The organism is Siminovitchia fordii DSM 16014 = CIP 108821, from assembly GCF_000374565.1.
GTDB classification, from domain to species: Bacteria; Bacillota; Bacilli; order Bacillales; family Bacillaceae_C; genus Siminovitchia; species Siminovitchia fordii.
This window is the reverse complement of record NZ_KB894685.1, coordinates 1-115343: the sequence shown is the minus strand read 5'-3', so window position 1 is coordinate 115343 and position 115343 is coordinate 1. Positions and strand designations below refer to the sequence as shown.

Below are 115343 nucleotides of genomic sequence, written 5' to 3'. Positions count from 1 at the left end.
TTCAAGTCCATCGGAAGGTGACCCAACTGCACACAGAAAATCTCAAAGCCGTATCGTACAATCGGTGTTTACAAAAACAAAATAAATAAATATAAGAGAAGTTATGAAAGCATTAAATCTCTTGAATGTAAAAAATACCTGCTTTGTCTAGCACCAGCGTCTAGCCCCTCATGTCACAAACTTCCGTGGGAGGATGAAGGTCTACCTCTTGGGGAAACGGCTTGTCCTTGTTGGGGCCGAGCAAGGCGCTTGCGCTTTTATAAATACATCCGCAAACATTAGAGGAGGATAATTAAAGTGGCCGAAATCAAAGTACCTGAACTTGCAGAATCAATCATGGAAGGGACTATCGCACAATGGTTAAAAAAACCGGGCGACAGCGTTGAAAAAGGAGAATATATTGTCGAGCTTGAAACCGATAAGGTTAACGTGGAAATCATTTCGGAAGAAGCTGGAGTTCTTAAAGAGTTAAAAGCTGAAGAAGGAGAAACGGTCAACGTCGGCGATGTGATAGCAATTGTTGATGAAAATGCTTCGGCTGATGATGCTGCGCCGGAAGCAACTCCTAAACAAGAACAGCCAAAAGCCGAGAACGCTGATGCTGTACAGCCAGCTACACAACAAGAAGAAAAGCACGAGGCAGAGTCGAAGGAGCGCCCGATCGCTTCCCCGGCTGCACGCAAATTAGCTCGAGAAAAAGGAATCGATTTAACAGAAGTCCCAACTGTTGATCCGCTTGGAAGGGTACGTAAACAAGACGTAGAGGTCTATTCTAATCAACCAAAACAGCCTGTATCAGCACCAACTTCTCAAGGAAAACCTGCTGCAACTGTCCAAGATCAGCCAGGAAAACCGGTTGAGCGTGTAAGGCTCTCACGCCGACGCCAAACCATTGCAAAGAGGCTTGTTGAAGTCCAACAAACGGCAGCCATGTTGACTACATTCAATGAAATTGATATGACAGCTATCATGGAATTGCGTAAACGCAAGAAAGATAAGTTCTATGAAGAGCACGATGTAAAGCTTGGCTTCATGTCATTTTTCACAAAAGCCGTTGTAGCAGCATTGAAAAAGTATCCTGCAGTTAATGCGGAGTTGCAGGATGACGAGCTTGTCTATAAGAAATATTATGATATCGGAGTAGCTGTTTCGACAGAAGAAGGGCTTGTTGTACCAGTTATTCGCGACTGTGACCGCAAAAACTTCGCTGAAATTGAGGACGATATCCTAAAAGTAGCGAAAAAAGCACGTGACAATAAATTGGCACTTAGCGATTTGCAAGGTGGAACATTTACGATAACAAACGGCGGTGTGTTTGGTTCTCTGTTATCCACGCCAATATTGAATGGAAATCAAGTCGGTATTTTAGGTATGCATACAATTCAGACGCGACCTGTGGCCATAGACGCGGAGAGAATGGAAAACCGACCAATGATGTATGTGGCACTTTCATATGACCACCGTGTAATTGATGGAAAAGAAGCAGTTGGATTCCTTGTTACAGTTAAAAAGCTTCTTGAAAATCCGGAAGATCTTCTCCTTGAAGGATGATAATCCATAATAAAAAGACCGCTTCACTTTGAAGTATGCCCCAAAAGTTAGACCAACCAATTCTAACTTTTGGGGTGTTTTTATTGTCAAATATGATAAATGATTCTAGCAAAAAATTGTTGATGCTTATTATGGTAAGGTTTATCGCTCATTTAAGGAGCTGCAGCAAGCAGTGATTGATTAGATTATTATTTTACAATAACCTGATAAAACAATTCTGGCAGTGATTTCTTTAATTCAAGCTCAAACGTATTCAAATTTTGTACCTTAATGTGAACTCCAAACTATGAGTGCCCCATTCATTGATCTATTCAAATGGATAAATATCATAACTTAAAGATGAATACTCTTATAGGGATGAAGTGAAAAGGGGTGTTAGATCTTGACCTTGTCAGTGCAGGAGTTTAAATTTGAGCATGAATTTTGGCTTCAGGTTCTTGGGGATCATTCAAGATTTATTTTGGAGTCCTTAAGCTCCGTTGAAAAAAAGGACATTGATCAGTCAAAAGAGTTTAAGAAGGTATTCGATGAACTTCTTCATGAGGCTAGAAGACTCAACGATATAAAAACTATGGTAATTTTGACTGAAAGAGCGGAAGGACATGTTATTCAATTGAAAAAATTTAAACTATCCTTATTGGAAAGGAGTTTGGTAAAACAGGTAAAGATTCATTTATCTCCAACGTTTATCAACCACATGATCAATGAATTAGAGGAGTACGAAAGAATTATCAGTTACTTGAAAAAAGAGGAGTCACCTCCAATTGTACACGAAATCCATCACCATTTACTTTGGCTGCAGGATGCTTATGGACATGCAGGAGCCATTAATGACAATATGGATGCTGTTGAAAAGAGGCTGAAAGAAAGAAGTTCTTTATTTACGAAGCATTTTGAGGCATTTTATTTAAAAGCTGTTGAGTTTGCAGGGTTTCTTCGGACAAAGATGTATGAATTTCCTGCGTTGGCGCGATTGAACAGCGATGCAAAACTTGAAATCGAAGCGTTTCAAATGTTTTTAAACGAATTACTTGAACTTGATCTATCAGCCAAAGCGCTGGGGACCTTTCCTGCCTTAATGGCAGATCATATGTACAGGGAGGAATGTTATTACTTATATAAACTTGCTGAATCTACACAGGATAGTTCACCTCCTTGTAATCCGGCCAAACCGCGCATTGAAAAATAATCATCATTGATGTACAGATGGATCTTTTCAGTTTTATTTAAAAAAGCGTGCCATTGTGGCACGCATATTTATATAAAGTAATAGATTTTTAACTTTACGGATTCAGACCCCTTTTTCTGATTTCCATTTTCAATAAACGTATCCAATCGGCACCATGATTGTTCTTTTTCGCGTCTCGGTAGGCTGCAACTAACTGTTCATTGGTCATGATCTTCATATTTGCAATAACCTCCTCGTGAAATTGAAGCATTCTTGATTTTCAATATTATTGTACCTGTTTTCAGTTGATTTTGAAAGCGTTTAATTGAATTTAATCTATTAAAAAGTGACAATTTTCGCGTATTATTTAACACAAAAAACGGAGTTCCCTGAAAGGGAACCCGTATATAGTATTATTTCATCGAAATCCATACACTTTTGACTTCAGTATAGTTATTCAAGGCATATGAACCCATTTCCCTGCCAAGACCTGACTGCTTAAATCCGCCAAACGGGGAAGCAGCGTCAAACGCATTATAGCAGTTGACCCAAACCGTTCCAGCGCGAAGGCGGTTTGCCACATAATGCGCATTTGCCACATCACGCGTCCACAGTCCGGCTGCCAATCCATATTCGGTGTTGTTTGCTCGTTCAATCAACTCATCGAGATCCTCGAACGGCATTGCGGAAATGACTGGACCGAAAATTTCTTCCTTGGCGATCGTCATGTCATCATTGACATCAGCGAAGATAGTTGGCTCTACAAAGTAACCTTGGTCATGCGGCTTCTGTCCGCCTGCCAGCAATTCCGCCCCTTCACTGAGCCCCTTTTCGATATAGTTCAATACCCGGTTTTGCTGTTCAGCCGAAACGAGTGGACCCATTTCGGTGTCTTGGTTCAGCCCGGCTCCTTGTTTAATGTTTTTCGCATGGGATGCCATATCTGCTACCACATTGTCAAAGTTTTTCTTTTGGATGAACACACGTGATCCCGCGGAGCATACTTGTCCTTGGTTGAACATGACGCCGTTCAATGCTCCTGGAATTGCTTTGGTCAAGTCAGCGTCGGGAAGGATTATATTTGGAGATTTTCCTCCGAGCTCCAAAGTAACGCGCTTAACTGTCTTTGCACATTGTTCCATGATTTTCTTTCCAACTTCTGTCGAGCCAGTGAATGCGATTTTGTTCACATCCGGATGGTTCACAAGTGCAGATCCTGCAGGCTCACCAAAGCCTGGTACAATATTTACGACCCCTGGCGGGAATCCTGCTTCTTCAATGAGTTCAGCTAAGTATAATGCAGAAAGCGGTGTTTGTTCCGCAGGTTTCAATACAACAGTACATCCTGTAGCAAGAGCTGCCCCAAGTTTCCACATAGCCATCAATAAAGGGAAGTTCCATGGAATGATTTGACCGACTACGCCTACAGCTTCATGACGAGTGTAGTTAAAGAATGGTCCGGAAACAGGAATCGTTTGTCCTGTTATTTTTGTAGTCCACCCAGCATAGTAGCGCATATGTTCAATGGAAAGTGGAAGATCTGCATTCAATGTTTCACGGATCGGTTTTCCATTGTCAAGAGTCTCAAGCTGCGCAAGCTCTTCTTTGTTCTCTTCTATCAAGTCAGCAAGCTTGTATATAAGCCTGCCTCTTGCAGCGGCGCTCATCTTGGACCATTTACCCTCATCGAATGCTTTACGTGCAGCTTTTACTGCGCGATCTATATCTTCCGCGCCCGCTTCATATATAGTGGCGAGAGTTTCTCCTGTAGCAGGGTTGGGTGTGTCAAAAGTTTTGCCTTCGGCACTTTCAACAAACTCCCCATTGATATAAAGATTTTTAGTCCCCTGTAAAAACTTTTCCACTTTCTCTTTTACGTCCATTGTTACTTGGCTCATTGAACTCCTCCTTAAAATATTTTCCAAGGAAACAAGTAGAAGAAGATAGGTAACCGCTTCCAACTATTAGTCTACTATGAATATATTAAATTTACAAATAAAATGGATAGAAAACTTGTCTGCATAAATTGACAAGTTTCGAAAGAAATAAAATACTATATGTGAATTATCATTTTTTTCTTACTATTTTCTTTTAGACAATCTATAATGAACATAGTAGAAAAAAGCCGAAGGAGGGGTTTTATGTTTGATGAAAGATCTGCTTTAAAATTGAGGTTGGAGCAAATGCAGGATGCGGAAGAGAGGCTGGTCAGGGAACTTCAAAAAGAAAGGGCGTTTATTTTCAATCGGTTGCGTGAACTGGACAAAGAGGAAGGGTCAAATGCAAACATATCGGACGATGAGCTTCATTTTCTGGGGTCTGCCAATACTTATTTGGAAGCACCAGAAGAAAACCATGAACAGAACAGCACGGAGAACTCTAAGTCAAGAAGGGCAAGACCATCCAGAAGAAGTAAAACGACCAAGATGCGCGACACGGCTATCAGTATTTTAAAAGAACAAGCAGCCCCCATCAGAGGCATTGATTTAAAGCGGATCATCGAAGAACGGACAGGATTTCAAATCGCCAACATGACAACCTTTATGAATACAATTACAAAAGCGGACCCAAATATCATAAAAATCGGACGAGGTTTATATACGTATGATCAGGAGTCCAGAAACTCGGAAACAATTTTCTTGGGTACGGATGAAATGAATAGTACTATCGGCAACGAACAATAAGCATGCTGAAAACAGCACGCTTTTTTGTGTCAAGCCAATGTTAAAACTCTGGGTTTGTATTCATTTTCTTCCGGCTTCAACGTTCGGGTGACGGTCCTGCCTATGCTATAAATGCTGCGTTTTGAAATGTCCTGAGTATATTGGTTCAATTAACACATCAAGCTGCATCCATTGCCGTATTTTCTGAATTTTATCGGAGTCTCTCCAGTCTGAGCGTCTGAACAGGTCCTCGTGCTTTTTTTCTTTGCTGTTGATTTGATAAAATAATAATGATAGTGTCGATTAATTGCTAAAGAAGAAAGGATTGTTCACGTTGAATATAGCAGAGCTGCCCGGTGATATTAAAAGCATGATTGAAAAGAGAAAGCGGGCATTCTCTTATTACCATGAGGAAATGATTGGCGAACACGGATTTTTGGCAGAGGATGAGACGATTTTTCTGGATGCAGCCATAGCATTGTCTCTCGGAAAAAATATTTTATTAAAAGGTCCTACTGGTTCTGGTAAAACAAGGCTCGCGGAGTCGCTGTCAAATCTATTCAGTCAGCCGATGCATAGCGTCAATTGTTCGGTAGATACAGATACTGAAGCGCTTCTCGGCTTCAAAACAATTACACAAAACGAAGGTGCAAACAGGATTGAATTTATTCCGGGACCTGTCATAAAAGCCATGGAGAAAGGACACTTACTTTATATAGATGAAATTAATATGGCGAAGCCTGAAACGTTGCCTATTTTAAACAGCATACTGGATTATAGAAGAATGCTGACGAATCCTTTGACAGCCGAAGTTACACGCGCAAAAGAAACTTTCGGGGTCATTGCGGCGATCAATGAAGGTTATATCGGGACAGTTCCATTGAATGAAGCGTTGAAAAACAGGTTTGTTGTCATTGATATACCATATGTGCAGGGAGGAATCTTAAAGGATGTCATCAAACAGGAGAGCAAATTGAATAATGAGAAAATGATCGAACAATTTGTTCGGTTATCGTCAGATCTACTTATCCAGGTTAAGAGTGGAATTATTCCTGAGGAAGCTGCATCAATCAGGGCGTTGATCGATACTTGTGATCTTGCCGTTTATATGGATCCATTAAGGGCCGTCCGCAGGGGAATTTCTGACAAATTGGAGGAAGAGCGGGAAAAGGCAGCCGTATTGAATATTGCCTCGACGCTATTTGGATAGAGGTGTTGGGTGTGCATCGTTTCATTGATTTTAATGACGAAAAAACTGATACACTGCTTATGCTGGAGCTTTCGGATCTGACTAAAACCCTTACAAACTCTGAGTTATATGAAGCAGAAATCCGAGTGCATTCTTATTTAAGCAAAAGAGACCGTAAAGTATTTGTTAGTCATTTCTGGGATCATCGACCTGAAGGGATAAAAAAACCGGGCATGAAAAGTGACGTATATTTGCGTGCGCTCGGGAACAGAAGTTTTACAGATTTTCAGGCAGTAGATGAATTCAGGGATATCCTGGCTGCATCCCCAATTCCCCGTTTTGCAGGCCAACTCCTTATGCTTGCTGAAGATTTAAGAATCGAGGAGATATGTAAAAAAGAAAGGCCTGGAATGGGGAGTGAATTTAATGTTCGGCGCAACATATACATGGAATACTTTGAATCTCAATTAGTTGTGAATTTAGAAAAAAATCTTTTTGCAGATGCTTTGTTCAACCTGGTTTATTTGATTTTGAATTCCGACAGTCCTGTTCTGACAATCCCATCCTTTAATCCGGAACTTGACGAGGGTATTCCTCATATCCGCAGTCATCTTGAAAATTTGTATGATGCCAAATCTACCAGAGATGCTGCCGTCATTTGCTTGAATACAGTGGAAAGGGCTGCCTCAGTTTTACATTCAGATATGATCAATGAGTATTTTCATCTGCCTGGATTTGAGCAAAATCTACTGGACGATATCTCATTTTCGGATTTGGTTAGAAAAGATCCTCTGCAAAACGATGATTTTGCAGAAGAAAAAGCAGGCGGAGATGAACATGTGTATGAAGAAAAGATGAGGACTTGGCACAGGGAGGCAGAAAGGCCTGGTAAAAGCTATATGCAGTTCGAACTGGATCAAGGGACAAAGACGGATATTTCCGGTGGCAGTGAAAGAGAGGGAGAAGATGGAGATCAGGCGCTTGCAATTGTGCAGGGGCGGAGTAAACGAACGGATAAAAATGAATTTAGCAAGATGGATATCAACAGACTGGGTGAGTCTGTTGCCTCCGGGGGGAAAAGTAGCTATGGCATAGCGAACAAAAATGCGCGCCCTATTTTCTTGAATGCCCAAAGACAGGGTGAAGAATCGACTGCCCAGTATATGAAGTTGGAAAAAGAAGTAAAATTTTATCATAAAAAGCTAAAGAACATCATTGAACGTATAATGAAAAAGAAAGAAACGGACCATCGGAGCCATTTGCAAATGGGTCGCCTTGGAAAAAATCTTGTACCTTTCTTTACAGATGAACATCCGAAACTTTTCTATAAAAAATCGCAGCCTGGCAAAGAGATTGACGCCGCATTCATTCTTCTTGTTGATTGCTCGGCTTCAATGTTTGATAAAATGGAAGAGACCAAGAGAGGGATCGTTTTATTTCATGAAGCGTTGAAATCGGTCGGCGTATCTCATGAAATCATCGGCTTTTGGGAGGAAGCTAACGAAGTGACGAAGGATGATCAGCCTAATTATTTTTTGCAAACTATTCCATTTTCCATGTCTCTGCAACAGCAATCAGGACCAGAAATTATGGAACTGGAAGCAATGGAAGACAACCGGGATGGTTATGCTATCAGAATCGTAGCTGAAAGACTTCTTAAAAGAAGTGAAAACCAGAAATTCTTGATCATTTTTTCAGACGGTGAGCCAGCGGCATTCGATTATGATAATGGGATTATGGATACTCACGAAGCTGTCATGGCAGCCCGCAAAAAAGGGATAGAAGTATTTAATATCTTTATTTCCAATACAGGCTTGGAGTTTGAACAGAGAAAGGTATTTGAAAATATATACGGTAACCGTAGCATCATTGCGCCTTATGTGGAGGAACTGCCGGATGTACTTTTTCCTTTGCTGAAGAGATTATTGAGCCAGTCGATCAATATATAGCCTGCCTACAAAGGCAGGCTATAATATTGATCAATTTAAATAGTGGATATTCTACCTACATGTCAACGTTGGTTCACCATAGCGCACCGAGTATCCTTTATCTCGTCAAACTCTCTTCATTCTGTACATCGATAAACAGTATTTTTCGCTTTACTGGAATGTCCAGCTCCAGCGCCTAACCCCTTTAGGTCACAAGCCATTTCCGCTGAAAAACTGCCTCCCCGGGAACCGTTTTGTGCTTGCAGGTACTAATCTGATCACCAGCTTCTGCTCGCTCCACCCCCGCCTGACGAACCGCCGCCCCCGGAGCGAGGTCCGCCGCCGCCTCGGCCGCCTCTGCTTAAAATAGCAGCTAGCAGTCTGAGAATGGTCAGGCTAAACGCTCCTCCAAGAAAACGGAAGTCCAGGAAGATAATACCTGCAAAAATCAAGATCAATATAAGCATGGTAAAGGGTGAAAGACTTTCGGTTTCACTATATTCCATGCCTTCTGCATCCACCTGTCTGTCCAGGTTATACTCCTTAGAAACCTCATTGAATAATTGTTTATAAGTATTAGTAATTGCAAGATTCGCCTCATTATTTTCCAAATAAGGAAGCGCAAAACCATCAAGAATACGTCCTACTTTTCCATCCGGCAAAGCGCCCTCCAGACCGTAGCCCACTTCTATTTTAATTTTACGATCCTTGGGTGCCAATAAAAGCAGTACACCGTTATTCTTTTCATTACTTCCAAGTCCATACTGACGGAAGGCTTGCAAGGCGTATTCCTCAATCGTTTCATTTTCAAGTGAATTGACCGTAAGTACAGTTATCTGTGCCTCTGTGTGGTCATCTAAGTATCTTCCAAGTTCAATCAATTCTTTTTTTTCACTGTCTGAAAGCACTTGGGCAAAATCTTGGACATAAATGTCTCCTATGGGGTCTGGTACATTGGCCGCTTCAACTTTGTAAGCCGATAAGGAGTAGAAAAAAAAGACGAGGAAGGAAAGGAAGAGCAGCCCCCGTCTCATCATTCTCCATTCCCTTCAAAATCAACGTTGGGGGCTTCCTCTGCACCTGCTTGAGCTTTGAAATACTCTTTTTTCTCAAAGCCAAAAACCGATGCCACAATACGCCCTGGAAATTGCCTTACCTTTTTATTATAAATCGTTACCTGGTCATTATAGTCTTTTCTCGCAACCGCAATCCGGTTTTCAGTACCGGCAAGTTCATCCATAAGCTGGGTAAATTGCTTGTCCGCCTTTAATTCCGGATAATTTTCAGAGATCACCAGCAGCCTGCTTATGGCGTTAGACAAAGAAGCATCGGCTTCGGCCTGTTCTTGGACCGTTTTTGCACCGATCAACCTTGAACGGGCATCAGCGATATCCCCCAGTACATTTTCCTCGTGTTTTGCGTATCCTTTCACGGTATTGACTAGGTTGGGTATTAAATCAGCCCTTCGCTGCAATTGGTTCTCAATTTGGGAATACTGTTGTTCAACATTTTCCTCGGCATTTACAAAACCGTTGTAACTCCCAAATAACGGAACGAATACAAGGGCTAAAACAACCAATATCCCTATGATGGTTCCCAATCCTTTTTTCATTTTCCTCACTCCTCTTCAAATAGTATAACGAATTTCCTAAAAAAAAGTTTCAGCTTTCTCTCTCTTTTATCTACCCAAATTAACCAAAAATATTTTATGCTTATTATCTTAAAACATGAACGAATAGGGGAAAAGTGTTACAATCTGTATAAACGTTGCGTAAGGAACGGATTGGAGCTGATGGGAAATGAACGGTATTAAAGATCGATTAAACCGGCCTTTGCAAGACTTGAGGATATCCGTGACAGATAAATGCAACTTTCGCTGTCAATATTGCATGCCGGCTGACATTTTTGGCCCGGATTTTAAATTTTTGCCGAAGAATGAAATATTATCATTCGAAGAAATAGAGCGCCTTGCGGCTGCCTTCAGTAAATTGGGTGTTACAAAATTAAGGATCACCGGTGGAGAGCCACTATTAAGAAAAGATATAGCCAGTTTAATAGGGAGATTGCATCAGATACCGGGCATCGAAGATATCGGCCTTACAACCAATGGTGTGCTGCTCCCAAAATTGGCGAAGGACCTCGTGGATGCTGGCCTCCATAGAGTAAATGTCAGCCTCGATGCGTTAAACAATGACATCTTTAAGAAGATCAATGGAAGGGGCGTCAGTTCCGAAGTCGTTTTACGTGGAATAGAATCAGCCCTTGATGCCGGTCTAGGTGTAAAGGTAAACATGGTCGTACAAAAAGGGGTAAATGAAAGCGAAATCATTCCGATGGCCCGTCATTTTAAAAATATGGGGATCACCCTGCGCTACATTGAATTTATGGATGTGGGCAATTCGAACGGGTGGGATTTTAGCAAAGTGGTAACGAAAAAAGACATGTTTGCCATGTTATCGAAACATTTTGAGCTTGAACCAGTGGATCCGAATTATTTTGGAGAAGTGGCCAAGCGATATAAGTATATAAATACGGAGACTGAGGTTGGCTTTATTACTTCAGTTTCAGAATCGTTTTGCTCCAGTTGTACAAGAGCGCGAATTTCTGCAGACGGGAAATTTTATACTTGCCTGTTTGCCTCAAAGGGGTATGACCTGCGAGAATTAGTCCGTACTTATAAGGAAGAGGAACCTTTAATCAATGCAATCAGTTCCAATTGGAATCAGCGAGCAGACCGCTATTCCGATGAGCGGACAGAGGAAAGCGCTAGATCCAAGGAAAAAATAGAGATGTCCTATATTGGCGGATAATATTTGGAAGGAGCCTGATGAAGCAGTGGTGGAGAGAAGGAAACCGATTTGGATCAAGGAAGCAATTGAAATTGTAATGGAATATAAAAAAAGAGGGGAAGGAGAAACGGTATCCATACATGAATGCGACGATCGATACCTCTACACCCCTTTGATAGCGGATCATGATGTGCCTCCATTCGACCGCTCCCCTTATGATGGTTTCGCGTTAAGGGCAAGTGATACAGAAGTTGCATCTCGCGAAAATCCCATATTATTTGAAGTGATTGATGAGATTGGGGCGGGTCAGGTCAGTCTCAAACAGGTAGGCCCTATGCAGGCTGTCCGGATTATGACTGGGGCTCAAATTCCGGATGGAGCAAATTGTGTCATCATGCTTGAATTGGTTAAAGAAGTCACTGAAGGCGCTAAAAAATATATTGAAGTAAAAAGACCCCTTCAGGAAGGGGATAATATTTCATTTAAGGGTGAAGACACTCAAAAAGGCAGCCCGCTGATAGACAAAGGGGAACGGATCAACCCTGGAATCAAGGCTTTGCTGGCCACCTTTGGATATAGTAAAGTGAAAGTTGCCAAAAAGCCAACAGTGGGGATTATCGCCACAGGCAGTGAACTGCTCGGCCCTGAAGATGATCTGGAGCCTGGGAAAATAAGGGACAGTAACGGCTATATGATTGAATCCCAAGTTCTCAGAGCCGGTGGGATCTTTAAAAAATATGATAATTGTGCGGATGATTTGGAAACACTGCTCCAGGCAGTGAAGACGGCTCTTGAAGAATGTGATATTGTCATTACGACCGGAGGGGTATCCGTAGGGGACTTTGACTATTTGCCTGAAATCTATAAGAGGCTTGGGGCAAAACTTTTATTCAATAAAATTGCCATGCGTCCGGGGAGCGTGACAAGCTGCGCTGAAATCAACGGCCGGCTGCTTTTTGGGCTGTCAGGTAACCCGTCGGCCTGCTATGTTGGATTCGAATTGTTTGTAAAGCCGTATTTACGATATTGGATGCAATCTAACCGTCCATATACACTCTTCATTACAGGTGAGCTGAAATCAGACTTCCCTAAGCCAAATCCATTTACCAGATTTGTGCGGGGCAAGCTGAGTTATACGGACGGCAGGGTTTACGCTGAACCGGTTGGTTTGGATAAATCCGGGGTGGTGACCTCAATTGCCTGGGCAGATTGTTTAATCGTGCTCCCGGGAGGAACAAGAGGCTATATAGACGGGGATGAAGTTGATCTAATCCTACTTGAAGACCAAAAGGGAAGCGAAGTGCCATGGCAGGAAAGAAAATTATCCAAATTGTAGGATTTCAGAACAGCGGGAAAACGACATTGATCACAAACTTGATTAAAGCATGCAGAGAGAAGGGGGTTTCAGTTGGAACCATTAAGCATCATGGGCATGGCGGCAAGCCCGAAAGGCAAGTGTTAAATAAAGACTCCGAGAAACACCGGCTTGCCGGCGCTTCTGTCACGGCAGTCGAAGGGGCAGGCACTTTACATATAGAAGCCATGAAAGATGATTGGGAATTGGAGGATATCCTTCAGATTTATGGACAGCTGCCTATTGATATAATTTTGGTAGAAGGTTATAAAAAAATGGACTTCCCAAAGGTGGTACTTGTGCGAAACCCACAAGATGAATTCCTATTACAGGAACTGTCACATATCATTGCAGTCATTTCCCACGAGCACTTAAATTGTTCTACGCCTTTTCCGGTTTTCGGAAACGATGAGACTGAGCGTTTCGTTCTTTGGTTTATGAATAAAATAAATGGAGACTGAGAACTACTCCCGTCCTCAGTCTCATTTATTTTATTGTAGTTTTTGGTCAACTTTTTGGCAGATCTCATCGGCAGATAGGCCGTTTGCTTCAATGACAGGCACCTGAGTGCTTGTCGTTTCGATTCCCATGATATCGGAATCCATGCCAGTGACCACGCAGCAGTCCACATTGTTCAAATCTGAAGTGCCCGAAAGGGAAATAACTTGATATCCCTTTTCTTGAAGAGCTTGTGAAACGTTGGTTAAACCTTCTTCAACTCCGATTCTCATTCCCGCAACACCTCCTTGTCTTTCTTATAATTCCATTTATAAACTTTTTTAAACTGTCTATATTAAGCATTTTATTGGAGACCTTATTGTCAGAAATGTATAATGTTAATCGTATTTCAAGTATTAACGCCAATGTTACTTTTAAGTTGGAGGAAAAAACATGGTTCAGAATTGGGAAGTAATAGTGATGAAAGGCGAAAGCGAACCGTGGTGGTTTTTCCCAGAATGGAGAAATGACATCATTGAAAGGTACACATTCTCGGAATCAAAAGCAGCTTTCGAAAAGTATATGTCTCTTTTTCAGCGGTTTAAAAAGGATTTTGAGAATGTTAAAGTGAAAAAAACATCTTTGGCTGCTTTTTGGAACAAAGAGGACGTTTCCTACTGTGAGTATTGTGATGATGATTCACAATTGTATTATGGGCTCCTAATTTTATTAAATGGTGAGCCTTATCAATTTCCGGATAGTGACGAAATCCGGATATCAGGAAAAGAGAGATAAAATGAGCTCGACTTCAAACATTAAAGCATCAGCACCGAATCAACTGCCGACGGCATATGGGATCCTTTTTGCGATGAGTGGCAGCCATCTTTTGAATGATTCGATCCAATCCGTCGTCCCCGCCATGAATCCGATTTTTGAACAAACACTGAACTTGACGTTTGCTCAGATTGGTTGGATTGCTTTCGTTCTGAATATGACAGCTTCCGTGATGCAACCTGTTTTCGGTTACTTTGCGGATAAAAGGCCAACCCCTTTTCTGTTGCCGATCGGAATGTTCATGAGTATGATTGGCTTGATTGGTTTCGCCCTTTCTCCAAATTTTTATATCATACTGGTATCTGTCTTTTTTATTGGCATCGGATCAGCCGTCTTTCATCCTGAAGGTTCACGTGTGGCCTATATGGCGGCAGGGCCAAAGCGAGGGTTGGCCCAGTCCATTTACCAGGTTGGCGGAAATTTCGGGCAATCGCTTGCTCCGGTTTTCACTGCATTCATTTTTGTTTCCCTAGGTCAAAGGGGTGCCCTCCTGTTCACATTGGTAACCATGACAGGTATCATCATTTTGCTGTATGTATCAAAATGGTATAAAGGACAAATGCAGGACGGAATGATGTTCAGCCCAAAAAACAGGGTGAAAACTCAGCAATCAGCTGCTCCGGTACACACTAAAATAAAAATAGCGATGGGACTGCTCGTATTTCTTGTTTTTGCAAGATCATTCTATGTAGCTGGTATCAATAATTTTTATCAATTTTATTTAATGGAAGATTATGGACTGACTGTGAGGCATGCCCAATTATATTTGTTTATTTTCATGTTTGCAGGCGTATTAGGAACGTTCTTTGGAGGGCCGCTGGCCGATCGGTTTGGCCGCCGGAATTTGATCTTTCTATCAATGGCAGGCGCTGCACCACTTACCATCATTCTGCCTTTTGTTCCGCTTTCATTAATCATCCCTATTTTCTTTGTTATTGGCTTTATTATTCTATCAAGTTTCAGTGTGGCAGTTGTATATGCTCAGGAATTACTGCCATCAAAAGTAGGAATGGTCTCCGGTTTGATTGTCGGTCTTGCTTTTGGCATGGGCGCAGTAGGGGCTGTGCTATTGGGAACATTGGCAGATATGTACAGCATCCGATCTGTGATGATTTTATGCGGTCTATTGCCTCTTGTGGGAATTTTGACATGGCTTCTTCCAAGTGATGAAAAAGTCCGTGAATTGACCTCAACAAATAAATAATTGCCCATTCTCAAAAGCCCCGGTCACATCGGGGTTTTTTTATGTCTTAAAACTGCCGCTAAGAACCTGGTGCAGGCGAGGCTAACGGACGTCATGTATGAATTTGCTGAGTACGACTGGAGCAGTTTTAACCCGATCGCTGTTAAAGGCAACTAAACACACCAGGGTCCGTTTAGCTTTGTGCCTCAATAAACAGGCACTTTCGTAATTTTTTATTCATCATCTTCTCATTAAAGGCCATCCAGTTTGTACAGAAATGGAAGTTTCAATTGGGTAAAAGCTTAAAATCCTTGGTATAAAAGGGGCGTAATCCGGATAACTTAGGATTGTTTAAAGAGAAAAAGATACGAGCTCATATTTGATACAAACTGTGCATTCTATGGGTAATCTATAAGAAACGAGAAAAAAACGCCATTTCTGGCGTTAAGATTATTTAATGTTACTTTCCTTATCATTTTCATTAATTAAATTCTTTACATCTTGTACCATTTCATCATGCGTTTGATTGACCTTATTCATAATTGAATCTTGAGGGGTATCGTTATTTTGGTAGTTAATACTCTCCTTATTATCTCTTCCCACTTTTTTCACCTCCGATAAAGATATGGTGTGTTAAATGAAGAAAAATATTCTTTGAGTAGTTAACAAAACAAATGACAAATAAGTAGTAGACACTAGCTTGTTGCATAGTTTGTGAAAAAGGTAAATTATGATACCCACTCCACAAAGCTAGGAATTCTTAGTAATCCCTTGCTAGTATAATTACGAAATTTAACTTTAGCTTTAATTTTTGTATCGAGATAGGCAAATTTTTCGCTCGAAATACAATCACGGTAGACTGAGTAAAATTCTTCTTTTCTATATGGAGTTGGCATGAACTCCTTAACCCTGCGTAATTGCCATTTTCGTAGTTTAAAAGCAGCTCGAATTTATCCTTATGCAGACCAGTGATGTAAACATTCTCATATTTGTAGTTAATGACTTTTGACAATCGTTAGAGCGCTTATTGATTTGATATATTGAGTCTGATCTGTTTAGCCAATACCTTCAAGGTCAGCAGTTTGACTAAGTCGAATTAAGTTATGCCATTACTAATAGTCCATTTGTAAGCAGCTTGGTAACTTCAGGGATGATTTGCTCTAGGATCTCTTTCCGATCAAGTAGCGTACATGATAGTTTCTCATTTAAAGAGTAAACAACATCAAACACACAAAATGTTATCAGGTGATTAGATTTCTTAAATTTAAAACGTTCCATGACATATTCAAAGTTTGGTTTGCCATGAGAGTCGGTAACGACTATTTCACCATCTAAGACTGTTCCGTCGGGTATCGGCAAATCTATTAATTCAGGAAACATTGAAGCGATCTCATTGTTTATCAAGACCTAAATTATTTAAACCTTAAAAATAAAGAGGCACACATATTAGTCATGTATAATATGTGCTCTTCTTTTATTCAATTAAAGCGCCCGTTAATGGAATACTCATTTATTATTTACGAAGAAAAAAATTAGGCTAATATTAAAAATTACAGCCCCGTCTTGCTAATTCTTATTATTCATCTAAAGAAAATGATTGGTTTTTCAGTGATCCATCTTATTTGATGGTCCTTTTAACGTTCCGAACTATGCTTTTGTTTTAATGCCCCTCTTCCTTAATTTTTGGTATTCGCAATTTGACGTTAGGTTCTTTTCTTGTTTGATTGAGCAAATGTTAAGAAGAACCACCGGGATATCTATGTATAAAAAACGGTAAGCAGACATTCAACTTTCTCCGTTCTAAGCTCCATGAGTAGACACAAACTGCTTAATGAAATTGTTCACCACCACGGCCGCCTTTGTAGGAAGCTGATGTTTTATGTCTCCTATGAGTATGCACTCGTTGACAAGAAGCTTTTCGTGTAATAAATGGGCATAGCGATGAAACGCCTTATCTTTTTCCCCATACATCAACAAAACAGGGGATTTAATTTGATCTAATCGATCCGTACAGTTATAGTGCAAACTGTATCGATAATATTGTTCAATATTTTGGGCTTTTCCTTTTTTTGCATTGATATATAATTCTTTAAACAATTGTCCAGTATTGGAGTTAGTAAAGGAAACGGATAAAGCAAGAGCTTTAAGTGCCTTCCATTCCGCTAACTTTACTCCTAAAGTAATTTTATTTTTTAATGATAGATCCTTTACTTCTGACAGGGCTCCTATAAGAATACCTCCTAAAGAGTGCTTGGGGTATGTCAGCAAAAATTCAAGAGCAATTGACCCTCCAGTTGAGTAGCCGCATATGAAAGCTTTATCTACTTTTAAATGGTCCAATAGTTGTTTGATATCATGTGAAATTAATGGATAAGTCAGTGCTTTTTCTGAAAAAGAGCTGTTTCCATGGCCACGAATGTCAAAGACAATAACTTTGAAGCGATTTAATAATTCATTCACTTGGTAGATAAAATTCATGCTCGAGAGTAAGGGAGGATGAATAAACACGATAGGAATCCCTTTGCCTTGAACGTGATAATACAGGTCTATCCCATCTATTTTTGTAACTGGCAACGAATTACACCTCCGATAGTAGGGGGTTATTTTTTGACAATTCTCAGCCCCAGATTCTCCTTACGATATAGTTATCCTTTTTTACTTTCACTTCGTAGACATCCGGGTGCGACAGTCCTGTCCATTCTTTGAGCCCCTTCATGCCATCAATTTGCATCAATAATAGCCCCATCGTATTGCGATGAGTAGACAGCACAGTTCCGTCGGTTGCTGCTTCAAGCACTTCCATTCCCCTTTTTGCTACTTCGCGGCTTGATTCTCCACCTGCCATTTTCAAATCCATATCCCGAACGGATTCTTCGAGGCGTTCCAACCAGTCTTTTAGGTTTTTTGAAATCAGCTTGTGCTCAGCAAGACGGCTGTCAATTTCCACCTGCAGGCCTAGGCTGTCTGCTGTCGGCTGGATGGATTGAATAGCCTTCGTGAAAGGGCTGGAAATGATATGCTTAATATTCCGCTTCTCAAAAAAGCGCATCAGTTCTTTCGCTTGTTCTTTTCCCTCGTCAGTCAGTTCTGCCTGCAGCTCTTTTCCTACAGCTTGACAATGCCTGACCAGATAAACTGTTTTGTCCATTTGTTTCTCTCCTCTTTTCCTTTACTCATTAACGTTATTACTTTTTTCGTTCTCAGAATAAGTTTTATCGAAAAATCTTCAAGTTCAGACCACTCTGTATAAAGACTGCCTTCCTTTTCCAGTTCATCATTGCCATGTTATTTATATGCCTACGCCGTTAAGGATTTCATTGGTAATTTCTCCTTTGTCAACTAAATCTATACCTTTTCCTTCTCCAAGTAAAATTAAAAACAAAAAAACCGACAAAGGGTGCCGGCTAATAAGACGTATCACTTTTTATATATGAAAGGTAAAACAATTTCAAATTAAAATAACAAAGCCTGATTGAGTAAATTTGTATTTCCTACTCAACAATATGGCCCGTTAATTGGATAAGCAGGGGGAGCAATGTTCTGGACATAAACTAAAATTTTTTATAACCTCTGCGTAGCCACTTTTAACTGGTCTCTAAGTTATTGTTTTCGTCTTCTATCTTGCGAATTTTTCGTTTCAATGACTCGATAAAAGCGTCTTTGTTATTTTCGTTCATTTCACATTTATTTGTTTTGTAGTAGGTAATTGTGTTTGTTGTTGACGTTAGATTTCGATACGCTCACGAAGGTCTCTATTGTTATAGAGAGTTGCTTTTGCTGCTTCACTACACTATTAAAATTAATGTTTTCATTGGCTCTCACGAGCCGTTTAATAGCTTCATCAACTTTTTGAGTTGTGGCAGCCTTACGATTCTGTACTTGTTTTAAATGTTCATTCAGGTCCAAGTTAGACATTATTTATTTCCTGCTTTCGTTTTAACCTATCTAATCTACCAAAAATAATGTGTCCACCATAAAAGTGTTTAAAATATTTGTATACCGGATTAAGTCTTTTTATTTTTTTCTACAATATCCATTCGCCCACGCTTCTCTAATGCATCAATTGTTTTTTTAGATGTTTTGATCAACAGTACATATTTTTGTTGCTAAATCAGAAAATCCAATCGCTAAATCCTTACATAGACTTCCACCGTTAAACAGCTTCTAAAAGTTTCAAAAGTACCATAAATTTGTACAGGGATGGAGTGGCAATTAAGTTTTGTTCTGTATTGTTTATAGGACGAGTCAAAATTAATCATTCGATTTGGTAGAACTCAACAGCTGATGCACTTTCATCAGTATCGCCTAGGTCTGATCTTTATGGAAGGAATAAATCAAAACCTCATCGAATAGTGAATGGAAAGGAGATAAGTCAGGGGGAATGTCAGAGTGATTCAATCAGAATCTCGGCAGCCAAGGGAGCAGCTAGCTATCTTATACATGGATATAACTGAAATGTTAAAGGAATTGTCCGAAGGTAATCTCACTTCGGTAGAACTGACTAAAACATATATTGAACATCTTAAGTACGTGAATCCAACGGTGAATTGTCTTGTGGAAGACCGCTTTCACGAGGCATTAAAAGAGGCAGAAGAAGCTGATCGCCTGATTCAAAATGGAGAAACGAGAGGAAAGTTAACTGGTATACCAATCAGTATGAAGGAGTCTTTTCATGTAAAAGGTATGAAAACGACGGGGGGACTCGGACATCGGGTTAACATGAAAGAAAACCAAGATGCCCAGGTAGTGGAGAGGCTAAGAAGAGAAGGTGCAGTCATACTAGGTAAGACCAATACTCCGACACTCTGCTTTTGCCAGGAGACGGATAACAAATTGTATGGAAGAACGAATAATCCTTGGGATTTAAACAGGACCGCTGGCGGCTCATCCGGTGGTGAAGGAGCGCTGATCGCCCTAGGTGGAGCAGCTGCAGGTATCGGATCCGATATCGGGGGATCTATCCGTTTCCCCTCACATTTTAACGGTGTGATCGGGTTTAAATCAGGTAACGGCCGTGTGTCAGATGTTGGAAGTTTTCCTGAAGTGATTCATCCTCTCCAAAAAAGAATGCTTGGAATTGGGCCAATAGCGAAATCTGTTAAAGATGCAAGGCTCATTTACCAGGTGATAGCCAATCACAAATATGATAGTAAGTTGAAGATAAATGATTTTGTTATTCAAAAATTGCCAAAGGATTCCTATTTATTAAGTGAATCAATGGAGCAAAAACTTCAGGAAGTGATTGATCACTTAAACAAAAGGTTTCAGGTCGGTAGTGAAATTCCGCCTTTATTTGACGAGAGTGCATTGTTGTGGCAGGAGATCATGTCTATTGACGGCGGTAAATCAACTGCGGATGCAGCGGGCTTTTCTGGACCCAGAGCTGTTGTCGGAAGTTATTTGAAAGAAAAATTGACAGGAGGTTCCGACTATCATTCCTTTTTAACATGGGCCCTGATTGGGGCACGTTTATTCCAACCCCGTAGCAGCCGGGTGAAAGAAATCCATCGGCTTATAGAAGAGGGAGACCGCAAGGTCACGGATTATTTTAAGGGGAGAATTCTTATTTTGCCGGTTTACCACCGGACGGCTCCTTTACATGGAGAACTTTATAGCGAGATTTTTTCCATTAAAAAGACTTTTGAAAAATATATGCCATTTGTAGCTTATGCCAATGTATGGGGGCTTCCTGCTTTGACAGTGCCAGTCGGAAAGGACAACGAGGGGCTTCCAATGGGGCTACAGCTCATCAGTAACAGTGGAAATGAAGAGGCACTCTTCCAACTGGGCGAGATTGTTGAGCGAGAATTTTCCGGGTTTGAGCGTTGTACTATACATGATAAAGAGTTGTGATGGACACTTTAAAAAAAATGTACATTTTGTAATAATGGAGTTCATGATAAAATGAAGACGCTGGCATCAGAATGAGTTGAAGGGGAAATTATCGGGGAAAAATGATTAACTTAAATATAAAAATTAAAGAGTTGATTCAATCAACGCTTATAACAGTAGGGATGGATCTAGAGGTAAGGCAGGAGTGTTCTGGAATTAACATGAGCTATAATTTTATTTTGCATTATGTAGGTTTTGATTTGAAACGGATCAAATCGGCTATAAAAGAAATCCCAGACTTTATTTCCATTGAAGACTATATCAGAACATTTTCTCTTCATGAAATTGGGCATGCAGTTGACCGTGAAGCTTTGCTCGAATCATTGGACAGAACAATTAAAATTCATGAAATGAAACAAAGTTACTCGATTGAAGAACGGTATAAAAACCCCCATCTGCTTTCCATGCTGATCGAGGAGCATCAAATGAATATCGCTTTTGAGGAAACTGCATGGGAGAATGCTGAAAGGTTGAACAAAAAGTATGGGCTCGTAAATTGGAGATGTTTTCATTTTCTTAGAACATGGGGTTTAAAAACATACATTGAGTCTTATGAGAGAGATTTTACGATATTTGAAGGCCTTGTAAACGGCAGAAGTGAACAAATCGCATAGAAAAAGGCTTCAGCAAATATAGGCTGAAGCCTTTCATACATAGAGAGTCCAACTCTTTAAAATAGACAAATTTCTAAAAATAAAGAGTTTAACGACTTGGTTTGCCAAGCACTATAAACGATAGTATAATCTTAACGCAACCTACTTTTGTATCTTGCAAATATAAATAATAGGTGGTAATAAAATGACAACAAGTAAAGAGTACAGAGTTCTATTGTATTATCATTATGTAACCATTGATGATCCTGAGGAGTTTGCAAAACAGCATCTGAAATTCTGTAAAGAGACCGGACTAAAAGGACGGATTCTTGTAGCAAATGAAGGGATCAACGGTACCGTTTCCGGAACTGTTGAACAGACAGAGCGGTATATTGAAATGATGAAAGCAGATCCCCGTTTTGCAGAAATGGTTTTTAAAATAGATGAAGCGGACCAACATGCGTTTAAAAAGATGCATGTACGCCCACGTAAAGAATTAGTTACCCTTCGTTTGGAGGACGATGTGGATCCTAGACGACTGACAGGGAAATACTTGAGTCCGCAGGAGTTTTATGAAGCGATGCAGGAAGAGGACACTGTTATCCTTGATGCACGCAATGATTATGAATATGATCTCGGACATTTCAGGGGAGCTATCCGTCCAGATATAAAAACATTCAGGGAACTGCCGGACTGGGTCCGTGAAAATAAGGATAAGTTGGAAGGTAAGAAAATCTTGACCTATTGTACGGGTGGAATCCGCTGTGAAAAGTTTTCAGGTTGGCTCGTAAAGGAAGGTTTTGAAGATGTCGGTCAGCTACATGGCGGAATCGTTACTTATGGCAAAGACCCTGAAGTCAAAGGTGAACTTTGGGACGGAAAATGTTATGTCTTTGACGAAAGGATATCTGTTCCTGTCAACCAGAAGGAGCATGTTATTGTTGGCAGGGACTATTTTGACGGTGAACCTTGTGAAAGATATGTAAACTGTGCGAATCCGGAGTGCAACAGGCAATTCCTTTGCTCTGAGGAGAACGAGCATAAATATTTGCGCAGCTGTTCAGACGAATGCCGGGTTCATCCTCGCAATCTTTACATCAAGGAGCATAACTTGACTGAAGAAGAGGTCAGTGATCGAATTAAAAAGCTGGATGAGGAAAAAGCGCTGAATGTTTAATAAAGAAACCCGTTCATCTGTTAAGGTGACGGGTTCTTCTTGTTTTCACTGTAAAGAAAGTATAAAATTAGACGGAATTTTTTTTTCAAATGATGATGTGAAATGTCCAGCATAAGGCGCTGTAGGCTTGAGCTTTCAACCCAGAGTAAAAGTAAAGTCAAGTAAAACTAATCCGAGTAAGTTACAGCTACTATGTTACATTACTCAAGAATCTTTCGCATCCTGTATATTACTGCTTTGCTGTGGGTAGCTGAAAATCTGTCTCCTTGCTTCGCAAATCAGGGCTGCGGCTTGCGCTTTTCTTCATAGGATTTTATGATGTGTGTATGCGATAATGGATATATGGTTACATAGAGAGAAGAGGGGAATTTATGGTAAAAGAGAAATGGTTCAGGATAGGAACCGGCATTATTATGGCTTTTTTGATCATTTATCTGGGAACAAAAGTCAGTTTTATATTTACCCCGTTAGTGATCATTATACAAACATTATTTCCTCCCATTGTCATTAGTGGAATCCTTTATTATTTACTGCGCCCAATTGTTAATCTGCTGGCAAAGAAAATGCCGCGGACTTTGGCGATCATCCTTGTATTTGTTGGGATTGCCGGCGTGATGACAGCGGGCGTCTTCGTTATTGGGCCTGAGCTGCAGAGACAATATAGTCTTTTCATGAAAAATCTGCCGGCTTATTCCAAGAATATTCAGGAATGGGTCCTTACGGTGATGGATAAAGAATGGTTCCAGCGATTCCAGGAAAATGATTACTTCTCTGTGGAGAAAATAACGGATTATTTGCAAAATAATGCAAAAAACATGTTACAGGACGCCGGAACCAAAATTGCCAGCACCGTCGGTTTTGTGGCAAATATTATCATGGTGCTCGTGCTGGTGCCGTTCGTTTTATTTTTTATCCTGAAGGATGGAAAACAAGCACCGACTTTCTTATTGAAAATCCTTCCGAAAAAGCATCAAAATGAAGCGGTTAATATTCTGAAAGACATGGACGAAGCTTTAAGTGCCTACATACAAGGACAAATGATCGTAAGTTTTTGTGTGGGATTGACAGCTTATATCGGCTATTTGATCATCGGGCTTGATTATTCCCTTGTACTGGGTTTTGTAGCCATGGTGACCAATGTGATCCCGTTTATCGGGCCATGGATCGGAACATTTCCGGCGGTGATTGTCGGGTTGCTGCATTCACCATTTCAAGCGTTGCTCGTTATTGTTGTTGTTGTGATTGTCCAACAAATTGACAGTAATATTACTTCTCCGCTTGTTATGGGGAAAAAGCTGAATATCCATCCATTAACGATCATTTTTGTTCTATTGGTGGCGGGAAAATTCGGGGGTTTGCTCGGATTGATTTTTGCGATTCCTGTCTATGCGCTGTTAAAAGTCATAGTCAGCCATATGTATCGATATTTTAGACTTGATTAACCCGCAGATGCGGGTTTTTGTTATTTTTTTCATCTAATAATTAATATGTTTCCTCATAAAATAGAAACGTTCTCAGGAACAATGATTGATGGGGGGATCGTTTATGACTGTCATAAACAACGTAAAGCAGACGCTTACAGGGTTGAAAAGTGCTCAGGCAAGCCTGGAAGGATTTGCGCTTCAAACAGATAATCAACAAGCAAAACAATTGTATCAGATGACTGCACAGCAAACACAGGCGGTTATTGATGCCCTTGAACCTCGAGTACAGGAGATTATGCAAGAAGAGCCGCAATATAACGAATAATTTTTAAAAGCAAGGAACAGACCTTCTTCTGTTCCTTGTCTCTAACTAAGGAGGTAATGGTTTGACTGTCATTTCGGATGTGAAAACAACCCTTGCCACAATGAAAGGAATTCAGGCTGCATTCAGCAAATTAGCGTTAACAAGTACGGACCAAAAAGCTAAACAAATTTTTCATGACTGCATGATGGAAACTGAGCCGATCATCTCTGATTTACAAAAACAAGTTGAATTTATGATGGCTGAAGAACTTCAATATAAAAATTCATAAGAGGGAGGCAAAAGCTTGGATATTCCCGAATGGCTTAATATAATACTTCGATCGGTCATTTTAGTTTTTGTTTTATTTTTACTTACAAAGTGGCTGGGGAAGAAGCAGTTGTCTCAATTATCCTTCTTTGAGTATATTGCTGGCATTACAATAGGCAGTATTGCAGCTGAAATTTCTACGGGGTTGGAAACAAACTTTTTACATGGTTTATATAGCATGCTTGTATGGACAGCAATTCCATTCTTTGCCGGTTTACTAGCTATTAAAAGCAAAAAGGCGAGGGATTTTATTGAAGGCAAGGAAACAGTTGTAATTAAAGATGGAAAAATCCAAGAGGAAAATTTAACAAAGCAAAAATACACTGTGGAGGAATTGCTTCACCTGTTAAGAAAAAAGAACGCTTTTCAAGTTTCCGATGTCGAATTTGCAGTTCTTGAAGCAAACGGCGATTTGAATGTATTACTTAAAAAAGAAAAACAGCCAGTGACTCCTCAGGATTTAAAACTGGAAACGGCTCCTGTGAAGGTCCCGGAAACAGTTATATTGGAAGGGCAGGTTATGGATTCGGCCCTTGCTTCATGTGGGTTAACAAGGGAATGGCTGGATGCAGAGCTTCAAAAACTGGGTATCGCACTTGACAATGTGTTTATTGGACAAGTGGATGCCTATGGCCAGTTTACAGCGGACTTGTATGACGATAAAATCCAGCTTCCAAAGCCGCAGGAAAAACCGTTGTTATTAAGCGCATTAAAAAAATGCCAAGCCGATTTTGAAAGCTTTTCATTAGCAACGGAAAATGAAGAGGCTAAACAGATGTATCATCAACACTCAAAAAAACTGGCAGACATGATCAAAAAAACAGAGTATCTGCTTGTAAATTAAGAAAGGGTCATCCAATATATGGACGACCCTTTTATTTTAGGCATACATCTCTTTAACCTGTTTTTGAAGTTGTTCGCTTTCCAGATATTCATTGTAGGTCATGTACTTATCTACAATTCCAGATGGTGTCAGCTCGATAATTCGATTGGCGATCGTTTCGATGAACTGATGATCATGTGAAGTGAATATCAATGACCCTTTGAAGTTAATCAATCCGTTATTCAACGCCGTTATGGATTCCAGATCCAAATGGTTTGTCGGTTCATCCAGCAAAAGAACGTTAGCACCGCTCAGCATCATTTTTGACAGCATGCACCGTACTTTTTCCCCACCAGAAAGAACAGAAGCTTTCTTTAATGCTTCTTCACCCGAAAAAAGCATCCGGCCGAGAAAGCCACGCAAGAAGCTTTCAGTCTCATCCTGTGGCGAAAACTGTCTTAGCCATTCAATGAGATTCAACTCCACACCTTCGAAGAATTCTGTGTTATCTTTCGGGAAATAGGATTGGGAAGTAGTGACACCCCATTTATAGCTCCCGCTGTCAGGCTCCATTTCTCCTGAAAGAATTTGTAATAAGGTGGTTTTGGCTATCTCATTTTTCCCAAGTAGGGCAACTTTATCGTCTTTATTCAAAGTGAAACTGATATTGTCTAATACCTTTACGCCGTCCACTGTCTTTGATAAATTGCTCACATTGAGTAAATCGTTCCCGATTTCTCTTTCGGGTGTAAATGCCACATATGGATAGCGCCTGGAAGATGGCTTTATATCGTCAAGGGTGATTTTATCAAGTAGCTTTTTCCTGGATGTCGCCTGTTTGGATTTCGAAGCATTGGCACTAAATCTGGCAATGAAAGTCTGCAGTTCTTTAATCTTTTCTTCCTTCTTTTTATTTGCTTCCTGCGCCATTTTTTGTGCCAATTGGCTGGATTCATACCAAAAATCATAATTTCCGACATAAATTTGGATATTGCTGAAATCCAAGTCTGCTATATGAGTGCAAACCTTATTTAGGAAATGCCGGTCGTGGGAGACAACAATGACTGTATTCTCAAAGTTGATCAAAAACTCTTCCAGCCATTGGATCGCTTTGATGTCCAAATGGTTTGTCGGCTCGTCAAGCAGTAAAATATCCGGCTTCCCGAATAAAGCTTGAGCAAGAAGAACCTTTACTTTTTCGGCCCCTGACAGTTCGCCCATCTTTTTGTTATGGAGGTCTTCACCGATTCCGAGGCCTTTTAGTAATATAGCTGCTTCGGATTCCGCTTCCCATCCGTTTAATTCTGCAAATTCCCCTTCAAGCTCCGCGGCACGCATTCCGTCTTCTTCAGAAAAGTCCGCTTTCATATAGATAGCATCTTTTTCCTGCATAATTTCGTACAGTCGACTGTGCCCCATAATGACAACTTGAAGGACTTCCACCTCTTCATATTGGAAATGATCCTGCTTCAATACGGCCAGACGATCATTTGGAGAAATGGAAACAGTACCTGTTTGCGCTTCAATTTCACCCGAAAGAATCTTAAGGAACGTTGATTTTCCGGCTCCGTTTGCGCCAATCAGACCATAACAATTCCCGGGTGTGAATTTGACATTTATATTTTCAAATAGTTTACGGTCTCCAAAACGAAGACCAACATTATTTACAGTAATCAAATTTATCATAACCTCCAAAAGAAATTCCTGTTTATTATAACACTTTTCTCCATTAGAGGGGAATGGACGCGTCAACTTCTTTTTACCCATTCACTAATTCTTTGTATTTTGGACCGTGCCACATATAATGAATGTATATATTTTTTAAAAATGAGGGTCGATGAATGAAAAAGCCTGCGATTTTAATTGTGGAAGATGAAGAAAAAATTGCCCGTGTGCTTGAAATTGAATTGTCGTTTGAGGGTTATCACACAGATAAAGCATTTACTGGCTCGGATGGTCTGAAAAGGTTCCGCGAGCAGACTTGGGATCTTGTCCTGTTGGATGTCATGCTGCCAAAAATGAGCGGGATTGAGGTTTTGAGGAGAATCAGATCAGAAAATAACCATACGCCGGTTATTTTATTGACAGCCAAAGATTCAGTTGAAGACAAGGTCTCCGGACTGGATCTTGGTGCAAATGACTATATTACTAAACCATTTCAAATGGAAGAACTATTGGCAAGGGTTCGGGCAGCCCTAAGATTAAGCCAGAATCCGCCCAATGATACGGTTGATGATGGCTGGATTAGAGTGGGAGATTTAAAGTTAAATGTGTTATCAAGAGAAGTAAAAAGAGGTGAGGATGACATTGTATTAACCCAACGGGAATTTGATCTGCTCGCTTTTTTGATGAAACACGCCCGCCAAGTGTTAAATAGGGAACAGCTTCTTAGCGGAGTATGGGGGTATGATTATTATGGAGATACAAATATCGTAGATGTATACATACGGTATTTAAGAAACAAGATGGATAAAAAATATGCTGACCAGCTTATCCATACTGTGCGTGGGGTTGGTTATGTCATCAAGGAAAGCCAATGAAACTTCAGACTAAAATTAATCTGTACTCTGCAGTTATGTTCATTGCTCTGTTGCTTATCATCAATGCGGCCATTTATTTTACCTTTAGCCGTATGATGTTTGAAAGTGAACTAGAGAGGGTGACGGGAGAAGCGAAGCAAACTGTCAAGGGAATGAATCAAGCAGATGCAAATATCCCGATGGATGATTTACTCAGAGCTCATATGCCTGTAAATGGAATGCTCCAGATAGTTAAATCGGATGGAACCCGAAGGTCAGCTGTTACTCCTACAGGACAAAGTAAGCTGAGAGACATCCCGGTCACATTTGGAAATAGGGAATTAAGAAAAATTATTGAATATGATGACACTCCTTATGCTTTTGTTTCAATCCCCACTATTGGGGGTGACGGAGAGGTTGCGGAATTGCAATTGACTCAAAGCTTGGTCTCAACAGCCGATAATTTGACCATATTAAGGTTTGTTTTGATCGCGATAACCATCATTGCATCCATCCCGGTTCTTTTATCGGCACGTCTGTTGAGCAATTTCATTGTATCACCCATCACCTCACTGATTAAGACAATGAAAGAGATTCAAGAAAGCGGGCATTATAAACGGATTGAGCTGCCAAAACAATCCAAAGATGAACTGCATCAACTCGGACAAACATTTAATAAGATGATTAGCCAGCTTGAAATGAATTATGAAAAACAAGAGCAATTTGTATCAAATGCATCTCATGAACTAAAGACACCACTGACAGTCATTGAAGCATATGCTGACCTGTTGAAACGAAGAGGCAAAGAGGCTCCTGAGCTATTCGATGAATCCGTAGGAGCAATTCATTTGGAGTCCCAAAGAATGAAGGAATTGATAGAACAGCTTTTACTGTTGGCAAGGCATGATGAACAATGGCAGGCTGATATGAAGGAGATTCAGCTAAACAGCTTCATAGAAGAATCAATCAGGTCTTTCGGGACTGCCTTCGGGCGTGAGATAAGCCTGAATGCGGAGGAACATGTGAAAGTTAAAACAGACCCGCAAAAACTAAAGCAAATATTTTATATATTGATGGATAATGCGCAAAAATACAGCGATGCACCTATCAGTGTAAATATCAGGGTCGAGGACAAAAAAGCCCTCATTGAAGTGGTGGATAAAGGTATAGGGATTCCTAAGGAAGAGCTGACTAAAATATTTGATCGTTTTTATCGGGTGGATGAATCGCGGTCAAGGAAGTCCGGAGGCTTTGGTTTGGGGCTTTCGCTTGCCAAGGAACTGGCTCATATCATTGATGCAGAAATTAATATTGACAGCATAGAAGGTTCAGGGACAACAGCACAGATAAAGATTGAAACATCTCTCACTGAATTCTCATAATCCATCAGTATAATGTTTATAAAAACCCTACGGAGCGAATCCAATGAAAAAGATTTTCCAAAAACGGATATTACTAATTGTTTTAACCTCAGGCATGATTATCGCCCTCATATGGCAATTATCCATTTCGATGGTTTCAGCTCGGCCTTTGTCAGAGGCTGATGCGAGCAAATTGGTCAGGGATTTGTATGGAGGAGAAATCGCCGCGATAAAAAAAACTAATGATCACTTTTATATTAGTTTGCAATCAGAAATCGGACTATATGAAATCACTATCGATCAAAAAAGTGGAGAAATACTCGGAATAGAGAAAAAGGAAAGCGATAAAAGTGAACAGCAACTGACTGTTCCTGAAGTGAAACAGCTTATTAAAAAAGATTATCCGGGTAAAATTGAACAATTGGAGAAAAGATCAGAAAACGGACAGCTCTTTTACTTTGTCATTGTCAGGAATGGCACTGTTGAAACAACAATAAAGTTAAATCCCGTATCCGGTAAAATTGTGGAGTCTTCAAAGAAAACCGACACGAAAGAAGAAACTGTACATGGAATTACAAAGAAGGAAGCGGTAAAAATAGCTTTGAACCAGGTGAAGGGAGTAGTGGAAGATGTAGATATAGAGGAATCTGATGGATTGTACTATTATCTTGTGGAAGTGGAACAGGATAAAGAAAGGGAAGCTACAATTCAAATCAATTCAATTACTGGTGAGATATTGTCTATTACTTGGGATGATTAGTGTATGTTTATTTTATTCTCATCGAATTCTCATTTTCTTATAAGAATGTCCTCATATTCAAAGGCTAACATGATATTAAGACCAATAAAGGAGGACTCATATAATGATGAAACGAAAATTGTTGATTGGGAGTATTGCGGGACTGTTCGTATTGGGTGGTGCCATGGGTGCTGGCGCGGCTTCCAAATCTGCTGACATTAATAGTGCAGGAAAAACAGCTAATATTATTTCAACAAAAGACGCCGAGGAAATAGCTATCAATGAAATCGGCGGGAAACTGAAAAGCATCGAGCTTGAGAAAGATGACGGGCACTTCATTTATGATATTGAACTGCTTCAAGAAAATGGAGAAGACATCGATTTGGACCTTAATGCTGTATCCGGAAAAATTATAAAGATTGACAGACATGACGACGACAATGATGATGAATATGATCGCTTGAACAAAAGTAAAAATGTAACACTTACAATTGATGATGCTATTTCAACTGCCATCAAGGATACGCCTGGGAAAGTGGTAGAGGCAGAGTATGACGAAGATGGCTACTACGACATTGAAATGAAAATAGGCCAAAATGAAGTTGAAATGAAAATAGATGCCAATAGTGGAAAGATCATCGAAAAAGAAAACGATGATGACTAAAATTATAGGGCAAATCCAAAACGAACCCAGTGCGGGTTCGTTTTTTTTATAATAGCTGAACCCGCAATTCCGAATATTGGACATTGTCGAGTCTTCTCGAACACTGTATTGCACCATTCATTTTTTTTATTCCATAAATGGGGTATAATAGAAGGGATAACGAGAAAGGGGATCTTAATTCATGGCTTATAGAAGAGGGCCTCAGGAGCCTGTTCCTGAAGAGGAAACAATCGTTTGGTCATGTACGAATGAACAATGTTCTTGTTGGATGAGGGATGCCTTTTCTACAGAAACTAAAACGACTTGCCCGATTTGTAAATCGGAAATGGCACAGGAAACTAGAGTTTTGCCAGTCATTTCGTAATATTACATTGCAGCCGTTCCGCGGTCTTCCACGGAGCGGCCTTTTTAATTTGAAAAGAGATCATGCTTGAATGAATATTATGGATTTCCCGCACATTTTTCAGTCAAAATGGGGAAACTGAATATGGAAGATATATTAGGAGGGAAATCCATGACCAGCGAGAATGCAAACAAAAATACTTTGCCTGATGATCCAAAATCATATTGGTTAGATTCAGTAGACATAGCTGCTTATCCCCCACTTGAAAAAGATATCGAAACAGAAGTGGCTGTTGTCGGTGGGGGGATATCCGGTATCACAACAGCATTTTTGCTTGCAAAAGAAGGTTTCCAGGTAACGCTCCTGGAGTCAACTCGTTTATTTAACGGAACAACAGGGCACACGACAGCGAAAGTGACAGCACAGCACGGTCTTATATATGATGAGTTGATCGGCAACTTCGGGGTGGATAGTGTAAAGCTATATTATTCAGCAAATAAGGATGCGGCTGATTTTATTGAAAATTATATCAATCAGCATGGTATTGACTGTGACTATCAAAAGGAGAGCGCGTATGTATTCTCTACTGAAGAAAGTGACAGGCAGAGTCTTGAAAAAGAAGCGAAAGCCTATGAAAAAATAGGGGTGAATGGGGGATTCGTTGATGAAATCCCATTGCCAATCCCAGTGATCGGCGCGGTAGAGATGAAAAATCAGGCGCAGTTTCATCCACTAAAATATTTGGCCCATATGGTGAAAGAAATGACCAGGCAGGGTGTCCAGATTTTTGAAGGGATGACTGCAATCAACATGGAGCATGGGGACCCGGCGGTCGTTCATATGAGAAACGGCATAAAAGTAAAAGCAAAGTTCGTTGTTTCAGCATCTCATTTTCCGTTTCATGATGGAAAGGGATATTTTGCGCGCCTTTATCCTAAAAGGTCCTATGTAGTGGCTGTAAAACCGGAGCAAAGCTTTCCAAACGGAATGTATATTTCTTCTAATAAGCCTACTCGCTCATTCAGAAGTGTAAAAATCAACGGGGAAGATATGCTCCTGGTCATTGGGGAAAGTCATAAGACTGGTCAAGGGGTACCTGAAATAGATCATTATGAAGCATTGGAAAAAGATGCCGCCAAGTTATTTGGGGCAAAGAAGGTATTATATAGATGGTCAGCCCAAGACCTAGTCACACCTGATAAGGTGCCTTATATTGGACGAATTTCTGAAAACCATTCAAATGTCTTTATTGCAACTGGTTTCAGAAAATGGGGGATGGCGCACGGAACCTTGTCAGGCATGCTGATCAGTGATTTAATAACGGGCAGGGATAATCCATATGAAAAACTTTATGCGCCATCAAGATTTCCTCTAGATCCAAGCTTTAAAACACTTGTAAAAGAAAATATGAATGTGGCTGCGCAGTTAATCGGCGGAAAGTTCGAACGTCCTGATAAGGAAATAAAAGATATCCGGCAGGATGAAGGAGCGGTCATTACAATAAAAGGAAAAAGGGCAGGAGCTTATAAAGATCATAATGGTGAGCTGTTTGTGGTGGATACAACTTGCACCCATATGGGCTGTGAGGTCAACTGGAACAGCGGTGACAAAACATGGGACTGCCCTTGCCATGGCTCAAGGTTTGGCTATGATGGAAAGGTGATTGAAGGGCCGGCTGATCAGCCATTAAAAAGAATAGATCCCGATAGGATAGACTACTCAACATCAACGTAAATCAATTCTTGGTTAAACATGTTTGTTCAGTCCCTTTTGTTCAATTTTCCAGAATAAGAAGCTAAAGTGGGACCGACAATAAGAACAGTTCAAAGCAGGCTTTGGACTAAAATTATAATTGGGATGAACAGGAGGCTGTTAAATTGAGAAAATTTTGGCCAACGATGCTAGCAGCTGCCGGTATCAGTGCTGCAGCTTATGGCTTAAGTAAATATCGGAACGGAAAATATATGGAGCCTGTTAAGAACATGTTGAATAATGCGAAGGGCATGCTTCAAAATGCCGGAAGCGCAGCCAATAACCCATTAATGGAAATATCAAAAGAACTTGCTCCAAGCGATTTGGCAATGAAAGGAAAAAAACAAGGCAAACGTTCCATTAACCCAAGCTGAGGTTAATATGGCTCCCTGCAATGCAGGGAGCTTGTTTTATTAGACCGCCTATAAAATTTTATAATTCATTATTATGAGAAACTTTGATAGAATGAGATAAAAATAGATCTCCATTTGGAAGGCAGGTGCTATAAACGTGAGAGAGGCTGTCATTTTTCAGCAGCTGTTAAAGCGTAAAAAAAAGCTTATTTTGCCCATGACTTTTTTCTTTGTTCTTTTTTATTTTGCCCTGCCTATTCTAATTTGGTTTTTTCCGGAGTGGATATATAAAGAAAACCCGTCATCGTTCATTCCATGGTGGTGGCTCTTTGCATTTTTTCAGTTGATTGTTACATGGATACTGGGATGGGTGTATTGGTGCAAGGCAAAAAAGTACGATCAATTAATTGAAGATTTGAAGCAGGGGAAAAATATATGAATTATACATATTTCTTTTTTTTTCTTTGTATTATCATTTGTACTTTGATTATTACACACTGGGCTGCGAAACGTGATCGCTCCACTTCTCAATTTTATACTGCATCAGGTCATCTGACCGGTTTTCAAAACGGCCTTGCCATTGCAGGTGATTATATCAGTGCCGCATCTTTCCTTGGGATTACAGGGGCTATCTCACTACACGGCTATGATGGTTTTTTATATTCAATCGGCTTTTTGGTTTCCTATTTGATCGTATTGTTTTTGATAGCTGAACCTGTTAAGAATCTGGGGAAATATTCTTTGGGAGATGTCATTTGCGCCCGCTTCCCAAGCCAAAGGATCAGGTTGCTAATGGCATGTGGCACTTTTTTTATATCTATTTTCTATATGATTCCGCAATTGGTTGCTTCCGGGCTTTTAATCAGGCTGCTTTTGGGGATCGATTATTCTATTTCCGTGTTGGTGATTGGGAGTTTGATGACAGTATATGTTGTTCTGGGGGGAATGGTTGCGACTTCGTGGGTACAGATTGTGAAAACCGTATTGCTTATGTCGGGTACTTTCCTCGTTTCACTCATGGTCCTGGCCCATTTTGATTGGAAGGTAATAGATTTAATCGAAAATGTAAAACAAGGCACTCCTCTTGGAAAGCGATTTTACTATCCTGGTAATCTGTTTAATGATTTTTGGGAAATGTTTTCTTTAAAGCTGGCCCTGCTTTTGGGTACAGCAGGTTTGCCTCATATTTTAATCCGGTTTTACACAGTAAAAAACACGTTGGAAGTGCGTCGTTCGGTAATTACAGCAACATGGATCATCGGTTTATTCTATGTGATGACCCTTGTGTTGGGCCTGGGTACGATTGCCTTAGTGGGAATGGAGCGGTTAGCGGTTGCCGATCCTACCGGTAATTTGGCTGCACCGCTTTTAGCAAAGGAATTGGGCGGGGATTTCCTTCTTGCTTTCATATCTGCACTAGCTTTTACCACAATTGTTGCTGTCGTAACAGGATTAGTCATATCCGCGACAATTTCTCTTTCACACGATGTATACCATCATATTTATAAAAAAGGTAATGCGACTGATAAGGAACAGCTTCGTGTGGCAAAATGGACAGCTGTTGGAATCGGGTTGATCGCGACTATTTTTTCATTGGGATTAGAAAATATCAACGTCACTTTCCTTGTTTCATTAACCTTTGTCATTGCCGCATCCACAAACCTTCCGGTCATCCTTTTGACACTATATTGGAAGCGTTTTAATCAAGGGGGCGTTATGATGGGGATGCTCAGCGGATTTTTGTCATCTGTCATACTTGTTCTTTTTGGTCCCCATATCATGAACATTGATAATGGCTGGATTGCAAGGGAGGCTGTGATACCCCTTTACAATCCTGGCATTATAGCTATCCCGATCGGATTTATCGGGGCAATTCTTGGAACGTGGTTTTCATGCAAGGCTTCTGATGAAAAAAATTTCATTCGTTCGCTTGTCAAAGCCCAAACGGGAATTGATACAAGGGGGCGCGGCTGGTGGAATTCATGACGTACATTTTGGTCCAGAGACTTGGACTGTTATTGATTATCGCTTTTTTAATGACAAGAATTCCAAGTTTTAGAAGTCTGCTTGATCGTGAAATAGATACTAGGACAGTTATATTGCATGCAATGATATATGGGCTGTTTGGAATTGCAGGGACAATATCAGGTATTGTGATAGAAAACGGGAGCATCGTTTCCCAATTTATCCTTTCCTCTGTTCAAGAAAATCAGTTGATCGTCAGCTCCAGTCTTGTGGCCATTGTCATAGCAGGCTTACTGGGCGGTCCTGTTGTTGGAGTGGGAGCGGGCCTGATTGCAGGACTCCATCTATTTTACCTAGGTGGCCTGGGAAATATGGCAGGATGTATTGTAAATATCCTTACAGGGCTACTCGTTGGCATGACAGCGCGCTTCTTTTCTAATGACAGGGTCATTTCACCGTTAAAGGCCTTATTTATCGGTATATTTCCGCCCATTCTTCAAATGGGACTGCTGCTGATCTTCAATCCACATGATGATTTTATAAAAGAAGCAGTTGATCAAATCAGTCTGCCCCTTGTTTTTTCAAACAGTATTGCGATTGCTATCTTTACTGCCATGATTGCTGCGGCGATCAAAGAGCAGGAACGGGAAGCGGCTTTGGAAACAAGAAGGGCTCTGATGATAGCAGAGGATGCCTTACCCCACCTGAAAAAGGAATCACAATTTGAAATGGCACAGGGGATTGCCGAATTGCTTTTTAAACGATTGAAAGTCGCGGCTGTTTCCGTGTCAAACCGGGAACAGGTCCTGGCATATGTTGGTTTGGGTGCAGATCATCATAAGCAGGGTGATCCTTTGCAGACAAGGCTTTCACATGAAGTTATACAAACAGGGTCCTTGAAAGTGGCCTATTCGCAGGATCAGATATACTGTAAACATGAAAAGTGTCCTTTACAGGCAGCCATTATTGTTCCAATACTGGAAGCGAATAAAACGAGCAAGCTGATTAAATTGTATTTCCGGAAATCACAGCATATTCGTTCGGTTGAAATTGTATTAGCTCAAGGGTTGGGTAAGCTTTTAACAAACCAATTGGCAGTTGTTCAATCGGAGAAATTGCAAACTCTTATCCGGGATGCAGAGCTGAGAAACTTGGAGGCCCAGATCAATCCGCACTTCCTGTTCAATACACTTCATCTTATCGCTACTCTTTTCAGAACCGATCCTGAAAAGGCCAGACGCATTACTGTACAATTGGGGAGTTTTATGAGATTTAACCTTCGCCTGGCTTCGACATCTTTGGTAGAACTGGAAAAAGAGTGTGAACATTTACAGTCATATATCGAAATTATCCAAGCCCGTTTTTTTGGAAGGCTGACTATATGTTTCTCACCAAATCCTGAATGCAAAGATGCACTGATTCCGCCGTCGACGCTTCAACCGTTAGTGGAAAACAGTGTCCAGCATGGGCTGGAGAACGTAATGGAAGGCGGAAAAATTGATATCGACATCAAGCGTAAAGCAGGTACAATTTATATTGCCGTCCGAGATAACGGACATGGATTCTCAAAGAAGACCCTTTCTCTTGCAGGGCGCTTGCCATTAGAAAGTGAGAGGGGCGGAGGAACAGGGCTTTATAATGTTAATCAGCGATTAATAGGTATGCTGGGTGAACAATCACATTTACACATTCGAAATCTGCCTTCGGGAGGCAGTGAGGTGTACTTTGAAATACCAGATATAAATGTAGGGAGGAAAGCGACATGACGATTCGAGTGATGGTTGCGGAAGATGAGCGCCTCGTCAGAGAAGAGCTGATATATATGCTGCAGCAGGAAAAAGATTTCCTACTATGTCCAAGTGCTGAATCAGGGGAGCAGTTACTTGAACTTTATGAAAAATTTGAGCCGGATGTCATATTTTTGGACATTCACATGCCTTTGATGTCCGGTGTGGATGTTGCTAAGAAATTGACAAAGGATAAAGAAAATCCTCCGCTTTTCGTATTTATAACCGCATATGATGATTATGCTCTTGAAGCATTCGAAGTGGAGGCGGTGGACTATTTATTGAAACCATATGATGAATCACGTTTGAAAGAGGCTTCGGACAGGATAAGGCGTCGGCTCTCGAGTTCTTCAAAGTCTGACTCTCCAAATGAAAAAAATAAAAGAAATTCAACCAATTTGATTCCTGCTTCATCCAAATTGCTGATTGATGATGGTGAAAAAGTTGTGGTGTTGTCTCCCGAATCGATACACTATGCGACACGTGTAGAAAGGTTTGTAGAAATCCACACTGCCGATGAATTTGTCCAAGGGAAAATGACATTACAGGAATTGGAAGAGAAGCTGAAGGGCTTTCCATTTTTCCGGACACACCGCAGCTATTTAGTTAACTTGGATTTCATCCAAGAAATAACCCCATGGTTCAATGGAGCTTATAATCTCATTCTAAAAGGAGAAAAGAAAACACGAATACCAGTCAGCCGCAGTGCGCAGAAAAAGCTGTTTCAGCTGCTGGGACAGTGATTGAAACCGTTTACATATGAATCACTGCCATTCGTGTAAAATATCTGACAATTCGCGGATTTATTCACTATTTGTAGCACCTCTGTTTTATAGTAAATAAAATCGGTTTTTTGTAACTGATTTTAATCCAAACCGAGAGGTGCATTGAAATGGATAACTACGAACAAATTGCCAAGTCTAAGGAGTTTATGGAGCTGAAAAGATCCAAATTGCTCTTTATTTGGCCTGTTGTCATTTTGTTTTTCTGCCTTTATCTATCGTTCCCATTAATGGCTGCTTATGCAAAGCCACTTATGGGAAAATTTGTAACGGGAAATATAACCTTTGGTTATCTGTACGGTGTCTCCCTTTATTTCGTTGCCTGGGCCCTTGCCTTTGTATATTTTGTGAAAGCGAAAGGTTTTGATCAAAAGGCAAAGTCTACAGTTGATAAATACAGGCAGAGGAAGGGGGCATAGTCATGGGGGCTCATGCATTTGGGATTTTTTTATTTGTTGCGATAGTTGGAGCAACGATCTATATTACGTTATTGGCTGCCAAAAGAAACAAAAGTACAGCGGACTTTTATACTGCAGGACGGTCTTTGACAGGTTGGCAAAACGGATTGGCGATATCCGGTGACTATTTAAGTGCTGCCTCCTTCTTGGGAATTGCTGGATTGGTGGCCTTAAACGGGTATGATGGATTTATGTATGCAGTTGGTTGGATGGTCGGATATGTAATTGTTCTTTATATTATTGCAGAGCCGCTTAGAAATTCCGGTAAGTTTACGGTTGCTGATGTGTTGGCTTCCCGCTTGAAAGAAAGACCAATTAGGATGATGACAGCCATCGTTACATTGGTCGTCACAACGTTTTACATGGTGGCGCAGATGGTGGGCGCTGGAGCCATCATTAATCTGCTAGTCGGTATTCCATATGAGCTTGCCGTCATCATCATCGGAGCATTGATGATCATTTACGTCATGCTAGGGGGGATGCTGGCGACAAGCTGGGTTCAGATCATCAAAGCTGTACTGTTGATGTTTGCTACTCTAATCCTTGTATTGTTGGTCGCATTTATCTTTAAGTTCAGCATTTCTGGCCTATTTGGTGAAGTTGTTACAACAAACGGCAAGGAATTCCTTTCACCGGGAATGTTATATAAAAATCCGATTGACCTGTTATCCCTTGGTATGGCATTGATATTGGGAACTGCAGGCTTGCCTCATATTTTAATCCGCTTCTACACAGTGCCATCTGCACAGGAAGCAAGGAAGTCCGTTATTTGGGCGATGATCCTGATCGGCTTATTTTATATCATGATCGCTTTGGTCGGTTTTGCAGCATCAGTCCTTGTCGGTTCCGATGCCATTCGAGCTGCCGACAAAGGCGGAAACATGGCCGCACCATTATTGGCCCAATATATCGGGGGTGGAGAAGGAACAATCGGTGGAGAAATTTTCATGTCGCTCATATCAGCTGTCTCCTTTGCAACCATCGTTGCTGTTGTTGCGGGATTGGTGATCGCAGGGTCAGGAGCATTTGCACATGATATTTATACAAATGTTATTAAGCGTGGAAAAGTGGATAGCAAGAAGCAATTCATGGTTGCACGAAATACGGCATTAGTGATCGGAGCTTTGTCAATCACACTTGGGATTTTGGCTAAAGGAATGAATGTGGCCTATTTGGTTGTATTGGCTTTTGCCGTCGGGGCAAGTGCAAACCTGCCGGTTATCATCTTCTCGCTCTATTGGAAGCGTTTTAATACAGCCGGAGCGATTGCCGGAATGCTTGCTGGGATGCTGAGTGCTGTCATTCTGGTCATTATAGGGCCAAGTGTAATGGGGGAAAACGCTATATTTCCACTTGCCAATCCGGGCATCATAAGTATCCCATTAGGATTCCTGACATCAGTCGTTGTTTCTTTAATAACAAAGCCTGAGAATAATACGGTCAAGTACAACGAAATGGACGTCAAGTCGAATACCGGGCTCGGCGCAGAGCTTTAAAGATGTTTACTAAGGGCATGCCGCTCATAGGCATGTCTTTTTTATAGTAAAAAAATCCAATAATAAATTTTAGCCGTTGATGAATTGTTGATTCCCGCTTATAATAGGTTTTATTAGCTTTTTCAAGCAGGAGGGATTTCATTGCCAATTAACATTCCTAAACAAATGCCGGCGCGGGAAGTTCTTGAAAAAGAAAAAATATTTGTAATGGATGAAGAAAGAGCAAGCACGCAAGATATCCGTCCATTGAATATATTGATTTTAAATTTGATGCCTGAAAAAGAAAAGACGGAAGTACAATTGCTTAGGCTTCTTGGAAATACTCCTTTACAGGTGAATATAACATTTTTGCATATGGAAACCCACCAATCCAAAAATGTAAGCAAATGGCATTTGGAACAATTTTACAAGACGTTTTCATCTGTAAACAAATATTATTTTGACGGCATGATCATTACGGGAGCACCAATTGAACATCTCCCTTTTGAGAAGGTCAATTATTGGGAAGAACTGAAGAAAATCATGGATTGGTCAAAAGATCATGTCACTTCGGTTATGCATATTTGCTGGGGCGCACAGGCCGCTTTATACCATCATTACGGAATAGGCAAATTTGAGCTTCCGTCCAAATGTTCCGGTATATACAGGCACACGATCTCTGACCAGACCATCAAACTTGTCCGAGGATTCGATGAAGTTTACTACGCTCCGCATTCACGATACACAAGCGTAAGCCGGGAAAAAATTAAGGAGCACCCTGGCCTGAAACTATTATCTGAAGGGGAAGCCGGGCCTTTTATTATTATATCAGAAGACGAGAAGCATATAATGCTCACTGGTCATTTGGAGTATGACACAAATACGCTAGCTACAGAATACGAACGGGATTTGAAAAAAGGATTGGATATACAAATACCAGAAAATTACTTCCCGAATAACGATGTAAATGAGCAGCCGATAAACACCTGGCGTTCTCACAGCCATCTACTTTTTTCCAATTGGCTTAATTACTACGTTTATCAGGAAACTCCTTATGAGCAGGATCGTAAAGTGAAAGTAGATATGTCTGTTTCGAATAAACAGTAAATAAATCGCACGAATATTTTATTTGTCTAACATTTTGTATCATTTTTTCAGAATGCGCATGGGCTTTGTCTAGCTTCAGGCTTACAAACCGATTCCCTCCACAGCTGAACTTCCTCTGCGGGAATTGTCTTGTTTGACTGTAATGACAGGGAACTTGCGCTTTTCATATGCCTGATTTTTGAATTAAAGAGATAGAAAATACAGACATTTAACAGGAGAGATGATATATTGATACGTAAAAGAGGAGGGGCTAAAACATTGGCAATCAAGTTAAGGAAAAGGAAGGAGATATTTACTTTTTATAATGCGGAAGGGGAAAAAATCGAACGTGAAACCGAGATTCGTTTCGACCCACTGACAGGGGAAAGCTCCCGTCTAGTTTACGACGCGGGATTGGCAGTAGCTTCTTTTGATTATTTAGAAGCGGCCGAAAAGACAAAAGGAGTCAATTGTCCTTTTTGTCCAGAGAATTTATTTAAAATGACCCCTGTATTTCCGAAAGAAATAAGTGATGATGGGCGGATTACGAAAGGAGAAGCTGTTGTGTTCCCCAATCTTTTCCCATACAGCAAACATAACGGGGTGACGGTGATTTCCAGAGATCATTTTATCCAGTTAAATGAGTTCACACCTGCATTGATAAAAGATGCTTTTCAGGCGGCACAGGAGTATATACATAAGGTGACCTTAACGGATTCAAATGCCAAGTTCGCTTCAATCAATTGGAACTACCTGCCGCTTTCCGGTGGTAGCATCATCCATCCCCATCTTCATATCATCATTTCGGATACTGGAACAAATTATCAGACAAACATATATGAAAAGGCACGGCAATTCGAAATGGAGACGGGAAAAGAGTATTTTACCGCTCTTAGCGAAACCGAAAAATCTATTGGTGAAAGATGGATTGCTGATACTGGGATGATTACATGGCTCCATGCTTTTGCACCAAAAAGCCACAATGATTATGTTGGAATTTTTAACAACGCTTATTCCTTAGAGGATATTAAAGAGACGGATTGGGGGCATTTTGCTAAGGGTCTGGAAACAATTTTTTCCATCCTTGCAGATCAAGAATTTTCAAGTTTTAATCTAATGATGTCTGTCGATCCGGAAGAAAGAGAACCTATCCATGTCCGGCTAATTCCGCGGCTGGCGATTGGACCCCTTGGAACAAGCGATATCAATTTCTTTCAGGCATTGCACCAAGAGCCGCTTACTTATAAAGCTCCAGAGGAAATTGCAGCTAAAGCAAGGATAAAGTTTGCGGGTTTGATGTAAGCCCCGGACTCCAGTCAACAAATCTCATTTCCAGTAATAGAATGAAGATGTAGATACATGGAGGTGGCGCTGTATGGCTGTTGTTAAAGCGAGGACATCCGATATAGACTTGTTGGCAAGGCTGCTTCGGGCGGAAGCTGAGGGAGAAGGAATACAAGGTATGCTTTTGGTTGGTAATGTAGGGGTCAATCGAATCAGGGCAAACTGCTCCGATTTTGTCGGCCTCCGTACCATACCTCAGATGGTATATCAGCCCCATGCATTCGAAGCTGTGACTCATGGTTATTTTTATCAAAGGACAAGGGAAAGTGAAAGAAGGTTGGCAAGACGTACTGTGCAAGGTGAAAGATTTTGGCCTGCCAAATATAGTCTATGGTATTTCAGGCCGACGGGCGACTGTCCGGCAACATGGTATGATCAGCCTTTGGTCGGCAGATATAAACTGCACTGCTTTTATGAGCCGACTGGAGAAGAATGCGAAAATGTATATACAACTTTTTGACAGAGAAAGAAAACAAGTACACAAAGTAAACTGTATTTTGTAGAGTAGACACTCAATAAAACTACTTTACAGGGTCTTTTTGTGTGCACTTAAGAAACGGGACGGGAGAACAAATGTATGAGTAATAGAAAAATAGGCCCGGCGCTGACCGGGCTTTATTCATCGTAGGTTTAGGGTGTCGCCTCTAATAGTAATTTTAACTCGTTTATTTGTTCTATGTGTCGCTGTTCATGCAAATATATTTGTTCAATCCATTGATCAAGGGGTAATTCACCCAATGCTGGATGCATCACTGATTTTTTCGCCAATATAGATTTATCTTCTATAGTACTAAGAAAAGTCATCAACTTTTTTCTGGATTGGTTTAACAAGTCAATTATTTGCTGAACTTCAAAGGGTTTTACATCTGGTTCAACGATTTTTGGAGCTTTAATCTTTTTTGTTCTATTCAATAATATATGATGAACATTTTTACGTTCTTTTGGTGCTCTATCAGTCTCTTTTAATCCCCATGCAATAGCCTTTATTGATGCCTCTTCCACTAAAACCAAGTGATGGCAAACTTGTGCTATACTCCACTTATTCATACCAGGCATACTGTTAAATTGAGCCTCGCTTAATAAAGTAATCTCCTTTACTAGGTTATTTCTCGTTTCATGTAAATTGTCATCTACAAATTTATTCATGAGATTTCTCCCTTCATCAAAAAATGCGTACTTAGATTCTTATCCTGTATATATTGTCTACGTTGAAAAATATTCTACTTTGTCACGAGTCTTTTTTTCTACTTCTACATCAAATCCATATTAACCTTCTCAATTGTTCGGTGTGATAATGTGAAAAGCTTGCTAAATCCGTCCAGCAGAATCCAGACAGAGACTTGAATTAATCTACATAAACAAAACAATGCATGAAAAAGCCGCAGCTTCGATTGAGTTTAACTTGTCGGGTTACTTTTACTCTCTGGATTGATGGACTCTTTTTAAAGCTTGATGGCTTTGATATTTTATCAATCAAATGATTAATTTAGTGGACACTGGCCTCAAATCACACAGAATAGATTTCGATGCTATTGTCAGTGTTAAGTTTACTGAATAGCCCTTCTTACAAAAGTGGGGCTTTTAAGAAATATAAAGCCCAGTTCGCAGACCGAGCTTGTTTACTATTTAGCATCTACCCTATTATATTTTTAGTCCCAATTCACCCCAAAATTTCCCCCGAGTATGTGCTTTTTTTATACATTACACTGCAAACTAAAATATGACAAAAAAGGTTGTAAATGTTAATATATCGATGCTTTTGGAGATTTCTTACTGGTGTTTACGTCTAAATGATATTAAAAGTTAATTTCATTTTTAGAAAAACGTTTAGATTGTTTTCGATTAAAATTCTTATAGCAGAGCGCAATTATATTTAACAGGAAAGCAGGCAGTTTTTTTGGAAAAAAAGGACGGTTGTAATAACGATAATATGCACTTTTTAAATCTTCCCACTGATTACATTTTTTTATTTGACGAAATCGTGCTACATCGATTAGTTTTATTTCTCCATCCGGTGTAATCAAAATGTTTCTTAAATGAATGTCTGATGGGTTCAATCCACATTTTTTCGTTACAGATAAAGCGTGATCGACTTCTATTAATTTCTCCTCTTCTATAGGAATGCCAAGCGTCAGGCATTCAAAAAACGTGTGGCCTTCAATATAATCGATCACAATATAGTTTGGCCCGGACTCATATATTTCTGGATAATAGTTGATTTGTTGAATTACATCATATATGCATGCTTCTTCCTTTGCGATATGCCAAAATTCAGGTAAATACACTTTAATGGCTTTATTGGTATTTTCTATTTTGAATACAAAGGCACTTCTTCCAGCACCTACTGGTTTTAACGATTGAGCATATGCTGCAACGACGGGTTTATTATTCACATAACGAATGACTACACTTTTGGCCAAATTTTTATAATCCAAATTAGTACTCCTTTCAATGAAAAAGACGTCATAACCAAATTTTGGTATGACGTCTTGAAATAGGAAAGACCTCACCAAAAATTTGGCAAGGTCTCGCAAACAACACTTCTGTGTTGCCAACAAAGCCGAGGAAGTTATCCTGTATTGACGACTTTGTTGTGTAGCTACTCCCCTCGAAGCAAATATTATTAATGGTTGTTTCATTATAAAGTTTATGCATCTTTGAGTCAAATCATACAGGACTAGCATAACTAAAACCGATTCGGAAGCCTCATGTAGAAAATTTCATAAGTTAGTGTTGGTTTATGTACAGGAGGGGTTTTTAGGGCATATTCCAAAACAGGAAAATATAAATAGGGGGGATGAGGAACAAATTGAGCGGAGATTCAAATAACATGAATGTTACGTCCTGCAGCTGAAGAATAATACCCTCCATATGCAGTGATAAATGCTTAAATTTTGTTGAATATGACTTTCAAGCCAGGTTGCCTGTATGTAAGGCTGAACACTTTAACGAAAATCCAGACATATAGGATAAAATAGTAGGACTCCAATGAATACAGAGGAGCCCTTGGTTTAAATTTAGATCTGAATAGTTGTATATGATTGTATGAAATTTGAGGTTATCCGGCTTCTCCTAAATCATGGAAGGAAGTCTGGTTTTTCGAAATATTCCTCATTAAATACTTCAGCCCCGCCAACAGATGTAATTAATCCGCCAACTCCCTGTAAAAAATCACCTGAAATAATAATTCGCTGTCCCTCCATAATGATATCTATATTGTCTGTTGACACTTCTTTAGATACGCCCAAGGCTTCCAACAACTGTCCGCTTGCTTGTATCCAAGCCCCTGTCAATACTGTTTTCTCGCCTTCCGACTCAGGGTTATCACTAATAAAGTAAAGTTTGGAAAGTAAAATGGCTTCGCTTACCTGGCCTATGGCCTGTAGCCAAACAGCTGCTTCAATTTTCTTTTTAAGACTTTTTCGCAGTTCCTCTATTTCCTGATTTTTCTTGAGGTAGTTAGCTCTGTTTTCCATTTTTCTCACTCCACTGCATCAATTAGTACTATTTTTATTCCAGATAAATTGATTTGGTGAGCGAGTGCTTCATGGTACATAGAAACGAACACAGGTTCAATATGCGCTGGAGGACTCTTCCTATTGTCTTTTGGAAAATCTGAAGTGAATTGAGGTTCTTCATTCGGAAGTCAAAAAAGGAGACACGTTAAACACATGATTAAGATTTTATATTTCCTAAATAATAATGAAAAAAGTCCTGATCAATTGAGAACTCTGATCAGGACTTTCTGAATCAATCATCATTTTTTGGTAACCGCCCGGTCTTTGGGCGCAATCCAAAAGGCAACTGCTACTGCGGTAATCAATACAATAAAAGGGGCGTAAAAAATAAAGAAATTTTGCATTTAAAAAAATCTCCTTTATTCAATTTGGATCCGATTTGCCTGTAACATAATCCTTGTTGAAAAGAAACAGTCTAAGTAATAAATAAAGGGATGGGATCAATAACCCCAGACCTGCAATAAAGGCGACAATTAGAGATATGGCCATGACTTCATTTGTAAAACCATCATAAATTGTCAAGTACGGATAAAGCAAATATGGGTAATGCGAGATGCCATAAGCGAAAAAGGCAAGTGCGAACTGCCCGGCCAACAAGCAGAATGCTCTTCCATAATGTTTTCTTTTCCATATGAGCCATACAGTGCCTAAAAATAATAGGAACGATAACCCAAACATCCACCATAGGTTTAACAAGTTATCAAAATGTTCCGGGTTATGGTTACGGAGTTCTACTATGATCCCAGAAGCTGTAATGATCAGAGGAAGGGACCAGATTAGGGAATATTTCCGCATAAGTTCTGCAGCTTCTTTATCATCTGCCTTGTGGGCGTACCAGGTCAGGAAGACAGCTGAAATATACAATACCGCCGCAACACTTAATACAACTATGCTCCATGTAAGGGGACTAGTAAATAACGCCCAATAATCCAGAACCGGTCTTCCATCAATAATTGATACAAATCCACCTTCTGAAATTGTCAACACAATGGATAAAGCTGCAGGAAGGAGCAAGCCGGACAAACCGTACATGAACGAGTATCCTTTATGGCCCCTCGATCCGTATGTTTCAAAAGCATAATATGAACCTCGGACTGCCAACAGCAAAATCGCAATACTGACTGGGACAAGGAGAATCGTCCCATAATAAAAAGCCGTTTTCGGAAAAAATCCGACGATACCTACGAAAAAAAATACAAGGAATACATTCGTCACTTCCCAAACAGGGGACAGGTAGCGTTGAATGATATTTGTCAATATGTGCTGCTTACCGGCATATAAGCTGTATGCATTAAAAAAACCTGCGCCAAAATCTACAGAGGCTACAATAACGTAGCCGAATAGAAATGTCCATAACACCATGATTCCCAATATCTCCAGATTCATCGAACGACACCGCCTTTTTCCGCATGACGTTCTTCAAGCTCACGTTCCACTGGGTTGCTCCTGAACATCCTGCTCAATACTACGACACTTCCTATTGCGAGAATTACATACAACCCGGCAAACAGTACGAGCATAAGATCAACCTGCCCGCTTGATGTTGCGGCCTCTGATGTTTTCATTAGCCCGCGAAGGATCCAAGGCTGTCTCCCCACTTCGGCCAGCCACCATCCCATTTCGATAGCCAGGATGGATAGGGGGCCTCCGAAGACAACCAGCCAACGAAACCACTTTGAATGGATAAAGGTCCAGCTTCTTTTTGAACCCAATAAAAACACAAAGGATAATAATGTCATCCATACACCAATGGATACCATGATATCAAAGAGATAATGGATATATAGAGGAGGAATTTCATCCTCTTTAAACTGATCCAGCCCGATCACTTCTGCTGATGGATAGCTGTGAGCCAAAATGCTGAGTGCTTTTGGAATCTCAAACGCATATTTCACTTCTCCATTATCCAATTTTCCGAATAATATGAGCGAAGCATCACCAGATGTTTCGAAATGCCATTCAGCAGCCGCAAGCTTCTCCGGCTGATATTCAGCCAGATACTTACCTGAAAAATCCCCGATAATCGCAGTGGCAATAGAGAAAATCAGACCTATTTTCATTGTCAAATATAGAGCTTTTTTGTGGTAAATATGATCCGAGCCTTTTAGAAGCCTGAAGCCTGCAATAGACGCCAATACAAAAGCAGAAGTCATAAACGCACTTGCTACTACATGCGCCACTTTTGTTGGCATTGCGGGATTGAACATGGCAATGATTGGATTAATATTCACCAGTTCGCCGTTAACAATGTCAAAACCTTGAGGAGCATTCATAAATGCATTGACAATTGTAATAAAAACAGCAGAAAAGGCTGCTCCTGCCGCTACAGGGATCAGCAGCATGAGATGCTTTCGTTGATCATTGAACCGATCCCATGTATATAAATAAATCCCCAGGAAAATCGCTTCGAAAAAGAAAGCAAATGTCTCCATAAAAAGCGGCAATGCTATGACATTACCTGCCAATTCCATAAAATTAGGCCATAAAAGCGAGAGCTGCAATCCGATGGCTGTTCCGGTTACAACCCCAACAGCAACTGTAATAACGAAGCCGCGAGCCCACCTTCTTGCCAATAAAATATAATGCTCATCATTTTTTCTAATGCCGACCCACTGTGCAATCATGATCATCAGCGGGACGCCCACTCCAATTGTGGCATAAATAATATGGAAAGAGAGGGTAAGTTCAGTCAATAATCTGCTGTAAAACAAAGAATCTCCATTAAACATTCAACTTTCACCCTTTCATCAACTGCCAAAAATACGTCCAAGCATAGATAAAAGCATAATGGCTGCTACGCCAAATGCAAGTCCTATCAGTATCCGTTCATGTTTTTTATACATCATTAAACCACCCCTAATTTTTATAATACCCTGTATTCCCCTGATTGAACGCGTATTATATGGCAAATTGTTAGCTTCTTTTTGATAAAGATGTGAAATATAGTACCAATAGTTGATATACATTTTATACACATTGGAAATACAGTTTTACTCCGAAAAGTTTTGATGATATATCAAAATAATGTTTTTGTTATATGGTGACAAGTTTGCCGCTATTCTAGAAATGCTCTCTTTACACTAGATTAAGTGATGACGAGAAATATCCTATGACTAACATATAACACCTGGTCCTAAGATTCTTTCTGGTTATTAGGACTTGCTCATAGAAGTTGATGATCTAAATGCCTTCAGCCGATTCAATATTGAAACTAGCAAAACATGGAAAGCAGTATTTTATCATATTATTTTTTTTCTCCATATGGGTTAGCTGAATGATTTACTCTTTTCGCAGTTATTCCGCTCAGCGATGATAAAGAAGCATAATTGATCAAATGGATTACTATAATTTTTAAGGAGAGCTCACCTGGCTCCGTGAGAACAAAATGTATTCATTTAAGGTTGATGGAGGGCAATAAAATATGGGCAAACATTATCGGATCGTCATCATTGGAGGAGGAACAGCAGGAATCAGTACTGCTGCCAAGCTATTGAAGGAATTGCGGTCTCTTGCGGGAGACATCGTTATTATCGACCCTGCAGAAAAACATTATTATCAGCCACTTTGGACATTGGTAGGGGGGGAGAAGTCAAAAAGGAAGAGACTCAAAGGAGAATGGAAGATCTGATTCCTGAAGGAGCTGATTGGATAAAGTCTGAAGTCACCTCCATTGAGCCTGAAGAGCATTACATCCAATTGTCTGATGGAAATAAATTGGAATATGAATATCTGATTGTGGCTGCAGGGATAGAAGTTCATTGGGAAGGGATAAAGGGTCTGATGGACACCATCGGCAAAAACGGGGTATGCACTAATTATTCGTATCAATATACAGATTATACATGGGAAGTGATCAGGAATTTCAAAGGCGGGAATGCTGTATTCACTCATCCGGCAACACCAATCAAGTGTGGAGGGGCTCCGCAGAAGATCATGTATTTAGCAGACGATCATTTCCGGAGGACAGGCGTTAGGGAGAAGACAAAAATAATCTTCGGATCGGCAAACCCGGCTATTTTTGATGTCACGAAATACCGTTTGGCACTCGAAAAAGTCTTGGAGAGAAAGAAAATAGACACACGGTTCAAATTTAATCTTATTGAAATAAAGGGGGATCAGAAGGAAGCGGTTTTTGAACATATCGAAACGAAAGAACAGACAATTGTCAAATATGACATGCTCCATGTAACTCCTCCAATGAGGGCGCCGGCTTTTATAAGAACCAGCACTCTTGCGGATGAATCCGGCTGGGTGGATGTCCATCCCTATACTCTCCAACATCAAAAATATGAACATATATTTTCTCTCGGAGACTGCTCGAATTTGCCGACATCGAAGACAGGTGCTGCCATACGAAAGCAATATCCTGTTGTAGTCAACAATATTTTGTCTCTTATGAAAGGAGAAGCACCTGGCGCCAAATATGACGGATACACTTCCTGTCCACTTGTGACAGGATACAATACGTTAATTTTGGCAGAATTCAATTATGAAAAAGAACCGGCAGAGTCATTTCCTATCAACCAGGCGAAGGAGCGGCGCAGTATGTACATTATGAAAAAAGATATGCTGCCGATCATCTATTGGAATGGCATGTTAAAAGGAACCATGTAGGGGGCCGATAATGGAAACAGCCTTGGGTCATAAAAGTTTAATAGATAAGCTGAACGATCGTGATACAGTTGATTCGTTGGAAAGGCTTCTGGATCGGCTGCCCAGCATCGTGGATAAAGTAGAAAAATTAGATCAGTTTTTAACGATAGGGGAGTCCGTGTTAACTGACGCAACGGCAATGGAAAAACTAAAGTCAAAGCTTGATCACACAAATATTGATTTGGATACACTCGAATCGGGCATTCGTCTGATTGAGAAACTGCCATTTCTATTACAAGCAACGGAAAAACTTGAGCAGGTTGTCGATTTTTTGGAAGAAGTGATGAATGATGAAAAGTCTATTAATTATTTATTACAACAGGCTGAAGGTCACGTCAAGCCGATAAGCGAACGGATTTCACAAGGGAAAAAACTGTGGGATGAGTTGAAACTTGATGTGGAAAATAACAAACGTGAAATATCGGTGTTCACTATTATGAAATGGATCAAGGATCCCCAAGTACAAAGGTTTTTGTCTTATGTCCAGGCATTTCTTAATACGATTCCCAATCAGGTAAATAGAAAGGAAGTTTAACAAGAGTGATATTAAGATATTTTTATGATGAATACCTCGCCCATGCTTCTTACTTGGCCGGCTGCCCAAAAACAGGAGAAGCCATTGTCATCGATCCTTCCAGAAATGTCGATCAGTATATACAGACGGCGAAATCGAACGGATTGGAAATAACCGCCTCTGCGGAAACGCATATACATGCTGATTTTGTATCCGGAACGAGGGAATTGGAGGCCAGGACAGGTGCAAAAAATATATTTATCGGATGAAGGCGGGACGAATTCGAAGTACGAGAATTTGATCAATGTGAACCACCGGTTAATAAAGGACGGCGATACCTTTAATATCGGCGACCTTACGTTTGAAGTCATGCATACACCCGGACACACTCCTGAGAGTATTTCCTTTCTGCTTACGGATAGTGGGAGTGGGGCTGAAGTACCGATGGGAATTTTTACGGGAGACTTTATCTTCGCAGGCGATGTCGGACGTCCAGATCTGCTAGAAAAAGCTGCAGGATACGAAGGTACAGCAGAACAAGGTGCCAAAGAAATGTTTTTTTCCATTGGAAGATTTAAACAGCTTCCGGATTATTTGCAAGTGTGGCCTTCGCACGGTGCTGGAAGTGCCTGTGGAAAGTCATTGGGCGCCATTCCGTCCTCAACTGTTGGGTATGAGAAAATGTTTAACCCGGCTTTACAGTATGAGGACGAGAAAGAATTTATGCAAGACTTGCTTTGTGGGCAGCCTGAACCTCCGAAATATTTTTCCATCATGAAGCGAGTCAATAAATCAGGGCCTCCTTTAATAGGGGATTTGGCCGGTCCTTCAAAATCAAATGACAGATCCGATTTGATCCAGTGGCTAAAAAACGGGATGGTTATTGATACGCGTGATGTAAATGAATTTGCGAAAGGCCATATTCCAGGAACGATCAATATTCCTTTCAATAAATCTTTTGTAAAATGGGTCGGATGGTTTACAGACTACGATAAACCTTTGTATCTGTTAGTGGAATCTGGGACGATAAATAATTTATTGACTGCCCTACATTCAATCGGCATTGAACGAATAGCCGGCTACATGGATGTCGTTTCTACAGTGAGGAATTATCCGAAGCTTGAAAAATGTGAAGAAATTGAGCCGGGTCACTTGGATCGTATGTTGGAAAGCGAGAAGCCCGTTGTTTTGGATGTCCGTAATCAAGATGAATGGGAAGTTGGTCGTGTTCCCGGTTCAGCACATATTATGCTGGGTACCTTGCCGGACCGCCTGAATAAAGTGCCTCGGGGTAGGCCTGTTGTTGTTTATTGTGCTTCAGGGTTTAGATCTGCCGTAGCTGCTAGTATTTTACAGGCCAACGGAATAAAAAATGTGCGGAATCTCAAGGGCGGATACTCCCTATGGAAAAAACGGAAAGCTGTATCAATTAAATGAAATTAGCAATCATCCAAACCCGGCTTAGCCGGGTTTTTTGTGTACAAAACAAGTATAATTATAAAAAAGGAAGAGAAGGGAGAATCATATCATTATTAGATCATTGAACGTAGGACGGCCGCAGTTGATCGGAAATCCTTTTGGAAGAGTCATCAATTCGGGGATAAAGAAAAAGCCTGTATCATCGGCATATCTTTATAAAACAGGTTTCGATAATGATGACGTAGCCGATCGTGAAAGTCATGGTGGGGTTGACAGGGCTGTCTGTTTTTACCCTTATGAACATTATTCAGAATGGAATATTTTATCCGGACAGGAACTGGCTGTGCCCGCTTTTGGAGAAAATATCACCATTGTAGGACATACAGAGACCGAAACATATGTTGGAGATATATACCAGTTAGGTGATGCAAAGGTTCAAATCACTCAAAGCAGGATACCATGTGCAAAAGTCGACATTGCTAACAGGGTCAGGGGTTTTTTTGAACAATTTATACAAAAAGGGAAAACGGGCTACTTTGCAAGGGTGTTGGAAGAAGGGTTGGTGAACGATGATTCGTCCGTCACATTGATCGATCGTCCTGAGAACACTATTTCTATCAGCGCGCTGCACCATTTATTTTTCCATGACCGGAAAAACTTTACCGAAATAGAGAGAGTGATAGAAATTGACGAGCTTGCAGCGGATATGCGGGAAAGGCTTAAAACACTACTTAATAAACACAAATAACATTATGATTTCATCATATTCGCTTTGGTAATTGATTACCGAAGCTTTTTTATTTGGAAAAAAATATAAATGTCCTGGGTCTCTCGGATCCGAAGGATGTGGTGACGCTTGGCCTTCCTGCGCGGATAGGTGTGTTAGTGCGGGGGAGACTATCGAGGGCATTTTGGGCATTAGGAATAAGCTAATCGCTGATGCAGGCAAAGGCCGACTACTTTGCGCCGATAAGCAAGCATTTTCGCACTTTCTTATTCTTTATCTCATCATAGTTACTCCGCTTTGTATGGATAAAAGAATGCTTTCTTTTTGTGAATACAACGTTTCGCTACACATGTATCGAAAGAATACAATTAGTTTATATTAGGCCCCATATTTAATCAATATTAAAACGGTTTCATAGGAGTTTTTACTCGAAAACAGGTTGGCATGCTATTTGCACTTATAGTTATTAATTAAATGGAAAGGAGAGAAAAACAATTTGGCAAAGTCACAAATTCTTGCGATTGACGCAGGCGGGACAATGACAGACACCTTCATAATCGATGAAACGGGGGATTTTGTTGTAGGAAAAGCTCAGACTACACCGATGGATGAGCACATAGGGCTGTTGAACTCTGCCAAAGACGCATTGGGACAATGGGATGCAGAAGTGGACCAGGAATTCCCTAATTTGCGGGCTGGGGTTTATTCCGGTACCGCCATGCTTAATCGTCTTGTATCCAGAGTTGGGCGCCGTGTTGGTTTAGTAGTGAATAAAGGAATGGAAGATAACCATCGGATGGGAAGAGGCATTCAATCCTATCTAGGTTATTCCTATTCTGACCGGATTCATATTAACACACATCATTTTGACCCACCGTTAGTACCACGAAAATGGACTGTCGGCATTACCGAGAGGGTAGATATGTTTGGGAATGTTGTTATTCCATTATATGAACATGAAATCGAGCCAGCCATTCAAAAGTTAATAAATGAAGATGTGGAAGCGATTGTCATTAGTTTGCTCCATTCATACAAGCATCCAGAACATGAGAGAAAAATCAGAGACGTGGCAAAAGATTTAATTCAGAAGGCTAAAAAGGATATCCAGGTCTTTGCCACAGTGGATTATTATCCGGTGCGAAAGGAATCTCACAGGACAAACACAACGATTGTAGAAGCCTATGCCGCTGAGCCATCCAGAAAAACCTTGGAAAGAATAGATACAGCTTTAAAGGAAAATGGAACCGATTTCAATTTAAGAATTATGGCCAGTCATGGCGGAACCATCAGTATAAAAGCAAATGAACTAGCCAGGACATGTGTTTCTGGCCCAATAGGGGGAATGGTGGGAGCAAAATATTTAGCGGAAAGTCTCGGGCTTAAAAATGTAGCTTGCTCGGATATTGGAGGGACAAGTTTTGATATAGGGCTGATTACACAAGGTGACCTTGCCATTAATTCCAGCCCTGATATGGCCAGACTTGTTTTATCTTTGCCCTTAGTTTCTATGGATACAACTGGTGCCGGGACTGGGAGCTATGTAAGGATTGATCCGAACTACGGAAATCTGACACTGGGCCCGGATAGCGCCGGATCACTTGTAGGAGTATGTAACCCCGAAGGAGGCATTGAAACTGTTACTGTTTCTGACTGCCATGTTGTGATTGGTTTGATCAATCCAGATAATTTTATTGGCGGTGCAATTAAGCTGTCGCGCGAACGAGCATACCATGCCGTCAAAACTCAAATAGCAGATCCTCTTGGATTACCTGTCGAGGAAGCGGCACTGGGGGTTATAGAATTACTAGAATCACAGCTTCGAAACTATTTGGAATCCATGATTCTAGGCAAGGGGTATTCGCCATCTCAGTATGTATGTTTTTCCTATGGAGGGGGAGGCCCGTTACATACAGCCGGTTACACGAAAGGATTGAGCTTTGAAGATATATTGATCCCGGCATGGGCTGCTGGATTCTCTGCGTTTGGCTGTGGCGCTGCAGACTTTGAATACCGCTATGACAAAACTTTGGACTTGAATGTAGATGAGGATGCTGATGGCAAGACCGTTATGAAGGTTGGAAAAGAATTACAGTCTTCATGGAACGAGCTTAAGGAGAAAGTGACAGAAGAATTCAGGAAGAATGACTATTTGCCTGATGATGTGAACTTCCGTCTTCTTTATCGTATGCAGTATCAAGGGCAACTCAATGATTTGGAAATTGAAGCACCTATTAAAGAATTTAAAGATGTAGACGACTTTGAAACACTTGTTAATACTTTCGAGGACATGTACACAAGAGTCTATGCAAAGTCAGCCTTGTCCCCAGAGCTCGGTTATTCCATTACCGGAGCGATTGTTCGCGGAGTTGTTGATGTACCAAAGCCAGAGATTCCGTCTGAGCCTTTGTATGGGGAGACGCCTCCGAAAGAAGCATTCTTAGGAACCCGCCAAGTCTATTGGACAGACGGGTGGCAATACGCCGATATTTACGAGATGGAAAAATTGATGCCTGGGAACCGGATTAAGGCATTCTCCATTGTTGAATCCACAGCAACAACCTTGGTTGTTCCCACAGGGTTTGAAGCTTATCTGGATGAGAACCGGATTTTCCATCTGAAGGAATTAAAATAATCATTGCTAGGAGGTATTCAACTTGGCAAAAGCAATAGATCGTGTTCTGCCACAGACACAAAAACCGATCGGCTGGGATGGAAAGACATTAAAACAAATGCGTCATGAAATGACACAAATCAGTAAAGAAACGGGGCATTATGCCGGATTGACTTCCTTGTCTTTAAAAGAGTCAGACCCAATAAGGTTTGAGAAGATTTATTCAAAACTTCGCGGCGGGGTCGTCCATGCAAGGGAAACTGCTAAGAAAGTGGCTGCTTCTCCCATCGTAGAGCAGGAAGGTGAACTGTGCTTCAGTTTATACTCTCCAGAAGCGGATTCTATTGTTACATCGACAGGGATTATTATCCACGTCGGGACAATGGGAGCAGCTATAAAATTTATGATTGAAAATGATTATGAAGAGAATCCAGGAATCGCGGATAGAGACATTTTCTGTAACAATGACAATCATGTTGGGAATGTGCATACGTGTGATGTTCATACGCTGGTTCCTATTTTTTGGGAAGATGAAATTGTCGGTTGGGTAGGCGGGGTTACCCATGTTATTGATACAGGGGCTTCCGCTCCTGGAAGTATGCCGATGGGTCCTGTGCAACGCTATGATGACGGTTACCAGGTAACCTGCCGGAAAATCGGACAAAATGATGTTTTATCAAGGGACTGGCTGCTGGAAAGCACTCGTTCCGTAAGAGCGGTGAAATATTGGACTCTGGATGAAAAAACACGTGTTGCAGGCTGCCACATGATCCGTGATCTTGTTTTGGATGTTATTCAAGAAGAAGGTATCGACACGTACAAAACATTTATTCGGGAAATTATAGAAGATGGTCGCCGTGGGTTTGTCAATCAGGTAAAAACCATGCTAATACCAGGGAAATATCGTCAGGTTTCATTCAGCGACGTGCAGTTTAAGGGATTGGACCTTCCGAAATTTGCTCAGGTGGACACGATTATGCATTCCCCTTCTGAAATTACCGTCCATAAGGATGCTAAACTTGAAATTGATTTTGAAGGAGCAAGCCGTTGGGGATGGCATCCGTTTAATGCTACTCCAGTGTCTATGACAAGCGGCATCTGGGTCATGCTGTCCCAAACACTTGTACCAAATGACCGGATCAATGATGGAGCTTATTATGCAAGTAAATTCGGAACTCCTTTGGGTTCATGGCTAAACCCTGATGACATTCGTTCCGCCCACTCTAACACATGGCATGCACTCGTGGCGGCTTGGTCACCATTATGGCGGGGATTAAGCCGGGCATACTATGGGCGCGGATATCTGGAAGAAGTCAATGCAGGCAATGCTCATACTTCCAACTGGCTGATGGGAGGCGGAATTGATCAATATGGAGGGCTTTCAGCCCTTAATAGTTTTGAAACCGCTGCCTGCGGCGTGGGAGCAAGCGCAGTTAACGATGGCATCAGTCATACTGCGGCTTTATGGAACCCAGAAGGCGATATGGGGGACATGGAAATATGGGAACTTCTCGAACCGCTTGTTTACATGGGAAGGGAAATATTACCTGGATCAGGCGGTGCTGGAAAATACCGTGGCGGTAACGGGTGGCAGTCACTGCGTTTGGGTTGGGGTGCGAAAGAATGGACAATGTTCGTTGCTGGTGCTGGTGTAATGGCTACAGATTGCGGGTTAATGGGAGGTTATCCAGCTTCCGCAGGTTATCGTTTTACAGCTAATAACACTAATTTAAAAGAGAGGATTGAAAAGAGGCTGCCTTTGCCGCTTGGAGGCGATATAGATCCAGACAATCCGCTTTATGAAGAAAATATGGAAGCTGAAGTCATTCACCGTGACAGACAGACTTGCTCTACACAAGAAGAATTCGGTGATTATGACCTCATCATGAACTATTTGCGTGGAGGCCCGGGATATGGCGACCCAATCGAGCGCAATCCAAAAGATGTGCAAGCCGATTTAAACCAAAGACTTATCCTCCCGCGTTATGCAGAAAAAGTGTTCGGTTGTGTGTTTAAAGAAGAAAACGGGACGTATACGGTCGATATCAAGGCAACCGAGAAAAAGCGGAAAGCAATCCGGAAGGAACGCTTACGAAGAAGTATCCCTGCACAAGAATGGGTCATTCAGGAGAAGCAAAATATAGTCGATCAAAAAGCATCATTGCAAGTAAGAAATATGTATGCTGAAAGCTTCGCACTGAGTGAAAAATTCACAAATGAATTTAAAGAATTTTGGACATTACCTGAGGACTGGATGATTCATGAAGATGAATTAAATATGCCTAAGCTTGGAAAGCATATCAATCGTTTCAAGACAGGGGTGAAGTAACATGGCAAAATACGATAAAAAGTTAATTGGGGAACTTATTGATGGGACATTAGAATTCTATCAATTAAAAACAATGATGTCCTCCCATAAAGACAAAGATAGGTTTGATATTTATTTAAGCATCATGCAAGACAGGGTTCCTTGGGATGACCCGATCTTACTTCCTATTGGAGAGCACTTGTTTATTGTTCAAAAACAAGATGGCGCCCGGATTGTGAAGTGTGATTGCGGGTATGAATTCTGTGATTACAAAGACAATTGGAAACTGCATGCCAATATATTTGTCCGGGATACTGAGGAAAAAATGAATGAAATATATCCTAAATTGATGGCTCCTGATACTGAATGGCAGGTATTAAGAGAATACTATTGCCCAGGTTGTGCTTCCCAATTGGAAGTAGAAGCCGTTACACCCTGGTACCCGGTAATTAGGGACTTTGAGCCGGATATCGATACATTTTATAACGAATGGATCAATACTCCATTACCAGGCAAGGCCTGACACGCATCTGGCGACGGTTAAAAACCGTCGCCTTTTGTGAAAACAATTAAGTAAGGGGGTTACCAGCTTGAAAGAGATCCTGACATCATTTGAAGAAGCAATAAAAGATATACATGACGGAGCTGTGATCATGGTAGGCGGATTCGGATTAGTTGGAATACCCGAGAATCTGATTATAGCATTGGCTGAAAAAGGTGCTAAAAATTTAACGATTATCTCAAATAATTGTGGAGTCGATGATTGGGGGCTTGGATTATTATTGAGAAACAATCAAATCAAAAAAATCATTGGCTCATATGTAGGTGAAAACAAAGAGTTTGAGCGGCAAGTGTTGGCCGGTGAAATTGAAGTTCAGTTAACACCTCAAGGTTCACTAGCAGAAAAAATTCGTGCTGGTGGAGCGGGAATCCCAGCGTTTTATACCCCTGCTGGTGTCGGCACCTCCATTTCAGAAAAGCGCGAGGTGAGAAGTTTTAACGGTAAATATTATTTATTGGAAGAAGCACTGACAGCAGATTTCAGTCTCGTTTACGCTGAGAAAGCAGACCGGATGGGGAATTTGGTTTTTAACAAGACAGCAAGAAACTTTAATCCGATGATGGCCGCTGCCGGTAGAGTTACAATAGCGGAGGTAGGTGAAATTGTTGAAGCGGGACAGCTTGACCCTAATACTGTCCACACCCCTGGCGTTTATGTTCAAAAAATGATCATCGGGCAGCAAGAAAAGCGGATCGAACGATTGACTGTAAGAAATTAATCGATTCGGGAAAGGGGGAATGAACATGAAGCAAGATAAGGTGATTATACGTGAACAAATTGCCAAAAGAGCAGAAAAGGAAATTAAAAGCGGCGACTATGTGAATTTGGGTATTGGAATTCCAACACTTGTAGCAAATTTTATTCCAAAAGATAAACAGGTTGTTTTACAATCTGAAAATGGATTATTGGGAATTGGCCCTTATCCTACTAAAGAAGATCTTGACCCTGACTTGATCAACGCAGGCAAAGAAACGATTACTGCTATAGATGGTGCGGCGTTTTTTGACAGTGCTGAATCATTTGGGATGATCCGGGGCGGTCATATTGATGTGGCGATTTTGGGAGCAATGGAAGTATCTGAAACAGGAGATTTATCCAACTGGATGATTCCTGGAAAAATGATCAAAGGGATGGGCGGGGCAATGGACCTTGTACACGGTGCCAAGAAAATTATTGTCATCATGGAACACACAGATAAACACGGAAATCCTAAAATATTAAAATCTTGCACTCTTCCTTTAACGGGTAAAAAGGTAGTGAATCGGATCATTACAGACCGAGCAGTAATGGATATTACTGAGAAGGGATTAACATTGATCGAAATTGCAGAAGGCTATTCGGTAGAAGATATTAAAGCTTCTGTCGAACCTGAACTCATCATTAGCGAAGGGATTATGCAAAACTATTAATATAAGGCGAGAAACGGTCTACCCTTTAACCTGGATAAACCGTTTCTCCTTACGTAACTTTAAGTTGGTATTTCTCTATTTTTCGATAAAGTGTTGTCCTGGCAATTTTGCAGCGCCTTGCAACCTCAGAAAGATTTCCCCCTGTTTCCTCAATCAGCTGTTTAATTTTATTCTTTTCCTCCTGCTCCAAAACGGTAAATTCATGATGTTCACTGATTAATCCCTGACTGCTGTCTCTAAAAAAATCTGGCAAAGAATCCATTGTAATGTGGTTATTACTGCAAAAAAGCACAGCATACTCAATTGTATTTGTCAGCTCTCGAATGTTTCCAGGCCAGTGGTATTGATTCAGCAATGAAAGAACTTCGTTCCCGATTGTCGGTACTGGTTTATCGTGTTTTTTTGCATAATGGATAATATAATATCGTGTAAGGAGAGGAATATCCTCTTTGCGTTCTCTTAGCGAAGGAAGATGGAACTCTACGACATTAAGTCTGTAGTATAGGTCTTCTCGAAATTTCCTTTCTGCAATCAGCTCCCGCATATTTCTATTTGTCGCCGCTATGATTCGAACATCAACTTTTTTCGAACGGGATGCGCCAAGCCTTACGATTTCTTTTTCCTGTAAGACTCGTAAAAGATGCACTTGCAAATCAAGTGGCATCTCACCAATCTCATCTAACAATAAAGTTCCACCATCGGCTTCTTCGAATCTTCCGGCTTTCCCCTTAGGGTTTCCGCCAGTAAAAGCACCAGGCTCGTAACCAAACAGTTCACTTGCCATTAGTTCTTTCGGTATGGCCCCGCAATTTATAGCAATAAACGGTGATTGACTGCGTGAGCTTTCTTTATGAATGGCTCTAGCGAATACTTCCTTTCCTGTTCCGCTTTCTCCGGTAAGTAGAATTGAAACGTTAGTTGGAGCTACTATTTTTGCCCTGGATATTAGTTGATTCATTGGTTGAGAATTTCCAATGATTCGCCCCCAATAAGTATAATTCCTTATTTGATTAGTCTTTTCTAAATGAAGCAAATAACCGATTCTTTCCGACCCTTGAACAATCACTTGAATAAATACTTTAATTTGAAGGGAAGGAACGTCCAGCTCCCATTCATATTCATTATTTGTAAGCAATGAATTTCGAATATGGTGAAACTCTTGATGGACAGCTAGTTGTTTCCAGTGGTCAATTTGCAATAAAAAAAGGCATTTTTGGTCCGCATGGATAATATTTAACATTTCGTCAAGCATGATGACGCTATCTGATTTCCATCTATTGACAAAGCCATCATAAAATTTCTGTAACTGATGCCGTTGTTTAAGGGAATGTGTCTTAAAGTTATGTTGGATCATCTTTGATATATTTTGTACTACACTAAGAGAATGAGGTTGAACAAGCTGTCTTGGCCCTGTTAAATCGATAATGCCCAGGACTTTTCCTGTTAAAGGGTCCTTGATTGGAGCTGCTGAACATATCCATGGATGAACACCTTCACAATAATGTTCGTGTGAAAAAATTTGAATAGGGTGGCCAACCGCCAATGCAGTTCCAATTGCATTTGATCCGGCAGCTTTTTCACTCCAGTCTGCGCCGCGAATGAAACTCATCTCTGCGGCTTGCTGCTTTATCTTTTGGTCCCCCTCCAAATGTATGATTGTTCCTTTACCATCGGCAAGGGTGATGAGGTGTCCAGTGCCCTGTACTTGCTGATGTAATGATTCAACAATGGGGAGAGATGCTTTATACATTTCCGAATGGCTTATTGTTTCGTCTAAACGTTGATCGTCAATAATGATGGAGGTTTGCTTTTGGAGTGGATCGACCTGATATGCCTCACACCTTTTCCAAGATTGGTAAATTGTTTGCCGTACTTTAACCGGCTTCTGTTTATCGGAAACAAAATACCCCCACTCGGATTCCAACTCTCTCATTTTTACATGAAGGTTATCGGTTGAGTGAACTGCCAAATATGTATTCACCAATGCATGTCCCCCTTCGATAGACTCACAGATCAAAAAGACTTCTACAAATACAAAAATGAAAGGACAATTTAGTCATTGGCATAAGAAGCAATCAATACCATTATATTTCAAATTTTTTGACTCGTCAAATAACTAAGCGCGTATTCTATGCATTTTTACTATAAAAACTCTGCCAAAGAATAGAGAGGATGAATATTACTTTGATTTTAATATACAGGACGAAAGAGCTGTTTTAATTTTCATCAGTACAATAAATATGCGGAATTACCTCCGTAGACATGTTCAATTAAATTTATTGTGAAATTCCGCATAGCGTGTATAATCAATCAATATATATTAAGGGAGGTTTATACAATTGAAGACATTAGATAGGATTAGCCAATTTGCAGGCAATACCTTCGCAATATGGGTATTGTTATTTGCAGTATTGGCATTTTTTATGCCGGGCAGTTTTACATGGATTGCGCCCTACATATCTATACTTCTTGGAATTATTATGTTCGGGATGGGTATGACATTATCTGTGGACGATTTTAAAGAAGTATTAAAGCATCCGAAAAAAGTGGCGATTGGTGTCCTTGCGCAATTTACGCTTATGCCACTCATCGCTTTTGGACTTGCTGTTGGATTTAAGCTACCGCCTGAAGTTGCGGCAGGTGTCATCCTTGTAGGTTGCTGCCCTGGTGGTACTTCGTCAAACGTCATGACCTTTTTGGCAAGAGGGAATGTGGCCTTATCCGTTGCCATCACATCTTGCACCACGTTATTGGCACCTTTTATAACTCCTGCATTGATCCTATGGCTAGCTAGCAAATGGCTACCAGTTTCGGCAGGAGATATGTTTTTATCGGTCGTGAAAATTGTCCTTATTCCAATTATTCTTGGACTCATTGCAAAAATGCTTTTCCGCAAGCAAGTAGAGCAGAGTGTAAAAGCTATGCCGCTCGTTTCTGTTATTGCGATTGTCGCCATCGTCGCGGCAGTTGTCAGTGGAAGTCAGCAGAAAATCGCCGAAACAGGTTTGCTGATCTTACTTGTTGTCATTTTGCATAATTGTCTGGGCTATTTGTTAGGTTAGTGGATTGCTCGCTTATTAAAAGTAGACTATTCTGACCAGAAAGCCATTGCCATCGAGGTAGGCATGCAGAACTCTGGACTTGGTGCGGCATTGGCGGCAGCGCATTTTTCCCCACTTGCTGCTGTACCAAGTGCCATCTTTAGTGTCTGGCATAATATTTCAGGCTCGTTGCTCGCTACATGGTGGAGTAAAAAAGCCGATAAGTGATTGTGGGGTCCAAAATCTACGCATTTTGTGTGGTGTTAGAATTTGGAGCTTTGTACTCTACCACGTTTCACTTTGTTGATCGATGTAATAGGGATGGCATTGGTGAGGAAAAAAGCTTAAACGGAACATAACCACAAATTAAAAAATCTTATAAAAAGATTGGTCTTGCCTTTTTGTCCAAAAAACCGGAAAGTACAAAATCAAATGCGCCTTGGCGTATTTGCGCCTAGATTTTATCGAGCTCCGCTCGATAAATTTACTCTGAAAATCTGTGGCATCCGCCGGAGGCTTTAACTTTATTCAGTCGAGGTTTGAACCCCCACTGAATGGAATACCAATAGGCATTCATCTCACCACTTACAGAAGTGGGAGACTTTTGCTGAATGAAGTTAAATTTTTACATATACTTAAAGAGGATTTCAGTATTCACAATTGATATTTATAAATGTACTCTTCATAGCTGGCGGCTAGACTTCTCACCTTGACAAATTCATTCTTCACGTTCATAATGGTTATCAAATTATGAACGTTGAATGTAGACGAAGGACTAGTAAACGGAATTGTTCCGTGACAAGAGAGCGGAATTTACAAGCTGAGAGATTTCGCCACTGGAAAACCGTTGAACCTGCCTTCTGAGTCCCGTGCAAAAACATGGGCGTTTTCTGGCGTTATCAGGCAAAGTGGGGTGCTAATTGCACCCAATAATGGTGGTACCGCGGAAGCAGCGCTCTTTCGTCCTTTATATGAGGATGGGAGAGCTATTTTATTTTTCTGAGAATGATTAATGTAATAGGAGATAGACCGATGAGAAAAAAAAGGATCGTTGTTAAAATCGGAAGCAGCTCACTGACTAATGATAGAGGGGAAATCGATCAGGATAAGTTTGCTGATCACGTTCAGGCATTGGCTGCTCTAAAGAACGGCAACCATGAAGTGATTCTGGTTTCATCAGGTGCGGTGGCCGCCGGGTTCAGAAGCTTGGGGTATCCCACCCGCCCGGTGACGGTAAAAGGCAGACAGGCCGCGGCAGCGGTTGGCCAAAGCCTGCTTATCCAGTCCTATACTGAAAAATTGAGCGATTTTAACATTACCCCTGCACAAATTTTGCTCACCCGCAGTGATTTTTCTGATAGATCCCGTTACAGAAATGCCTTTGCAACGATAAGCGAACTATTGGACCGGGGACTTTTACCGATTATAAATGAAAATGATACCGTGGCTGTCGATGAGTTGACATTCGGTGACAATGACATGCTCTCTGCTCTTGTCAGCGGGTTTATACATGCCGATATGCTCATCATATTAACGGATATTAACGGTCTATATGATTCCAATCCGAGGACAAATCCTAATGCGAAGAAATTTGATTATCTGGAAGATATCACAAAAGATTTGCTAAAATCTGCTGATGAGACAGGATCCAAAGTAGGAACGGGCGGCATGAAATCCAAATTGTTGGCGGCAAAAACGGCAGTCTCCCTCGGTGTACCGGTTTTCATCGGTAAAGGGAACGGAAAGGAAAAATTACTTGAAATCATGCGCGGGAACGGCGATGGCACTTACATCGCGAATGGTACACTAGATCCCATTAATACAAGCCGGCAATGGATTGCCTTCCATTCCGAAACCTCGGGAAAAATATATGTTGACCAAGGAGCTGAGGAAGCGATTCTTCACAGGGGCAAAAGCTTGCTTCCTGCAGGAGTTTTCAAGGTGAAAGGGAACTTTCATAAAGGTGATGTTGTTGAAGTTTACGGAGTAAACGGATTGTTGGGAAGAGGGGAAGTCACATATTCATCACAGGAACTCAGGGATTTGATTGAAAAAAGAAACTGTGAAGAAAAGAAAAACACGTTGATTCCAATGATAGAGGTCATTCATCGGAACCGATGGGTCAAAGTTTGAAAATAGAATGATTAATGGACAGGAGAGGATGATTCTATGGAACTGAAAGAAAACATGCTGGCAAGTGAAGTGGTAGCAAAAGGAAAATTAGCATTAAAAGCGAGCAGGGAACTTGTCAGCAAATCAACAGAAGAAAAAAACAGGGCGCTTGACTTGATTTCTGAGCAACTTTTAAAAGATAAAGATGACATTCTAACAGAAAATCAGAAGGACTTGCAGGCAGGAAGGGAAAGAGGTCTGTCTGAAGCAGTATTGGACAGGATCATGCTCAATGAAAAACGAATTAAGGATATGTCTCACGCCATTAAGCTTTTGATAGATTTAAAAGATCCTATTGGTGAAACATTGGAATCCATTGAAAAAGAAAACGGCATGACGATCAGGAAAAAAAGAGTGCCTATTGGCGTAATTGGTATGATTTATGAAGCAAGGCCAAATGTGACAATTGATGCAGCCACTCTGTCGTTAAAAACAGGTAATGCGGTTATATTAAGAGGAAGCTCTTCAGCAAAGTATTCCAATTTGTCCCTCGTCCGATCGATTCATGAGGCATTAGGAAGAAGTGCAATTCCAGTAGATGCCGTACAACTTATCGAAGATACAAGCAGGGAAACCGCCAAAGAGCTTTTCCAATTGAACGATTATCTGGACGTGTTGATTCCGCGCGGAGGAAAACAGCTCATTGAAACGGTTATCCGCGAATCGACTGTTCCTGTCATCGAAACCGGAGCTGGCAACTGCCATGTCTATATAGATGAATTTGCAGATCGAACAATGGCTGAGAACATTGTGCTGAATGCCAAGTTGCAGCGTCCATCTGTATGTAATGCCATTGAAACGGTACTTATACAAAAAGACTGGTTTATAAAACATGGGGTAGAACTGCTTGAAAAGCTTCGGCAAAATAATGTGGAAATCTATGGAGACAAAGCCGTTTGCGAAGTTTTGCTTGAGGCCAAAGAAGCCGATGTTTCAGATTGGGCAGCGGAATACCTGGCACTCACTGTAAGTGTAAAAGTCGTAAAAGATGTTGATGAAGCTATTCAGCATATCAATGAATATGGAACAAAACATTCTGAAGCTATTATTACTTCGAGTGATGAAAATGCACAGAAATTCCTGACAGGAGTTGACGCATCCACTGTCTATCATAATGTTTCCACAAGATTCACAGACGGGTTTGAATTCGGTTATGGTGCCGAGATCGGCATCAGCACACAGAAATTGCACGCCCGTGGTCCGATGGGACTCAATGCCCTGACATCGACCAAGTTTTTCGTAACCGGTGATGGACAGATCCGCGAGTAAAGTGATTAAATGTTTAAAAGAAAAGATTAAATGAGAGAAGGAGATCAAGTGTTGAAAAATCAAATAGACATCCAACTTAGTACCAAACGCAAAGAAAAGCCTTCTTTTTCCGACTTGAAATTTGGAAAAACATATACCGACCATATGTTTATCATGGATTATTCACGCGAAAAAGGCTGGCATGATCCTAGAATCGTCCCATATCAGCCGATTACACTTGATCCGGCTGCGACCATTTTTCATTATGGGCAAACGATATTCGAAGGCTTGAAAGCATATGTTTCAGAAAATGAAGAAGTTTTTCTTTTCAGACCTGATGAAAATATCAAGAGGCAGAACAGGTCAAGTGTTCGTATGTGTATTCCGGAAGTGGACGAAGATCTTGCTTTGGAAGCATTGAAAAAGCTTGTTTCCATTGACAGGGACTGGATTCCGAATCAAGAGGGCATGTCATTATATATACGCCCGTTTATTATATCCACGGAGCCCAACCTGGATGTAACACCTTCGCAAACATACAAATTCATGATCATCATGTCTCCGGTTGGCAGCTTTTATAAGGAAGGGATGAACCCGGTAAAAATTGCGGTGGAAAACGAGTATGTCAGGGCTGTCCGCGGGGGAACTGGAAACGCGAAAACAGCCGGCAATTACGCAGGCGCCATGATTGTGCAGGAAATAGCAAGTGCTGAAGGGTATTCCCAAGTACTATGGCTTGATGGAAAAGAAAATAAGTATATTGAAGAAGTCGGAAGCATGAATGTGTTCTTTAAAATTAATGGGGAAGTGGTCACACCAGCATTAAGCGGGAGCATACTGGAAGGAATCACCAGAAAATCTGTCATTGAGCTTCTAAAACATTGGGGAGTTCCTGTATCGGAAAGAAGGATCTCGATTGATGAGTTGCACGTGGCCTATCAAAAAGGGCAGTTAGAAGAAGCGTTCGGATCCGGTACAGCAGCTGTCATCTCACCTATCGGAGAATTATCCTGGAAAAACGAAAAAATGGTTATCAATAATGGGGAAACAGGAGAATTGTCATTGAAGGTATATAAAGCATTGACAGGCATTCAAACAGGTAAAGAAGAAGATCCGTTTGGCTGGAGAGTAAAAGTAGAATAGTTGGTAAACTGGACATGGAGCCGCCCCAAGGGGGATGGCTCCTGTTTTCATTGGTTTGCTGCAGCTTGCATCTGCAGGAGTGGTCTTGTCTGTCAGTGCAGTTTCTTGGCGGTTACGTTTTTAACTGAAAGAAAGGAGCTAGAAAAATGAACCCGATTCCTGACCATATCAAAAAAGATTTGCGCATCTTGTTCATAGGCTTCAACCCCAGTATCCGATCAAGCGAGACTGGCCACCATTATGCCAATCCTACTAATCGCTTTTGGAAGATCCTGTATAAAGCAGGGCTGACTGAAAGGAAGCTTCGTCCCAGTGAAGATGGTACGTTGTTGGAGCATGGATACGGATTTACCAATATCGTATCAAGACCCACGCGAAACGCACAAGAAATCACTGCAGAAGAATATAGACAGGGCAGGGAAGAGTTGATGGAGAAAATTTCGTTCTATCGTCCGAAAATTGCCTGCTTTGTTGGGAAGGGAGTGTATCAGCAATATAGCAGAAAAAGAGATGTTGCTTGGGGTGAACAAAAAGATCCAATTGTTCCGGGGACCATCGAGTTTGTTGCACCTTCATCCAGCGGTCTGGTCCGTATGCCAATAGACGAAATTGCATCTATCTATCAGCAAATGACATATTTATAATAAGACTTGATTCCTATGATAATGATTTGAATTATCGAAATTGGAGTCGGAGGGATTTCATTTGGATGACATATTCATGCAGATGAATTGTTCAAACTTTGTGTAATTTGTTTGAACATGATCTTTTCAGCGAAAATGGCCGATCCACCTCAGCGTGGGCATCCATATGTGGAAATGGATGTGAGAAGAATGGAGCAAGTAGTGCAGAACTTGATATTAAATGCACTCAAGCATACCAAACCTGCGAAATTAGCCTTAGACTGTTTTATATTTATAATAGTGATAACGATCAAGTGATACTTGCTGTCACTGATAGTGGGCAAGGAATTTCCGAAGAGGCATGCCGTTTATATTTGACCGATTATACACAAAATCAACTAAAAAACAACCTGACATAGACTTGGCTTGGCTAACTGCAAAGAAATCATTGAGTCGCATAATGGAAAAATAACGGTGGAAAGCAAGCTCAATGAAGGGACATCGTTTTTCCTCCATCTCCCGGCCATCCACTTTAATCGTGATCATTACTAATGGAAAGACTCACGCTATAGATTAAACGGACCTGTGTATATTTTTTTACTTTGGAATATATGTTAAAATTGATTACGTATGGCCTGTGAACCTTCCTTTTTATTGAAAGGGCATATTCAGGCTTAAAGGACAAAGAATTTTTAAAGGTGGTTTTTTAAATGAAAGATAGCAAGAGCCTTCCACCAAAAACTTGTACAATTGAACGTCTAGTTACGGTGCCTGCTGATGTGAAAAAAGTGATTGAGGGACGAAAGACAGCCACAAGAAGAAATGGACGCTATGCAGACATAGGTGAGATTATGGAATTGAAGGGAAAAGAATTTATCGTTGAGAATGTTTATTCCCAAAGCCTTGGTGAAATGACGGATGAGCACGCAAGGCAGGAAGGCTATGGAAATTTGGAAGAATACAAGAAAGCCATTTTAGGTATCCATCCAGGTATGAAATGGGTTCCCAAAATGAAAGTTTGGGTTCATGAATTTGCTCCTGTTCAATAATTGTATAGTAAAGGACAGCCAGCTAAAAGCGAAAAACGCATGCTAAGCATTCGTGTTTAAGCGCATGGCTGGCTTTTTGATACCTTCTTGGGGCAGTACTAGCTTATTTTGAATCAAAGAGGTTCCACCAAAGAAAACCGTGTAGAAATTTTCGATTCGATACTTAGATGGTGCATTGGCATTTTAAAATTCTTATAAATTGTTAAACCCGCCAATTTCTCAATTGACGGGTTTATTTATCTCTACATCTAACCGTATTTTCTGTATATATTCAATCAATTGTTTGGAGGCTTATTGTAGCCTCTGTCTCCGTATGGCTGCAACTTCTCTAACCAAGGTTTCAAGATTTGCTTTAGCTCCCAGCGCATGTCGGTCACCTTGTCGGTTTCCTTCTGCTCCAGCACCTCATAATCGAACGCGTCGGCTCCGAATTGTTGCCAATCCTTCTGCAGTTGGGAATTAGAAAAGCTCCCCATGTTTAGCTGCATCTGCAGGGTTAACCATTTGTTTTTCATATTAGGATAGCTATTAATGTAGATTTTACCGTTTACTTTGTTCTTGATTTGGGAGACGCCCATATATGTCTTGATCTGCTTAAATTCCTCAAGCAGTTTCCTGCGTTTATTCCGGTCCATGCATTACTCTCCTCTTACACAGTTCATCAATAGTCTTAAATATCACAAATACTGAGCGATAACTTGAACTAACCTGACAGGGAATTCATGCAGATCGGTTTTATCCAAAAACGGACTTCAAAGATGGTTTCCCAGTTTAAAGGATTCGGGCCAGAAATATCTACGTCAGCATTTGCAAAGGTCTACATTCGTTCCATCCGGGAAATACCTGCAGTATCGCCTTAGATGGGAAAAAGGTAATCGTTCGAACACAACGATCGGCAAACACTTCAATATCCCATTTCCTGCAATATTTTTGATAACGTGCGCAGACGTTCGCTGATCATCTCATCATCCTCGCTTAGAGCTTGGTCGAACAGCTTAATATCTTCATTAATTTTCTCGTTGTCCGTACATACCGCTACGTTCATGGCATCCCCTTGCAGGCCAATCCGATCGATGACGGGGGTCTGCGGATCATATAAATGCTCATATCTGTATGCTTCGCGAAAATGCGCCAAGGAGCGGCAAATCAGAATAGACAAATCAAGAACACGATGGAGAGGCAGTTCCTCCGATTGCCTAGACCATTTTTCTCCCGTGTATCTCCATACCTTTGCAGAAATATCGACCTTTCCCCTATCGTTCCACTGGGCCAAACCTAAAGAAAGGCCTTTTGCATCCGTGTCTCGGGCGAGTCGGCCGTCAACCTGCTCATAGTTTTCTGACACGATAACAGGTTTATGTTTTAAAGTAGTTGGTATTTTCATTTTTTTTCTCTTTTCACTGATTTACTGATTTACTAAATTACTGAAGATTTTCTTCATTTTATCTTGGATTCCATCGTGAGTCAATCGTTTTTTAATCCGTTTCATTGACCAAAAGGTGCTCTTGTTAGAAGAGTAACTACATTCCCGGTATTCGGAGGACGAGGTCATAGGCGGAAGATTATTCAATTCCTTGTCCAAATGGCAATGGCCACCTCTACCTAAACGAGAATGCGAATTTCCGATCATTTGCAGGCTTACGAATACACCATACGAAAAAGGCGAAAACAAAGAACCATTCTATGAACACGAAAATTATAAATCCCGCGACTACAAGCCAATCTGAAACGAAAGAGGAACTTTTATAACGGAAGTTACTATTGGATGAGGGGAAAGAGTGAGTGACGGCAGAGCAGTGGCATGTGTTTATGCAGCTCTCCCATCAGCTTACGATTGGGTTTTGTCACGAGCCATACGTTCTCTTAATATGGCCTCGACATCGTCAACAAGCATAGGTACAATCGATCGCAACCTTCCTGGATTCGCAGTAAAATTGCCCTTTTGCTCCTCCGAAGGGTGTAAGTGAGACAATGTCCTTTATGGAATCATGTAGATAGATCTATTACCAACAAGTTATTCGACGTTATTGATGCCTTTATTAATAACGAGGTGACATTCAATTTGTCAGCTTTGGGTCCTAATTCTTGCAGAAAGGTTCCGTAACGTAGAAATTCAGAATTGAGGTGATTGTTGAAACCTTGGCCGAGCTTGAACATAGCCTTCCCACAAATAAAGAGGATGTATAAACGTGAGGAAGCTAATAAGGTATACGGTTTAGAATTTGATCTTCCAAAGCGCTTGTTTGGATTCATTTTCAATCTGTGTACATTTTTCCCGATTTGTCGGCAGGGCCCCATGAGAATAAAAAATAACCTTAACCGCCGTTGAGTAAGGTTAATTTTTATTTTCAAACAAATGCTTTACACTTTGTTTCTTATTTGTCCTCATAATAAGATTATTCACTCATAAAATGGACAAGGAGGGGATGCACATGGAAGCTAAATTTGCTTGTATAAAGGGTATGTATTCGATTCCATGAGAAAGCTCTTACTGACGTATGCTTGTTTGTTTACAGGCGCATTTCTTCAGGGAGTATCCATGTCTTTGTTTTTGTTTCCAAATTCCATCCCCTCCGGCGGTGCAGCAGGAATTGCCCTCTTAATCAATCATTGGTTTGGTTTGTCATTGGGATTTTCTTTATGGCTTGCAAATGTCGCTTTTTTATTGTTCGCATTGAATTACTTTGGCTATACATGGACATTTCGGACAGTGCTTTCAGTAGCAACCACTTCTGCTACCATCAGCTTTTTTACAATGCAATTTCCATTGAATCCGCATTTTCTATTATTCGACATGGCCGCCGGAAGTCTGTTTTTCGGCTTGGGCGTTGGGCTGCTCATTCGTGCCGGGGCGTCAAGCGGGGGGATGGTTATTCCTGCACTGATGATTGCCTTTCACAAAAATTGGAGTCCAGGAAAAGTCATGTTGGGAATCAACTTGTTCATTTTTCTCTTAACGTCCCTTGTGATAGATTACAAGATTGTCCTTTACGCAATTGTGTGCCAGTTTATGTCAACAAACGTAATAGATTTTATTTATCATATAAAGTTTCATCGCATAACCTCCATGGCTCTGAGCTGGAGGAGAAAATAAAAAATACTTATCAATTCAACGGAATTACCTAAGTCGGTAAGTGTGTGGAGAGGCAATCATTATTCTTTATCTCCATTTTATTCATTTTATTAATGTTTCCATATTTTAAATAGGACCATGCCCCTCTGATCCAAGCGCCATGGCCAAAGACTAAAATGTTTTTGTGGCTTTTATATTTCTGCATGAATGATATGATTCTCTTTTCAAAACTGCAAATGGGTTCTCCAAGTGTAACTTCAAGGGGGGTGTTCATCCAAACGGCCCCCAAAGTCTCAATCATTTTTTCTTTTGGAACACCTTCATAAATGCCAAAATCCAGTTCATCAAGCAGGGGCTCGATTTTCGGTTCATATCCGTAAAGCTGTGCCGTTTCCTGCGTCCTTTTTAACGTGCTGGCCAATACAAGATCAAAGGGAGCAAAGCTCTCCAAGTGCTCCTTATTTCTCTGGATGCCTTCCAAATCTTTTTCGGTAACAGGAGATATACTAATATCGCGCCTACCTTGCAGCCTTGTTTCTTTATTCCAATCTGTAGATAGATGCCTTAGAAAGGTAACTTGCATTCAGTTTCCTCCAGGAAAAATGTCTCGCATCTTAACCCGCGTCTTTGTGCCTCTAGAATTAAAACATCAGACAGCTTTACATTCCCCAAATTGACGTTAGGTCCAATCTCGTTGATGAAATACATTTGATGCTTCGGAAGAGGCGCTTCAAATATGATTTTATTGAAGTCAATCTCTTTTAACAATTCATCGACCAATTCAGATTTGATCAACCCAGTCTTATCGTAAATACCTGACGTGCCGGAATCCCTTCCTTCCGTGATGACATATTGACAGCCGGATTCCAACAGACATCTGATTTCTTCTACCCAATCCGATGTGGACATATGCTTGTTTGCATCTTTGGATCCGACTTCTGCTATCACGTGGAAATCGTTTTTGAGCTGTAAAACAAGATTGAGTCGATCGTTTAGTGGGATATCAATTGTCCCATTGGATATCTCTATCCACTCAATTCCTAAATTCCTTAGGTAATGGGTATATTCCGTCAGCTTGTTTTGGTAATAGGCTTTTTCAAACAGGGTGCCTCCGCAATATGGCTGTATGTCATATTTTTTATAAAGGTTGACCTTTCTCTCAACGTTTGGGGTGACATAGGCCGAACCGATCCCCATTTTGGCAATGTCGATAATATGCCCGTAATCCAGTAAAATATTTTCTAATTCATTCAAAGGAACCCCAAAATCAACAATCGAGGTAATGCCGTAGGTTCTCTTTCCAGAAGTCCTCTCAGGCAAATCCAAAAATTCCATATGGAAAACGCCTCCTCTATTTTCTAGGATAGACTATTCAAAAGCTGGGCAAGAGTGCCAATTTTATTGTTGAATTAATTTATTGTATTTGCATAAAAAGCAAGTATGCCGCCAAAATAAAAAAGATATTAAAACCGGGCGATGGGAGGGAAGAAGTTGCCGAAGCAAAAAAATAAAGGGATGACGATCACTGCAATTGCATCCATTCCCCTGATTTTGGTTCTGGGAAATTCCATGCTCATTCCGATCTTGCCGAAAATGAAAAGTGAGTTTGATGTTTCTCAGTTTAAAATTAGTTTAATTATTACAGTTTTTTCTATGGCCGCTGCTGTATCCATCCCAATTTTAGGTTATTTATCCGACCGTTTTTCCCGTAAAGCAATCATCATTCCGGCACTTATTTTATATGGAAGCGGTGGGATATTGGCTGGTGCAGCCTCAGCATGGTTCTCCAATGCTTACATATGGGTATTGGCTGGAAGAATCATGCAGGGAATCGGAGCAGCCGGGACAGCTCCGATTGCCATGGCTTTGACAGGGGACCTTTTTAAAGGAGGGGAACAAAGTAAAGTTCTAGGACTGGTTGAGGCTTCGAACGGTTTTGGGAAAGTCATAAGTCCGATTCTCGGTTCATTGCTGGCACTAGTCATATGGTATGCTGCATTTTTTGCCTTTCCTATTTTTTGTCTTATATCCATTCTATTGACCATTTTTTTTGTAAAGGAAAAGAAAAAGGAGGAAGAACCGCCCACTGTTGGCAATTACATTAAGGGACTGGGTTCTGTTTTTAAAACAGAAGGGCGGTGGCTGTTTGTTGCATATTATACTGGCGCAGCATGCTTATTTACACTGTTCGGTATATTATTTTATATATCCGATATTCTCGAGAAAGACCATCAAATCGATGGTATATTAAAAGGCGGCATTTTAGCTATCCCCCTTTTATTCATGACTTTGACTTCTTATATTACCGGAAGCAAAATAGGAAAAAACATGAAATTAATGAAGAAGCTAATCGTCATTGGATTAATTTTAATGACAGCGTCGTTTTCGGTTTTAGTCTTTTTTAAAGGGCTAATCCCCTTTTTCTCCATTCTGGTTTTCAGTAGTATCGGGACAGGCCTCGTACTTCCATGTATTAACAGCTTTATTACCGGATCTGTTTCAGCAGAACGCAGGGGCTTTGTCACCTCATTATATGGATCAGTCAGATTTTTGGGTGTTGCTGTCGGCCCGCCTGTTTTCAGTGCCCTTATGAAATGGTCAAGATCTGGGATGTTTTTAACTACGGCGGGTATTACATTTTTAGCCATGTTACTATGCCTGTTTTTCATCCGTGTCAAGAAAGAGGAACCTTCAAAAGGTAGCGAAACATTATTTGAGCAATTAAAGTTCACATAAAGGAGCAATTAAATTGGAAATTTATTTTTCGCCGGAGGTTATAAACCCGCACTTCCAGTTGCTGAGCATTGTTGATGCAAATGGAAAAGCGGTTGGAAATGTTGCGTTTCTATTTGATGAAAAGAAATTATATGTGCACGGACTGTTGGAGGAAAAAGGAGTGGAAGCAGATTTCAAAGATTTGGTTATTCCATATCTAAAAGGAATGGCAAAAGCAAAAGAGGGGCTGGATATCTATTCATGTTTGTATTCTGGCTGTGAAAAAATTGACCTTAACGGGGAGAAGGAAAGCGGAAATCAATAATTTGATCATAAAAAGCTTTGATGTCAGTAAAACACTGATCATCAGGCTTTTTTATTATTTAAATGAAGACGCTTGTATAATAATTTGGGTGGATGGAAAGTATTGGAACAAAGTGAAAAATTAAAATTAATCCTTTTTAAGGAGGGAATAGGAGTGACAGACCAGCACTCGGATAAAGATGAAAAAAAAGGATTGAGCCGACGCCAGTTTCTTAAAAACACTGGTATGGTTGCAGGAGGTGTTGTCGGTGGTTCTCTGTTAGGAGGATTGTTGACAAATGAATATCAAAAAAAACAAGAGGCTCAAATAAAAGAAGAGGCCGCAAAGGGTGCAGCACTACAGGAAGCGCGAATGTTTTTCAGCCGTAAGGAAGATTTCGATATATTGGGAGCTGCAACAGAGCGTTTATTTCCGCAGGATGATATTGGCCCGGGGGCCATTGAGCTTGGAGTCCCATACTTTATTGATAAACAGTTGGCCAGTTATTGGGGGACAAATGCAAAGGAATATATGAGGGATCCGTTTAGACAAAATAGCGAAGAGCATGATTACCAGCACAAGGACAGTCAGAAAGATAAAACTGGCCCTAATACAGATTCCCAAACACCGGTACCAACACCAAGATATCAATCGCGGTTGACAAGGGCCGAAATTTTCATAGCAGGGCTCCGAAAGATGGAACAGGTAAGCCGCAATAAATTTAAAAAGAAGTTCGTCGATGCCAGTCCGGATCAACAGGACCAAGTGCTCAAAATGTTTGAAAACGGCAAGGTAGAGATGCAGGGCGTTGATTCTGTCACTTTTTTCAATCTACTCCTTAAAACCACTATAGAGGGTGTGTATTCTGATCCGTTATATGGCGGCAATAAAAATATGCAGGGATGGAAGATGAAAGAGTACCCGGGGCCGCGCGCATCTTTTGCGGACGTCATTGAGGCCGAAGATTTTGTGAAAATGGATCTCCAAAGTCTGAAAGATTATCAAAAATTTGCATAAAGGGAGGAATCAGCAATGGCAAAAAGATTGAAACCAGTAGATGTTGTCGTTGTCGGATCCAGCTGGGCAGGCGGTGTTGTATCAGCTGAGCTATCCAAAGCGGGCTATAAGGTCGTTTGTTTAGAGCGCGGTCCTAAAAGAGTACTCGAGGATTTTACAGGAGTGAAAGATGAGCTGCGGTTTACCAACAGGTTTGAGCTAATGCAGAACCTGTCACATGAAACGATTACCTCCAGAAGTAATATTGATGAAGTGGCACTTCCCGTAAGGACACGTGAGGAGATGATGGCAGGAACGGGCGCAGGCGCAGGCAGTGTTCACTGGGCGGGTGCAACTTACCGTTATTGGCCGTATGACTTTGAAATTTATAGCCAGACAGTCAAGCGGTATGGAAAGAATAAGATTCCCGAAGGGATGATGCTCCAGGATTGGGGAGTCACCTATAAGGAAATGGAACCTTACTATGAGCGATGGGAAAAGACGGCAGGAATATCAGGCGAGCGAGATCCTTTAGGTGAACGGAAAAGCGATTATCCGAACCCTCCGTTGAAAGAATCGCCTCCCATCAAGTTGTTCAAGCAAGCAGCGAAAAATCTGGGATACAATCCGTATCAGGTTCCGTCTGCAAATGTATCGCAAAGGTATGAAAACCCTGACGGAGAAGTGATTAACGCATGTATGTACTGTGCGTTTTGTACACAATATGGCTGTGATTTCGGAGCCAAGTCCGACTCTCTTGTAACAGTGATTCCAACAGCTCAGAAAACGGGAAATTTTGAACTAAGAACTGAAAGCTATGTCCGCCGTGTACTGCATAAGGGCGGCAAGGCAACAGGAGTCATGTATGTTGATACGAAAACTGGCCAGGAGTACGAACAGCCAGCAAAAGTGATCGTATTAGGTGCATTTACTTTCACAAACAACCGTCTTTTGCTGTTGTCGGGAATAGGGCAGCCCTATGACCCGAAAACCAGGCAGGGAGTCATTGGAAGAAATTATAATGGCCAGTTCAATATTACCTTTAGAGGGGCAAGAGGCTTTTTCAATGATAAAAAATTCAATCTATATGCCGGAGCCGGTGCTCTTGGAGGAACATTCAACGATTTGAATGCAGATAACTTCGATCACTCGAATCTTGACTTTATTCATGGGGGTGCAGTAGAGCTCAGGCAGTATGGAGACGGGGCAATCGCAAGCAACCATGTGCCGGCTGGAACGCCAGCCTGGGGACCGGAATTCAAGAAAAAGTCTATTCACTATGCTCACCGCAATGTGGTCGTATGGTATACACCAGCCATCATGTCCTGGTGGCATAATTACGTGGATTTGGATCCTACATATAAGGATGATTTTGGCGATCCGCTTCTGCGCGTGACTTACAAATATACCGACCAGGATCGTGCCATTGCAAAATTTGGCGTTGAGAAATGTGCGGAAATAGTAAAGGAAATGGGGGCCGACATTGTCGACAAGGATGATATCCCGCAAGAGTTTGACCATATTTATCAGGGTGGGCACTACGCAGGCGGCGTTATCATGGGAAGCGATCCATCGACTTCTGCGCTGAACAACTACCTGCAAATGTGGGACATGGAAAACCTCTTTGTTGTTGGTGCCTCTGCCTTTCCGCATTTTGGAGGGCATCATCCAACCGCAACCGTGGGAGCATTGGCTTATCGTGCTTCCGAAGGAATAGAAAAGTATCTCAAAAAGGGCGGCATGCTGACAGAAGCAAAGAAAAGTAACATTGCCTGATCGTTAATGACCCAATTGAAATAGATATAAGATAAAAAAGTTCCCGGACAAGTCGGGAACTTTTTTAGTGGAACGATCTCGTCTATTCCTATATATGTGCAGGAATAACCTTCAATCTTTTATCCGTCCTTGGGGTACGAATAAATTCAGATAGAATGAGGCTGCCATCGAAAAAAACGAATTTAAATAAAAATATGATTCCAAAACTGAAATAATTTGAAACCACCCTTTTGTTTTAAAAGAGCGTTCAACAACAAACATTCGCGTTTACCGAGCTTTAAAAAGGCTTAAAAATTTAAAGGGTAAAAATTTCTGTCCACAAATACTTGACTCAAACTTTTTACCTACTTTTGTATTTTCTGAAAACTGTATGTTATAATTAACTATATCATCATATTGAATGGACCTTTCCAATGTGAGATTTCCTATCCTTCTAATAACTGAATAATTTTACAAAGGGATAGGAAATGATCCATAGTTGTGGAACGATATTTTCTGGCATTTTCACCGTCTGCTTGGTCTTTCTCCCATTGCTAGGCTATCTCTCATTTTATCTTTTTTGACAGGCATTGCCGCTCAAGCCAAGCTACTTGCCAGCAGACGGTAGTACAATTAAAGGCTCCCGCCGGCCTTTTCCCAAAAATATACTCAGCAAGGGAATCCATTTCATCAGGACTTTGGAATCTCTTCCTTGATGATGGGCTCTATGGCCGAACATTTCGGGGTGCAATCGTTTTTATCAGCGGGGCCTCATTACAAATATCTGCCGGTTTGTGGGCTTGGTCAAATAAAAAAGCGTTACAGCTTTAAATTTTAAAAGGGAGTAGGTTAATTGCTCCCTTTATCACTTAAATTGCCCAATACATGCCGTTCTCCTTTATCGGAAAGGTGAAGGTAGAGGTAGAGCAGTGAAAAAACTTTAACTCAATGGGACATAACCCCTTTTGTATCAATCTCAATAGAGCATTTCCACTCTTTAAAGGTGAATTCCCGTGTGTTGTTTAGAGCAGCCGGGTCCTGACCGGCTATTTGTTGCGCTTCCTCCATTGTTTTTACAGAAAAGATAATAAAACCTCCCGAATGATCGGTGAATGGGCCTTTTGCCAGGATGTTTCCTTTTTCAATTTGCCCATTCAAGTAGCTAATATGCTCTTCAAGTATTTCGTTATCCTTTTTCTTATCAATGGTTTTCATTAGTGCAATAATGTAGTTCATTAGTGTAATCTCCTTTTTGATGTTAATTGTAACATAAATCAGATAATTATTGTTTTTGTTGGGGTGATCAAATGACAATATATTACGAAGAACATGGGGCTAGTAAAACCCCATTGATTGTGTTTTTGCATGGCGGTGGTGTAAGCGGCTGGATGTGGGATCAACTTTTGCAATATTTTGGTGAATATCACTGTATTGTGCCTGATTTACCGGAACAGGGTCGAAGCAAAAGTGGAGAAAAGTTTTCCATCCGTTCAAGTGCAGAAAAAGTCATTAAGTTAATCGAGGATAGATAAAGGGAAAGGGAAGCAGGTGATATTAATTGGATTTTCACTTGGTGCCCAAATTGTAATACAAGCTCTTTCGATGAAACCCGAATTGATAAACTATGCCATGATCAACAGTGCGCTGACAAAGCCAATGCCGGTTGTCAGAAAAATTCTCAGACCGCTCATCAAATTTTCTTATCCGTTGATCAAATGGAAGCCTTTTTCAAAACTCCAGGCAAAGGCATTATACATACAAGAAAGTGATTTCGAAAGATATTATAACGAAAGCTGCCGGATACATGATGAAACCCTCATCAGAATCTTGAATGAAAACATGTCATTCAAGATTCCTGCTGAATTCAAACACGCATCTTCAAACATATTGGTGACCGTCGGAGAAAAGGAAAACAGATTGATGAAAAAGTCTGCAAAAGAAATAACTCAAAGCAATCCAAATTGTTATGGAGTGCTTGTATCCGGGATAGGTCATGGGTTTCCGTTGGTCAAGCCTGAACTCTTTAGCAACATGGTGAAGGTTTGGATTGAAGGAAGAGAGCTTAAGGATGGTGGTACTGACTTAATGGAAGGAAGGGGCCCTTCGTCAAAATAGAAGAGGAGATTTATAGGTTCCTTGGGTTTTATCATCTTATATGGAATTGCCGCCATCCACGACAAACAACGGCACTGTTACATAAGAAGCCTGTTCAGAGTGTTCATGGCTGCCTCTTTAAAATATCTTTTCATGTGACGGCCATCTTATATATCTATACTTCCCTATACATTCATAGGTGATCATCTGTTCGTGCTGCTTAGGGATTTCCCTTAATGCCAATATCTGGTCTCTCTAAATCTCCTTTTAGTAGGAAACTATAATTTTATTATGTAAACTAGTTGAGGCTGTGTTTGATCCTGTCTAAACACTGTTTGCAAATACAAGTTTTATATAATTCTTCACTTGGTATTTGATCAAAAACCTCTTTTGGAAATGATTCTTTACTGCACCAGCAATTTCCAAGGTTTTTATCGAGCGAGAAGCAGCAGTTATTGTCTTTGCTGCAGATAGGGCATTTTTCTTCTTGTTTTTTCATAACAGAACATCACCGCCATGTTTTATTGCACCACACCATTTTGATTATATAGAGAATTCCTTTTCATGACTATCTAATAAGCAAATCTTGTCTATTGACGTATATTAATTAAAGGGAGGAGGGGGACATTGAAATATTTCTTTATTGGCATTCTTTTGGCTTTTTCTTCAGCGTTATTAAGTATGACAATATGGGATGTTGAAATGGCTATCATTGTTACAGGAGGTATGGGGCTTTTCTTCTTCGGCTTAAGCATGATATCACTGGGAACATTGTCGAGCGGTGACCGGTTAAGAGTCCAATTTCTCTCCGAATCTGTAGGCGAAAGACGTCAACGAATAAAAACGAGTACCGTGTTTTTGCTAATTGGGCTGCCTAACTTACTTATAGGTGCATGCATATTCTATTTTTTAAACTAAATCCTTTTATTAAATGTGAATAATAAAAATCTGGTTGATAAGTTACCAATAATGGAGGGTAAATAGGACCTTTCTTAAATTATAGCTTCATTGTTTGCCTATTTTTGTGTCAGGCAAAAAATACATCATTCTTCCGGTACTTGCTCAGATCATTTTCTTATTCAACGAATCAATATAATGATAGATTAAATCGGTATGTAGCTTCAAGCAACTGGAGAATTGTTTGATACATTTGAGTTTGGCCTTTTATCATGTGATGGGGACGGAAAAGATCAAACGATTGAATCCGGGAGGACATTGGTAAAAAAAGCTATGCTGCCTAATGCGAACTTGATAACCTATATGAACCAAATATTTTTTCTATTCCATGAAAGTTAGCTAGTTTAAAGGATTTCCGATATTTTTTGTTCGGTCATTCTTAACCAGATTCCCCCGGCGGATATCGCAACTGCCAGGATTGCAAAAGGTATAAAATAACCGTTGGTCCAATCGACCAACAAACCAAAGAGGGCTGGTGAAGCAACAATAAAAAATTGATTTATTGTCAGAGCAAAACTGACAGTCAACCCAATAAAATTTTTGTCAGATTTTTCCGCAATCATAACAATGAATAAACTGTACCAACCAATGCCAAGAAATCCAAAAAAGAAACAAAGCAGTCCAATCCCCCATAATGGCATGCTCATACCCGAAAGAAACAATAATATAATGAAAACTGTTGACCAAATCGTCAATAAAAGAGGCTTGCTTCGGTTGCCTGCGAAGATATTGTCGCTGATCCATGCTAGAATAAGTCTGCCAAATGTACCTCCGATCAAAGCAAGACTTAACAAGGAACCTGCAAGCTCCAAATCTAAACCTAACATTTTCTTCAAGTAACCCATTAAATGAGCAACGATGATAAGCTGTACAGAAACCATTGTCATTCCGATAAATAAAACAGGATAAAGTTGTGAATTATTTTTTATACGGATTATTTTTTCCTTGAATGTATAGTGTTCTGGCTGTATTTCTGTACCCGGATTTTTATATATGAGAAGGAAAATCAAGCCCCCCACCGTTGCAATGAACGCTTGCAGCAATATGGCAGCCTCCAACCCAAAGCGGTAGAAAAAGAAGGGAAGGGAAATAGCAGCCAAAGCACCGCCCACCGGTATTCCAGTCTGCCTAATCCCCATTGCAAGCCCCCGGTGTTTCCTGGGAAACCACTTAACGATCGCACTGCTGCCACCTGGCTGTGCGGTTCCATACCAAATACCTACAAATAGGAGGTTTGTCAGTAAAACTATGTAACTATCGATTAAATACGCAATGAATGTATTTAGTCCAAGCAGGATAGACCCCAATCCCACTACCCATTTTTCACCATATTTATCCATCATATTGCCAAAAATGATCATTGAAATGATTGGTCCGATGTTGACTGTTGAAACAATCATTCCTGTCTCAAACTGGGATAGATTAAATGTTTGTTGATAAAAGGCAGCCATTGGCCCCATTCCGAAAATAACGAAAGAAGCACAAGTTTGGGATAAGGTGGCGACAATGAGAACAAACCATTTAAAATTTTGGCTGCTTTCTACATGCAATTTCCTGAAATCCATTTGAAAAAATTCCTTTCGATCCATTACTAATTAAAATAACTTTTAACTTCAAAATTAATAGATCTTATTTTTCTTATCAACTGCTTTGGCTTACTTCAACTGTATCACGCGGCCTTGCTGAATGATACCACTGCCAACAAAAAATAATGATGATCATAAGATCAATAAGATCGCCGCCATAGTACATTAGTATTCCACCTGCTTGAGCCTCATCCAAGGAGACATGGGCAGGTGGATGGGCATAAATATGTTTGGCCAGTATTTGATGACCTCCCAAAGATAGAATAAAAACGATTGCCCTGTATAAATAACTAAATCGGTATGAAACAGGATCAATATATATTATTGCTGCGGTGAAGACATAACCTGCCAAAAAAATATGAATGTGAACCAATATTTGTACTGACATCTGATTGTGCATGGCCTCATACAATCTGGTTGTATATAAGACCCATAGTCCTCCGATGTTCAGGATAGAGGCAATAATCGGATGGCTTACAAGTTGAACTGGAGCGCTTTTTAATAACTTGACGACACGGCGGGCGTTAGTTGTTTCCAAGCTTCTCAACAAAAGCGTAACGGGTGCGGCAAGTACAAGGAGTAAAGGGGCTAACATACCAAGGAGCAGATGTGCTGACATATGAATGATAAAATCAGAATGGGCCTTTTGGGCAAGGGGCCCTATGACTGTGTAGGCTGCTGATGAAACCCCGGCTATCCATAGTAAATATCGGTAAATGGGCCATTTTTTCAAGTGCAGTTGTTTGCTTGTTATAATTCCAGCCATGATATAGAACCCTATAGACGAAAGAAAGAACAAGATGAACATCAGTTCCCAAACCTTCAAGAGTCTCTTCTCCTTACGATACTTTTTGTTAAGGCAATTCCGGAAATAAGTAACAAAGCCCCTACCAGATTCCAGACAAAATCATATAAAAGAATATTATCAACATAACGGACTTGGTGGATCCGCATCATTTTGTGCTGGATCAAACCGTCGTAAAGCTGGAATCCTCCTGCCCCCAACAGCATACCACCCCACCAATTCGTGAGGTTTAACTTTCCGCGGCGACGAAGATCAGCCATCATAAACAATCCTCCTACTGTTGCAAACCAACTAAACGCGTGGAAAAAACCGTCAGATATCAGACCAATTTGAGTGGTGGATTTATCATAGAAATGATGCCACTGCAACAATTGATGAAATACGGCTTCATCAACAAAGGCTATCAAACCTACACCGAACAAAAAACCAGATAGGAGGTTCCGTTTTGAAAATATTTTATTTGAAATACTGGATTTGCTGCTCATAAGTAACAAAGCTCTCCTGTTTAAATAAGTTAGTATCATTCTTCCCATCTTTACAGGAGGTAAACAGTATCAGTAACCCTTACATTTCCTACCTATCAAATTCTTGAGCCATAGCCGAAAATAGGTTGTTTCCTTCTATTTATGCTAGTATTATAATAACAGCATGGATTTATTTGAAAAGAGGGTTTTAATTGAAAAAATCAATATATAGTTTGACGATAGACCAATTGGCAGAATGGCTCGTAGAGCGTGGACAGAAAAAATTTCGTGCACAACAAGTGTGGGATTGGTTATATACAAAGAGGGTAGACAGTTTTTCGGAGATGAAAAACGTTAATAGGGACTGCCTGGAACTGTTGGATGAGCATTTCGCCATTCAAACGTTGAAGCAGGCCGTTAAACAGGAGTCAGAGGATGGAACCATCAAATTTCTATTTGAATTGGAAGACGGCAACCTGATAGAGACCGTCTTGATGTCCTTCCATTATGGCCTTTCCGTCTGTGTCACAACGCAGTTTGGGTGTAATATCGGCTGCAGCTTCTGTGCCAGCGGTCTGTTGAAGAAAAACCGGGACCTAAATAGCGGTGAGATTGTTGGCCAAATCATGCAAGTACAAAAATATCTTGATAAACGGGGTAAGGATGAACGTGTAAGCCATATTGTCGTTATGGGAATTGGTGAACCATTTGACAACTATACAAACCTGATGAATTTCCTGCGGGTCGTTAACGATCCCAAGGGACTGGCAATCGGTGCAAGGCATATCACAGTATCAACTAGCGGGTTGGCACATAAAATCTATGACTTTGCGGATGAAAACCTGCAAGTGAATTTAGCCTTGTCACTGCATGCTCCAAACGATGAACTTCGTACACAGATCATGAAAATCAATAGGGCTTTTCCGATAGCCAAGCTAATGGAGGCACTTGATTATTATCTGGATAAAACCAACAGAAGGGTAACGATAGAGTATATTTTATTAAGAGATGTGAACGACCATGAGAAAGAAGCTTTGGAATTGGCCAAGCTGCTGGAAAAGAGAAAACATCTTGCATACGTAAACCTGATACCGTACAACCCAGTTGATGAACATGGACAGTATCAGCGAAGTGAGCCTGAGGCCATTCGTATATTCTTTGATACATTAAAGAAAAAAGGGATCCATTGCGGGGTCAGAATGGAACAGGGCACTGATATAGATGCAGCATGCGGGCAATTAAGAAGCAAGCAGATTAAGAAGAGGAAATCAGCGGTTTAGCATTTGAAAAAACGAATGATCAACAGGGATCATTCGTTTTTTTATGTTACGGTCAAATGCTCATGTCATGGCTTCTCCTTTATTTAGTCCACGATGTACCTTCGTTTTAATGTTTCATTCGTAATATAGTCAAGAATAAAGGTTGTTTTTTCAATTCTCCTAATCTCTCGAGGAGCTGTAGCTATTTTATTTTGCCTTGCTTATGAACCTAATTTTCCCATGATTAATGATCCGGAATCTTCTCGAATTGAATGTGCCAACATTAATACATCATCAAAGTTTTCTTTAATAACGTTTGGTGTTAGATATTAAAAATGTTACTTTGATTTTGGAATGAGTTTTGGTTCTATGAATTAATACAATGATTATAAGTACCGTAAACGGCCGTTTTCGGTGCTTATTTTCAGAAAATCAGTTGGATATTATGATAAGCAACAGAACAGTTTGTGAAGAAATGTACTTAAAGTGAGGGAGGTTGTTACATTTTTCTATAAAATAGATATAAAAACATTTTTAAATATCCCTTTACAGGAATATTACTTGTGTGGTATATTCTTTTTAAGGAATACAAAAGCATAATAGCACTTCAAAAGCTTAAATACGTTACATTGAAGGTGAAGTGCAAGTTGGGAGGGCCAATTGGAACTAAGTGTATTCACAGTAAATTAAAAGAATGGTTTAAATTTAGCTTTTTTACGGATTGAGGTAGATTCTATATATGGATACAACTACTTTGAGTGCTTTTGCCGAATCCAATCGTTTAAAAATTATTGATCTTTTACGGGATGGCCCACTTACTGTTGGGGAAATTGCAAATCGCCTACAAATACGCCAGCCTCAGGCTTCTAAACACCTTCGTGTACTAAGTGATGCTGGTATAGTAACAGCAGAAGTGAAGGGAAATCGGCGTATCTACCATTTGCGTTCTGAGCCATTTATTCAATTGGATAATTGGCTAGCGTCTTATCGTAAAATTTGGGATGAGAAATTTAATAACTTGGATGATTATTTGATGAAAATGCAAAAGGAAAATGAAAATAAAGAATAATGGAGGTTTTATATGATGGGAATTAATACGAATAAACAGACAACAGTGGAAGTTGAAGGAGCAGATCTCATTGTTAATCGAGTTTTTAATGCGCCAAGAGAACTTGTCTGGAAGGCGTGGACGGAACCAGAGCATATAGTAAACTGGTGGGGACCAAAAGGTTTTTCTATTAAGACTTCTGAAATTGATATAAGACCAGGAGGTCACTGGAGATTTATTATGAAAGGACCGGATGGTGTTGATTTTCCAAACAGGATATCCTTTCATGAAATTGTAAAGCCAGAGCGTATCGTTTACACATCGAGCGATGATGTAGAGGATGATCCAGGTCAATTCCAAACAATTGTCACCTTATTCGAGCAGGACAATAAAACAGTACTTACAATGCGAATGATTTTTCCTTCTGCAGAAATTAGAGAAAAAGTGGTAAAAGAGTATGGAGCAATTGAGGGTGCAAGTCAAACCCTTGAACGGCTTGGCGAACAGTTGAAGATAATCAGCTAACCATTTAGGATAATTTTAAGGTAGTATAAAGGGTTGGTGATCTTTTATAGATCGGCAACTCTTTTATCTATTCAAACGAGGTCGATGGGCTTGGACGTCATTACTTCTTTGTTTATTTAGAAAAGTATATGGAAGTAAGCGACGTCATTGAATGATATGAAATACCTGTGCAACAATGGCATGATATTAAATAAACCGTGTTCTTGAGAATCCGGAACTGATTACGATAAATATTGGGAGTCATTTCTATCAAAACAAGTATGGAAAATACAATCTTAATCCAAAGGATGGTTAGAAGAGTTGACACTTCGGACATTATGAACAGAACGTGGGGTAACAACAATTGTTAAATATTAGTTAGGTAACTACGGAGCAAGAGAAAATCCTTTCACTAATGGTTATTATTCAGTTGTAAGAGAAATGTAAATTTCTATAAATTGAGAATGTTCGTCGCCCTTAAAAATATCTTAAAGAGTGAGCATGATTATTTTTTGGCGGATCTATCAAAAAGATATGGATTTATTGTTATGAATCCGGAACAATTTCAAAAACGGTACCTTGGTTTAAATCAGTCACTTTCATAGATCCATAAACCCCTAAATACAGTCTGGTTTGATTCAGATTTGTTCCCAGACTAACATAATAAGCTGATTGCGTCCCAAAATTATAATCGGTATTGATAATGCTAAAATCATTTAGTTTACAATCTGCTCTTACCCTGGTATAACCTAAAACCCCTCTAACCGGAGGTTGAGATCCTTCATTCCGGGCAAGATCGGTAAAAACAACACAACCCTTTAAATCGGGGATTCCATTCCCCATATAGGCTTGCACTCCTGTAAGTGCAGTTCCTCCAAACTTATCGGATCGGGGATCTTTGTGATAATAACTAGTTAAAGGTTGAAGTCGCTTTACTGAAGTTTTTATTGTTTCATTATAATAAGCAATTGTTTTCTCATCCAAAGTCGGATTTTCAGCGCAGCCCCTTATAATCGAAGTAGGAAAAGCACCTTCCCACCCTCGCCAGCCAAAGTTAATAAATCCTTCTTGGTCAGGTTCAGATTTCAATGAAGAAGCTTGAACAAGCTGAGTAACCGGTATTGGTTTATAATAAACGAATGAAAAAATCGACTCTGCCAAATCCTGTCCGACATTTCCCACATATTTGATGTACTGATTATTATACCTTTGAAATGAAATGCCTGGTATATTTCGAACCCCTTTGGCAATGACCGTAAGCGTTTCCTGAACAGGTACAGGAAGTTCATTAAAACGCGTTACTATGGGTGGATTATTGATAAAAGTATTTTTTACTACATCAATTTCAATTATTTTCCCGGCAATCTCCATATCATCCTGACTTAAATTAAATGGATCATAGCCTGATCCGCCATCTCCGGTTGTTAAAACAAGTTTTCCTGTTTCAGGTGAAAAGTTTAAGCTATTGACACCGTTATGATTAAAAAAGGGTCTTCTTAAGTTAAGTAATGTCCGTCGTTTTTGAGGTTGACCATTTGATTGTAAAATCCATTCCTCAACTGTATCGATATGATCATAGTGGGTTTCTCTATTGATCCATCTTAAGTTTAAAGTTTTGGGATCACACGGGTTAGGCTTAAAACGTTCAGAAAGAGCACCTGGACCTTGTGTTCCAGCTACTGAATAATGAAGATAAAACAGACCGTTATAATAAAAATGAGGATGGAATGCTAGTCCAATCAATCCCCGTTCATCATATCCACTACCAGAAACACCTGGTTCAGAAGTACCCAGTTTTATGATTTGCGGACGAATATCTAAAAAAGTTCTTATAACTCTGTTTCTAATGTAAAAAATCTCTCCTACCTGCGTTGCTATAAATAATGTTTCAATTGAGTCACCCGGAAGTGTAGCTGTTTTCAAAACAGTGGGTAAGTTAACCTTTCTTACAATGGGCCGTAAATTAACCTTAACATTTACCAACGAACTTAACACCCCTTCTTATAGTGTTCTTTTTAAAAGAATATGATAAAAACTGTTCCAATAGTACCAAATCAGAGCAGGGTCATCTGATAACAAATTGCAGGACTAACGTACTTTTTTCCTTTAGCAATCTTTAAAAAGTAGTATAATTTGAAAGAAATAAGAATGCTGGGATTATTACAGACGGGATTCTATGATACTTTTGCTATATAACAAAAAAGGCAGGAATCAACAATGAAACGAAAACGTATTTTTTTACTAGCAATTGGCGTGATTTTTATTTTATTTTTAGGAACGTTACTTTACGCTATTTTGAGAATTGATGATCCGTACCGATATTTCACCGGGCTCGGAGAAAGAATTAGTGTAGCTCCAGATGATTCGAAAATTGCTTTTTCTTACTTTATAGATGGGAAAGAATCTATTTATACGGCGAATCCTGATGGTGATGGTGTAAAGAAAATAACCAACTTAAAGGAGCAGCGTGATCACAGCCCGACCTTTTCGCCGGATGGAAAAAAGCTTGTTTTTTTAAGCAAAGATTCAAAAGGAATTCATACTCTACATGTGATGAACCAAGATGGAAGCGAAGCAAGACAATTGACCCACCATGGGTTTCACGTCACGGACGCCATTTTTTCGCATGATGGGGAAACGATCTTTTTCGTTGCAGTAGAAGCAGAGGAATATAGAAAAGGAGAAGAATCTAGAGAGGGATTTGACTTGTTTTCAGTCGATGCAGAAGGGGGACATATACAAAAATTGACGGATGCTGATCATTTTTCAATGAATAACCTCTCCCTTTCTCCTGATGGACAAAATATTTATTATAGCGAATTTGATGGCTTGAACGAACGGATCTATTCATACTCACTCGAAAGTGGCAAAGTGAATACAAAACCGTCGATTCTTCCTGCAAAGATAGCAAATAAACAATCATTTAATGAACCACAATTGTCGCCAAGTGGAAAGCAGTTGGCGTTTACGGATGTTTCAAGAGAATCTCAAGAAAAGTCACTTTTTAAGTATGACTTATTTTTACTAAACTTGGAAACTAAGAAGATGGAGAGATTAACAGATTTAAAAAAAGCGGTGACTTCTCCGGTATTTTTTCACAAGGAAAACAAAATCGCTTTTTTAGAAAACACAAATTGGCCAGATGAGCCGTCCGAATATCAATTAATGATATTGAATGTAACGACGCACAGCCTTGAAGCAGTTAAACTAGATACACCTCAATCAAAAGGTGGTAATCGTTTCATACAAATGCTTAATCATACTGTAAACAGTTTAACACTTGCTATTTTGTATATGTTATTGCTTAGTTTACTGAGTGTGTACCTTCATTATTATTATCCAGGTAAGATGTATCTGCCTGTTACCGTTAGCTTGGCAATTGGGATCCTCGCCTTTATTTCGAGCTTTGCAGTAGCCGCAATGGTTAATCCTTGGTATGGAATCGGGCTTGGGATGTTGGCTGCGGGTATTTTAGGTTGTTCCTTTATTGTTGTCTTATTTATATTAATTTTTAAACGCTTTGCTAAATAAAAGGATAATAAAAACTGTACGCATTAGATATAAAAATCGAAACATTTAAGTGTATGATTAATAAAAATTCGGCTCAGGTTATACAGCAATTTCTGCATCAATAGTCCTCATCTATTAAAATACCTTTTCGTTGATGATTTCCTTTCTAAAATAGCATATACTAATAGGGTGCCGAAATTCCGGCGCATTTTCGACGAAAATTCGGCACGTTTTATTTGAATTAAAGGCCAAACGGTAAAGGAGATGATTTCCGTGCTATTGAATTTGACAGACACGAAAGATAAGGAAATTCTCCATTCGATTTTAAGTACGATTGATGAAGGAATTCATGCAGTCGACGCAAATGGTGTAACCATTTTTTATAACCATGTTGCAGCAAAGCTTGATGGAGTAGAAGGGGAAGAAGTCTTGGGAAAGCATGTATTGGACGTATTTCCTTCCTTGACAGTAGAAACGAGTACATTACTAAAGGTCATTCATACCGGGAAACCCATCCACAATCAGCATCAATCATACTATAATATACGAGGTGTATTGATTGATACTGTCAATACTACTCTCCCGATTACAGTAGATGGGGAAATAGTCGGAGCTGTAGAAATTGCTAAAGACCTAACAAGGATCAAGCAGTTGTCGGAAAAATTACTTGATCTGCAGGCTAAAGTGGAGCCCGCAGCAAGTCAAAGCAAATCTCCGAAAGGAGAGTCGGGTGCAAGGTACCGGTTCATTGACATTATCACGAGTGATCATACTTTCAAAGAACTAAAGGAAAAAGCGGCGAAGGTCGCCCAAACATCGTCACCCATATTGATATATGGGGAAACGGGAACCGGCAAAGAATTGTTCGTTCAGGCCATCCATAATGCATCACCTCGAAAAACGGAGCCATTCATCGCTCAAAATTGTGCAGCCATTCCTTCATCACTTTTGGAAGGGATCTTGTTTGGAACCGCCAAAGGAAGCTATACTGGTGCAACAGACCGTCCAGGATTGTTCGAAATTGCAAATGGAGGAACGCTGTTTCTCGATGAAATCAATTCCATGCCGCTCGATATCCAGGCGAAATTATTGAGAGTGCTTGAAAACGGGCTGATTCGTAGGGTAGGGGGAACAAAAGAGAACCCCGTAAATGTCCGAATCATTGCCGCCATGAATGAACCGGCAGAAAAATGCATAGAGGAAAAAACATTGCGTTCTGACTTGTATTACCGATTGAATGTTGTCAACTTGGACATTCCTCCCCTTCGGGAAAGAAAAGGCGACATAGCGATATTGGTAGAGCATTTTGTACGAAAATATAATTTTCAATTCGGCAAACTTGTAACCCAAATCAGTGAAGAAGTATTGGATTTGTTCAATGCATATACCTGGCCCGGCAATGTACGGGAGCTGGAACATGCCATTGAGTCCGCGATGAATGTTATGGACGGGCACAACATTACAATAGATCATATTCCCCAGCATATCGCAGGCTGCAATAATGCTGACTCCAGAAGGAGTGACGATACTCGCCTCATGCCGTTAAGAGAGGCTTTGATGGAAACGGAAAGAAATCTGATTACTGAAGCCTTGAGAAAAACTGATGGCAATATACAGCGGGCTGCAAAACTGTTGAACATTCCTCGACAAACACTGCAGTATAAGATGACAAAAATACATGACTGAGAATAAACCGCCGAAAATTGGGCGGTTTTTTTAATTTTTAACTATATGCCTCCACAAGAGAGGCAAAATTTTTTTTAATGGAATACCTTTAAATCAGAGCTTTTTCTTGTTTCTTTACAAAAATTATTGTGATGGCACGAAAATTGCATTATATTTAATTGAGCTCCACGAAAGAAGTGATACAATTAAATCGGCATCTTTGTAAACGGTGCCACTTTCTTCTTTTTATTATGGATTCTCTTAATAAGATTAGATAGAAAAATATTGGGAGGAGAAGTTGTTATGAGTTTAGACATTTCTAAGGTTGAAAAATTGACAAAACCAAAATTAAACCACGCCGAAGCTCCACTTTATGAGGCGCTTTGCGAATATGAAGAAAGCAAAAGAACATCTATGCACGTTCCAGGCCATAAGGATGGGCGCGTTTTCGACAAGAAAGGGTATGATCACTTTTATGATGTTCTAAAGATAGATGCTACTGAGTCTGTAGGAATTGATGACCTTCACCATCCGACAGATTTTATTGCGGATGCACAAACTCTTGCTGCGGATGCGTTTGGTTCTGATCATACTTTTTTCCTCGTCGGAGGTAGTACAATTGGTAATATCGGAGCAGCCCTCACTTTATGCGGACCTGGAGATAAGATCCTTGTTCAGCGTAATATGCACAAATCGGTTTTCCATGGGTTGTTGTTGGCAGGGGCACATCCGATTTATATTGCACCAGCTATTGAATCAACAACAAAAGCGGCAATGGTTTCAGATATCTTCTATATCGAAGAGGCTTTGAAGCAGCACCCGGATGCAAAAGCTGTCTGGATTACGAATCCCAACTATTATGGTATGAGCCAAAATGTTTCACAACTGGCTGAAACCTGCCATAATGCAGGCATCCCGTTAATCGTTGATGAAGCACATGGAGCCCATTTCGGCCAATCAGAGTCGGTCCCGCCTTCAGCGCTTTCCCAAGGGGCAGATCTCGTCGTACAATCCACTCACAAAATGTTGACTGCAATGACAATGGCATCCATGCTTCATGTAAAAGGAGACTTGATCAATCGCGAACGATTGGCACAAGTACTCGGCATGATCCAATCTACGAGCCCTTCTTATCCTTTACTAGCTTCGTTGGATCTGGCTAGAAGGTATTTGGTTGAAAAAGGAAGAGATGAATTAAAAGAAACAGTTGAACGTCTGGAAAAAAGAAGGATCCGTCTCACTGAAGAATTGAAGACACTCGCCATTTGGGAAGGAAGCGTCGAAGTTCACAGAAGAGACCCGTTGAAATGGATCATTTCCTGCAAGGATGAAACGGTAACAGGATATCAATTGCTGGATTTATTCTATGAAGAAGGATGTACAGCTGAAATCAGCGATCCGCGTAATATCGTATTTTTGTTCTCTCTGAATGAAAATGAAGAAGATATTGACAAAGTAGTTGATGCAATCAAAGCTATTGACAAAAAATTGAAGCAAATGGCGTTCACAAAGCAGGAGACGAAAGATATTGTACTTTTTGCAGAAGAAGGGACGTTGCAGAAACCGGCATTATCTCTCGGTACGGCATTTCACAAGCCTCGCCATCGCATGAAATTGGAAGAAGCAGTTGGTTCTTATTGTGCGGAAACCGTTCTTCCGTATCCTCCGGGAATACCGCTTCTGACACCGGGCGAAGAAATTACTCAAACCCACGTGGATACAATCAAGCAGCTCCATGAAATGGGTGCTTATTTCCAAAGTCCGTCTGATGATACTATGCAAACAATCTACGTTATAAAATAATCGCTAATAATCCAGCCGCACTCACAAATGCGGCTGGACTCTCTAAATAATTAAACGAGCTGAATGAGGGAAGACAAAATTACTCCTTCAAACCAAAAAATGGGAGAAAAACCCCATTCGACACCATGTAAAAGGAGGAACTCGTTTTTATGTCAAATCATGCCGCCGAACAAACTTATGTTGCAAAAAATGAATCTATAAGCACAACAGCAGGTGAACCTGTACAGGAATTAAAAAGGAATTTAAAGTCAAGACACTTAACAATGATCGCTCTTGGCGGCACAATTGGAACCGGTTTATTTCTTGCAAGTGGAACAGCGATTCATACTGCGGGACCTGGCGGTGCGCTACTTGCCTACGGCGCAATTGGAATGATGGTTTATTTCGTCATGGTCAGTCTAGCAGAAATGTCAGCTTTTATGCCTGTGGCCGGTTCTTTCAGCACGTATGGCTCCCGTTTTGTCGATCCAGCACTTGGGTTCGCTCTTGGCTGGAACTATTGGTATAACTGGGCCATTACAATCGCTTCAGAATTGGCAGCGGTTACCTTAATTATGAAATTCTGGTTCCCTGACAGTCCTTCCTTCCTCTGGAGCGGGTTATGTTTAGGGATTATCTTTCTATTGAACTATCTTTCTGTCAAAGGCTTTGGTGAGTCAGAATATTGGTTTTCCATGATTAAAGTTGTAACCGTTATTGTTTTCTTGATTGTCGGTGTTCTGATGATTTTTGGAATTATGGGTGGAGAGTTCATCGGATTTAAAAATTTTAATGTAGGGGAAGGACCGTTTAACGGCGGTTTTATGACGATTTTAGGGATATTCATGGCAGCCGGATATTCCTTTCAGGGAACTGAACTTTTTGGAGTGGCTGCCGGTGAAACGGACAACCCTTCCAAATCCATTCCCAAAGCGGTCCGTTCTGTTTTTTGGCGAATACTTCTGTTCTATATTTTCGCCATATTAGTCATCAGCTTAATTATTCCATATACGACGGAAAGTCTGGCAAGCGAGGATGTAACCGTAAGCCCTTTCACTCTAGTGTTTGATCAGGCAGGCATCGCTTTTGCTGCATCTGTCATGAATGCGATCATTTTAACTTCCGTAATGTCTGCCGGCAGCTCAGGATTGTATGCTTCTACCCGAATGTTATGGGATCTGGCAAGGGAAGGAAAGGCCCCCAAATTCTTTGGACAACTTGATAAAAGAGGCGTACCTGTCCGTGCTTTGGTTGCAACATCATTGGTAGGATGCTTAGCCTTCCTTGCCTCTTTCTTTGGGGACGGCGCCGTCTATATTTGGTTGTTGAATGCATCAGGGATGTCGGGCTTTATTGCTTGGGTAGGCATCTCACTAAGCCATTACCGGTTCCGGAGAGCATATGTGGCACAAGGACGGAGTCTTGATGACCTTCCGTACAGAGCGAAATGGTTCCCTTTTGGACCTCTGTTTGCCCTTGCCCTATGTATTTTAGTTATCCTTGGACAAAACTACAGCGCTTTTACAAATGGATCCATCGACTGGAATGGCGCACTTGTCTCATATATTGGACTTCCGTTGTTCATAGCCGTTTGGCTGGGATATAAGGTTGTTAAGAAAACGAAAATTGTCCCATTGAAAGAATGTGACTTCAATGTAGTTGGAGACAAGAGCGAAAAATCGACTCAATGAAATGAAGTGAAAAAAGAGAATTAGAGGGGACTACTGTCTAAAATCCTCCAGCCGCAATCTTGATGTTTAATTCAAAGATTGCGGCTATTTTACATAAATATTCATTTTTACATTTAACTTTTGTTCTTAGAGCACTAGATTTAGTAAATATTAAATAGAAAAGAATGAGGACATGACAAGGATGGTTGAAGTGGTCATAAGATGCAATAAAAAGGTGTCTTTTTAAGGTAATCTACGTTTATCTTGTTTTTATCAGACATTCCCCAACAGGTAACGTGTAGAAAAATTTTAGAATTCCGTCAATTGACGAAATTGGAAGATTATAATACTATCAATCTATATTACAGTAATATTAAGACCCCTTTAAAAAGAGTGATTACATTTAGAGGAGTATCCCAGTTTTTACAAAAGTAATTTGTAAGCGAATACATAAATGTGTAATGGTTGAAAAATATTGTGAACCGGTCTTATAACTTTTAACCGGAACGATCAACTCTTGACAATCACGAATCCAGAATGAGTCTGGAAGTAAAAGTATATGAGAACAGCCAACAATGAATGGGGGAACCTATATGAATATAACAAAAGTATCTGCAGGGAAAACAAATACGTTGGACCACACTAAAGCTCCGCTTTATGAAGCGCTTTGTATATACGAAGAAACAAACCGCACCTCGATGCATGTGCCTGGGCACAAAGACGGACGAGTATTTGATAAAGCTGCCCAACATCATTTTTCCAAGATATTAAAAATTGACGCCACTTGTATAAAAGGGATTGATGATCTGCATCAGCCAACTGACTCGATCTTGGAAGCACAAACGCTTGCAGCGGATGCTTTTGGAGCTGATCGAACATTCTTTCTTGTTGGCGGAAGTACAATCGGAAACCTTGGAATTGCACTTACACTTTGCAGCCCGGGAGACAAAATCCTGGTTCAGCGCAACATGCATAAGTCGGTTTTCAATGGATTGCTGCTTGCTGGTGCCCATTCGATTTATATGGCTCCGGCTATTGAATCTGAAACAAAGACGGCAATGGTAGCCGAGCTTCATCATATAGAAGCGGCATTAGCAGAAAATCCCGATGTAAAAGGGGTATGGGTTACGAATCCGAATTATTACGGTATGAGCCAGGACATATCCCGGTTAGCGGAAATTTGCCGACAGCAAGGGATCCCGTTAATTGTAGACGAAGCACACGGTGCACATTTCGGTCAAGCTGAGGAAGTTCCACCTTCAGCGCTTTCGATGGGAGCAAACCTCGTGATCCAATCCACTCATAAGATGCTTACCTCCATGCATATGTCCTCAATGCTCCATGTCAAAGGGGACTTGGTGGATCTCGAACGGTTGGCAAGAGTACTCGGTATGATCCAATCAACCAGCCCATCGTATTTGCTTCTTGGTTCACTCGATCTTGCCAGAAGATATTTGGTGGAGCACGGAAGGGAACATTTAAGAGAGACTGTACAAAGATTGGAAAAAAAGAGGACAGAACTATCATTAGAGTTAAAATCACTTTCAATCTGGGGAGGTAGCTCCGAGGTCCAACGAAGGGATCCTCTAAAATGGATCATTTCTTCAAAAGATGAAGTTGTTTCTGGTTATGAATTGCTGGACCTCTTTTATGACCAGGGAGCAGTTGCAGAAATCGGAGACCCCCGGAATATTGTCTTCCTATTCTCCTTAAATGAAAAAGAGGAAGATATTGATAAGGTAGTGGGTGCTATCAAAGCAATCGATGAAAAATTGCAGGAGCTTGCAGTCATTCCTCATGAAAAGAAAGAGATTATCATGTTTGATGAGGAAGGGACCGTATATGAGCCCAATATGAGCTTGCAGGACGCTTTTCATAGGCCGCGTCATAAGGTGAAATTGGATGATGCCATTGGCTCTTTATGTGGTGAAACGGTCTTGCCGTATCCACCTGGAATTCCCTTATTGAATCCAGGTGAGGAAATAACAAAAAGACATGTTGATACAATCAAGCAGCTTCACGAAATGGGGGCATACTTCCAAAGCCCTTCGGATGATTCGATGGAAACTCTATATGTAATCAAATCATAATTTTAAGCCGTGGGCATATAAATAATGGGTTCGCATGGGAAGTACGATAAATATATTCATACTAAAAGGGAGTCTATTTAACATCTAAACTAGACTCCTTTTTATTATTGACATATATAGGTGTTTTTCATCTTTATCACCTTCATTAACACTAATATATGATTTAAAATCATTGTTATTGGACATAAAAAGTAATACTCACACTATCTCTAAAAAGGATCCCTAAACTAAATCTGAATACTATAAACAACTGGCACATGGTGAACAGAGAGGGAAATATATTGAGGACCAATACATACACTGCCATTGCTCTTATATGAATTATTAAACAGCTTGTTAAAGCTTCAGAATGGCGTTATTGATGATGATCGTTCTATCTACCGGTACCATTAACTAATGCTCGTGGTGATGTAAAAAGATATTTTTCACCAAACTTTAACCCTAAATGTTCACAAATCGATTTTTAGTTTGTCCTTCAAAGCAAAAGATGCTGTAGGAACACCTGCAAAAGAATTGGAATCACTAAAAAGGCTTTTAATTCAAAAGACATAATACATACAATAAGGAGTGGTTGTTTTGGTCTTATCTACTGAATTATGCGAAGCTTGTAAAATAAATTCGATAAGCGTTGAAGAGGAATCTGATGATGAAAATCAGCCGTACAGGCTTTGTCAAGGTTGTCGTGATAGATTAGTAAGGTATTCTCTCAAGCCTATTGAGTGGTATAACCTAGCAGTTATACATTCTCCAAAAAAATTTTTATTACATGATGATTTTTATGATGATGATGGAGAGGCTGCTCAACCAGAAGAAGAAGTAGATGTATCTGATAATGATATGGCACCATCCTTAGAAGATGTTCAAAATGATATGGAGTTGTTGTTAGATTTCTCAATTACGAGATGGTTTCTCGACGATGATATAATATATGCTCTGAACCAGCATGATAAAATTTCACTTTTAAATTCTGTTAAATCTCGATTTTATGAGACTGTGAATGACGAAGTGAAGTCTAGAATGTTAGAAATTGCAGCAGACGTTCTTGGTGACATTGCTTCTGATTGGGTTAGAGAACTTTGGGATCATTATGATGAGAATTTTATAATTCAATTATCTTGGGCAACATCAAGTAGTTTACCTGCTAAAGAAGGGTTGAATTACGTCTTCGAAAAATTACAATCTTTAAGTGATAAACAACTACCTATTTCTGCATTTTCATGTTTACACAGATTCCGCTCAAATGACGTACTTGATTGGATAGAAAAGAACTGCATAGCGTTTCACGATCATTGGGGCAGGTTAGCAGCTCTATGCTTTCCGACTTGGGAGAGGATGAAAACATGGTTAGCAGAAGGACGACCTCTTAGTTTGGTTGCATTAGACACAATGGCTAAATGCGCAGCAATAGGTAACGACCCTTATGTTGAACGTTTCAAGCCGAAAATACTGAAAACAGATATGAGTGAAATTAACACTGTATTAGACAGTTATTATGAGAACGATGATGTACCTCGTGTTAAGAATAAAAGAGAAAGAATTTTAGACCATAAAGAAGTTATTTTTGAGTAATATTAAGGCAACCAAAATATGGCTGCCTTTTTTAAATGAAACAAAGAAAAAGCGTGTGGTTAATCCAACAAGCCAAAAATAATGTAACCAGCTAAATAGCAGGTTAATTTTATGTTATGTATATGACTATTTATATATTTTTTATTTTTGTACTTCTAAAACCCGAATCCGTTATAATATAAACCCCGGCTTTATTCATGATAAAGACTTTAGATGCAGGACAGTTTCTTTTGCTGCGGTTAATATCGGGAGCCGAGAAACGATCTGGTTGGCGACATGCTCCATGCTATATTGTGAAAGCACGATGACATCCACCTTCTCCTGTATTCCTTCTACCATTGATAGTACCCGGTAATCATGTTCCTCCAATTTCCCCTGCGAAAGAAGCTGGAATGCTCTATCATCCACTTTGGAAAATATCTCTATGTTCGGTTTCCTTCTCTTTAAATAATTGCATAGGGCGATGGGCGTCTCTTTGACGGTGGATACAAGCCCGATTTTATTATATTTCAGTGCTTTATCAAGCATTGCTTGGTCCGAGCGTAGTATGGGAACATGAAAGATTGTCCTCAACACGTCGACTGCATCATTAAATGCGGAGCATGTCAGTTGGATGACATCCACTTTTGATTTAACTGCAAGCATGCATAGGTCCCTGAAGCGGTCAACCATCTCATCTGTCAAAAATCCAGATTTTTCCATCATTTTCAATAAATCTGAATCTAATATATGGATATATTCTATATCGGGTGCATATATTTCGAAAGCCTTCTCAATAGGTTCAATAGTATTCTTTGTAGCGGAAATGAGGGCCACTTTCACTGGAATCACCTCTAACTATTTAACTATATTTAATTATAACTTAATCAAAGGCATTATAGAATCATATTCGGAAATACCGCTCACACTAGGTCAGGGGGCGAATTGGATTAAGGAACAATTCCCTTCATTTGAAAATTGGTATCTGCAGCATGATAAAAGGACTGCTCATGGGTTTTTGTGCAGTCCAATGATAATAACTTTTGTTTATGTTGAGATCTGTTTCGCAGATTCCACCGGTTCTTGGTCATTTTCAGAGCCCTTAACCGCAGACAAACCGACTCCGACTAGAGTGAAGATGCCTCCAATGACTGATAGGTAAGTAGGGACTTCCCCAAGCCACATCCACGAAATTAAAAGAGCTGAAGCAGGTGTGAGGTAAAGTGAGCTGGTAGCTTTTGCAGCTCCTGCTTTAGAAATCACATAAGCTAAGGAAAAATAAGGAATAATTGTAGGGATAAGGCCCAAATAAATCACCGACAGTGTGGAAGAGGTTGATGCTTCTCGAATTTCCGTACCTAAACCCGGTAGAAATAACATCATAAAAATAGTTCCTGCAATAATCGTATATATATTCAATTGGATAATTCCGTATTTTTTAATATAGTTCGTTTCAAAGGTAAAAAAGAAACTTTCACCAACAGCTGCAATCAAGATCCATACAATTCCAATGGAAATTGCTGAAAATGAACTGCCCGTACCGAATGAGATAAGCATCACTCCAAGAAATGCAACAAATGAACCGATCCAGCCGATTTTTGATAGCCGATCTTTTAAAAACACTGTGCCTAGAATAGCCGAAAAAATCGGCGTTGTAGACACCAATAAGCTTGAAACCCCTGCACTTACTGTTTGCTCTCCGAAGCTTAATCCCGTGTGATACACTGTAAATCCCAAAAAACCAAGAATCAGTATGACGGGAACATCTTTTATATCAGGCAGCTCAATTCTTCTCACCCATGATAGTAATATCAGTGCTGCAGAGGCAATCAGCATTCTAAACAATGCAAGGTGTTCGGGACTGAACGATTGAAGCCCAACTTTGATCCCCGGAAAGGCGGACCCCCATATCAAAACAGTCACCATAAAGGCTACCATTACTCTTTTGTTCATCTCCATCCCCGCTTCGATCATGATAGTCATTTAATAGGTTCTATATTAAAATAAAAGCTACATCATTTCGCCAACCAATTTAGACAGAAAAAAACCAACAACATGAGACAGGGAAGGAGGGAGAATGATGAAGAAAGTACCGATGTATGCCCGGATTGCCCAATTGATCAGGCAAAAAATTGACAGAGGGGAGTGGGTAATCGGGACTAAAATACCAACCCAAAGAGAATTGGCGGAACAGTTTCAAGTCAATCGAAGTACTGTTATTACCGCTATTGACATCCTAAAATCGGAAGGTCTGCTTGAGGGGATTGCCGGCAGCGGGATTTACGTAACCAACAACAAGTGGTCCCTTTTATCTTCTGTTTCACCTCCAAACTGGAAGGAACTGACACAATGGGCCATGCAGCCATCAAGTGATAGTACCGTACAGCTCATTAATGATTTGGAATCAAGGAAAGATTTAATTCAGTTAAGCAAAGGAGAACTTGGACCTGATTTATATCCTCACGTTGAAATAGAGAAGTCACTGATAAAGGTTTCAAGACAATTGAAGGAATTTGGATATGGGAATGGTCTTGGAGACAGGGGATTACGGGAGGAAATAAGCAGACACCTTTTAACGCATGGTGTGGCAATCGCCCCTGAAAACATTTTGATTGTTTCAGGGGCACTACAGGCTCTGAAACTCATTTCAACCGGAATATTGAACAAAGGGGCTACCGTTTTTTTGGAGAACCCGTCTTATCTACATTCCATCCATTTCTTCCGGCCGGAGGAAATGGCGATCAGGCCCATTGCGGTTGATAGAAATGGATTGAGACTTGATGAATTATTTCAACACAATTTTTTTAAACATTCTTCTGCTTTATACATTAATCCGACTTTTCATAATCCGACAGGCACAACAATGCAGGCTGAGCAAAGAATGTTGCTAATGGAAAAGTCCCAGACCTTGCAGCTTCCTGTTATTGAAGATGATATTTTCAGAGACTTATGGATTGATGAACCGCCTCCGCCACCTTTAAAATCGTTGGATATACATGGGCAGGTTTTATATATTGGCAGTTTTTCCAAAACAATCGCACCCGGACTTAGGATCGGATGGCTTGCAGGTCCGGAAACCGTTGTAAAGCGTTTGAGTGATGTCAGGATGCAAACCGACTACGGTTCAAGCTATATATCTCAGTTGTTAGTTAGAGAAGTACTTGCTTCCGGACTGTATGAAAAACACTTAATCAAGGTACGGGGACGACTAAAAGAAAAAAGAGACTTTCTTTTGTATTTATTAAATAAGTATTTTACTGATGACGCCATATGGGAAAAGCCTGCAGGCGGGTTTTTTATAAGGGTTGTTTTGAAAGAAAAAATAAACTTGCACAGACTATACAAAGAGTGTCTGAATCGCTCGATATTAATCAACCCAGGTTTTATTTACAATGATCCAGCTCCCTCCATTAGACTCTCTTATGCTTACGCCACCGAAAAGGAAATGGAAGAAGGGATCATTCAGCTCAAAAAAATAATAAAACTCATACATAATGTATAAAATTGGGCATTCTATGTATGAATTCATATTTAATGAAGATATTAGGTGTATTTGAATGATAAATGAAAAACGGCTAAGAAAAATGTGTTTTTTTGCAGTCCTTTCGTTCATTGGTTTTTGCAGCATGGCTATCCTTGTCAAGGCCCGGATTTTATATCGCTTTGAACATACAGTTATTCATTTTATTCAGGGGCTCGAATCCGAGCCTCTTACTATAGTCATGAAGTTTTTTACACGGATCGGTTCATTTCCATCCATAATGGTCATCTTTTTGCTTGTATTGATCATTCTTGTTTTTTATAAAAGTAAAGTGAAACTGCTCATATTTGGTGCAGTGGTTTTGGGAACCCCTATCCTCAATACAATTTTAAAACTGTCATTTCACCGGGTCCGTCCAAATTTACACCGCCTGATTGAAATAGGAGGTTACAGCTTTCCAAGCGGGCATTCAATGAATGCTGTTTCGGTATACTGCGTAATCGCATATCTTCTATGGAATCAAATTCCTGGCCGGATAGGACGCATAGTTTTGATTATTACCACCAGTTTATTTATCCTCATGATTGGGATAAGCAGAATTTATTTAGGAGTCCATTACCCGAGCGACGTTCTAGCGGGATATCTTGCAAGTAGCTCCTGGATACTCGCAGTCATTTGGTTTTATCATAAATATGTAAGCAGGGGATAAAGTAATCTTGTACACATGTACAAGATTTTTTATATTTCTAAAAAATTGCTATCAGCGGTTCTTTGTTTGCTGTTCGTTACTAGCTATTAAGATTGAGGAGTCGCTTTTAGGAATTCCGGAAATTTCTACGGGATTTGTAAGTATCTTTTATATTTTTGTTTTTCATTCTCAACTTGTTGATGAAATAACCTTTTGGAAACAGTACTGATGGCAAGGAGGGAAAATGAGGAGTATCGGATTTCAATTAATATATTCGCAAATTGATTTCTAGATTATTATAATTCATATGTGTATACTTTGATATGGAGTATTTACAATGAAAGGGAAGAATTGAATGGATCAAACCAAACAATCAAAGTCATTAAGGTTCTTAAATTTTATAGAGGAAAAAGGGAATAGGCTTCCTCATCCTGTTTCAATTTTTGTTCTATTTACATTTATTGTCATCGTTTTATCCCATATTTTCTATTTAATGGGAACGAGCGTGACTTTTGAAGGTGTAAACCAGGAAACAATGGAGACAGAAACTCAGACAGTAAAAATTGTCAGTTTGCTTGTCCCCGAAGGCATTGCGTATATGTTCTCCAATGTTGTCAGTAATTTTACATCTTTTGTTGCATTAGGACCCGTTTTAGTTGCCATGCTGGGTGTAGGAGTGGCTGAAAAAACAGGCTATATTGGTGCATTGATGACAAATACCGTAACCAAAGCTCCCAAAAGGCTTGTAACACCAATTGTTGTACTGATAGGAGTGCTTTCCAATGTAGCTGCTTCTGTTGGTTATGTTGTACTTGTACCACTCGGCGCAATCATTTTCCTTGGGTTCAAGCGCCATCCTCTGGCAGGCTTGTCCGCTGCGTTCGCTGGGGTTGCTGGAGGGTATTCAGCCAATCTTTTTCTCGGTACAAATGACCCTATTCTAAGTGGCATGACGACAGAAGCATCTCACATTTTGGATGCAGAATATATTGTAAACCCTACAGATAACTGGTTTTTCATGTTCGCATCCACTTTTCTGATTGTATTGATTGGAACAATCGTGACCGATAAAATTGTTGAGCCCAGACTAGGAAAGTTTGTTCCAAATGAACCAATTGAGTATCCACACACGATTACCGGTATAGAGAAAAAAGGGCTGTTTTGGGCAAATATATCCATACTTATCACCATTATTGCCATCGCATTATTGGTGCTGCCTAAGAACGGATGGCTCCGCGGTGAGGGAGGGAGTATCATCCAGTCACCTTTTATGAGCAGTATTATTTTCCTGATGATGTTGATCTTTCTGATTCCCGGTATCGTTTATGGGATTGTGACCAAGACAATTAAAAATGATAAAGATATTGCGAATTTAATGTCATCCTCGTTGGAGACGATGGCCGGATTTATTGTTTTGATATTTTTTGCCGCACAGTTTATCGCATTATTTAATTATACGAACATGGGTACGTTAATAGCTGTCAAAGGAGCCGATTTTCTGCAATCTATCCATTTGGATGGAATCCCATTACTGATCGCCTTTATACTTATTTCAGCTTGCATTAACTTATTTATTGCTGCGGATTCTGCAAAGTGGGCAATTATGGCCCCGGTATTCGTACCGATGTTTATGCAAATGGGGATTTCCCCAGAAATTACTCAAGCAGCTTATAGAATAGGCGATTCGGCTACGAATATCATTTCTCCGCTTATGCCATTCTTTCCACTTGTAGTGGCATTTGCTCAAAGATATGGGAAGAACAACGGAATCGGAACAGTTGTTTCACTCATGTTGCCTTATTCGATCATTATTCTTGTTTGCTGGACTATTTTCTTTGCTATATGGTATTTTATAGGCATTCCGGTTGGTCCCGGAACAAGTCTGACTTACTGAAATTAAACAGGTAAGAAAGGGATGTATATATGAAGGTGACTACAACATGGACTGGTGGTCGTGCATTTACAGCTGTGGGGGATTCCGGCCATAAGATCCATATGGATGCGACAGAGGCATATGGGGGATTGGAAAAAGGTGCTACTCCCACAGAGATGCTCTTGAGCTCATTGGCTGGCTGCATTGGGATTGATGTAACGATGATTTTAAGGCCTTTTTTGGACAGAATAAAAAAACTTGAAATCATTACGGACGGTAGCAGGAAGGAAGAAGCGCCTAAAGGATTTACAACTATAGAAGTCACATTTGTTGTGGATGGTGACATTGATGAAAAGAAGATTTGGCGCGCCATCCGATTGGGAGAAGAAAAATATTGTTCAGTATCAGATTCATTAAAGGCGAAAATCAATTATAGATTAGTATTGAATGGAGTAGAACAATAATCTAATATTATTTTAAAGGGGAGCATATAGAATCACTATCTGCTCCTCTTTTTACATATTGAAAAAGGAGCAACACCATGAGTTCAAATGAATTGGAAAAGAAAATCATCGAAAGCTACCGCAAAGATGAGAAAATGATGATACTTGTATTTGCGCAGTGGTGTATCAATCACGATTTGGATCCCGAAGAATTATATAAAAAAGCCTATCCGGGGCAGCGGGAAAATGATGCTTTGAAAGAGGCAATGGAATTGACCGTATCAAAGGAAGAATCCGGAGATATACCGGATGATACATTACTCGGAGTTCTTTCCTTGTTCGGGAATGAGGACTTGGCTTTTGTAGTGACAGAGGAAATAGAGAGAACAAGAGGGAAATAAGGGGGAAACGATCTATCATGTCAAATAACGAAGAGGGAAAAAACAAACTTAAAGTCATTCAATTTGATAAACATAAAAACACACTAATTGAATCGCTGCAACCTCAGGAAACTTTTGATGATGTCGGCGGGTTGGAAGAAGTTAAAAAGAAAATCAGGATGAACTTCATTTTACCGCTTCAAAATCCGGAGTTTTTCAAAGCCTATGGAAAAGAAGCCGGCGGCAGCCTCCTACTATACGGACCGCCGGGTTGCGGTAAAACTTTTCTGGCAAGGGCGATTGCAGGGGAAATTAACGCCAATTTTCTCCATATGGAATTACAAGCCATCTTATCGATGTATGTAGGACAAAGTGAGCATAATCTTCATGATTTTTTTGAAAAAGCACGTGAGCAAAAGCCTTGTGTCCTATTCATCGATGAATTGGATGCACTTGGTGGGAGCAGACAAAATATGGGACATCACCATGAGAGGATGCTTGTCAATCAATTGCTTGTAGAGCTAGATGGGCTCAATTCTCACAACAATGGAGTGTATGTCATCGGAGCAACAAATACCCCGTGGTACTTGGATCCGGCTTTAAGAAGACCGGGAAGATTCAATCAGTTGATTTTTATTCCACCGCCAAGTGAACAGGAAAGGGAACAAATACTTAAATTAAAGGCGAAAGATAAACCGCAGACTAAGTTGAATTTTAAAAAGTTTGCCGGCAAGTCACAGCATTTCTCCGGTGCAGATCTTGAGCAGCTTGTAAATGATGCGATCGAATCCGCGCTTCACCGTTCATTGGAGACGGGAGAATTGCAGCCGCTGACTGACAACGATTTAAACCAAGCTTTAAAAGGAAGGAAACCATCTACTTTGGAATGGTTTTCAACAGCAAAAAATTATGCAACATTCAGTGATGTAAATAGAGACTATGAGCATGTACTGGATTATATAAAGGAAAATAAAATTCGTTAGGAAGTGAGTTTTCGTTGAATGAAAGGCTTCAATACTCACAGTTTGAAAGAATTGTCCAGCTTCTTGACTGGAATCGGTATCAAGAGTCCATCAAAGAAGCTGAGGCGTACATACAAATGTACCCTGACGATTCGGACGGTTTTGCACTGTTGGGTAAGATATTTTTGGAAATGGACGAATATAAAAAAGCCCTGCATTGGTCTGAAGAAGCGCTGAAAAAAGATCCGGAAAATCCACTGGCGTGGGAAGTCAGGGCGGGGACCCTCTATACTCAGCAAAATTGGAAAGCTGCCAGAAAAACAATTGAGGAAGCGATTAGTCTCTTTCCAGAAAACAGTTATTATTATTTTTTGGAAGGAAATATATACAACCAAGATGGTAAGTTTAAGCAAGCGGAGAAAAGTTTTGAACATGCTTTGCGCATAGAACCATATAACGCACTTTATCTTGCCAATTACGGATATGTTCAAAGTTTGCTTGGAAATAAGCAGCTTTCAGTTGTGATGGAGAGGCAGGCATTGGAATCTGATCCTGAACATCCATTGATATTTTTATACTTGGCCTGGGCAGCGGATCAAAGGGGAGACGTTGAAAATGCGCTCTTATTTTTGGAGAACGCTGTTCGTATGGATCCTGACAATCCGCAAACCCGCACTGAATATCTGGAGATTTTGCAGAAACAATATAAAATTTACCGCTTTTTTCTGCTTCCTTCAAAGTTCTTTTCAAAAGTTAAGCCTTGGGTTGCCATTTTACTTTGGATTCTTTTATGGATTCTTTTCAAACCCCTTGTCATTCTGTTTATCATTTTATATGCCGCAGCTCATTGGAGTACGAAGTTAATTGTCAATTATAAAGTTTTCGGAAACGCATTTGTAAAAATCAAAAAGTAAAGGGAGAGGAACTGTATGATTGATTTGAATTTGATTCGGGAATCCCGGGAAAGAATAGGGGACATCGTAAAAAGAACTCCTATCATGACTTCGGAAACGATTTCCAATGATACGGGGAATGAATTGTTCTTTAAATGTGAGCATCTGCAAAAAACAGGCGCTTTTAAAATCCGTGGGGCTTCAAACAAGGTCATTCATGAAGCTCAAAAAAATACTGATCATGTGATTGCCGCTTCTTCCGGTAACCACGGACAGGCAGTGACTTATATAGCCAATCAGCTTGGAATATCCTCCACTATTGTTGTACCTGAAGATGCCGTAGCATGCAAAAAGGACGCAATCAGAGCTTATAACGGAAATCTCGAATTTTGTGGCACTACATCGGAAGAGCGGATTGAACGAGCTAAACAAATAAGTCAAGACGGTAAAGCTGTATTCATTCCCCCTTATGATGACCCTTTCATTATGGCGGGGCAGGGAACCGCCGGGTTGGAAATTCTGGAGCAGGTTAATGATATTGATGAAGTGTACGTCCCTATTGGGGGTGGTGGGCTGATTTCAGGAGTTGCCACCGCCATAAAAGAAACGAATCCACGGATTCGTGTCATTGGGGTGGAGCCGGCCATTGCCAATGATACATATGTATCGCTTAAGGAAGGAAAAAGGATCAATAAAGGTGCCAGCACTACGATTGCAGACGGACTAAGGACTTCCATACCAGGTGAGTTGACATTCCCTATTATCCAGAGGTATGTGGATGACATTGTCCTTGTTGATGAAGAATCGATCAAGCAATCATTTAGTTATGTATTAACAAGGATGAAGCAGTTGATTGAACCTTCAGGTGCAGTATCGGTGGCAGGAGCCTTGAAAAGGAAACCTGAAGGAAAAAGGATTGTTGCACTGATTTCAGGGGGGAACATCGATGGAGACGCCATACCGAAACTTTTAATATAAAAAGGGAGGAAAACTCAATGTCCCAATTGGTTGTATTGTATGGAAGCAGCAGGCCTAATGGCAATACAGAACTTTTGACAAAGAATGTTATCGCAGGATTGGACGCAAAGGAAATTTACCTGCGGAATTTTACCATTCAGGCAATAGTTGACGGCCGCCATTTGGAGCAAGGATTTACCGATGTGGATGATGATTATGACAAGATCATCAAACAGGTTGAAGAGAGCGATATCGTTCTTTTTTCAACTCCCCTATACTGGTACAGCATGTCAGGTTTGATGAAAAATTTCATCGATCGTTGGTCTCAAACTTTACGAGATCCGAAGTTTCCGGATTTCAAAAACAAAATGAGCAGCAAAAAAGCGTATGTCATAACTGTCGGAGGAGATGAACCTCATATGAAAGGCTTGGCCATGATTGACCAGTTCCGGTGGATATTTCAATTCATCGGGATGTCATTTGAAGGGTATATTATCGGCGAAGGCAATAAACCGGAAGATGTTTTACATGATGACATAGCCCTCCTTTCCGCTAGTAAGTTAAATGAGGAGCTAAAAGCTTTGAAAGCTGCATACTGAGATTCTTATTTCAACTGCATTGTCCAAGTGGATCTTATGCATTCCTTTTGCACCAAGTATACACGGACGAAGACCCCTTCGGTCCCGATAATATAGAGCTTATGCTGAATCCCGGAAAAGAAACAAGGTTTGCTACTTTCTTTCGACGCACCAATCACTATAATTGTTGTTCTTTTTACCACTGTTTTCGGAAAACGTTCTGAATAAGTAAGATTCGGATAGATCCCGTTGGCGGTTCACTGGACAACTTACTGTTGCTTTTCTATTATTAATTTTCTTGTAATTTAAACGTAGTAATTATATAATAAATTCATAATCTGTTATACAACAATGATGTTTCCCTGATCGACAGAGCATACAGCTCACTTTTTTATAATAAAAAAATTTCTGAATAACATGTGTTATGTTTAACTCCGAAGACTGGAGGTCTTAATAATAACGATTTGTCACGCTTGAGGTGATCATACGTCTTGCGTTTTCTTATTGTAAAAGCGTTTACAGTGTGTAATAAAGCATATACATAATGCATGAATTTAAAATTCATAGGTTCATAGATTACTGGGTCGATTTGGGAATATGCTGGAGAAAAAAGTAGAAAAAAATGGGAGGAAAAAGAGCATGGATCAAAAAGTTGTAGCCCCGGAAACCGGCAGTTTTGCCAACTATCCGCAGCAGCCGCACGGCGGAAAACTGGTTGATAGGGTATTAAAAGGGAAAGAACGGGAACAGGAATTGATTAGGGCAAGGCAGTTGCCTACTATCATGGTAGATTTGGAAGCTGTGATAACGCTTGAAATGATAGCTACGGGCGTTCTGTCGCCGAATGAGGGTTTTATGAACGAGGAGGACTATAAGTCGGTACTCTATGAAGGCCGATTAAAAAACGGTGTAGTCTGGCCAGTTCCGCTTAGCTTTGCACCAATTGGGAATCGAAATAAAGAGGTGGTTGCTTCTCTTTCCATTGGTGATGAAGTTGCATTGGCCGATGAAAGCAAAGAACCGGTTGCCATTTTGAAAATAGAAGATCTTTTCGCATACAACAAAGAAGAGCGCGCTGCCCAGCTGTTTGGGACTACGGATCGGAATCACCCGGGCGTAGACTCAATCTTCCGAAGGATGGGGGACGTTGCATTAGGTGGACCCATTTCGCTTTTACGGCGGGTCGATTGGGGACCATTTGAAAAAATCCGTTTGGAGCCCAAAGATACTTGGAGAATTTTTTATGAAGAAAAGAAATTCCGTTCGGTAGGCGGATTCATTACCGGTGCGAACCCGCTTCATAGGGGGCATGAATATATTCATAAGAACGCACTTGAAACTGTCGACGGTTTATTAGTCCAGCCTCTTGTCGAGATGGCCAAACGGGAATATACCAGGAATGAGTTTCGCATGCTTTCTTACCGCAGTGTCCTGGATGCTTATTATCCGAAAGAAAGAGTTTCTCTTGCTCCGTTAAGGGTCACATACATTTTTGCAGGGCCGCGGGAAACTGTATTGCATGCTTTGATCATGAAAAACTTCGGATGCACCCATGCACTAATTGGCCGTGACCATGCGGGAGTCGGGGATTATTACGATAAGTACGCAAGTCATTCGATATTCGATGAGTTTTCACCGGACGAATTAGGCATTGATGTCCAACTGTACCATGAAGTTTTTTATTGCACACGCTGTTCAAATCACGCAACTGAAAAGACCTGTTCCCATGATGAACGATTCAGGCTGAAAATTTCAGGAACGGGCATCCGGGAAATGCTTCGTCATGGAATTATGCCACCAAAAGAAGTTGTCCGCCCCGAATCTAGTCGGATCGCCATGCAAGGCATCCAGCCTAAAGGCCTGGATGAAAACCAGCGGTCTATTTCTCCGGTGGGCAAAACGATAAAAAGTATGTTCCCATTCTATTTGGAGGCAACACGTCTCGGTGGCACATACCGGCGAGAGAAGCTGACACCCGAGGAGTTGACCATACGTGATTTGGAAGCCGCAACGATGGATGTTCGTTTGAATGCAGATCGTATTTATCAGGACATCTACGAAGAGTATACCTATGTCGGAGATGCGGATCGCGACATGCAGAGACAATGGGTAACCGAGGCCCGCGAATCCTTGCGGCATCAGCAGGAAATGGTTGTTGAAGACCTGGAAGAAAAAGTGAAACAGGCCCCGGAAACGGCATCCGATGAATTTTTATATCAGGATAAAGTAGAATCGAAGCGGGAGTTGGAAGTAGCCAAGAGAATACTTGAGGACATTCCTCCGGCATTACGTGCTGATAAATTGGAATATCGCACATGGAATCCGCTTCCATATAATCGCTACCGTGGCAGTGATGAGCCTGAGGAAAAATAAAATATTGTGAATAGACAATTTATACAACCCCTGCATTATTAAGCGGGGGTTTCAATATGTCGTTGAAACCGGAGAAATTTGCAAATTATACCCGACTTTGGTCATATTTCCAATTATCAGGTCGAAAAATTAGGTCTATGGATGTATAATAAGTTATTGGAACAAATTAAATACGGAGAGGGGACCCAATTTTGATGGAATGGACATTGGGAGGTTTGTTTGCAGCCTCTGCCTTATTGCTCATTATATCGGGAATCAAAGGACGTAATGCCTCTAAGGAAGAGATGAAAGAGCTCGATATGATTCATATATCAACTATGAATGAGATAAAAGATATAAGGGAATCGATCCGCAACATGGAGCTTGATATAGAGGTCATTATGAAGGAATCCGGTATTCAGCTATCATCAGAGCAAAGAGTTCTGATGCGTGAAGTGTTGGATTTGTATAATCGTAAATACTCAATCGAAAACATTGCGGCGGACAAAAATTTATCAGTTAACGAAGTTAGGCAGATAATCGCTCCTTACATAGCTGGAAAAAAAGAAAGGAGCAAGGTTGCAAATGAGATTTAATCCATTGGCCAGCTTTGCAGCAGGCATTCTCCTAGCTACCGCAATCAGCAGTGCTGCTTATTTTTCAGTTAAAAGTGAAGCTTCCAAAGCTCCGGTCAAAACAACAGAAAAAGAAACAGTTACAAGTGTCCAGCCGTCTGAAGCGGAGATGATAGCCGATCTTGAATCCTCCGGCTATATTGTTCAAACTGTTGAAGAATATGATAAAAAAGTGAAAGAAGCTAAAGCAAAAGAAGCTAAAGCAACAGAAGATAAAGATAAAGAAAAAGATAAAGAAGTAGTTTATCGTGTTGTAATCAATGTCACCGACGGGATGACCAGTATTGACGTAGGGAAAATGCTTGTAAAAGCTAAAATCGTTGATGATGCCTTCAAATTCTCAAAAGCTGTCGAGAAGAAAAAAGTGGAGAATAAACTACGTCCTGGCTCGTATGAAGTGGATAGCGATATGTCCCAGGATGATGTGATAGCCGCGATTTTTAAATAATAGGTAAATATAAAAGACCGCCAAATATCCTGCCTGGGTTTCAGGCCGGAATTTGGCGGTTCTTTATTTACCTATGAAATTTTCCGTATAAAAGGGTCTTGACTCAGAATCAAAGGCTACTCCAACACCCAGTGAATTATAATCCGTACTCAAAATATTTTTTCGATGGCCCATGGAGTTCATTAATCCTTCATGGGCAAAAATACTGCTCACCTGGCCGGTTGCAATATTTTCTCCAGCAGCCATATAATTGATATTATCTTTTTCTAGACGGTCAAAAGGGGTTAAACCATCCAAACTATCATGGCTGAAATATTTTTTATCAGCCATATCTTTACTATGCTTTCGCGCTGTCACTTTTACATGCTCATCCCAAGTGAGTACTGAAAGACCATTTTTTACTCTAGCAGCATTTGTAAGGTCAAACAATTGATATTCGAAACCATTCTCTAATTTTTCAGTGCCCGCTGCAAAGAAATCTTTTTTCTGCTTCTCGAGATTTTTGCTGATGATTTGCAAAGCTGTGATGGTATGATCTTTATGTTTATCAAAAAACACAGTAACGTAGCAATTATCGAGTTCATAAATGTTGTATTCTCCATCGTTTTGCACTTGATACATGACGAACCCTTTTCGAATCCCTTTGATTGGCTCACCTAGCTTTTGAACAACAGTTTCTTTTGAATCATTGAGTTCAATTCCCGTTTTTGAAGAAATCAAATCCTGATTAGTATATAATGCGGCAACTTTTCCCTGATCATCATAAGCAGCCATAAAGAAATTTTGGTAGTTTTGATGATAGGTGAACCATTTGACGCCATATTCATTATAGGAAGCACGCTGTTCCTTACCTGCCTGTTTTTCAACTTCGTCCATTGGATCGCCAATCTCGATATTGTGAACTGAAAATGTTTGTTCCTCAGGGGTTTTTAATGGAGGGATTTCCACTTGTTCCTGAGGCTCAATCCCTTTGAGTTCATTTTTTAAAGAGTGATATCCTTCCTCCAATTTGTCAATGATATTAGAAAACTCAGGCTGTTTTTTCACAGATTCAGAATACGAGCGAAAGGTTTCCATAACGGATTGGACAGATGTAACCACTTGTTCATTGCCCTGCTTATATAAAATGAATCCTGCAATTAAAAGGAAAATAAATACAGTTCTAAAGAACTTCAAATATTGTTCGCTCCTTATTTATCAAGTAATGTTCTCAAGCACAAAATCTACATATAGTTCTATTCTATAATGAACATAGTGAAAATGGAAACAAGCTGTAATGGTAGTTAAAGGATACAATACCATTTTGAAGATTATCATATCACACATAGGAACATACAACTCGCACTCAAACTATAGCAGCACATATTATGATGATGCTTCAGAGGAAAGTTAATATAAAGTTGGGATTGACCACTTAATATAACTAAACATAAAGAGGTGTTGTCAAATAATATCTGGCCCCAAAGCGTCAACCCACGTAACGAAGGGATTGAAAAAGGTGAATTTACGAAAAGAGATTTTAGTTTTTAAAGAGTCACGATGCTTGTAACAATGTTAAAAAATAAAGTTGTGCCGTTTATAAGAATATGGCGGTGGATTTTTCCTTATATATTTTAGTCTAAAATTATTTTCTTTTTAACTAAACGGGGAATATAATTGAATTATAGGTACATATAAAGAAAAACAAAGATATTATAAGGAGGATCTATATGTTTCAAACCTTAGACCATTTTTTAGAATCTTGGGAGTTCGAGGCTAATGCTACACAGAAAATACTAAATAGTCTAACTGATGAATCACTTAAACAAGAGATAACTTCAGAAAATTGGACTTTAGGCCGTATTGCTTGGCATAATGTTGCCTCCATTCGCATAATTACTTCAAACACAGACCTAACGTTTGATGCCCCAGTTGAAGATTATCCTGTTCCTACTTCGGCTCAGTTTATAGCAGACAGCTATCATCAAGCCAGTAATGCATTTGTACAGGCGTTAAAAGCCCAATGGACTGACCATACACTTCAAGAAAGTATCAACTTTATTGGTCAACAAATACCCAATGGTTCACTTTTGCTGTTTTTGATTCAACATCAAAACCATCATAGAGGACAAATGACTGTTCTAATGCGACAGGCAGGATTAACTGTTCCAGGCATTTATGGTCCGTCAAAAGAGGATTGGGTAAAGTTTGGTATGGAAGCGCCGTAAATGTAATCAAACTTTTTTAAAAAGAGGTTAACCTATTACAATATAAAAGAGCATGTTTTGAACAATCTTTTTTCAAAACATGCTCTTTCCTCGATTTGATTAAAATTTATCCGAACCTATACTGGATATCCTTTCATTACCTTTCATCATCCTGCATTTGTGACCGTCAAGTAGAATGAAACAATTTTTGCTCGTTATTTTGAAACACTTTGTTCCCCAAATATGGTAGAACGATGCTTCATACGATAACTATCTTCATTTAAATGAATGATTTCTACTCGGTGAAGAATCCTATCTAGAATTGCTGTTGTTATAGCTTGATCACCCAATAATTCTCCCCATTCTTTTGGTGCCTTATT

At 40.3% G+C, this 115343-nt stretch carries 106 protein-coding genes and 5 pseudogenes (1 of these 111 running past the window's edge); 79 read left to right on the top strand and 32 right to left on the bottom strand.

Annotated features, from left to right (window positions below; translation table 11 throughout):
* From sucA to C509_RS0100560, 3 genes are all read left to right on the top strand, one after another.
* Window positions 1–85, top strand: the end of a protein-coding gene (sucA, locus tag C509_RS0100570) for a 2-oxoglutarate dehydrogenase E1 component (protein WP_018704943.1). The gene continues 2762 nt to the left of window position 1, outside the view; only the last 85 of its 2847 coding nucleotides appear in the window; the start codon falls outside the window, past its left edge; the stop codon is at window positions 83–85.
* Window positions 86–297: 212 nt separating this feature from the next.
* The gene (gene odhB / locus C509_RS0100565) at window positions 298–1551 is read left to right on the top strand and encodes a 2-oxoglutarate dehydrogenase complex dihydrolipoyllysine-residue succinyltransferase (protein ID WP_018704942.1); all 1254 of its coding nucleotides are present in this window, start codon (window positions 298–300) and stop codon (window positions 1549–1551) included.
* Window positions 1552–1933: 382 nt separating this feature from the next.
* Window positions 1934–2740, top strand: a complete 807-nt coding sequence (locus C509_RS0100560; protein WP_018704941.1) for a DUF2935 domain-containing protein — start codon at window positions 1934–1936, stop codon at window positions 2738–2740.
* A gap of 94 nt (window positions 2741–2834) precedes the next feature.
* Here C509_RS0100560 and sda read toward each other — a convergent pair whose 3' ends face one another.
* Window positions 2835–2957 carry a sporulation histidine kinase inhibitor Sda gene (sda, locus tag C509_RS0100555; RefSeq protein ID WP_018704940.1) on the bottom strand — a complete coding sequence of 41 codons (123 nt, stop codon included), beginning with the start codon at window positions 2955–2957 and terminating at the stop codon, window positions 2835–2837.
* 175 nt (window positions 2958–3132) lie between these two features.
* The gene (locus C509_RS0100550) at window positions 3133–4617 is read right to left on the bottom strand and encodes an aldehyde dehydrogenase family protein (RefSeq protein ID WP_018704939.1); all 1485 of its coding nucleotides are present in this window, start codon (window positions 4615–4617) and stop codon (window positions 3133–3135) included.
* Window positions 4618–4860: 243 nt separating this feature from the next.
* On the opposite strand from C509_RS0100550, the gene C509_RS23130 reads away from it, so the two are divergent.
* From C509_RS23130 to C509_RS0100535, 3 genes are all read left to right on the top strand, one after another.
* The gene (locus tag C509_RS23130) at window positions 4861–5403 is read left to right on the top strand and encodes a Rok-like winged helix domain-containing protein (protein WP_018704938.1); all 543 of its coding nucleotides are present in this window, start codon (window positions 4861–4863) and stop codon (window positions 5401–5403) included.
* Window positions 5404–5752: 349 nt separating this feature from the next.
* A complete protein-coding gene (locus C509_RS0100540; RefSeq protein WP_051088652.1) occupies window positions 5753–6592 on the top strand; it encodes an ATP-binding protein in 840 nt (279 codons plus the stop codon).
* A gap of 11 nt (window positions 6593–6603) precedes the next feature.
* The gene (locus C509_RS0100535) at window positions 6604–8520 is read left to right on the top strand and encodes a vWA domain-containing protein (RefSeq protein WP_018704936.1); all 1917 of its coding nucleotides are present in this window, start codon (window positions 6604–6606) and stop codon (window positions 8518–8520) included.
* A 257-nt stretch (window positions 8521–8777) separates the two neighbouring features.
* Here the strand turns inward: C509_RS0100535 and C509_RS0100530 are convergent, their stop codons facing one another.
* Window positions 8778–9536, bottom strand: a complete 759-nt coding sequence (locus C509_RS0100530; RefSeq protein WP_018704935.1) for a TPM domain-containing protein — start codon at window positions 9534–9536, stop codon at window positions 8778–8780.
* Entirely contained in the window at window positions 9533–10111 is a 579-nt protein-coding gene (locus C509_RS0100525) for a LemA family protein (RefSeq protein WP_018704934.1), read from the bottom strand. Before C509_RS0100525 ends, C509_RS0100530 begins: the two co-directional genes overlap by 4 nt.
* Window positions 10112–10298: 187 nt before the next feature.
* Between C509_RS0100525 and moaA the strand changes: the two genes are divergently transcribed.
* Genes moaA through mobB form a run of 3 tightly spaced genes read left to right on the top strand, consistent with a single transcriptional unit; the run spans window position 10299 to window position 13103 of the window.
* On the top strand, window positions 10299–11309 hold the full coding sequence (gene moaA / locus C509_RS0100520) for a GTP 3',8-cyclase MoaA (RefSeq protein WP_018704933.1): 1011 nt from the start codon (window positions 10299–10301) through the stop codon (window positions 11307–11309).
* Window positions 11310–11334: 25 nt separating this feature from the next.
* Window positions 11335–12624, top strand: coding sequence for a molybdopterin molybdotransferase MoeA (locus C509_RS0100515; RefSeq protein ID WP_026319609.1), 1290 nt, complete (start codon window positions 11335–11337; stop codon window positions 12622–12624).
* Complete coding sequence (gene mobB, locus C509_RS0100510; RefSeq protein ID WP_018704931.1) at window positions 12594–13103, top strand: molybdopterin-guanine dinucleotide biosynthesis protein B; 510 nt, start codon at window positions 12594–12596, stop codon at window positions 13101–13103. The genes C509_RS0100515 and mobB overlap by 31 nt, the downstream gene beginning before the upstream one ends.
* 30 nt (window positions 13104–13133) lie before the next feature.
* Here mobB and C509_RS0100505 read toward each other — a convergent pair whose 3' ends face one another.
* Window positions 13134–13373, bottom strand: coding sequence for a YkuS family protein (locus C509_RS0100505; RefSeq protein ID WP_018704930.1), 240 nt, complete (start codon window positions 13371–13373; stop codon window positions 13134–13136).
* A 160-nt stretch (window positions 13374–13533) separates the two neighbouring features.
* On the opposite strand from C509_RS0100505, the gene C509_RS0100500 reads away from it, so the two are divergent.
* Both C509_RS0100500 and C509_RS0100495 read left to right on the top strand, forming a co-directional pair.
* The gene (locus C509_RS0100500) at window positions 13534–13875 is read left to right on the top strand and encodes a DUF1033 family protein (protein WP_018704929.1); all 342 of its coding nucleotides are present in this window, start codon (window positions 13534–13536) and stop codon (window positions 13873–13875) included.
* Window position 13876: 1 nt separating this feature from the next.
* Entirely contained in the window at window positions 13877–15118 is a 1242-nt protein-coding gene (locus tag C509_RS0100495) for an MFS transporter (RefSeq protein ID WP_018704928.1), read from the top strand.
* Window positions 15119–15547: 429 nt separating this feature from the next.
* Here the strand turns inward: C509_RS0100495 and C509_RS25930 are convergent, their stop codons facing one another.
* The 4 genes from C509_RS25930 to C509_RS0100475 form a co-directional block, all read right to left on the bottom strand.
* Window positions 15548–15700: a hypothetical protein gene (locus C509_RS25930; protein ID WP_018704927.1), complete on the bottom strand. Its 153-nt coding sequence runs from the start codon at window positions 15698–15700 to the stop codon at window positions 15548–15550.
* Between the two features lie 498 nt (window positions 15701–16198).
* The gene (locus C509_RS24975) at window positions 16199–16456 is read right to left on the bottom strand and encodes an ATP-dependent DNA ligase (protein ID WP_245542406.1); all 258 of its coding nucleotides are present in this window, start codon (window positions 16454–16456) and stop codon (window positions 16199–16201) included.
* Window positions 16457–16897: 441 nt separating this feature from the next.
* On the bottom strand, window positions 16898–17671 hold the full coding sequence (locus C509_RS0100480; RefSeq protein WP_018704925.1) for an alpha/beta fold hydrolase: 774 nt from the start codon (window positions 17669–17671) through the stop codon (window positions 16898–16900).
* Window positions 17672–17714: 43 nt separating this feature from the next.
* On the bottom strand, window positions 17715–18245 hold the full coding sequence (locus C509_RS0100475; RefSeq protein ID WP_018704924.1) for a histidine phosphatase family protein: 531 nt from the start codon (window positions 18243–18245) through the stop codon (window positions 17715–17717).
* A 1241-nt stretch (window positions 18246–19486) separates the two neighbouring features.
* On the opposite strand from C509_RS0100475, the gene C509_RS0100465 reads away from it, so the two are divergent.
* From C509_RS0100465 to C509_RS0100435, 7 genes are all read left to right on the top strand, one after another.
* A complete protein-coding gene (locus C509_RS0100465) occupies window positions 19487–20950 on the top strand; it encodes an amidase (RefSeq protein WP_018704923.1) in 1464 nt (487 codons plus the stop codon).
* Between the two features lie 101 nt (window positions 20951–21051).
* Window positions 21052–21603, top strand: coding sequence for a hypothetical protein (locus C509_RS0100460; protein ID WP_018704922.1), 552 nt, complete (start codon window positions 21052–21054; stop codon window positions 21601–21603).
* Between the two features lie 184 nt (window positions 21604–21787).
* The gene (trhO, locus tag C509_RS0100455; protein ID WP_018704921.1) at window positions 21788–22759 is read left to right on the top strand and encodes an oxygen-dependent tRNA uridine(34) hydroxylase TrhO; all 972 of its coding nucleotides are present in this window, start codon (window positions 21788–21790) and stop codon (window positions 22757–22759) included.
* A gap of 371 nt (window positions 22760–23130) precedes the next feature.
* Complete coding sequence (locus tag C509_RS0100450) at window positions 23131–24201, top strand: AI-2E family transporter (RefSeq protein WP_018704920.1); 1071 nt, start codon at window positions 23131–23133, stop codon at window positions 24199–24201.
* Between the two features lie 103 nt (window positions 24202–24304).
* The gene (locus C509_RS0100445) at window positions 24305–24508 is read left to right on the top strand and encodes a DUF1657 domain-containing protein (protein ID WP_018704919.1); all 204 of its coding nucleotides are present in this window, start codon (window positions 24305–24307) and stop codon (window positions 24506–24508) included.
* Window positions 24509–24569: 61 nt separating this feature from the next.
* Window positions 24570–24776: a DUF1657 domain-containing protein gene (locus C509_RS0100440; protein ID WP_018704918.1), complete on the top strand. Its 207-nt coding sequence runs from the start codon at window positions 24570–24572 to the stop codon at window positions 24774–24776.
* Between the two features lie 21 nt (window positions 24777–24797).
* Entirely contained in the window at window positions 24798–25658 is an 861-nt protein-coding gene (locus C509_RS0100435) for a DUF421 domain-containing protein (protein WP_026319607.1), read from the top strand.
* Between the two features lie 36 nt (window positions 25659–25694).
* Here the strand turns inward: C509_RS0100435 and C509_RS0100430 are convergent, their stop codons facing one another.
* A complete protein-coding gene (locus tag C509_RS0100430) occupies window positions 25695–27314 on the bottom strand; it encodes an ABC-F family ATP-binding cassette domain-containing protein (RefSeq protein WP_018704916.1) in 1620 nt (539 codons plus the stop codon).
* 164 nt (window positions 27315–27478) lie between these two features.
* Between C509_RS0100430 and C509_RS0100425 the strand changes: the two genes are divergently transcribed.
* The 16 genes from C509_RS0100425 to C509_RS0100350 all read left to right on the top strand — a co-directional run bounded on the left by C509_RS0100425 (window position 27479) and on the right by C509_RS0100350 (window position 42725).
* Window positions 27479–28177 carry a response regulator transcription factor gene (locus tag C509_RS0100425; protein WP_018704915.1) on the top strand — a complete coding sequence of 233 codons (699 nt, stop codon included), beginning with the start codon at window positions 27479–27481 and terminating at the stop codon, window positions 28175–28177.
* The gene (locus C509_RS0100420) at window positions 28174–29538 is read left to right on the top strand and encodes a sensor histidine kinase (protein WP_018704914.1); all 1365 of its coding nucleotides are present in this window, start codon (window positions 28174–28176) and stop codon (window positions 29536–29538) included. The genes C509_RS0100425 and C509_RS0100420 overlap by 4 nt, the downstream gene beginning before the upstream one ends.
* A 43-nt stretch (window positions 29539–29581) precedes the next feature.
* A complete protein-coding gene (locus C509_RS24970) occupies window positions 29582–30277 on the top strand; it encodes a PepSY domain-containing protein (protein WP_018704913.1) in 696 nt (231 codons plus the stop codon).
* 103 nt (window positions 30278–30380) lie between these two features.
* A complete protein-coding gene (locus C509_RS0100410) occupies window positions 30381–30920 on the top strand; it encodes a PepSY domain-containing protein (RefSeq protein WP_018704912.1) in 540 nt (179 codons plus the stop codon).
* Between the two features lie 181 nt (window positions 30921–31101).
* Window positions 31102–31284: a cold-shock protein gene (locus tag C509_RS0100405; protein ID WP_018704911.1), complete on the top strand. Its 183-nt coding sequence runs from the start codon at window positions 31102–31104 to the stop codon at window positions 31282–31284.
* 150 nt (window positions 31285–31434) lie between these two features.
* Window positions 31435–32997, top strand: coding sequence for an FAD-dependent oxidoreductase (locus C509_RS0100400; RefSeq protein ID WP_033369638.1), 1563 nt, complete (start codon window positions 31435–31437; stop codon window positions 32995–32997).
* A gap of 143 nt (window positions 32998–33140) precedes the next feature.
* On the top strand, window positions 33141–33389 hold the full coding sequence (locus C509_RS0100395; protein WP_018704909.1) for a hypothetical protein: 249 nt from the start codon (window positions 33141–33143) through the stop codon (window positions 33387–33389).
* Window positions 33390–33525: 136 nt separating this feature from the next.
* Window positions 33526–33807, top strand: coding sequence for a DUF485 domain-containing protein (locus tag C509_RS0100390; protein ID WP_018704908.1), 282 nt, complete (start codon window positions 33526–33528; stop codon window positions 33805–33807).
* Window positions 33804–35354, top strand: a complete 1551-nt coding sequence (locus C509_RS0100385) for a solute symporter family protein (protein ID WP_018704907.1) — start codon at window positions 33804–33806, stop codon at window positions 35352–35354. The genes C509_RS0100390 and C509_RS0100385 overlap by 4 nt, the downstream gene beginning before the upstream one ends.
* A complete protein-coding gene (locus C509_RS0100380) occupies window positions 35351–37099 on the top strand; it encodes a LytS/YhcK type 5TM receptor domain-containing protein (RefSeq protein WP_245542419.1) in 1749 nt (582 codons plus the stop codon). The genes C509_RS0100385 and C509_RS0100380 overlap by 4 nt, the downstream gene beginning before the upstream one ends.
* Window positions 37096–37863, top strand: a complete 768-nt coding sequence (locus C509_RS0100375; RefSeq protein ID WP_018704905.1) for a LytR/AlgR family response regulator transcription factor — start codon at window positions 37096–37098, stop codon at window positions 37861–37863. The genes C509_RS0100380 and C509_RS0100375 overlap by 4 nt, the downstream gene beginning before the upstream one ends.
* A gap of 149 nt (window positions 37864–38012) precedes the next feature.
* On the top strand, window positions 38013–38321 hold the full coding sequence (locus C509_RS0100370) for a DUF485 domain-containing protein (protein WP_018704904.1): 309 nt from the start codon (window positions 38013–38015) through the stop codon (window positions 38319–38321).
* A 2-nt stretch (window positions 38322–38323) separates the two neighbouring features.
* Window positions 38324–39856 carry a solute symporter family protein gene (locus C509_RS0100365; RefSeq protein WP_018704903.1) on the top strand — a complete coding sequence of 511 codons (1533 nt, stop codon included), beginning with the start codon at window positions 38324–38326 and terminating at the stop codon, window positions 39854–39856.
* 141 nt (window positions 39857–39997) lie between these two features.
* Window positions 39998–40942 (top strand): homoserine O-acetyltransferase MetA, encoded by a 945-nt coding sequence (gene metA / locus C509_RS0100360; protein ID WP_018704902.1) that lies wholly within the window; start codon window positions 39998–40000, stop codon window positions 40940–40942.
* 258 nt (window positions 40943–41200) lie between these two features.
* The gene (locus C509_RS0100355) at window positions 41201–42223 is read left to right on the top strand and encodes a hypothetical protein (RefSeq protein WP_018704901.1); all 1023 of its coding nucleotides are present in this window, start codon (window positions 41201–41203) and stop codon (window positions 42221–42223) included.
* A 73-nt stretch (window positions 42224–42296) separates the two neighbouring features.
* Window positions 42297–42725: a cell wall hydrolase gene (locus tag C509_RS0100350; protein ID WP_018704900.1), complete on the top strand. Its 429-nt coding sequence runs from the start codon at window positions 42297–42299 to the stop codon at window positions 42723–42725.
* 170 nt (window positions 42726–42895) lie between these two features.
* Here C509_RS0100350 and C509_RS0100345 read toward each other — a convergent pair whose 3' ends face one another.
* From C509_RS0100345 to C509_RS0100320, 6 genes are all read right to left on the bottom strand, one after another.
* Window positions 42896–43411 (bottom strand): DinB family protein, encoded by a 516-nt coding sequence (locus tag C509_RS0100345; RefSeq protein WP_018704899.1) that lies wholly within the window; start codon window positions 43409–43411, stop codon window positions 42896–42898.
* Between the two features lie 650 nt (window positions 43412–44061).
* Window positions 44062–44700 (bottom strand): hypothetical protein, encoded by a 639-nt coding sequence (locus C509_RS0100340; RefSeq protein ID WP_018704898.1) that lies wholly within the window; start codon window positions 44698–44700, stop codon window positions 44062–44064.
* A 642-nt stretch (window positions 44701–45342) separates the two neighbouring features.
* Window positions 45343–45741, bottom strand: a complete 399-nt coding sequence (locus C509_RS0100335) for a hypothetical protein (protein WP_018704897.1) — start codon at window positions 45739–45741, stop codon at window positions 45343–45345.
* Between the two features lie 281 nt (window positions 45742–46022).
* The gene (gene cydS / locus C509_RS27405) at window positions 46023–46127 is read right to left on the bottom strand and encodes a cytochrome bd oxidase small subunit CydS family protein (protein WP_018704896.1); all 105 of its coding nucleotides are present in this window, start codon (window positions 46125–46127) and stop codon (window positions 46023–46025) included.
* A 19-nt stretch (window positions 46128–46146) separates the two neighbouring features.
* The gene (locus C509_RS0100325) at window positions 46147–47169 is read right to left on the bottom strand and encodes a cytochrome d ubiquinol oxidase subunit II (protein ID WP_018704895.1); all 1023 of its coding nucleotides are present in this window, start codon (window positions 47167–47169) and stop codon (window positions 46147–46149) included.
* Window positions 47166–48512 (bottom strand): cytochrome ubiquinol oxidase subunit I, encoded by a 1347-nt coding sequence (locus C509_RS0100320; RefSeq protein ID WP_018704894.1) that lies wholly within the window; start codon window positions 48510–48512, stop codon window positions 47166–47168. The genes C509_RS0100325 and C509_RS0100320 overlap by 4 nt, the downstream gene beginning before the upstream one ends.
* A gap of 692 nt (window positions 48513–49204) precedes the next feature.
* Between C509_RS0100320 and C509_RS24565 the strand changes: the two are divergent.
* The 9 genes and pseudogenes from C509_RS24565 (at window position 49205) to C509_RS0100270 (ending at window position 59986) form a co-directional block, all read left to right on the top strand.
* Window positions 49205–50397 (top strand): annotated as a pseudogene (locus C509_RS24565) (NAD(P)/FAD-dependent oxidoreductase).
* 10 nt (window positions 50398–50407) lie between these two features.
* Window positions 50408–50971, top strand: a complete 564-nt coding sequence (locus C509_RS0100305) for a helical membrane plugin domain-containing protein (RefSeq protein ID WP_018704892.1) — start codon at window positions 50408–50410, stop codon at window positions 50969–50971.
* Between the two features lie 5 nt (window positions 50972–50976).
* Window positions 50977–52387, top strand: a pseudogene (locus C509_RS24560) (MBL fold metallo-hydrolase).
* A 103-nt stretch (window positions 52388–52490) separates the two neighbouring features.
* Window positions 52491–53117 carry an MOSC domain-containing protein gene (locus C509_RS0100295; RefSeq protein ID WP_083934500.1) on the top strand — a complete coding sequence of 209 codons (627 nt, stop codon included), beginning with the start codon at window positions 52491–52493 and terminating at the stop codon, window positions 53115–53117.
* Window positions 53118–53592: 475 nt separating this feature from the next.
* Window positions 53593–55728: a hydantoinase/oxoprolinase family protein gene (locus C509_RS0100290; protein ID WP_018704890.1), complete on the top strand. Its 2136-nt coding sequence runs from the start codon at window positions 53593–53595 to the stop codon at window positions 55726–55728.
* 22 nt (window positions 55729–55750) lie between these two features.
* Entirely contained in the window at window positions 55751–58036 is a 2286-nt protein-coding gene (locus C509_RS0100285; RefSeq protein WP_018704889.1) for a hydantoinase B/oxoprolinase family protein, read from the top strand.
* 1 nt (window position 58037) lies between these two features.
* Window positions 58038–58538: an acetone carboxylase subunit gamma gene (locus C509_RS0100280; RefSeq protein WP_018704888.1), complete on the top strand. Its 501-nt coding sequence runs from the start codon at window positions 58038–58040 to the stop codon at window positions 58536–58538.
* Window positions 58539–58605: 67 nt separating this feature from the next.
* Window positions 58606–59295: a CoA transferase subunit A gene (locus C509_RS0100275; RefSeq protein WP_018704887.1), complete on the top strand. Its 690-nt coding sequence runs from the start codon at window positions 58606–58608 to the stop codon at window positions 59293–59295.
* A gap of 25 nt (window positions 59296–59320) precedes the next feature.
* A complete protein-coding gene (locus C509_RS0100270) occupies window positions 59321–59986 on the top strand; it encodes a CoA transferase subunit B (RefSeq protein ID WP_018704886.1) in 666 nt (221 codons plus the stop codon).
* A gap of 49 nt (window positions 59987–60035) precedes the next feature.
* On the opposite strand, the gene C509_RS0100265 is transcribed toward C509_RS0100270, so the two are convergent.
* Window positions 60036–61967, bottom strand: coding sequence for a sigma-54-dependent Fis family transcriptional regulator (locus C509_RS0100265; RefSeq protein ID WP_245542405.1), 1932 nt, complete (start codon window positions 61965–61967; stop codon window positions 60036–60038).
* Window positions 61968–62325: 358 nt separating this feature from the next.
* Here C509_RS0100265 and C509_RS24555 point away from each other — a divergent pair.
* From C509_RS24555 to C509_RS0100230, 7 genes and pseudogenes are all read left to right on the top strand, one after another.
* A pseudogene (locus C509_RS24555) lies at window positions 62326–63255 on the top strand (bile acid:sodium symporter family protein).
* 804 nt (window positions 63256–64059) lie between these two features.
* Complete coding sequence (proB, locus tag C509_RS0100255) at window positions 64060–65160, top strand: glutamate 5-kinase (RefSeq protein ID WP_018704883.1); 1101 nt, start codon at window positions 64060–64062, stop codon at window positions 65158–65160.
* Window positions 65161–65196: 36 nt separating this feature from the next.
* Complete coding sequence (locus C509_RS0100250) at window positions 65197–66468, top strand: glutamate-5-semialdehyde dehydrogenase (RefSeq protein ID WP_018704882.1); 1272 nt, start codon at window positions 65197–65199, stop codon at window positions 66466–66468.
* A 30-nt stretch (window positions 66469–66498) separates the two neighbouring features.
* Entirely contained in the window at window positions 66499–67590 is a 1092-nt protein-coding gene (locus C509_RS0100245) for a branched-chain amino acid aminotransferase (RefSeq protein ID WP_033369574.1), read from the top strand.
* A gap of 146 nt (window positions 67591–67736) precedes the next feature.
* Window positions 67737–68234, top strand: a complete 498-nt coding sequence (gene mug, locus C509_RS0100240; protein ID WP_018704880.1) for a G/U mismatch-specific DNA glycosylase — start codon at window positions 67737–67739, stop codon at window positions 68232–68234.
* 405 nt (window positions 68235–68639) lie between these two features.
* Window positions 68640–68765, top strand: coding sequence for an ATP-binding protein (locus C509_RS27305; RefSeq protein WP_154654301.1), 126 nt, complete (start codon window positions 68640–68642; stop codon window positions 68763–68765).
* A gap of 158 nt (window positions 68766–68923) precedes the next feature.
* Entirely contained in the window at window positions 68924–69262 is a 339-nt protein-coding gene (locus tag C509_RS0100230) for an ASCH domain-containing protein (protein WP_018704878.1), read from the top strand.
* Between the two features lie 275 nt (window positions 69263–69537).
* Here C509_RS0100230 and C509_RS0100225 read toward each other — a convergent pair whose 3' ends face one another.
* Together C509_RS0100225 and C509_RS0100215 are read right to left on the bottom strand one after the other, a co-directional pair.
* Window positions 69538–69897 (bottom strand): GIY-YIG nuclease family protein, encoded by a 360-nt coding sequence (locus tag C509_RS0100225; RefSeq protein WP_018704877.1) that lies wholly within the window; start codon window positions 69895–69897, stop codon window positions 69538–69540.
* A 269-nt stretch (window positions 69898–70166) separates the two neighbouring features.
* Window positions 70167–70646 carry a DUF6530 family protein gene (locus C509_RS0100215; protein WP_018704876.1) on the bottom strand — a complete coding sequence of 160 codons (480 nt, stop codon included), beginning with the start codon at window positions 70644–70646 and terminating at the stop codon, window positions 70167–70169.
* Window positions 70647–71711: 1065 nt separating this feature from the next.
* Between C509_RS0100215 and C509_RS0100210 the strand changes: the two genes are divergently transcribed.
* Entirely contained in the window at window positions 71712–72356 is a 645-nt protein-coding gene (locus C509_RS0100210; protein ID WP_018704875.1) for a YitT family protein, read from the top strand.
* Between the two features lie 28 nt (window positions 72357–72384).
* Here the strand turns inward: C509_RS0100210 and C509_RS0100205 are convergent, their stop codons facing one another.
* Window positions 72385–72918: a histidine phosphatase family protein gene (locus C509_RS0100205; protein ID WP_018704874.1), complete on the bottom strand. Its 534-nt coding sequence runs from the start codon at window positions 72916–72918 to the stop codon at window positions 72385–72387.
* Entirely contained in the window at window positions 72900–73670 is a 771-nt protein-coding gene (locus C509_RS0100200) for a phosphosulfolactate synthase (protein ID WP_018704873.1), read from the bottom strand. The genes C509_RS0100205 and C509_RS0100200 overlap by 19 nt, the downstream gene beginning before the upstream one ends.
* A gap of 141 nt (window positions 73671–73811) precedes the next feature.
* Here C509_RS0100200 and C509_RS0100195 point away from each other — a divergent pair, with 141 nt between their 5' ends.
* From C509_RS0100195 to C509_RS0100180, 4 genes are all read left to right on the top strand, one after another.
* Entirely contained in the window at window positions 73812–75071 is a 1260-nt protein-coding gene (locus C509_RS0100195) for an MFS transporter (RefSeq protein ID WP_373315302.1), read from the top strand.
* 13 nt (window positions 75072–75084) lie between these two features.
* Complete coding sequence (locus C509_RS0100190; RefSeq protein ID WP_018704871.1) at window positions 75085–75375, top strand: hypothetical protein; 291 nt, start codon at window positions 75085–75087, stop codon at window positions 75373–75375.
* Between the two features lie 153 nt (window positions 75376–75528).
* A complete protein-coding gene (locus C509_RS0100185; protein ID WP_033369634.1) occupies window positions 75529–76371 on the top strand; it encodes a gluconate 2-dehydrogenase subunit 3 family protein in 843 nt (280 codons plus the stop codon).
* A 15-nt stretch (window positions 76372–76386) separates the two neighbouring features.
* Window positions 76387–78126, top strand: coding sequence for a GMC family oxidoreductase (locus C509_RS0100180; protein WP_018704869.1), 1740 nt, complete (start codon window positions 76387–76389; stop codon window positions 78124–78126).
* A gap of 924 nt (window positions 78127–79050) precedes the next feature.
* On the opposite strand, the gene C509_RS0100175 is transcribed toward C509_RS0100180, so the two are convergent.
* The gene (locus C509_RS0100175; RefSeq protein WP_018704868.1) at window positions 79051–79341 is read right to left on the bottom strand and encodes a YciI family protein; all 291 of its coding nucleotides are present in this window, start codon (window positions 79339–79341) and stop codon (window positions 79051–79053) included.
* Between the two features lie 71 nt (window positions 79342–79412).
* Between C509_RS0100175 and C509_RS24550 the strand changes: the two are divergent.
* Window positions 79413–80220: pseudogene (locus tag C509_RS24550) on the top strand (alpha/beta fold hydrolase).
* 277 nt (window positions 80221–80497) lie between these two features.
* On the opposite strand, the gene C509_RS25290 reads toward C509_RS24550, so the two are convergent.
* Window positions 80498–80698 (bottom strand): cysteine-rich CWC family protein, encoded by a 201-nt coding sequence (locus tag C509_RS25290; protein ID WP_083934499.1) that lies wholly within the window; start codon window positions 80696–80698, stop codon window positions 80498–80500.
* 128 nt (window positions 80699–80826) lie between these two features.
* Between C509_RS25290 and C509_RS0100165 the strand changes: the two genes are divergently transcribed.
* Window positions 80827–81117: a DUF5316 family protein gene (locus tag C509_RS0100165; RefSeq protein ID WP_018704867.1), complete on the top strand. Its 291-nt coding sequence runs from the start codon at window positions 80827–80829 to the stop codon at window positions 81115–81117.
* 383 nt (window positions 81118–81500) lie between these two features.
* Here the strand turns inward: C509_RS0100165 and C509_RS0100155 are convergent, their stop codons facing one another.
* From C509_RS0100155 to C509_RS0100145, 3 genes are all read right to left on the bottom strand, one after another.
* Window positions 81501–82721: an MFS transporter gene (locus C509_RS0100155; protein WP_018704865.1), complete on the bottom strand. Its 1221-nt coding sequence runs from the start codon at window positions 82719–82721 to the stop codon at window positions 81501–81503.
* Window positions 82722–82797: 76 nt separating this feature from the next.
* On the bottom strand, window positions 82798–83550 hold the full coding sequence (locus C509_RS0100150; RefSeq protein ID WP_051088649.1) for a cytochrome c oxidase assembly protein: 753 nt from the start codon (window positions 83548–83550) through the stop codon (window positions 82798–82800).
* A gap of 14 nt (window positions 83551–83564) precedes the next feature.
* Window positions 83565–84032: a DUF2243 domain-containing protein gene (locus C509_RS0100145; protein WP_018704863.1), complete on the bottom strand. Its 468-nt coding sequence runs from the start codon at window positions 84030–84032 to the stop codon at window positions 83565–83567.
* Window positions 84033–84223: 191 nt separating this feature from the next.
* On the opposite strand from C509_RS0100145, the gene rlmN reads away from it, so the two are divergent.
* Complete coding sequence (gene rlmN / locus C509_RS0100140) at window positions 84224–85291, top strand: dual-specificity RNA methyltransferase RlmN (protein ID WP_018704862.1); 1068 nt, start codon at window positions 84224–84226, stop codon at window positions 85289–85291.
* A gap of 66 nt (window positions 85292–85357) precedes the next feature.
* On the opposite strand, the pseudogene C509_RS25285 reads toward rlmN, so the two are convergent.
* Window positions 85358–85584 (bottom strand): annotated as a pseudogene (locus tag C509_RS25285) (Tn3 family transposase); the annotation flags it as partial.
* Window positions 85585–86009: 425 nt separating this feature from the next.
* On the opposite strand from C509_RS25285, the gene C509_RS0100130 reads away from it, so the two are divergent.
* Both C509_RS0100130 and C509_RS0100125 read left to right on the top strand, forming a co-directional pair.
* The gene (locus C509_RS0100130) at window positions 86010–86339 is read left to right on the top strand and encodes an ArsR/SmtB family transcription factor (RefSeq protein WP_018704860.1); all 330 of its coding nucleotides are present in this window, start codon (window positions 86010–86012) and stop codon (window positions 86337–86339) included.
* 15 nt (window positions 86340–86354) lie between these two features.
* Complete coding sequence (locus C509_RS0100125; protein ID WP_154654314.1) at window positions 86355–86843, top strand: SRPBCC family protein; 489 nt, start codon at window positions 86355–86357, stop codon at window positions 86841–86843.
* Between the two features lie 525 nt (window positions 86844–87368).
* Here C509_RS0100125 and C509_RS0100120 read toward each other — a convergent pair.
* Entirely contained in the window at window positions 87369–88805 is a 1437-nt protein-coding gene (locus C509_RS0100120; protein WP_018704858.1) for a PQQ-dependent sugar dehydrogenase, read from the bottom strand.
* Between the two features lie 234 nt (window positions 88806–89039).
* Between C509_RS0100120 and C509_RS0100115 the strand changes: the two genes are divergently transcribed.
* The 6 genes from C509_RS0100115 (at window position 89040) to C509_RS0100090 (ending at window position 99108) form a co-directional block, all read left to right on the top strand.
* A complete protein-coding gene (locus C509_RS0100115) occupies window positions 89040–90353 on the top strand; it encodes a TolB family protein (protein WP_018704857.1) in 1314 nt (437 codons plus the stop codon).
* Between the two features lie 258 nt (window positions 90354–90611).
* On the top strand, window positions 90612–92018 hold the full coding sequence (locus tag C509_RS0100110) for a sigma-54 interaction domain-containing protein (RefSeq protein WP_026319600.1): 1407 nt from the start codon (window positions 90612–90614) through the stop codon (window positions 92016–92018).
* A 282-nt stretch (window positions 92019–92300) separates the two neighbouring features.
* Window positions 92301–93800 carry an aminotransferase class I/II-fold pyridoxal phosphate-dependent enzyme gene (locus tag C509_RS0100105; protein ID WP_018704855.1) on the top strand — a complete coding sequence of 500 codons (1500 nt, stop codon included), beginning with the start codon at window positions 92301–92303 and terminating at the stop codon, window positions 93798–93800.
* A gap of 149 nt (window positions 93801–93949) precedes the next feature.
* Complete coding sequence (locus C509_RS0100100; RefSeq protein ID WP_018704854.1) at window positions 93950–95470, top strand: amino acid permease; 1521 nt, start codon at window positions 93950–93952, stop codon at window positions 95468–95470.
* A gap of 572 nt (window positions 95471–96042) precedes the next feature.
* Window positions 96043–97539 carry an aminotransferase class I/II-fold pyridoxal phosphate-dependent enzyme gene (locus C509_RS0100095; protein ID WP_018704853.1) on the top strand — a complete coding sequence of 499 codons (1497 nt, stop codon included), beginning with the start codon at window positions 96043–96045 and terminating at the stop codon, window positions 97537–97539.
* 567 nt (window positions 97540–98106) lie between these two features.
* Window positions 98107–99108, top strand: coding sequence for a hypothetical protein (locus C509_RS0100090; RefSeq protein ID WP_373315300.1), 1002 nt, complete (start codon window positions 98107–98109; stop codon window positions 99106–99108).
* Window positions 99109–99303: 195 nt separating this feature from the next.
* Here C509_RS0100090 and C509_RS0100085 read toward each other — a convergent pair whose 3' ends face one another.
* Window positions 99304–99930: an aspartate/glutamate racemase family protein gene (locus C509_RS0100085; RefSeq protein ID WP_018704851.1), complete on the bottom strand. Its 627-nt coding sequence runs from the start codon at window positions 99928–99930 to the stop codon at window positions 99304–99306.
* 204 nt (window positions 99931–100134) lie between these two features.
* A complete protein-coding gene (locus tag C509_RS0100080) occupies window positions 100135–101070 on the bottom strand; it encodes a DMT family transporter (RefSeq protein ID WP_245542404.1) in 936 nt (311 codons plus the stop codon).
* A gap of 97 nt (window positions 101071–101167) precedes the next feature.
* Between C509_RS0100080 and C509_RS0100075 the strand changes: the two genes are divergently transcribed.
* The 12 genes from C509_RS0100075 to C509_RS0100020 all read left to right on the top strand — a co-directional run bounded on the left by C509_RS0100075 (window position 101168) and on the right by C509_RS0100020 (window position 112777).
* The gene (locus C509_RS0100075; RefSeq protein WP_018704849.1) at window positions 101168–102589 is read left to right on the top strand and encodes an aminotransferase-like domain-containing protein; all 1422 of its coding nucleotides are present in this window, start codon (window positions 101168–101170) and stop codon (window positions 102587–102589) included.
* A 55-nt stretch (window positions 102590–102644) separates the two neighbouring features.
* Window positions 102645–103277: a phosphatase PAP2 family protein gene (locus tag C509_RS0100070; protein ID WP_018704848.1), complete on the top strand. Its 633-nt coding sequence runs from the start codon at window positions 102645–102647 to the stop codon at window positions 103275–103277.
* A 334-nt stretch (window positions 103278–103611) separates the two neighbouring features.
* Window positions 103612–105150 carry an AbgT family transporter gene (locus tag C509_RS0100065; protein WP_018704847.1) on the top strand — a complete coding sequence of 513 codons (1539 nt, stop codon included), beginning with the start codon at window positions 103612–103614 and terminating at the stop codon, window positions 105148–105150.
* Window positions 105151–105179: 29 nt separating this feature from the next.
* Window positions 105180–105593, top strand: a complete 414-nt coding sequence (locus C509_RS0100060) for an OsmC family protein (RefSeq protein WP_018704846.1) — start codon at window positions 105180–105182, stop codon at window positions 105591–105593.
* 77 nt (window positions 105594–105670) lie between these two features.
* Window positions 105671–105973 (top strand): hypothetical protein, encoded by a 303-nt coding sequence (locus tag C509_RS0100055; RefSeq protein WP_018704845.1) that lies wholly within the window; start codon window positions 105671–105673, stop codon window positions 105971–105973.
* 17 nt (window positions 105974–105990) lie between these two features.
* A complete protein-coding gene (locus C509_RS0100050; RefSeq protein WP_018704844.1) occupies window positions 105991–106935 on the top strand; it encodes an ATP-binding protein in 945 nt (314 codons plus the stop codon).
* Between the two features lie 14 nt (window positions 106936–106949).
* A complete protein-coding gene (locus C509_RS0100045) occupies window positions 106950–107828 on the top strand; it encodes a tetratricopeptide repeat protein (RefSeq protein WP_018704843.1) in 879 nt (292 codons plus the stop codon).
* Window positions 107829–107843: 15 nt separating this feature from the next.
* Entirely contained in the window at window positions 107844–108785 is a 942-nt protein-coding gene (locus C509_RS0100040; protein ID WP_018704842.1) for a threonine/serine dehydratase family protein, read from the top strand.
* Between the two features lie 17 nt (window positions 108786–108802).
* Window positions 108803–109363, top strand: coding sequence for a flavodoxin family protein (locus tag C509_RS0100035; protein ID WP_018704841.1), 561 nt, complete (start codon window positions 108803–108805; stop codon window positions 109361–109363).
* Between the two features lie 618 nt (window positions 109364–109981).
* Complete coding sequence (locus C509_RS0100030; protein ID WP_018704840.1) at window positions 109982–111715, top strand: sulfate adenylyltransferase; 1734 nt, start codon at window positions 109982–109984, stop codon at window positions 111713–111715.
* A gap of 194 nt (window positions 111716–111909) precedes the next feature.
* Window positions 111910–112290 carry a hypothetical protein gene (locus C509_RS0100025; protein WP_018704839.1) on the top strand — a complete coding sequence of 127 codons (381 nt, stop codon included), beginning with the start codon at window positions 111910–111912 and terminating at the stop codon, window positions 112288–112290.
* Between the two features lie 4 nt (window positions 112291–112294).
* The gene (locus C509_RS0100020; RefSeq protein WP_245542403.1) at window positions 112295–112777 is read left to right on the top strand and encodes an endolytic transglycosylase MltG; all 483 of its coding nucleotides are present in this window, start codon (window positions 112295–112297) and stop codon (window positions 112775–112777) included.
* Between the two features lie 63 nt (window positions 112778–112840).
* Here the strand turns inward: C509_RS0100020 and C509_RS0100015 are convergent, their stop codons facing one another.
* Window positions 112841–113953, bottom strand: a complete 1113-nt coding sequence (locus tag C509_RS0100015; RefSeq protein ID WP_018704837.1) for a CAP domain-containing protein — start codon at window positions 113951–113953, stop codon at window positions 112841–112843.
* Window positions 113954–114486: 533 nt separating this feature from the next.
* On the opposite strand from C509_RS0100015, the gene C509_RS0100010 reads away from it, so the two are divergent.
* A complete protein-coding gene (locus C509_RS0100010) occupies window positions 114487–114984 on the top strand; it encodes a DinB family protein (RefSeq protein ID WP_018704836.1) in 498 nt (165 codons plus the stop codon).
* Window positions 114985–115178: 194 nt separating this feature from the next.
* Here the strand turns inward: C509_RS0100010 and C509_RS23090 are convergent.
* Window positions 115179–115343 (bottom strand): ATP-binding protein (locus tag C509_RS23090; protein WP_033369568.1); only part of this gene is annotated, 165 nt, incomplete at its 5' end.

Excerpts from the sequence above, each read along its gene's own strand:
- C509_RS0100400 (WP_033369638.1), top strand. The coding sequence starts at position 31,435 with ATGACCAGCGAGAATGCAAACAAAAATACTTTGCCTGATGATCCAAAA.
- C509_RS0100385 (WP_018704907.1), top strand. The coding sequence starts at position 33,804 with ATGAATTATACATATTTCTTTTTTTTTCTTTGTATTATCATTTGTACT.
- C509_RS0100105 (WP_018704855.1), top strand. The coding sequence starts at position 92,301 with ATGAGTTTAGACATTTCTAAGGTTGAAAAATTGACAAAACCAAAATTA.
- sda (WP_018704940.1), bottom strand. The coding sequence starts at position 2,957 with ATGAAGATCATGACCAATGAACAGTTAGTTGCAGCCTACCGAGACGCG.
- C509_RS0100035 (WP_018704841.1), top strand. The coding sequence starts at position 108,803 with ATGTCCCAATTGGTTGTATTGTATGGAAGCAGCAGGCCTAATGGCAAT.
- C509_RS0100540 (WP_051088652.1), top strand. The coding sequence starts at position 5,753 with ATGATTGAAAAGAGAAAGCGGGCATTCTCTTATTACCATGAGGAAATG.
- C509_RS0100475 (WP_018704924.1), bottom strand. The coding sequence starts at position 18,245 with ATGGACAAAACAGTTTATCTGGTCAGGCATTGTCAAGCTGTAGGAAAA.
- C509_RS0100070 (WP_018704848.1), top strand. The coding sequence starts at position 102,645 with ATGATAAATGAAAAACGGCTAAGAAAAATGTGTTTTTTTGCAGTCCTT.
- C509_RS0100495 (WP_018704928.1), top strand. The coding sequence starts at position 13,877 with ATGAGCTCGACTTCAAACATTAAAGCATCAGCACCGAATCAACTGCCG.
- C509_RS0100460 (WP_018704922.1), top strand. The coding sequence starts at position 21,052 with ATGATTAACTTAAATATAAAAATTAAAGAGTTGATTCAATCAACGCTT.
- C509_RS0100525 (WP_018704934.1), bottom strand. The coding sequence starts at position 10,111 with ATGAAAAAAGGATTGGGAACCATCATAGGGATATTGGTTGTTTTAGCC.
- C509_RS0100370 (WP_018704904.1), top strand. The coding sequence starts at position 38,013 with ATGGATAACTACGAACAAATTGCCAAGTCTAAGGAGTTTATGGAGCTG.
- C509_RS0100380 (WP_245542419.1), top strand. The coding sequence starts at position 35,351 with ATGACGTACATTTTGGTCCAGAGACTTGGACTGTTATTGATTATCGCT.
- C509_RS0100225 (WP_018704877.1), bottom strand. The coding sequence starts at position 69,897 with ATGGACCGGAATAAACGCAGGAAACTGCTTGAGGAATTTAAGCAGATC.
- C509_RS0100180 (WP_018704869.1), top strand. The coding sequence starts at position 76,387 with ATGGCAAAAAGATTGAAACCAGTAGATGTTGTCGTTGTCGGATCCAGC.
- C509_RS0100550 (WP_018704939.1), bottom strand. The coding sequence starts at position 4,617 with ATGAGCCAAGTAACAATGGACGTAAAAGAGAAAGTGGAAAAGTTTTTA.
- C509_RS0100280 (WP_018704888.1), top strand. The coding sequence starts at position 58,038 with ATGGCAAAATACGATAAAAAGTTAATTGGGGAACTTATTGATGGGACA.
- C509_RS0100050 (WP_018704844.1), top strand. The coding sequence starts at position 105,991 with ATGTCAAATAACGAAGAGGGAAAAAACAAACTTAAAGTCATTCAATTT.
- cydS (WP_018704896.1), bottom strand. The coding sequence starts at position 46,127 with ATGCAAAATTTCTTTATTTTTTACGCCCCTTTTATTGTATTGATTACC.
- C509_RS0100410 (WP_018704912.1), top strand. The coding sequence starts at position 30,381 with ATGATGAAACGAAAATTGTTGATTGGGAGTATTGCGGGACTGTTCGTA.
- C509_RS0100025 (WP_018704839.1), top strand. The coding sequence starts at position 111,910 with ATGGAATGGACATTGGGAGGTTTGTTTGCAGCCTCTGCCTTATTGCTC.
- C509_RS0100230 (WP_018704878.1), top strand. The coding sequence starts at position 68,924 with ATGAAAGATAGCAAGAGCCTTCCACCAAAAACTTGTACAATTGAACGT.
- C509_RS0100030 (WP_018704840.1), top strand. The coding sequence starts at position 109,982 with ATGGATCAAAAAGTTGTAGCCCCGGAAACCGGCAGTTTTGCCAACTAT.
- C509_RS0100040 (WP_018704842.1), top strand. The coding sequence starts at position 107,844 with ATGATTGATTTGAATTTGATTCGGGAATCCCGGGAAAGAATAGGGGAC.
- C509_RS0100080 (WP_245542404.1), bottom strand. The coding sequence starts at position 101,070 with ATGACTATCATGATCGAAGCGGGGATGGAGATGAACAAAAGAGTAATG.
- C509_RS0100010 (WP_018704836.1), top strand. The coding sequence starts at position 114,487 with ATGTTTCAAACCTTAGACCATTTTTTAGAATCTTGGGAGTTCGAGGCT.
- C509_RS0100095 (WP_018704853.1), top strand. The coding sequence starts at position 96,043 with ATGAATATAACAAAAGTATCTGCAGGGAAAACAAATACGTTGGACCAC.
- C509_RS25290 (WP_083934499.1), bottom strand. The coding sequence starts at position 80,698 with ATGAAAAAACAAGAAGAAAAATGCCCTATCTGCAGCAAAGACAATAAC.
- C509_RS0100305 (WP_018704892.1), top strand. The coding sequence starts at position 50,408 with ATGGAAACAGCCTTGGGTCATAAAAGTTTAATAGATAAGCTGAACGAT.
- C509_RS0100100 (WP_018704854.1), top strand. The coding sequence starts at position 93,950 with ATGTCAAATCATGCCGCCGAACAAACTTATGTTGCAAAAAATGAATCT.
- C509_RS0100060 (WP_018704846.1), top strand. The coding sequence starts at position 105,180 with ATGAAGGTGACTACAACATGGACTGGTGGTCGTGCATTTACAGCTGTG.
- C509_RS0100075 (WP_018704849.1), top strand. The coding sequence starts at position 101,168 with ATGAAGAAAGTACCGATGTATGCCCGGATTGCCCAATTGATCAGGCAA.
- C509_RS0100345 (WP_018704899.1), bottom strand. The coding sequence starts at position 43,411 with ATGAATAAATTTGTAGATGACAATTTACATGAAACGAGAAATAACCTA.
- C509_RS0100130 (WP_018704860.1), top strand. The coding sequence starts at position 86,010 with ATGGATACAACTACTTTGAGTGCTTTTGCCGAATCCAATCGTTTAAAA.
- C509_RS0100335 (WP_018704897.1), bottom strand. The coding sequence starts at position 45,741 with ATGGAAAACAGAGCTAACTACCTCAAGAAAAATCAGGAAATAGAGGAA.
- C509_RS0100205 (WP_018704874.1), bottom strand. The coding sequence starts at position 72,918 with ATGCAAGTTACCTTTCTAAGGCATCTATCTACAGATTGGAATAAAGAA.
- C509_RS0100365 (WP_018704903.1), top strand. The coding sequence starts at position 38,324 with ATGGGGGCTCATGCATTTGGGATTTTTTTATTTGTTGCGATAGTTGGA.
- C509_RS0100450 (WP_018704920.1), top strand. The coding sequence starts at position 23,131 with ATGGTAAAAGAGAAATGGTTCAGGATAGGAACCGGCATTATTATGGCT.
- moaA (WP_018704933.1), top strand. The coding sequence starts at position 10,299 with ATGAACGGTATTAAAGATCGATTAAACCGGCCTTTGCAAGACTTGAGG.
- C509_RS0100250 (WP_018704882.1), top strand. The coding sequence starts at position 65,197 with ATGGAACTGAAAGAAAACATGCTGGCAAGTGAAGTGGTAGCAAAAGGA.
- C509_RS0100065 (WP_018704847.1), top strand. The coding sequence starts at position 103,612 with ATGGATCAAACCAAACAATCAAAGTCATTAAGGTTCTTAAATTTTATA.
- C509_RS0100055 (WP_018704845.1), top strand. The coding sequence starts at position 105,671 with ATGAGTTCAAATGAATTGGAAAAGAAAATCATCGAAAGCTACCGCAAA.
- C509_RS0100320 (WP_018704894.1), bottom strand. The coding sequence starts at position 48,512 with ATGTTTAATGGAGATTCTTTGTTTTACAGCAGATTATTGACTGAACTT.
- C509_RS0100505 (WP_018704930.1), bottom strand. The coding sequence starts at position 13,373 with ATGAGAATCGGAGTTGAAGAAGGTTTAACCAACGTTTCACAAGCTCTT.
- mobB (WP_018704931.1), top strand. The coding sequence starts at position 12,594 with ATGGCAGGAAAGAAAATTATCCAAATTGTAGGATTTCAGAACAGCGGG.
- C509_RS23130 (WP_018704938.1), top strand. The coding sequence starts at position 4,861 with ATGTTTGATGAAAGATCTGCTTTAAAATTGAGGTTGGAGCAAATGCAG.
- C509_RS0100350 (WP_018704900.1), top strand. The coding sequence starts at position 42,297 with ATGGCTGTTGTTAAAGCGAGGACATCCGATATAGACTTGTTGGCAAGG.
- C509_RS0100270 (WP_018704886.1), top strand. The coding sequence starts at position 59,321 with ATGAAGCAAGATAAGGTGATTATACGTGAACAAATTGCCAAAAGAGCA.
- C509_RS0100425 (WP_018704915.1), top strand. The coding sequence starts at position 27,479 with ATGAAAAAGCCTGCGATTTTAATTGTGGAAGATGAAGAAAAAATTGCC.
- C509_RS0100325 (WP_018704895.1), bottom strand. The coding sequence starts at position 47,169 with ATGAATCTGGAGATATTGGGAATCATGGTGTTATGGACATTTCTATTC.
- mug (WP_018704880.1), top strand. The coding sequence starts at position 67,737 with ATGAACCCGATTCCTGACCATATCAAAAAAGATTTGCGCATCTTGTTC.
- C509_RS0100195 (WP_373315302.1), top strand. The coding sequence starts at position 73,812 with ATGGGAGGGAAGAAGTTGCCGAAGCAAAAAAATAAAGGGATGACGATC.
- C509_RS0100155 (WP_018704865.1), bottom strand. The coding sequence starts at position 82,721 with ATGGATTTCAGGAAATTGCATGTAGAAAGCAGCCAAAATTTTAAATGG.
- C509_RS0100420 (WP_018704914.1), top strand. The coding sequence starts at position 28,174 with ATGAAACTTCAGACTAAAATTAATCTGTACTCTGCAGTTATGTTCATT.
- C509_RS0100445 (WP_018704919.1), top strand. The coding sequence starts at position 24,305 with ATGACTGTCATAAACAACGTAAAGCAGACGCTTACAGGGTTGAAAAGT.
- C509_RS0100200 (WP_018704873.1), bottom strand. The coding sequence starts at position 73,670 with ATGGAATTTTTGGATTTGCCTGAGAGGACTTCTGGAAAGAGAACCTAC.
- C509_RS0100405 (WP_018704911.1), top strand. The coding sequence starts at position 31,102 with ATGGCTTATAGAAGAGGGCCTCAGGAGCCTGTTCCTGAAGAGGAAACA.
- C509_RS0100145 (WP_018704863.1), bottom strand. The coding sequence starts at position 84,032 with ATGAGCAGCAAATCCAGTATTTCAAATAAAATATTTTCAAAACGGAAC.
- C509_RS0100375 (WP_018704905.1), top strand. The coding sequence starts at position 37,096 with ATGACGATTCGAGTGATGGTTGCGGAAGATGAGCGCCTCGTCAGAGAA.
- C509_RS0100530 (WP_018704935.1), bottom strand. The coding sequence starts at position 9,536 with ATGATGAGACGGGGGCTGCTCTTCCTTTCCTTCCTCGTCTTTTTTTTC.
- C509_RS0100125 (WP_154654314.1), top strand. The coding sequence starts at position 86,355 with ATGGGAATTAATACGAATAAACAGACAACAGTGGAAGTTGAAGGAGCA.
- C509_RS0100215 (WP_018704876.1), bottom strand. The coding sequence starts at position 70,646 with ATGAAAATACCAACTACTTTAAAACATAAACCTGTTATCGTGTCAGAA.
- C509_RS0100150 (WP_051088649.1), bottom strand. The coding sequence starts at position 83,550 with ATGTTCATCTTGTTCTTTCTTTCGTCTATAGGGTTCTATATCATGGCT.
- C509_RS0100175 (WP_018704868.1), bottom strand. The coding sequence starts at position 79,341 with ATGAACTACATTATTGCACTAATGAAAACCATTGATAAGAAAAAGGAT.
- C509_RS0100115 (WP_018704857.1), top strand. The coding sequence starts at position 89,040 with ATGAAACGAAAACGTATTTTTTTACTAGCAATTGGCGTGATTTTTATT.
- C509_RS0100500 (WP_018704929.1), top strand. The coding sequence starts at position 13,534 with ATGGTTCAGAATTGGGAAGTAATAGTGATGAAAGGCGAAAGCGAACCG.
- C509_RS24970 (WP_018704913.1), top strand. The coding sequence starts at position 29,582 with ATGAAAAAGATTTTCCAAAAACGGATATTACTAATTGTTTTAACCTCA.
- C509_RS0100245 (WP_033369574.1), top strand. The coding sequence starts at position 66,499 with ATGAGAGAAGGAGATCAAGTGTTGAAAAATCAAATAGACATCCAACTT.
- trhO (WP_018704921.1), top strand. The coding sequence starts at position 21,788 with ATGACAACAAGTAAAGAGTACAGAGTTCTATTGTATTATCATTATGTA.
- proB (WP_018704883.1), top strand. The coding sequence starts at position 64,060 with ATGAGAAAAAAAAGGATCGTTGTTAAAATCGGAAGCAGCTCACTGACT.